88 protein-coding genes and 1 tRNA gene (2 of these 89 cut by a window edge) are annotated in these 115343 nt (G+C 69.4%); 52 read left to right on the forward strand and 37 right to left on the reverse strand.

Annotation, left to right across the window (positions count from 1 at the left end; all coding sequences use genetic code 11):
* From AC1PMG_RS03435 to AC1PMG_RS03445, 3 genes are all read right to left on the reverse strand, one after another.
* Nucleotides 1-1155, reverse strand: partial view of an AGE family epimerase/isomerase gene (locus tag AC1PMG_RS03435; protein ID WP_481110668.1) — the 5' portion only. Its footprint begins 132 nt before the window's first position; the window shows 1155 of its 1287 coding nt (coding positions 1-1155); its start codon is at nt 1153-1155; its stop codon lies off the left edge, out of view.
* A gap of 92 nt (nt 1156-1247) precedes the next feature.
* On the reverse strand, nt 1248-2552 hold the full coding sequence (locus AC1PMG_RS03440; protein WP_481110669.1) for a sugar MFS transporter: 1305 nt from the start codon (nt 2550-2552) through the stop codon (nt 1248-1250).
* The gene (locus AC1PMG_RS03445; RefSeq protein WP_167087862.1) at nt 2549-3598 is read right to left on the reverse strand and encodes a LacI family DNA-binding transcriptional regulator; all 1050 of its coding nucleotides are present in this window, start codon (nt 3596-3598) and stop codon (nt 2549-2551) included. Before AC1PMG_RS03445 ends, AC1PMG_RS03440 begins: the two co-directional genes overlap by 4 nt.
* Before the next feature lie 132 nt (nt 3599-3730).
* Between AC1PMG_RS03445 and AC1PMG_RS03450 the strand changes: the two genes are divergently transcribed.
* The 13 genes from AC1PMG_RS03450 (at nt 3731) to AC1PMG_RS03510 (ending at nt 32145) form a co-directional block, all read left to right on the forward strand.
* Nucleotides 3731-6082 (forward strand): GH92 family glycosyl hydrolase, encoded by a 2352-nt coding sequence (locus AC1PMG_RS03450; RefSeq protein WP_481110670.1) that lies wholly within the window; start codon nt 3731-3733, stop codon nt 6080-6082.
* A gap of 791 nt (nt 6083-6873) precedes the next feature.
* Entirely contained in the window at nt 6874-10032 is a 3159-nt protein-coding gene (locus tag AC1PMG_RS03455; RefSeq protein WP_481110671.1) for a maltotransferase domain-containing protein, read from the forward strand.
* On the forward strand, nt 10029-13382 hold the full coding sequence (gene treS, locus AC1PMG_RS03460) for a maltose alpha-D-glucosyltransferase (protein ID WP_481110672.1): 3354 nt from the start codon (nt 10029-10031) through the stop codon (nt 13380-13382). Before AC1PMG_RS03455 ends, treS begins: the two co-directional genes overlap by 4 nt.
* A complete protein-coding gene (gene glgB, locus AC1PMG_RS03465) occupies nt 13379-15562 on the forward strand; it encodes a 1,4-alpha-glucan branching protein GlgB (RefSeq protein WP_481110673.1) in 2184 nt (727 codons plus the stop codon). Before treS ends, glgB begins: the two co-directional genes overlap by 4 nt.
* A 352-nt stretch (nt 15563-15914) precedes the next feature.
* Nucleotides 15915-15990 (forward strand) — tRNA-Ile (locus AC1PMG_RS03470).
* 96 nt (nt 15991-16086) lie between these two features.
* Nucleotides 16087-17190 carry a hypothetical protein gene (locus tag AC1PMG_RS03475; RefSeq protein ID WP_481110674.1) on the forward strand — a complete coding sequence of 368 codons (1104 nt, stop codon included), beginning with the start codon at nt 16087-16089 and terminating at the stop codon, nt 17188-17190.
* 525 nt (nt 17191-17715) lie between these two features.
* Nucleotides 17716-18915: a Fic family protein gene (locus tag AC1PMG_RS03480; protein WP_223875686.1), complete on the forward strand. Its 1200-nt coding sequence runs from the start codon at nt 17716-17718 to the stop codon at nt 18913-18915.
* Between the two features lie 690 nt (nt 18916-19605).
* A complete protein-coding gene (locus AC1PMG_RS03485; protein WP_481110675.1) occupies nt 19606-22971 on the forward strand; it encodes a GH92 family glycosyl hydrolase in 3366 nt (1121 codons plus the stop codon).
* Nucleotides 22972-23266: 295 nt separating this feature from the next.
* Nucleotides 23267-26368 (forward strand): TonB-dependent receptor, encoded by a 3102-nt coding sequence (locus tag AC1PMG_RS03490; protein ID WP_481110676.1) that lies wholly within the window; start codon nt 23267-23269, stop codon nt 26366-26368.
* 139 nt (nt 26369-26507) lie between these two features.
* The gene (locus tag AC1PMG_RS03495) at nt 26508-28952 is read left to right on the forward strand and encodes a GH92 family glycosyl hydrolase (RefSeq protein WP_481110677.1); all 2445 of its coding nucleotides are present in this window, start codon (nt 26508-26510) and stop codon (nt 28950-28952) included.
* A gap of 75 nt (nt 28953-29027) precedes the next feature.
* Nucleotides 29028-30221 (forward strand): LacI family DNA-binding transcriptional regulator, encoded by a 1194-nt coding sequence (locus tag AC1PMG_RS03500; RefSeq protein WP_481110678.1) that lies wholly within the window; start codon nt 29028-29030, stop codon nt 30219-30221.
* A 183-nt stretch (nt 30222-30404) separates the two neighbouring features.
* Nucleotides 30405-30848 (forward strand): DUF2231 domain-containing protein, encoded by a 444-nt coding sequence (locus AC1PMG_RS03505; protein ID WP_481110679.1) that lies wholly within the window; start codon nt 30405-30407, stop codon nt 30846-30848.
* Nucleotides 30841-32145 (forward strand): PQQ-dependent sugar dehydrogenase, encoded by a 1305-nt coding sequence (locus AC1PMG_RS03510; protein ID WP_481110680.1) that lies wholly within the window; start codon nt 30841-30843, stop codon nt 32143-32145. Before AC1PMG_RS03505 ends, AC1PMG_RS03510 begins: the two co-directional genes overlap by 8 nt.
* Nucleotides 32146-32350: 205 nt before the next feature.
* Here the strand turns inward: AC1PMG_RS03510 and AC1PMG_RS03515 are convergent, their stop codons facing one another.
* The 3 genes from AC1PMG_RS03515 to AC1PMG_RS03525 form a co-directional block, all read right to left on the reverse strand.
* Nucleotides 32351-33433: a macro domain-containing protein gene (locus AC1PMG_RS03515; protein ID WP_481110681.1), complete on the reverse strand. Its 1083-nt coding sequence runs from the start codon at nt 33431-33433 to the stop codon at nt 32351-32353.
* Between the two features lie 510 nt (nt 33434-33943).
* Nucleotides 33944-37075 carry a multidrug efflux RND transporter permease subunit gene (locus AC1PMG_RS03520; RefSeq protein WP_481110682.1) on the reverse strand — a complete coding sequence of 1044 codons (3132 nt, stop codon included), beginning with the start codon at nt 37073-37075 and terminating at the stop codon, nt 33944-33946.
* Nucleotides 37076-37090: 15 nt separating this feature from the next.
* A complete protein-coding gene (locus tag AC1PMG_RS03525; protein ID WP_481110683.1) occupies nt 37091-38239 on the reverse strand; it encodes an efflux RND transporter periplasmic adaptor subunit in 1149 nt (382 codons plus the stop codon).
* A gap of 150 nt (nt 38240-38389) precedes the next feature.
* Here AC1PMG_RS03525 and AC1PMG_RS03530 point away from each other — a divergent pair, with 150 nt between their 5' ends.
* Complete coding sequence (locus tag AC1PMG_RS03530; RefSeq protein WP_342072590.1) at nt 38390-39121, forward strand: response regulator; 732 nt, start codon at nt 38390-38392, stop codon at nt 39119-39121.
* Entirely contained in the window at nt 39118-40221 is a 1104-nt protein-coding gene (locus AC1PMG_RS03535; RefSeq protein ID WP_481110684.1) for an ATP-binding protein, read from the forward strand. Before AC1PMG_RS03530 ends, AC1PMG_RS03535 begins: the two co-directional genes overlap by 4 nt.
* Before the next feature lie 12 nt (nt 40222-40233).
* On the opposite strand, the gene AC1PMG_RS03540 is transcribed toward AC1PMG_RS03535, so the two are convergent.
* On the reverse strand, nt 40234-40845 hold the full coding sequence (locus AC1PMG_RS03540; protein WP_481110685.1) for a cytochrome b: 612 nt from the start codon (nt 40843-40845) through the stop codon (nt 40234-40236).
* 44 nt (nt 40846-40889) lie between these two features.
* Nucleotides 40890-41483 (reverse strand): TetR/AcrR family transcriptional regulator, encoded by a 594-nt coding sequence (locus AC1PMG_RS03545; protein ID WP_481110686.1) that lies wholly within the window; start codon nt 41481-41483, stop codon nt 40890-40892.
* Between the two features lie 423 nt (nt 41484-41906).
* On the opposite strand from AC1PMG_RS03545, the gene AC1PMG_RS03550 reads away from it, so the two are divergent.
* On the forward strand, nt 41907-42062 hold the full coding sequence (locus tag AC1PMG_RS03550) for a hypothetical protein (RefSeq protein WP_017910105.1): 156 nt from the start codon (nt 41907-41909) through the stop codon (nt 42060-42062).
* Nucleotides 42063-42101: 39 nt separating this feature from the next.
* On the opposite strand, the gene AC1PMG_RS03555 is transcribed toward AC1PMG_RS03550, so the two are convergent.
* From AC1PMG_RS03555 to AC1PMG_RS03580, 6 genes are all read right to left on the reverse strand, one after another.
* Nucleotides 42102-42341 (reverse strand): DUF1653 domain-containing protein, encoded by a 240-nt coding sequence (locus tag AC1PMG_RS03555; protein WP_481110687.1) that lies wholly within the window; start codon nt 42339-42341, stop codon nt 42102-42104.
* A 509-nt stretch (nt 42342-42850) separates the two neighbouring features.
* A complete protein-coding gene (locus tag AC1PMG_RS03560) occupies nt 42851-43840 on the reverse strand; it encodes an MBL fold metallo-hydrolase (RefSeq protein ID WP_481110688.1) in 990 nt (329 codons plus the stop codon).
* Nucleotides 43841-43939: 99 nt separating this feature from the next.
* Nucleotides 43940-45241 (reverse strand): carbohydrate porin, encoded by a 1302-nt coding sequence (locus AC1PMG_RS03565; protein WP_481110689.1) that lies wholly within the window; start codon nt 45239-45241, stop codon nt 43940-43942.
* A gap of 266 nt (nt 45242-45507) precedes the next feature.
* Nucleotides 45508-46437, reverse strand: a complete 930-nt coding sequence (locus AC1PMG_RS03570; RefSeq protein ID WP_481110690.1) for a dihydrodipicolinate synthase family protein — start codon at nt 46435-46437, stop codon at nt 45508-45510.
* 109 nt (nt 46438-46546) lie between these two features.
* The gene (locus AC1PMG_RS03575; RefSeq protein WP_481110691.1) at nt 46547-47953 is read right to left on the reverse strand and encodes an MFS transporter; all 1407 of its coding nucleotides are present in this window, start codon (nt 47951-47953) and stop codon (nt 46547-46549) included.
* 104 nt (nt 47954-48057) lie between these two features.
* Nucleotides 48058-48912: an IclR family transcriptional regulator gene (locus AC1PMG_RS03580; protein WP_342072599.1), complete on the reverse strand. Its 855-nt coding sequence runs from the start codon at nt 48910-48912 to the stop codon at nt 48058-48060.
* Between the two features lie 389 nt (nt 48913-49301).
* Here AC1PMG_RS03580 and AC1PMG_RS03585 point away from each other — a divergent pair, with 389 nt between their 5' ends.
* From AC1PMG_RS03585 to AC1PMG_RS03600, 4 genes are all read left to right on the forward strand, one after another.
* On the forward strand, nt 49302-49772 hold the full coding sequence (locus tag AC1PMG_RS03585; protein ID WP_295964028.1) for a hypothetical protein: 471 nt from the start codon (nt 49302-49304) through the stop codon (nt 49770-49772).
* A gap of 105 nt (nt 49773-49877) precedes the next feature.
* Nucleotides 49878-50681 (forward strand): YiiX/YebB-like N1pC/P60 family cysteine hydrolase, encoded by an 804-nt coding sequence (locus tag AC1PMG_RS03590; RefSeq protein WP_481110692.1) that lies wholly within the window; start codon nt 49878-49880, stop codon nt 50679-50681.
* Nucleotides 50682-50814: 133 nt separating this feature from the next.
* Nucleotides 50815-53079, forward strand: coding sequence for a methyl-accepting chemotaxis protein (locus AC1PMG_RS03595; protein WP_481111601.1), 2265 nt, complete (start codon nt 50815-50817; stop codon nt 53077-53079).
* A gap of 611 nt (nt 53080-53690) precedes the next feature.
* Entirely contained in the window at nt 53691-54332 is a 642-nt protein-coding gene (locus tag AC1PMG_RS03600; RefSeq protein ID WP_481110693.1) for a DUF6766 family protein, read from the forward strand.
* A gap of 105 nt (nt 54333-54437) precedes the next feature.
* Here AC1PMG_RS03600 and AC1PMG_RS03605 read toward each other — a convergent pair whose 3' ends face one another.
* The 5 genes from AC1PMG_RS03605 to fabR all read right to left on the reverse strand — a co-directional run bounded on the left by AC1PMG_RS03605 (nt 54438) and on the right by fabR (nt 58666).
* Complete coding sequence (locus AC1PMG_RS03605; protein WP_481110694.1) at nt 54438-55340, reverse strand: manganese catalase family protein; 903 nt, start codon at nt 55338-55340, stop codon at nt 54438-54440.
* Nucleotides 55341-55462: 122 nt separating this feature from the next.
* Entirely contained in the window at nt 55463-55969 is a 507-nt protein-coding gene (locus tag AC1PMG_RS03610) for a YciE/YciF ferroxidase family protein (protein WP_342072603.1), read from the reverse strand.
* Nucleotides 55970-56043: 74 nt separating this feature from the next.
* Nucleotides 56044-56556, reverse strand: coding sequence for a ferritin-like domain-containing protein (locus AC1PMG_RS03615; protein ID WP_017910118.1), 513 nt, complete (start codon nt 56554-56556; stop codon nt 56044-56046).
* A gap of 452 nt (nt 56557-57008) precedes the next feature.
* Nucleotides 57009-57875: an SDR family oxidoreductase gene (locus tag AC1PMG_RS03620; RefSeq protein WP_481110695.1), complete on the reverse strand. Its 867-nt coding sequence runs from the start codon at nt 57873-57875 to the stop codon at nt 57009-57011.
* A gap of 146 nt (nt 57876-58021) precedes the next feature.
* Nucleotides 58022-58666, reverse strand: a complete 645-nt coding sequence (fabR, locus tag AC1PMG_RS03625; RefSeq protein WP_017912841.1) for an HTH-type transcriptional repressor FabR — start codon at nt 58664-58666, stop codon at nt 58022-58024.
* Nucleotides 58667-58760: 94 nt separating this feature from the next.
* On the opposite strand from fabR, the gene AC1PMG_RS03630 reads away from it, so the two are divergent.
* The 3 genes from AC1PMG_RS03630 (at nt 58761) to AC1PMG_RS03640 (ending at nt 61571) form a co-directional block, all read left to right on the forward strand.
* Nucleotides 58761-59837 carry a ferredoxin reductase gene (locus AC1PMG_RS03630; RefSeq protein WP_481110696.1) on the forward strand — a complete coding sequence of 359 codons (1077 nt, stop codon included), beginning with the start codon at nt 58761-58763 and terminating at the stop codon, nt 59835-59837.
* Nucleotides 59838-59848: 11 nt separating this feature from the next.
* Nucleotides 59849-60973 (forward strand): fatty acid desaturase family protein, encoded by a 1125-nt coding sequence (locus tag AC1PMG_RS03635; RefSeq protein WP_481110697.1) that lies wholly within the window; start codon nt 59849-59851, stop codon nt 60971-60973.
* 166 nt (nt 60974-61139) lie between these two features.
* On the forward strand, nt 61140-61571 hold the full coding sequence (locus AC1PMG_RS03640) for a low affinity iron permease family protein (protein WP_481110698.1): 432 nt from the start codon (nt 61140-61142) through the stop codon (nt 61569-61571).
* Nucleotides 61572-61650: 79 nt separating this feature from the next.
* On the opposite strand, the gene AC1PMG_RS03645 is transcribed toward AC1PMG_RS03640, so the two are convergent.
* Entirely contained in the window at nt 61651-61878 is a 228-nt protein-coding gene (locus AC1PMG_RS03645) for a hypothetical protein (RefSeq protein WP_481110699.1), read from the reverse strand.
* A 197-nt stretch (nt 61879-62075) separates the two neighbouring features.
* Between AC1PMG_RS03645 and AC1PMG_RS03650 the strand changes: the two genes are divergently transcribed.
* The 7 genes from AC1PMG_RS03650 to AC1PMG_RS03680 all read left to right on the forward strand — a co-directional run bounded on the left by AC1PMG_RS03650 (nt 62076) and on the right by AC1PMG_RS03680 (nt 70349).
* On the forward strand, nt 62076-62417 hold the full coding sequence (locus AC1PMG_RS03650; protein WP_481110700.1) for a hypothetical protein: 342 nt from the start codon (nt 62076-62078) through the stop codon (nt 62415-62417).
* A 129-nt stretch (nt 62418-62546) separates the two neighbouring features.
* Entirely contained in the window at nt 62547-64256 is a 1710-nt protein-coding gene (gene poxB, locus AC1PMG_RS03655; RefSeq protein WP_481111602.1) for a ubiquinone-dependent pyruvate dehydrogenase, read from the forward strand.
* 75 nt (nt 64257-64331) lie between these two features.
* A complete protein-coding gene (locus AC1PMG_RS03660; protein WP_481110701.1) occupies nt 64332-65768 on the forward strand; it encodes a sensor histidine kinase in 1437 nt (478 codons plus the stop codon).
* The gene (locus AC1PMG_RS03665) at nt 65753-67090 is read left to right on the forward strand and encodes a sigma-54-dependent transcriptional regulator (protein WP_481110702.1); all 1338 of its coding nucleotides are present in this window, start codon (nt 65753-65755) and stop codon (nt 67088-67090) included. The genes AC1PMG_RS03660 and AC1PMG_RS03665 overlap by 16 nt, the downstream gene beginning before the upstream one ends.
* 288 nt (nt 67091-67378) lie before the next feature.
* Nucleotides 67379-68170, forward strand: a complete 792-nt coding sequence (locus AC1PMG_RS03670; RefSeq protein WP_481110703.1) for a hypothetical protein — start codon at nt 67379-67381, stop codon at nt 68168-68170.
* A gap of 97 nt (nt 68171-68267) precedes the next feature.
* Nucleotides 68268-68945 (forward strand): hypothetical protein, encoded by a 678-nt coding sequence (locus AC1PMG_RS03675; RefSeq protein WP_481110704.1) that lies wholly within the window; start codon nt 68268-68270, stop codon nt 68943-68945.
* A gap of 150 nt (nt 68946-69095) precedes the next feature.
* Entirely contained in the window at nt 69096-70349 is a 1254-nt protein-coding gene (locus tag AC1PMG_RS03680; protein WP_481110705.1) for an MFS transporter, read from the forward strand.
* A 4-nt stretch (nt 70350-70353) separates the two neighbouring features.
* Here AC1PMG_RS03680 and AC1PMG_RS03685 read toward each other — a convergent pair whose 3' ends face one another.
* Nucleotides 70354-71337 (reverse strand): NAD(P)-dependent oxidoreductase, encoded by a 984-nt coding sequence (locus tag AC1PMG_RS03685; RefSeq protein WP_481110706.1) that lies wholly within the window; start codon nt 71335-71337, stop codon nt 70354-70356.
* 263 nt (nt 71338-71600) lie between these two features.
* Between AC1PMG_RS03685 and AC1PMG_RS03690 the strand changes: the two genes are divergently transcribed.
* Nucleotides 71601-73583 carry a PEP/pyruvate-binding domain-containing protein gene (locus AC1PMG_RS03690; RefSeq protein WP_481110707.1) on the forward strand — a complete coding sequence of 661 codons (1983 nt, stop codon included), beginning with the start codon at nt 71601-71603 and terminating at the stop codon, nt 73581-73583.
* A 208-nt stretch (nt 73584-73791) separates the two neighbouring features.
* Here the strand turns inward: AC1PMG_RS03690 and glgX are convergent, their stop codons facing one another.
* From glgX to glgA, 7 genes are all read right to left on the reverse strand, one after another.
* Complete coding sequence (gene glgX, locus AC1PMG_RS03695) at nt 73792-75957, reverse strand: glycogen debranching protein GlgX (RefSeq protein WP_267109867.1); 2166 nt, start codon at nt 75955-75957, stop codon at nt 73792-73794.
* Between the two features lie 9 nt (nt 75958-75966).
* Complete coding sequence (locus tag AC1PMG_RS03700; RefSeq protein ID WP_081613481.1) at nt 75967-76173, reverse strand: DUF2934 domain-containing protein; 207 nt, start codon at nt 76171-76173, stop codon at nt 75967-75969.
* Nucleotides 76174-76187: 14 nt separating this feature from the next.
* A complete protein-coding gene (gene treY, locus AC1PMG_RS03705) occupies nt 76188-78803 on the reverse strand; it encodes a malto-oligosyltrehalose synthase (RefSeq protein WP_481111603.1) in 2616 nt (871 codons plus the stop codon).
* Complete coding sequence (gene malQ, locus AC1PMG_RS03710; protein ID WP_481110708.1) at nt 78800-80767, reverse strand: 4-alpha-glucanotransferase; 1968 nt, start codon at nt 80765-80767, stop codon at nt 78800-78802. The genes treY and malQ overlap by 4 nt, the downstream gene beginning before the upstream one ends.
* Nucleotides 80768-80915: 148 nt before the next feature.
* Nucleotides 80916-82703 (reverse strand): malto-oligosyltrehalose trehalohydrolase, encoded by a 1788-nt coding sequence (gene treZ, locus AC1PMG_RS03715; protein ID WP_481110709.1) that lies wholly within the window; start codon nt 82701-82703, stop codon nt 80916-80918.
* A 2-nt stretch (nt 82704-82705) separates the two neighbouring features.
* A complete protein-coding gene (locus tag AC1PMG_RS03720) occupies nt 82706-84952 on the reverse strand; it encodes a 1,4-alpha-glucan branching enzyme (RefSeq protein ID WP_481110710.1) in 2247 nt (748 codons plus the stop codon).
* Nucleotides 84949-86574, reverse strand: coding sequence for a glycogen synthase GlgA (gene glgA / locus AC1PMG_RS03725; protein WP_481110711.1), 1626 nt, complete (start codon nt 86572-86574; stop codon nt 84949-84951). Before glgA ends, AC1PMG_RS03720 begins: the two co-directional genes overlap by 4 nt.
* A 387-nt stretch (nt 86575-86961) precedes the next feature.
* On the opposite strand from glgA, the gene AC1PMG_RS03730 reads away from it, so the two are divergent.
* Complete coding sequence (locus tag AC1PMG_RS03730) at nt 86962-87207, forward strand: hypothetical protein (protein ID WP_226978442.1); 246 nt, start codon at nt 86962-86964, stop codon at nt 87205-87207.
* 65 nt (nt 87208-87272) lie between these two features.
* On the opposite strand, the gene AC1PMG_RS03735 is transcribed toward AC1PMG_RS03730, so the two are convergent.
* Nucleotides 87273-87647 (reverse strand): response regulator, encoded by a 375-nt coding sequence (locus AC1PMG_RS03735; RefSeq protein WP_481110712.1) that lies wholly within the window; start codon nt 87645-87647, stop codon nt 87273-87275.
* 115 nt (nt 87648-87762) lie between these two features.
* On the opposite strand from AC1PMG_RS03735, the gene AC1PMG_RS03740 reads away from it, so the two are divergent.
* On the forward strand, nt 87763-89070 hold the full coding sequence (locus AC1PMG_RS03740) for a two-component system sensor histidine kinase NtrB (protein WP_481110713.1): 1308 nt from the start codon (nt 87763-87765) through the stop codon (nt 89068-89070).
* 6 nt (nt 89071-89076) lie between these two features.
* On the opposite strand, the gene AC1PMG_RS03745 is transcribed toward AC1PMG_RS03740, so the two are convergent.
* On the reverse strand, nt 89077-89697 hold the full coding sequence (locus AC1PMG_RS03745) for a cysteine hydrolase family protein (RefSeq protein ID WP_481110714.1): 621 nt from the start codon (nt 89695-89697) through the stop codon (nt 89077-89079).
* A gap of 308 nt (nt 89698-90005) precedes the next feature.
* On the opposite strand from AC1PMG_RS03745, the gene mdoH reads away from it, so the two are divergent.
* From mdoH to hemC, 4 genes are all read left to right on the forward strand, one after another.
* Nucleotides 90006-91955 (forward strand): glucans biosynthesis glucosyltransferase MdoH, encoded by a 1950-nt coding sequence (gene mdoH, locus AC1PMG_RS03750; protein ID WP_481110715.1) that lies wholly within the window; start codon nt 90006-90008, stop codon nt 91953-91955.
* 39 nt (nt 91956-91994) lie between these two features.
* Nucleotides 91995-92660, forward strand: a complete 666-nt coding sequence (locus AC1PMG_RS03755) for an alpha/beta hydrolase (RefSeq protein WP_481110716.1) — start codon at nt 91995-91997, stop codon at nt 92658-92660.
* A gap of 103 nt (nt 92661-92763) precedes the next feature.
* Nucleotides 92764-93495, forward strand: a complete 732-nt coding sequence (locus AC1PMG_RS03760; RefSeq protein ID WP_342074482.1) for a LytR/AlgR family response regulator transcription factor — start codon at nt 92764-92766, stop codon at nt 93493-93495.
* A gap of 58 nt (nt 93496-93553) precedes the next feature.
* Nucleotides 93554-94477 carry a hydroxymethylbilane synthase gene (hemC, locus tag AC1PMG_RS03765; protein ID WP_481110717.1) on the forward strand — a complete coding sequence of 308 codons (924 nt, stop codon included), beginning with the start codon at nt 93554-93556 and terminating at the stop codon, nt 94475-94477.
* Nucleotides 94478-94630: 153 nt separating this feature from the next.
* On the opposite strand, the gene AC1PMG_RS03770 is transcribed toward hemC, so the two are convergent.
* Entirely contained in the window at nt 94631-95056 is a 426-nt protein-coding gene (locus AC1PMG_RS03770; protein ID WP_342074484.1) for an ester cyclase, read from the reverse strand.
* A 400-nt stretch (nt 95057-95456) separates the two neighbouring features.
* Nucleotides 95457-96251, reverse strand: a complete 795-nt coding sequence (locus AC1PMG_RS03775; protein WP_152180719.1) for a DUF481 domain-containing protein — start codon at nt 96249-96251, stop codon at nt 95457-95459.
* 180 nt (nt 96252-96431) lie between these two features.
* On the opposite strand from AC1PMG_RS03775, the gene AC1PMG_RS03780 reads away from it, so the two are divergent.
* Nucleotides 96432-97403: a helix-turn-helix transcriptional regulator gene (locus AC1PMG_RS03780; RefSeq protein ID WP_010341069.1), complete on the forward strand. Its 972-nt coding sequence runs from the start codon at nt 96432-96434 to the stop codon at nt 97401-97403.
* A 312-nt stretch (nt 97404-97715) separates the two neighbouring features.
* Here the strand turns inward: AC1PMG_RS03780 and AC1PMG_RS03785 are convergent, their stop codons facing one another.
* The gene (locus AC1PMG_RS03785) at nt 97716-98141 is read right to left on the reverse strand and encodes a winged helix-turn-helix transcriptional regulator (protein WP_255325519.1); all 426 of its coding nucleotides are present in this window, start codon (nt 98139-98141) and stop codon (nt 97716-97718) included.
* Between the two features lie 234 nt (nt 98142-98375).
* Nucleotides 98376-98963, reverse strand: coding sequence for a lipocalin family protein (locus AC1PMG_RS03790; protein ID WP_017912048.1), 588 nt, complete (start codon nt 98961-98963; stop codon nt 98376-98378).
* 125 nt (nt 98964-99088) lie between these two features.
* On the opposite strand from AC1PMG_RS03790, the gene AC1PMG_RS03795 reads away from it, so the two are divergent.
* The 5 genes from AC1PMG_RS03795 to AC1PMG_RS03815 all read left to right on the forward strand — a co-directional run bounded on the left by AC1PMG_RS03795 (nt 99089) and on the right by AC1PMG_RS03815 (nt 103135).
* Nucleotides 99089-99388 carry a hypothetical protein gene (locus AC1PMG_RS03795; RefSeq protein ID WP_342074486.1) on the forward strand — a complete coding sequence of 100 codons (300 nt, stop codon included), beginning with the start codon at nt 99089-99091 and terminating at the stop codon, nt 99386-99388.
* Nucleotides 99389-99627: 239 nt separating this feature from the next.
* Nucleotides 99628-99975 carry a TfoX/Sxy family protein gene (locus AC1PMG_RS03800; protein WP_481110718.1) on the forward strand — a complete coding sequence of 116 codons (348 nt, stop codon included), beginning with the start codon at nt 99628-99630 and terminating at the stop codon, nt 99973-99975.
* A gap of 10 nt (nt 99976-99985) precedes the next feature.
* Nucleotides 99986-100321 carry a VOC family protein gene (locus AC1PMG_RS03805; RefSeq protein WP_342074488.1) on the forward strand — a complete coding sequence of 112 codons (336 nt, stop codon included), beginning with the start codon at nt 99986-99988 and terminating at the stop codon, nt 100319-100321.
* A gap of 154 nt (nt 100322-100475) precedes the next feature.
* The gene (locus AC1PMG_RS03810) at nt 100476-102581 is read left to right on the forward strand and encodes a prolyl oligopeptidase family serine peptidase (RefSeq protein WP_481110719.1); all 2106 of its coding nucleotides are present in this window, start codon (nt 100476-100478) and stop codon (nt 102579-102581) included.
* 74 nt (nt 102582-102655) lie between these two features.
* Entirely contained in the window at nt 102656-103135 is a 480-nt protein-coding gene (locus AC1PMG_RS03815; RefSeq protein ID WP_481110720.1) for a hypothetical protein, read from the forward strand.
* Nucleotides 103136-103144: 9 nt separating this feature from the next.
* On the opposite strand, the gene AC1PMG_RS03820 is transcribed toward AC1PMG_RS03815, so the two are convergent.
* Complete coding sequence (locus AC1PMG_RS03820; RefSeq protein WP_481110721.1) at nt 103145-104356, reverse strand: pyridoxal phosphate-dependent aminotransferase; 1212 nt, start codon at nt 104354-104356, stop codon at nt 103145-103147.
* 450 nt (nt 104357-104806) lie between these two features.
* Between AC1PMG_RS03820 and AC1PMG_RS03825 the strand changes: the two genes are divergently transcribed.
* From AC1PMG_RS03825 to hslU, 9 genes are all read left to right on the forward strand, one after another.
* A complete protein-coding gene (locus AC1PMG_RS03825; RefSeq protein ID WP_481110722.1) occupies nt 104807-106897 on the forward strand; it encodes a S9 family peptidase in 2091 nt (696 codons plus the stop codon).
* Between the two features lie 541 nt (nt 106898-107438).
* Entirely contained in the window at nt 107439-107819 is a 381-nt protein-coding gene (locus tag AC1PMG_RS03830; RefSeq protein ID WP_048491060.1) for a YbaN family protein, read from the forward strand.
* 61 nt (nt 107820-107880) lie between these two features.
* Entirely contained in the window at nt 107881-108132 is a 252-nt protein-coding gene (gene lptM, locus AC1PMG_RS03835; protein ID WP_017914634.1) for an LPS translocon maturation chaperone LptM, read from the forward strand.
* Complete coding sequence (gene dapF, locus AC1PMG_RS03840; RefSeq protein WP_153750633.1) at nt 108125-108982, forward strand: diaminopimelate epimerase; 858 nt, start codon at nt 108125-108127, stop codon at nt 108980-108982. Before lptM ends, dapF begins: the two co-directional genes overlap by 8 nt.
* Nucleotides 108979-109644, forward strand: coding sequence for a DUF484 family protein (locus tag AC1PMG_RS03845; RefSeq protein ID WP_295844490.1), 666 nt, complete (start codon nt 108979-108981; stop codon nt 109642-109644). Before dapF ends, AC1PMG_RS03845 begins: the two co-directional genes overlap by 4 nt.
* A 176-nt stretch (nt 109645-109820) precedes the next feature.
* Complete coding sequence (gene xerC / locus AC1PMG_RS03850) at nt 109821-110651, forward strand: tyrosine recombinase XerC (protein WP_481110723.1); 831 nt, start codon at nt 109821-109823, stop codon at nt 110649-110651.
* 109 nt (nt 110652-110760) lie between these two features.
* On the forward strand, nt 110761-110991 hold the full coding sequence (locus AC1PMG_RS03855; protein ID WP_481110724.1) for a DUF3079 domain-containing protein: 231 nt from the start codon (nt 110761-110763) through the stop codon (nt 110989-110991).
* A 48-nt stretch (nt 110992-111039) separates the two neighbouring features.
* Complete coding sequence (hslV, locus tag AC1PMG_RS03860; protein ID WP_010341232.1) at nt 111040-111591, forward strand: ATP-dependent protease subunit HslV; 552 nt, start codon at nt 111040-111042, stop codon at nt 111589-111591.
* A 99-nt stretch (nt 111592-111690) separates the two neighbouring features.
* Nucleotides 111691-113058 (forward strand): ATP-dependent protease ATPase subunit HslU, encoded by a 1368-nt coding sequence (gene hslU, locus AC1PMG_RS03865; RefSeq protein WP_026144567.1) that lies wholly within the window; start codon nt 111691-111693, stop codon nt 113056-113058.
* 699 nt (nt 113059-113757) lie between these two features.
* Here hslU and AC1PMG_RS03870 read toward each other — a convergent pair.
* Nucleotides 113758-115122 carry a DUF2252 domain-containing protein gene (locus tag AC1PMG_RS03870; RefSeq protein ID WP_481110725.1) on the reverse strand — a complete coding sequence of 455 codons (1365 nt, stop codon included), beginning with the start codon at nt 115120-115122 and terminating at the stop codon, nt 113758-113760.
* 66 nt (nt 115123-115188) lie between these two features.
* On the reverse strand, nt 115189-115343 hold the end of the coding sequence (locus AC1PMG_RS03875) for an acetyltransferase domain-containing protein (protein ID WP_481110726.1). Its footprint extends 1033 nt past the window's final position; the window shows 155 of its 1188 coding nt (coding positions 1034-1188); its start codon lies off the right edge, out of view; it ends in the stop codon at nt 115189-115191.

Consider the following 115343-nt stretch of genomic DNA (forward strand, 5'->3'; position numbering starts at 1 on the left):
CCAGGCGCCGTAGCGGTGGTCGACCAGGTGCTCCCAGGAGTAGGCCCACAGCTTGTCGTAGGCGGCGCGATACGTGGCATCGCCGGTGGCGGCCAGCAGCCGGGAGGCGGCGGCGATGGCTTCGGCCTGCACCCAGAAGTACTTGTCGTCGTCGCAGAAGTAGGTCGGCGCCGCGGCCACGTCGGGCACGCCGACCACCGGTGCCTCTTCGGTGCCGGAAGCGAAGCCGTAGACGATGCCGCCATGCTGCGCGTCCCAGCCGTGCGCCAGCGCGGTATCGAACAGGTGCCGCGCAGTCGGCAGCAGCCAGCCCGGTGCGGTGCCGGTGCCCGCCTGCAGGTGCCCGTGCAACAACACCAGCAGCTTGGACCACTCGACCTGGTGGCCGGGCTGGAAGCCCCACGGCCGGAACAGGTGCTTGGGGTTGTCGCGGTTGTAGTCCCAGTCCACCTGCCAGTCGGCGTCGTAGTGCTCCCACACCAGGCCGCCGGCCAGCGCCGCCTGGCGGCGGGTGATGTGGTCGGCCAGCAGCAGCGCGCGCTGCAGGTAGCGCGGCTCGGCGCTGGCCTCGTAGGCGGCGATCAGCGCTTCGCACAGGTGCATGTTGGCGTTCTGGCCGCGGTAGCTGGAGAACGTCCACTCCGGGGTGGCCTCGTCGCGGTACAGGCCGGCGGCGGCGTCCCAGTAGCGGGTTTCCAGCAGCTGCCAGGTCTCGTCCATCCACGCATCGGTGTCCAGGCCGGCCTTCTTCGCGGTGGCGTAGGCCAGCAGCACGAAGGCGGCGCCGTAGGCGTGCTGGGTGCGGTCCTCGGCCACGCCGTCGCGCAGGGTCCACACGTAGCCGCCGCTGGCGGCATCGCGGTGCACCTCGCGCAGGTAGTGCAGGCCGTGGCGCGCGGCGTCCAGGTACTCGGCGGCCAGCGCCGAGTCGGCGAACTCGATCGCCGCCATCGCGTAGTTGAAGACGAAGCGGGTACTGCTGACCAGGTGGCGATGGCCGGCGTCGTACACGCTGCCGTCGTCGCGGAAGTAGTGGAAGAAGCCGCCCGCCGGATTGATCGCGCGCGGGTGGTAGAAGGCCATGGTGTCGGCGATGTGCGCGCGCAGGACGGCGGCGTCGGCGAAGTCGGGCAGGGGCGTGGCGGGCAGGTTCATGCGGTTGGCTGGCGAGCTGGGTGAGGGAGGGGAAGGCGTTGGTGCGCGGCGACGCGTGTGCGCCGCCGCCGTGCCGGGAACGGATCAGCGGATCAGTGCATCACGCGCGCGGTCGGCGCGGTGGTGGGTGCGGCCGCCGCCAGCTCCGGCGACAGGCGCGAACCGCGCAGGCCGTACCAGACGATGTAGGCGTAGCACAGCAGCGGGATCACGAAGGCGTGCTGGATGCCGATGGCGTCGGCCAGCGCACCCTGCGCCAGCGGCACCAGGGCGCCACCGACGATGCCCATGATCAGCAGGCTGGAGGCCTTGCTGGTGAGCACGCCCAGGCGTTCGATGGCCACGGTGAAGATGGTGGGGAACATGACCGAATTGAACAGGCCGATCGCGATCACGCTCCACATCGCCACGTGGCCGGTGCTGAGCATGGTGGCGATCAGCAGCAGCGAGGCGATGCCGGCGAAGGTCGCCAGCAGCTTGCGTGCCGGGACGAACTGCAGCAGCGCCGCGCCGGCGAAGCGGCCGACCATCGCGCCGCCCCAGTAGAACGGCAGATAGTGGCTGGCAGCGGCTTCGGTCAGGCCACCGGTGGTGGGGCCGGAGATGTAGTTGATCAGGAAGCTGCCGATCGACACTTCCGCGCCCACGTACATGAAGATCGCCACCACGCCCCACAGCAGGTGCGGGTGGCGCAGCGCGTCGGCGAAGCGGTGATGCGATTCGGTGCTGGCGTCGTTGTCCTCGCGCAGCGACGGCACCCGCATCACCAGCACGAACACCGCCAGCAACAGCAGGCCGCCGGCCAGCATCAGGTAAGGGATTTCCACCGAGCGCGCCTGCTCGATGCGGTAGGCGGACAGCTGCGCGGGATTCATCGCCGCCAGCTGGTCGGCGCCGAGCACCGCGCCGGCCAGGATCAACGGGCCGATCAGCCACGGGAACACGGTGGTGCCCAGCGAGTTCAGCGCCTGCGCGAAGTTGAGCCGGCTCGGCGCTTTCTCCGGGGCGCCGATCAGGCTGATGTACGGGTTGGCCGCCACCTGCAGCAGGGTGATGCCGCTGGCCAGCACGAACAGCGCGGTCAGGAACAGCGGGTAGGAGGGCAGGCGCGCGGCCGGATAGAACATCGCCGCGCCGATCGCCGCCACCACCAGGCCGATGACGATGCTGGCCTTGTAGCCGACCCGCGACACCACCGCACCGGCCGGCACCGACATCAGGAAGTAGGCGCCGAAGAAGGTGAACTGGATCAGCATCGACTGCGCGTAGTTCATCTGGAACACGGCTTTCAGATGCGGGATCAACACGTCGTTGAGGCTGGTCAGGCCGCCCCAGGTGAAGAAGATCATGCTGACCACCGCGATGGCGGCGGTGTTGGACAGCGGGCGACGGCTCATGCAGCGACTCCGGGAACGGGCGAGAGGGCGACCCGGCTGCTGGCGCGCAGGCACAGCCGGGCGGGGGCGATGGTAAGCGCAGGCAGGGCCTGGCGGTGGCGCAGCGCGTCCAGCACCAGGCGCGCGGCCTGCATGCCGCGCTCGCGCGGGGCGACGGCGACGGTGGACAGCGGCGGGGTGGCGACGGCGGCTTCGGGGATGTCGTCGAAGCCGATCAGTGCGTAGTCGCGGCCGGCCACGCGGCCGCGTTCGGCCAGGCCGCTGGCCAGGCCCAGCGCGACCACGTCGTTGTAGCAGACCAGCGCGGTCGGCAGCGGGTCGCGCGCGCACAGCGCGCCGGCCTGGCGCGCGGCTTCCAGCCGGGTCGGCGCGCATTCGATCAGCCACGCCGGGTCGACCGCGATGCCGGCGGCGGCCAGCGCCTCGCGGTAGCCGGCGCGGCGCTCGGCGCAGGAACTGGACTGGCGATGGCCGCCGAAGAAGGCGATGGCGCGGTGGCCCTGCGCCAGCAGATGTTCGGTGGCCAGGCGCGCGCCGCGGCGGTTGTCCAGTGCCAGCAGCGGCCAGTCGCCGTCCAGCGCGCGGTTGAACAGCAGCACCGGCAGGCGCGGCCCCAGCAGCTGGCGCAGCCGCGCCGCGTCGGTGTTCTCGGTGGGCGAGAGGATCATCGCCGCCGGGTGATGCTCGATCAGCGAGGCCAGCACGGTCTGCTGGCGCTCCGGCGATTCGCCGGTGCTGCCCATCAGCATCACGTAGCCGGCCTCGGCCAGCGCCGCGTCCACGCCGCCGGCGAACTCGGCGAAGAACGGGTTGGCCAGGTCGTTGACCACCAGCGCCACCGCGTTGGACGCGCGGCCGCGCAGGCTGGCCGCGCCGCGGTGGTAGACGTAACCCTGGCGGGCGATCTCCGCCGCCACCCGCGCGCGCGTGTCCGCGTGCACCAGCGGGCTGTTGCGCAGCACCAGCGACACGGTCGCCCGCGACACGCCGCAGGCGGCGGCGATGTCGGACACGGTGACGCGTTTGTCGGCGGGAGACGGCGCCACGGCGGATTAGACCGGTTCAAAAGGTCGCTCATCCTGCGCTGTCGTGATTCGATCCGCATTTTGCAGTGCAGCAAGGCATCGCAGCGGGTTTGTGCTATCGGTTTGGATCGATTCGATACCGGGGAGCCTGCCATGCGCAGCTCGAGGATGCTGGGCGGTGCCGCCGCACTGCTGCTGGCCGCGCTGTGGCCGATCGCGCCCGCCGTCGCTGCACCTGACGCCACGGTGGGCGAGCGTGCGGTGGCGGCGGTGGATCCCTTCATCGGCACCGGTGGCGAGGGCCACACCTATCCCGGCACCACGGTGCCGTTCGGCATGGTGCAGCTGAGCCCGGACACGCGCATCCAGCCGCGCAAGGATGCCTACGGCTGGGCGGCCGGCTACCGCTACGACGACCGCAGCCTGGTCGGCTTCTCGCATACGCACTTCTCCGGCACCGGCCACTCCGACCTGGGCGACGTGCTGCTGATGCCGATCAGCGGCGCGGTGCGGTTGGAACGCGGCGACCCGGACACGCCCGGCAGCGGCTACAGCGCGCGCTTCCGCCACGACGACGAGCGCGCCGAACCGGGCTACTACGCGGTAACCCTGGACGACTATAAGGTGCGCGCCGAACTCACCGCCAGCGCCCGCGTCGGCGTGCACCGCTACACCTACCCGGCCGGGCAGCCGGCGCACGTGCTGCTGGACCTGCGCACCAGCCTGTACGACTACCCGGGCAAGATCAGCTGGTCGCGGCTGCGCCTGCGCGCCGACGGCACCGTCACCGGCTTCCGCGAGACCCGCGGCTGGGCGCCGGGGCGGCAGCTGTACTTCGCCCTGCGCTTCTCGCAGCCGCTGCGCGGCCATGCCTTCCACAACACCGAGCAGGACATCCCCTACAAGGGCTTCCCGCCGCCGGGCGACAACGACCCCACCCAGCGCGCGCAGATCGAAGGCCGGCAACTGGTGGGCAGCTTCGACTTCGGCGACGCCCTGCGCGGGCCGCTGCTGGTCAAGGTGGCGATCTCGCCGGTCAGCGAGGACAGCGCCATCGCCAATCTCGACGCCGAAGTGCCGGGCTGGGACTTCGACGGCGTGCGCCGCGCGGCACGCGCGCAATGGGCGCAGGCGCTGGGCGCGGTGGAGGTGGATGCGCCGCCCGCGCAGCGCACCCAGTTCTACACCGCGCTGTACCACAGCCTGCTCGGCCCGACCCTGTTCATGGACAGCGACGGCCGCTACCGCGGGCCGGACAACGCCGTGCACCAGGCGCAGGGCTACACCCACTATTCGACGTTCTCGCTGTGGGACACCTACCGCGCGCTGCACCCGCTGCTGACCATCGTGCAGCCGCCGCAGCGCACCAACGACATCGTCAACTCGCTGCTCGCGCACCAGCGCGAAAGCCCCTACGGCGTGCTGCCGGTGTGGGCGTTCCATGGCCTGGAGACGTGGTGCATGATCGGCTACCACGCGGTGCCGGTGATCGCCGACGCGTACATGAAGGGCATCCGCGGCTACGACACCGATGCCGCGCTCAAGGCCATGGTGGCCAGCGCCGACTACGGCCCCTACGACGGCATCGCCCAGTACCGCGAACTCGGCTACGTGCCGATCGACGAGGAAGGCGAGGCCGCCTCCAAAACCCTGGAGTACGCCTTCGACGACTGGACCATCGCGCAGATGGCGCAGGACATGGGCCGCACCGAGGTCGCCGCCACTTTCTCCAAGCGCGCCGGCAACTGGCGCAACGCCTTCGACCCGGACACCGGCTTCATGCGCGCGCGCAAGCGCGACGGCAGCTTCCGCACCCCGTTCGATCCGGATGCCAGCGGTTACGGTACCGACTACACCGAAGGCAACGCCTGGCAGTACTCCTGGTACGTGCCGCAGGACGTGGCCGGTCTGGCCAGTGCGCATGGCGGCGACGACAAACTGCTGGCGCGGCTGGACCAGGTGTTCGACGCCAAGGTCGATCCCAAGGTGTTCGCGCACATGGAGGACATCACCGGCCTGATCGGCTGGTACGCGCACGGCAACGAGCCCAGCCATCACGTCGCCTATCTGTATGCCTACGCGGGGCAGCCGTGGCGTACCCAGGCGCGGCTGCAGCAGATCATGCGCAGCCAGTACGCGGCGCGCCCGGACGGCCTGGCGGGCAACGACGACATGGGACAGATGTCGGCCTGGTACGTGTTCACCGCACTGGGCTTCTACCCGGTGGCGCCCGCCAGCAACCAGTACATCCTCGGCCGCCCGTTCCTGCCGCGCGCCACCCTGGCGCTGCCCAACGGCAAGCGCTTCACGGTGATCGCCGACGGCCTGGACGACGCGCATCCCTATGTCGGCAGCGTCACCCTCAACGGGCGCCCGTTGAACCGCGCGTTCCTGCGCCACGAGGAACTCATGGCCGGCGGCGAACTGCGCTTCACCCTGCAGGCCACGCCCAACACCTCCTGGGCGGCGGCGGGTGCCGAGCGCGCCTATTCGATGAGCGAGTGAAGGCGCTACACCTATTCTGGGAGATGTCCTGTAGGGGCGGCTTCAGCCGCGACGGGCATTCCCGGTCAAGCCCTGTCGCGGCTGAAGCCGCTCCTACAGGGGCGTGCGGCGAGTCCCGCAGAGTGCATTGTGAGAGGGGACTCAGGCCTGACTGGCTGTAGCAATCGTTCATTGGATGGCTTCACTCGTCGCGACTGAAGTCGCTCCCACAGGTGCTTACGGCGCGCCTGCCGGGTGCACTGTGGGAGGGACTTAAGTCCCGACGCATTGCGCCAGCGGAAAGCACATCACTTCGCGCGTCGCGGCGGCATGACAGGTAGCTCCCAAGGGCCAGCGGCGTCCGGCTGGAGTGTGGCAGTAAGTTCGGAGATGCGTGGAAGCCGCGCCGGCGTGAGTCTGCGCCTGGATGACGGCCGAGGCCTCTGCGCCGCACTGCGGCCTCGTGCGCGACGCAAGCGCGAGCGTCAGCACCGCGTGAATTCGGCGTGATCCGCATTGCGTATGGCGCCGCGCAGCGTGCGCCGCCACACCTTGTCACAGCGCGTCGCGTCACATGCACGCGCATTTAATGTCATCCACACATTCCATTTGCGGCGTTCGTGGTCTTGTGGCGCGGCTGCATCGCATCGCGCGGACCGGGTGCGCCGGCACCGTTGCGATCTTTGGAAGCGCGACCGCGTGCAGGCGCATCCCGTTCCGACGCCGTTGCCATGCGACGGCGCAGTCCGCGCTGCCGGCAACGGCGCGCAGAGGCGACGTGTCCTTCTCATTCGTCGAACGGGATCTTCCGAATGCATGTCTGCCTGCTGTCTCTCTCTCCCCCTCACGATGCGGCCGCGCTGGACGCGGCCATGGCGGCGGCGCAGGCGCAGGGCTGCGATCACATCGTCCTGCCCAGTCCGTTCGCGCAGGACGCGGACGGACGCCTGCACGATCCGGCAGCCGACGATCCCGCCGGTCACGCGCAGTTGCGCAAGTGGATCCAGCGGGCCGAACAGCACGGCCTGCGCGTGGTGTTGGATCTGCGCATCGACGAGATCGGCGGCGGCAGCCGTCTGCTGCAGGAACATCCGCATTGGTTCCGCGCGCGCAGCTCGGCGTTGCCGGACCCGCGCGCCGAACGTGCCGCGCCGGACATCGCCCAGGGCCGTTTCTCCTCCGCCGAGGAAGGCGCGGGATTGGCGCAGTGGTGGAGCGCGCGGCTGCTCGACTGGGTGCATGGCGGCGTGGCCGGGTTCCGCGTGTTGCAGCCGCAGCGCGTGCCGGCGTCGCTGTGGCGCACGCTGATCGACGGGGTCCATGCGCAGGCGCCGCACGCGCGGTTCCTGGCGTGGACGCCCGGGCTGGGGCTGGACGCCTTGCGCAGCCTGGCCGGCGCCGGCTTCGATGCCGCGTTCTCCTCGCTGGCCTGGTGGGACGGCCGTGGCGACTGGTTCTTCGACGAAGACAGCGCGCTGCGTGCGCTGGCGGGCCGCGTGATCGCCACCGTCGACGCCGACGCACCTTCCGCCTCTCCGCTGCCCTTGCCGCGTGCGCAGCGGCAGCGCCTGGCCGCCGCATTCGGCGGTGCGTGGGCGATCGCCGCGCAAGACGCGCCGTCGGAACAGGAGCAGTCCGAGACCCATCACGTATCCTCTGAGAGCGACGCGTCCACGCCGGCCGCGTCGTTGCCCGATGCCACCACGTCGCTGCGCTTGCGCCCGCTGCTGCGCGACGGCGCGCTGACCGCGGTGGCGGTGGAGCCGCTGGACGGCACGCCGTGGCTGGTGCTGCTCAATAGCGATCGCGACCACCTGCTGCCGGTGCCGGGTCCGGCGCTGCTGCGCCTGCTCGGCGACAGCGAGGGCCTGCTCAGCGACCATGGCGATCCGATCCAGGGCGAGCAGGGCGGCACCCTGGAAGCGGGCGAGGTGCGCATCTATCGCAGCCTGCCGGCGCGCCCGGTGCTGACCGCGGCGCGCGCACGCACCCCGGCCGAGGTCGCCGCCGGCGAGGCGCGAGTGTGCATCGAGTCGGTGACGCCGTCGGTGGACGACGGGCGCTTCCCGGTCAAGCGCACGGTCGGCGACCGCGTCTGCGTCGAAGCCGATGCGTTCTGCGATGGCCACGACCGCATCGCCGTCGCCCTGCTGTGGCGTGCCGCCGATGCGCGGACCTGGTCCAGCACACCGATGCGCGCGCTCGGCAACGACCGCTGGCGCGGCGAGTTCCCCTTGCAGCGCCTGGGCCGCTACGAATTCCGCATCGAAGCCTGGCGCGATGTCTACGCCACCACCCACGCCGACCTGGAAAAGAAGCGTGCCGCCGGCACCCTGCTGCCGGTGGACGTGCAGGAAGCGCTGGCCCAGGTCGAGGCCGCACGCGGCCGCAGCCGTGGTGCACTGGCGACGCGGCTGAAAGCCATCGCCACCCGCATCGCCCGCGCCGGCGACCTCGCCGAGAAGGCACAACTGCTGCTCGAACCCGACACCGCCGAGGCGATGGCGCGTGCGGACGCCAAGCCGTTCCGCACCGAGTACCCGATGACGTTCCGGGTCGAGGCCGAACGCCGCGCCGCGCACTTCGCCAGTTGGTACGAGCTGTTCCCGCGCTCGCAGAGCGGCGACCCGCAGCGCCACGGCACCTTCGACGACGTGATCGCGCGGCTGCCGCACATCCAGGCGATGGGCTTCGATGTGCTGTACATGCCGCCGATCCATCCCATCGGCGAGAAGAACCGCAAGGGCCGCAACAACGCGGTGACCGCCGAGCCGGGCGAACCCGGCAGCCCGTATGCGATCGGCTCGGCCGAGGGCGGGCATACCGAGGTGCACCCGGAGCTGGGCGGGCTTGAAGGCTTCCGCCGCCTGCGCGCCGCCGCGGCCGCGCACGGCCTGGAACTGGCGCTGGACTTCGCCATCCAGTGCGCGCCGGACCATCCCTGGCTGCGCGACCACCCGGACTGGTTCACCTGGCGCGCCGACGGCTCCATCCCGTACGCGGAGAACCCGCCGAAGAAGTACCAGGACATCGTCAACGTCGACTTCTACGCTAGCGGCGCGGTGCCGGCGCTGTGGAATGCGCTGCGCGATGCGGTGCTGTTCTGGGTCAACGAGGGCGTCACCCTGTTCCGCGTAGACAACCCGCATACCAAGCCGTTCCCGTTCTGGGAATGGCTGATCGCCGAAGTGCGCGGGCGCCACCCTGAAGTGGTGTTCCTGTCGGAGGCCTTTACCCGGCCCAAGCCAATGTACCGGCTGGCCAAGGTCGGCTTCTCGCAGTCCTACACCTATTTCACCTGGCGCCAGCACAAGGCCGAGCTGCAGGCCTACATCGAAGAACTCAACAGCGGCGTGCCCAGCGAGTGCTTCCGCCCGCACTTCTTTGTCAACACGCCGGACATCAATCCGCTGTTCCTTCAGCACAGCGGGCGCAGCGGGCACCTGATCCGCGCCGCGCTGGCGACCACGTTGTCCGGGCTATGGGGCATGTACCAGGGCTTCGAGCTGTGCGAAGCCACGCCGCTGCCGGGTAAGGAGGAATATCTCGACTCGGAGAAGTACCAGTTGCGCGTGTGGCCGGAGCGCGCTCCGGGCGACATCGTCGACGAGATCACCCGTCTCAACCTGCTGCGCCGCCAGCATCCGGAGCTGCAGTCGCACCTGGGCACGCGCTTCTACGTCGCCCACAACGAGCAGGTGCTGTACTTCGGCAAGTTCCTCGATGCCGCGCACTTGGCGCGCGGTCGCAGCCTGGTGCTGGTGGCGGTGAGCCTGGATCCGCATGCGGCGCAGAACGCGCAGATCGAGGTGCCGCTGTGGGAACTGGGCCTGCCCGACCACGCCAGCGTCGCCGTGCGCGACCTGTGGGACGGCCACGACTTCGCCTGGCACGGCAAGACCCAACACATCCGCCTCGATCCGTCGCGGCCGTTCTCCCTGTGGCGCATCCGCGCCGGAGTCACCGCATGAATGTCGCCGCGCCGTCGTCCCCCCAACTTGAGCCGCGCGCACCGGCCGGCGATGCGCGCTGGTACAAGGACGCGATCATCTACCAGGTGCACGTCAAGTCGTTCTTCGACTCCAACGACGACGGCATCGGCGATTTCCCCGGGCTGATCTCCAAGCTCGACTACATCGCCGACCTGGGCGTGGATACGATCTGGCTGCTGCCTTTCTATCCCAGCCCGCGTCGCGACGACGGCTACGACATCGCCGAGTACATGGCGGTGCATCCGGACTACGGTAGCATCGCCGACTTCCAGCGCTTCGTGGAGCAGGCGCACGCGCGCGGCATCCGCATCGTCACCGAACTGGTGATCAACCACACCTCCGACCAGCACCCCTGGTTCCAGCGTGCGCGCATGGCCCCGGCCGGCTCGCCGGAGCGCGCGTTCTATGTGTGGTCGGACAGCGACCAGGACTACGCCGGCACCCGCATCATCTTCTGCGACACCGAGAAGTCCAACTGGACCTGGGACCCGGAGGCCGGCCAGTACTTCTGGCACCGCTTCTACTCGCACCAGCCGGACCTGAACTTCGACAACCCGGCGGTGCTGGAAGCGGTGCTGGAGGTGATGCGCTTCTGGCTGGACCTGGGCGTGGACGGGTTGCGCCTGGACGCGGTGCCGTACCTGATCGAGCGCGACGGCACCTCCAACGAGAACCTGCCCGAGACCCACGCCATCCTGCGCCGCATCCGCGCCACGCTCGATGCCGAGTATCCCGACCGCATGCTGCTGGCCGAGGCCAATATGTGGCCGGAAGACACACAGCAGTACTTCGGCGAGAACGCCGACGAATGCCACATGGCGTTCCACTTCCCGCTGATGCCGCGCATGTACATGGCAATCGCGCGCGAAGATCGCTTCCCGATCACCGACATCATGCGCCAGACCCCGGAGATCCCGGAGAGCTGCCAGTGGGCGATCTTCCTGCGCAACCACGACGAGCTGACCCTGGAAATGGTCACCGACTCCGAGCGCGACTACTTGTGGCAGACCTACGCCGCCGACCGCCGCGCGCGCATCAACCTCGGCATCCGTCGGCGCCTGGCGCCGCTGCTGGAGCGCGACCGCCGCCGCATCGAACTGATGACCTCGCTACTGTTGACGATGCCCGGCACGCCGGTGCTGTACTACGGCGACGAGATCGGCATGGGCGACAACATCCACCTCGGCGACCGCGACGGCGTGCGCACGCCGATGCAGTGGTCGATCGACCGCAACGGTGGTTTCTCGCGCGCCGACCCCGCCGCGCTGGTGCTGCCGCCGATCATGGACCCGCTGTACGGCTTCCAGGCGGTCAACGTGGAAGCGCAGCAGCGCGACCAGTACTCGCTGCTGACCTGGACCCGCCGCGTGCTGTCGGTACGCAAGCGCTACCGCGCGTTCGGCCGCGGCACGCTGCGCTTCCTGTACCCCGGCAACCGCCGCCTGCTCGCCTACCTGCGCTGCCACGAGGACGAGACCGTGCTGTGCGTGGCCAACCTCTCGCACACGCTGCAGGCGGTGGAGCTGGACCTGTCCGAGTTCGAGGGCCGGGTGCCGGTGGACATCCTAGGCGGCGGCAGCTTCCCGCCGATCGGGCGCCTGACCTATCTGCTCACCGTGCCGGCGTTCGGCTTCTACGCTTTCCAACTGGTCGGCAACGCCACCCTGCCGGACTGGCACGTGCCGGCACCGGTGCCGCTGCCGGATTACCAGACCCTGGTGCTGCGCGGCGGCACCGACAGCGCCGGCCTGCAACCGCATCTGCCGACGCTGGAGCGCGACATCCTGCCGGCGTGGCTGTCCACGCGGCGCTGGTTCGCGGCCAAGGACCGCGCGCTGCGCAGCGTGCACATCGCCCGGCGCACGCCGCTGTCCGGCGGCGACGGTCTCACCCTGCTGGAAATCGAGGCGGAACTGGACGACGGTGCGCACGAGCGCTACATCCTGCCGCTGGGCATCGTCTGGGAGCGCGAGCAGCCGAGCGTGCTGGCCGAGCAACTGGCGCTGGCACGGGTGCGCCATGGCCGCGAGGTCGGCTACCTGACCGACGCCTTCGCGCTGAAGCCCTTCACCCTGAGCATGCTCGCCGCGTTGCGCGACAATGCGGAGCTGCGCGTGGATGGCGAGGCCGGCAATGAAGCCGGCACCGAGCGCATCCGCTTCTGTCCGACGCCCGCATTGCAGCGCGTGAACATCCCTGCCGACCCGGAGATCCGCTGGCTGTCGGCCGAGCAGAGCAACAGCTCGCTGATTGTCGGCGACGCGGCGGTGTTCAAGCTGCTGCGCCGCGTGTCGGCCGGCATCAACCCGGAGATCGAGATCGGCGAGCGTCTCACCGCGCTGGGCTACGCCAACGCCGCGCCGTTGCTGGGCCATGTCGCCCGCGTCGAGGCCGACGGCAGCGAGACCACGCTCGCCCTGCTGCAGGGCTTCGTGCGCAACCAGGGCGATGCCTGGCGCTGGACGCTGGACCACTTGTCACGCGGTGCCGAGGAATACGACGCCGCGCAGGACGATGCCGCGCGGCTGGAAAGCGTGGCCGGCTACGACGCCTTCGCCACCCTGGTTGGCCGGCGCCTGGCGGAACTGCACGCGGTGCTGGCGCAGCCCAGCGACGCGCCCGCCTTCGCGCCGCAACCGGTGGATGCCGCTGCCGCGCAGCAGGTGGTGGATGGCGTGGTGCACGAAGTGCAGGCCATGTGGGACACCTTGCTGGCGCACCGCGACGCCCACGACGACCCGGCCGAACACGCTGCGGTCGACAGCCTGCTGGCCGAACGCGCGCGCCTGGATGCCTGGCTGCAGCAGGCGCCGGCGCTGCTGGCCGGCGCACTGCTGACTCGCGTGCATGGCGATTTCCATCTCGGCCAGATCCTGGTCGCGTTCGACGACGTGGTGCTGATCGACTTCGAAGGCGAGCCCGCCAAGTCGCTGGACGAACGCCGTGCCAAGGCCAGCCCGCTGCACGACGTCGCCGGTTTCCTGCGCTCGCTCGACTACGCCAGCGAAGTCTCCGCACGCGGCGAGGAGGGCACCGCCGCGCGGGTGGGCGTCGGCCTGGACACCGCGCAGGAGGCGTACCTGGCCGCGTTCCGCAGCCGCGCCAGCGCCGCGTTCCTGTCGGCCTACCGTGCCGTGCTCGATGCCAGCCCGCATCCGTGGGTGGCGCCAGCCGCGTTCGAGGCCACCACCTTGCTGTTCCTGATCGAGAAGGCCTGCTATGAAATTCGCTACGAGGCCGCCAACCGCCCGGCATGGATCATGGTGCCCATACAGGGACTGTTGCGCATACTCGACCGCTTTCCCGCGCCCCAGGAGTCGATTCGATGAGTGATGCCGTCCACGTCTGGGACGACGCGACGCAACGCGCCTTCGCCACCGCCCGCCATGGCGATCCGTTCGCCGTGCTGGGCGTGCATCGCCTCGGCAATGCGCGGGTGCTGCGCAGCTACCAGCCGGGCGCCGATGCGGTGCTGGCGGTGCTGGAGGACGGCAGCGAAGTGCCGCTGCAGCAGGGCCCGGAAGGCTTCTTCCACGCCGAACTGCCGGGTGAGGGCCGTTACCGCCTGCGCATCCGCTGGCCCGGCGGCGAGCAGGACACCGCCGACGCCTACGCCTTCGGCCCGCAGCTCAGCGACTTCGACCTGCACCTGATCGGCGAAGGCCATCACCTGCACCTGGCCGATGCGCTTGGCGCCAACGTGATCGAGGTCGACGGCGAACGCGGCACCCGCTTCGCGGTGTGGGCGCCCAACGCCTCGCGCGTGGCGGTGATCGGCGACTTCAACAGCTGGGACGCGCGCCGCCACCCGATGCGCCTGCGCCACCAGGCCGGCGTGTGGGAACTGTTCGTGCCGGGCGTCGGCCCCGGCGCGCGCTACAAGTTCGCCTTGCGCGGCCCGCGCGGCGAAGAACTGCCGGCCAAGGCCGACCCGGTCGCGCGCCAAGCCGAACTGGCGCCCGGCACCGCGTCCATCGTTGCCGACCCCACGCCCTTCCAGTGGCGCGACGACGCCTGGATGGCCACGCGCGCCCGCCGCCACGCCCCGCAGGCGCCGATCAGCGTGTACGAAGTGCACGCCGGCTCGTGGATGCACGCCGCCGACGGCAGCATGCTGGACTGGGACGCGCTGGCCGAGCGGCTGATTCCCTACGTGGCCGACATGGGCTTCACCCATATCGAACTGCTGCCGATCACCGAGCATCCGTTCGGCGGCTCCTGGGGCTACCAGCCGCTGGGCCTGTTCGCGCCCACCGCGCGCTTCGGCAGCCCGGAAGGCTTCGCCCGTTTCGTCGACCGCTGCCACCGCGAGGACATCGGCGTCATCGTCGACTGGGTGCCGGCGCATTTCCCCACCGACGCGCACGGCCTGGCCCACTTCGACGGCACCGCCCTGTACGAACACGCCGACCCGCGCGAAGGCTTCCACCGCGACTGGAACACCCTCATCTACAACCACGGCCGTCGCGAAGTCTCCGGCTTCCTGATCGCCAGCGCGCTGGAGTTCCTGCAGCGCTACCACGTCGACGGCCTGCGCGTGGACGCCGTCGCCTCCATGCTCTACCGCGACTACAGCCGCAACGCCGGCGAGTGGGTGCCCAACATCCACGGCGGCCGCGAGAACTACGAGACCATCGCCTTCCTGCGCCGGCTCAACCAGGTGGTGGCCGACCAGGCGCCCGGCGCCATGACCATCGCCGAAGAATCCACAGCCTGGCCCGGCGTCACCGCCGACCTCGCCCACGGCGGATTGGGCTTCGACTACAAGTGGAACATGGGCTGGATGCACGACAGCCTGCACTACATCGAACTGGACCCGATCTACCGCCGCTACCACCACGGCGAGATGACCTTCAGCATGGTCTACGCGTATTCCGAGCGCTTCATGCTGCCCATCTCCCACGACGAAGTGGTGCACGGCAAGCGCTCCCTGCTTGGCCGCATGCCCGGCGACGACTGGCAACGCTTCGCCAACCTGCGCGCCTACCTCGGCTACATGTACACCCACCCCGGACGAAAACTGCTATTCATGGGCTGCGAAATTGCCCAGCCCACCGAGTGGAACCACGACGCCGCGCTGCCCTGGCACCTGCTCGACCAACCCAACCACCGCGGCATCCAGCGTCTGGTCCGCGACCTCAACCGCCTCTACGCCGAACACCCCGCGCTGCACGCCCGCGACGACGAACCCGAAGGCTTCGCCTGGGTCATTGGCGACGACGCCGGCAACAGCCTGTTCGCCTACCTGCGCAAGGCCCGCAGCGGCGACACCCCGCTGCTGGTGGTGGCCAACCTCACCCCGCAGGTGCACCACGGCTACCGCATCGGCGTGCCCCGCGCCGGCCGCTGGCGCGAACTGCTCAACTCCGACAGCGAGATCTACGGCGGCAGCAACACCGGCAATGGCGGCAGCGTGCGCACCGAAAACGTCGGCGCGCATGGGCATCCGGCGTCGCTGGCGTTGACCATCCCGCCGTTGGCGGTGTTGGTGCTTGGGGTGGAGGAGTAGGGCGAGAGAGCAGAAGGGCTCGCGGCTAGATGGCGGAAACAGCCGGCTGTTCGGAGAGAAGCCGGCTGTTGTGGGAGGGACTTCAGTCCCGACGCTTTCCCGGTCCACTGTCAGCATCTGAGTCGCAACCACATGAGATGCCAAGGATTCGCACCCAACAGGTGCAGTCCTTGGCGCTCAGCTCGCCGCGCCCGCGGGCCGAGAGCAATTCTTGGCCCCGTCTACCACTCCGGGCAGACAGCCCACCACCCCGACCGGTAAACTCACGCCCGCCTCGGCGCCTTCCTCTGCATGCACGCCAGAGGCGCCAAGCCGGCGGCCGACGCATCGCCCGCCCGCTCCGGACGCATCCGGGCCTATAGCTCAACGGTTAGAGCAGAGGACTCATAATCCTTTGGTTCCAGGTTCGAATCCTGGTGGGCCCACCATCAGCATGCAAATCAATCGCATGTTGTCTTTTCTTGAATATGAGTGACTTAAAAGTCAACCTGACTCCGTTCTTCAATTAAATAATAGGTGGATATATGCGTGCCGCAGCCCCTGGTAATAAAGTTCTGCAGGCGCTTGAAGATACTGGATTCATATTGGAGCATAAGGTTGCGCTCAAGTTCCAAGAAAAAAAGTGGGCAACAATAAATGGCCGGTATTATTTGGATGATGTTGACGGTCGAGCTCGGGAGCTTGACTTGATTGCCTACAAGGTAAAAAAAGATAAAGAAATAGAGGTCGCTACCGTTGTTTTGGTGAGCTGCAAAAAAGATGCCAAAAATACAGTTGCCTTTATGAGCAGGGGGCGGCCTGAAAAAGATCCAAACGCTGACAGGGAACCAGTTCATTGGTGGACTAGGGCTGAGCCCTTAAGGTCGTACTTGGCCTCTGAGGAATGGAAAGTTCGCTACGTAGAATCTAGTAAAAATATTAAGGATAAATTACTCAGTCCTCAAGGAGAAATATTCGCATTTCAGCTGGTTAGTGAAAGTGGGGCCCCGCAGAACGATAAGCCAATATTTGATTCTGTGACTTGCTTGATGAAGGCTATGGATCATGAGATAAATAGATTCGACACGGGTGGGAAAGGCAAGAGGAGAATATATCAGTTCGTATTGTGCACGATTTTTGATGCTCCTATGGTCGATGCTCAATATGAACACGCCGCGCCACGAGTAATTGAGGTGTCTCACATATTATACTTTTCGCAGTATATTGTTAGCAAAAAAGATAGGTCTGCGCTTGTGCACTTTGTCCGTTGGGAAGGACTTGAAGAATTTCTAGACGACCTGGGTGCACTACATGAACATAATGCGAGCTTCTTTAAGAGTGCAATATCTCTTGCGTACTCGGCGGTCAAAACTTCTTCATTGGTTAGGAAATACTTCTCTGAAAATCTTAGCTGGGAGTTTAAGTTTAAATTGAATGATCGATTAAGGAAACTCGGGAGGAAAAAAAGAATAAACAAGGTGGGTTTTGAATACTACGGGGGTAGATTGGTAATTTCTCTTGACTTGGAGGATTCTGAGTCGGAAATCCTTAATCGGGATAGGGTAACTCGCGATGAGGTTGCTTCGTTATTAAAAAAGACCCTGCGCTATGCGGGCGAATTTTCGATTGAGGAAGATATACCGTTCTAAGTGCAATGGCGTCCTTGTGGGAAGCTTTTTGGATACCTCGACATAGAATGTGAATGTGCCTGCCAAGTAATTTGCCTCAGCTCAGGATGAGCTAATCTAATAGGCATTTTGTGATGCCAAATATTTCATTGGGCTGCGCTTGCATGGTCTTTGGCTGGAAGGTCTCGGCTTCGCGGTGGGCGGCAAGTTGTGCATTCCTATGGCCGATGGCGCCCCGCTGATCACGGCTGCGCCGGTGCAGCAAACGGCGGCGAATAAGCAACTTAGGTGCAAGCTAGCGCCCTAGCCGCTCTATTTGGAGATAGCGTTGCCGGGGCGGCCGGTGTGAGCCGAATCGCTCGAGGGGCAGCGGCGGCGCGGCGGTGGCCGCGTTGTTGCTACATGCGGACTCCTCGGACGGAGCCGCTCCTCGTATGGCGGTATGCCATAGGGGCCTTGCATACGCTGCGGTGATTGACTGCCTCAATTGCCGCAAAAAGTGCGGTGATTGTATCTGCGGCAAATCTTTCCCATAATCGCCGCATCATGCGCGGCGAATCGCTCTACATCTGGCAACGCAAGGACTGGCCGAACTGGCGCTATAGCCTGGCGACGCTGGCCGAGCCGCTGGCGGCCGTCAGTCGGGCTCAGGGCCTGCTGTTGGGACGGCTGGCTGATGTCGGACTGGCCTTGCGCGACCAGGCCAGCCTGGCCGCGCTGACCGATGATGTGGTCAAGACCAGCGCCATCGAAGGCGAGGTGTTGAACGTGGCCTCGGTGCGTTCGTCCGTGGCGCGCCGGCTGGGGGTCGAGGTGGCGGCCTTGGCGCCCGTCGATCGGCATGTGGAGGGCGTGGTGGACATGGTGCTGGACGCCACCGCCAATGCCGTGCAACCGCTTACCGCCGAACGGCTGTTCGGCTGGCACGCCGCGCTGTTTCCCACCGGCTATTCCGGCCTTAGCCGGCTCAAGGTGGCTGCCTGGCGCGACGATGCCAATGGGCCGATGCAGGTGGTGTCCGGTCCAGTGGGGCGCCAGCGCGTCCACTACCAGGCCCCGCCGGCGGAGCGCCTCGATGGCGAGATGACCGTCTTCCTGCGCTGGCTCAACGACAGCCAGGACGCGCCGGCGCTGCTCAAGGCCGGGCTCGGCCACCTGTGGTTCGTGACGCTGCATCCGTTCGACGACGGCAACGGCCGCATCGCGCGTGCCGTCGGTGATCTGTTGCTGGTGCGTGCCGACGGCAGCCCGCAACGCTTCTACAGCCTGTCGGCGCAGATCCAGCGCGAACGAAGCGCGTACTACGCGGTGTTGGAGCGCACGCAGAAGGGCGACCTGGACGTGAGCGCGTGGCTGTTGTGGTTCCTCCAAGCCTTGCAGCGCGCCGTCGAGGACGCGCACCACACGCTCGACCGCGTGCTTGCCAAGGCGCGTTTCTGGCAACGGGCGGCCGTCGTTCCCATGAACGAACGTCAGATCAAGGTGCTCAATCGCCTGCTTGACGGGTTCGAGGGCAGATTGACCACCAGCAAGTGGGCGGCACTGGCCAAGACGTCCAGCGATACCGCGCTGCGCGACATCAACGAATTGCTGGGCCGAGGCGTGCTGCGCAAATCGGAGGCGGGCGGTAGAAGCACCAGCTACGAGTTGGCGAATGATCCGATGGATGCGATGCACGGTGTTGCGGACATCGAATTCGAGCCGCCGCGCGCGACGATCGGAGTGCAGCCGGCCGATCTGTCGTGACGCATGTACTCGACCATTTGACACGCAGCGTCAGCGCGGGAGAATCGCGCTCGCATCAAGCGAATTACCCGAATATCAGCTATCTGAACTTTATTCGTTTTGCAGGTATCAAGCACTGCGCGATGCACAGCATCCAGCGCCTGCCGCCTGCCGCCTGCCGCCATCGCCGAGGTGCGAGCCGGTCTGCCGCAGGACATCTCGCCGCGCGTTGTGGACGCCCTCCTAGGTGGGCTCGAACAGGCGATGGTTGTGCTCGAGGGGATGGCTGCTAGTTGAGTGTTGATGTGTCGCGGTGCGTGGAGCATGGCCGTGATTCGTACGTGTTGCTTGGACGAAGATGCCCCTCCGACTGTTGCGCAGCAGCATGCAACTCTGCAAAAGGCGTGTTACTTCTAGCTCGGTTGGATCGATCCAAAGCCGTTGATGCAGCGCATCCTTGGGGGAGACGGCGGGTAGGGATCGCGTGCTACGCGTTTGCTGAGGCCTGCTCTTCTCTCCGCATGCAGCTGCGGTCGTGAAGCGGTGCCGGATGCTGACTTGAGCTGCGATTCACCGGGTCGATCCGGTCCACGCTGCGTGCCTTCGCTGCGCGCCGTTGCCACCGGAGGTGCGTGACGCCGCGCGTCGCGGCACAGCCGATCGAGAGAGTTTGGGGAGCCTGCCATGCCAATCCGCCCGCGCTTTGCGCACATGCCTGAGTCTTCACGCCGGTGGTTGGCGGCCGTCGCGGCGTCGGCGCTGTTGTGCGCGGGCAGCGGTGCGGCATGCGCGGCCGATGCCGGCTTCGCGTCTTCGTTCGAGCGGGGCGAACCTGCGCCAGCGTCGGCCACGCAGTCCGACAAAACAGGTCTCCAGGTCGCCATCGGCAATGGGCCCAAGCAGCCCTATGCGGCCAAGGCCGGCATGGGCTACACCGGGCTGCATGCGCTGCACTATCGCGCCACTGCGGGCGGGCGCGCGCAGCTGTTTGCGGTCGATCTGCCGGTGGAGCAGGACACGGTGCTGTCGTGGATGGTGCTGCCGGAGATCGTCGACGGCGATACGGTGGCGTCGACCGGTGTGGCGGTGGATCTGCTGTTCGACGATGGGCGCCGCCTGTCCGAGTTGGGCGTGGAGGATCAGCACGGTGCGCTGGTCAGTGCGGCGGGGCAGGCGGCGTCGAAGACGCTGTATCCGCAGCAGTGGGCGTTCAAGCAGGTGCGGCTGGGTGACGTGGCAGCCTTGCGCGGCAAACGCATCCGTGCGATCGAGCTGCAGGTACAGCCCGGGGCCGGCAAGGTGGCGTCGGGCTGGATCGACGATGTCGCGGTGCGCCGCGCGGCAGCGCCGCAGGCGGCGCGGCGGCCCAGCGACGAGGTGGTGACCACGCGCGGCACGCAGTCCAACGGCACGTTCTCGCGCGGCAACAACATCCCGGCCACGGCGATGCCGCATGGCTTCAATTTCTGGGTGCCGGCGACCGATGCTGGGACGCTGAGCTGGCTGTACCGCTGGAACGAGCAGAACAGCGACGATAACCGGCCGCGCTTGCAGGCGCTGTCGATCAGCCATGAGCCCAGCCCGTGGATGGGCGATCGCCAGACGTTCCAGGTGATGCCGTCGTCCACGCGCGGGGTGCCGGAGGCGGACCGCGCCAAGCGTGCATTGTCGTTCAGTCACGACCACGAGGAGGCCCGTCCGCACCTGTACCGGGTGGATTTCGACAACGGTATCCGCGCGGAGCTGACGCCGAGCGAGCGGGCGGCGATCTTCCGTTTCCGCTTTCCCGAGGGCGGCGATGCCAACCTGCTGTTCGACAACGTCGACGCGCGTGGCGGGCTGACCCTGGACGCGGCGACGCAGACGCTGCGCGGCTACTCCGACACACGTAGCGGGCTGTCCAACGGCGCCACGCGCCTGTTCGTGTATGCGCGCTTCGATCGTCCTTGGACCGCCAGCGGCAAGATCGCCACCGGCCGTCCGACCGGCTACGTCAAGTTCGCACCGGGCGCGGATCGCACGGTGGTGATGCGCATCGCCACCTCGCTGATCTCGGTGGAGCAGGCGCAGCGCAATCTGCAGCAGGAGATCGGCGACGCCGGGTTCGAGGCGGTGCAGTCGCGGGCGCAGGACGCGTGGGACGCGGTGCTGGGGCGGGTACAGGTGCAGGGCGCCAGCCACGACCAGCGGGTCACGGTGTACTCCAATCTGTACCGGCTGTTCCTGTATCCCAACATCGCCCACGAGAACGTCGGCGACGCGGCGCATCCGGACTGGCGGCATGCCGACCAGAACAGTTGGTCCAAGGACAACACCGGCGGCGATGCCGAGCGTACGTCGGCGCCGATCGTGCCGGGCAAGGTCTACGTCAACAACGGCTTCTGGGACACCTTCCGCACCAGTTGGCCGGCGTATGCGTTGTTCGCGCCGGAGCAGGCGGGGGCGATGATCGATGGTTTCCTGCAGCAGTACCGCGACGGCGGCTGGGTGGCGCGCTGGTCCTCGCCGGGCTACGCGGACCTGATGGTCGGCACCAGTTCCGATGTGGCCTTTGCCGATGCCTGGCTCAAGGGCGTGCGTGGGTTCGACGCGCACGAGGCCTATGCGGCGGCGCTGCGCAACGCCACGGTGGTACCGCCGGTATCGAATGTCGGCCGCAAGGGCCTGGCCCGCTCGATGTACCGCGGCTATGCCGCCAACGACGTGCACGAAGGGCTGTCGTGGACGCTGGAGGGGGCGCTCAACGATTTCGGCCTGGCGCAGATGGCGCAGGCGTTGGCGGAACAGGAACAGGAGCCGCAGCAGGCGCAGCGCTACCGCGAGGAAGCCGAATACTTCGGGGCGCGCGCCACCGATTATGTGTATCTGTTCGACCCGGCCACGCGTTTCTTCCGCGGGCGCACGCCGGCCGGCCAGTGGAGTGCACCTGCGTCGAAGTTCGATCCGCGCGTATGGGGCGGCGACTACACCGAGGCCAATGCCTGGACCTTCGCCTTCACCACGCCGCACGACGCGGCCGGGCTGGCCAAGCTGCTGGGCGGCGAGGACGCCATGGCGGCGCGGCTGGACGAACTCTTCGCCACGCCGGAGACCGCGGACAAGCGCTTTGCCGGCAGCTACCGCGGCGTCATCCACGAGATGACCGAGGCGCGCGACGTGCGCATGGGCATGTACGCGCACAGCAACCAGCCCTCGCACCATCTGCCGTGGATGTACGTGGCGGCGGGGCAACCGTGGAAGACCCAACGCCTCACCCGCGAGGTGCTGCGTCGGCTGTACCTGGGCAGCGAGATCGGCCAGGGCTATCCGGGCGACGAGGACAACGGCGAGATGTCGGCGTGGTATTTGTTCGCCATGCTCGGGCTGTATCCGTTGCGGATGGGCACGCCGGAGTACGTGATCGGCTCGCCGGCGTTCCCGCGCGCCGAGGTCGATCTCGGCAACGGCCGCAAGCTGGTGGTGATCGCGCGCAACAACAGTGCGCGCAACGTCTACGTGCAGTCGCTCACGCTCAACGGCAAGCCGTGGAACACCGCCTGGCTGCGCCACCAGGATATCGCCGACGGCGCCACGCTGGAGTTCGTGATGGGGGCGACGCCCTCGCGCTGGGGCAGCGGCGCGGACGCGTTGCCGCCATCGCTGACGCCGCCGGGCAACGCGCCGCGCGGGCTGGAGGATGTGGCGTCGCAGGCCGTGGCGGTGTCGCTGGAAGGACAGCCCAAGGCCGCCGCCCTGGTCGACGACGATGCGACGACAGCGCTGCCGCTGCCGGCCGGGGCCAGTGTCGACTTGCGCTTCGCAGCGCCGCAGCGCGCCACCCACTACACGCTGACCAGCGGCGCTGCCGCCATGTCCGGCCTGGCCTGGACGCTGGAAGGGCGCAACGGAGACGGCGCGTGGACCACGCTGGACCAGCGCCACGCGCAGGCATTCGCCTGGGCGCGACAATTGCGGCCGTTCCGCATTGCCAAGCCCGGCGCGTACAGCGCCTACCGCCTGCGCCTGGACGCGGGCAAGGACGTGGCGCTGGCCGAGATCGAATTGCTGCAGCCGGTGACACGGCAGGCCGCGCCGTGACCGCGTGCGAACGCGGTGAGCGCGTCCTGACCGCCGCGCTTCGCCGACGTTGTACGACGTACTAGGCCTGTTGCGCGGCAGCATGCGCTGCTGCATGGGCTGTGATACTTAGTTTTCCACTGCATTAGAACGATCCAATCGCATCTGCGCAGAAGGGGGAGGGAGACGTAGGGAAGCCGGCTTGCCGCAAGGGCGCCGGAGAGTTTTCGTGTCACACCGCGCGGGGTTCTCGCCCGATCTTTGGATCGATAGAAACCCGCCGCAGCCGATCAATCTTTGGGAGAGGATGATTGAAATGAACTGCATGCCATCCGCACGCAACCGCAGCACGCTGTCCGCCGGCATCGCCATCGCCTTGTTCGCGACGGCCGCCTCCACCACCGCCTTCGCCCAGCAGGCCGACGGCACGCCGGCGCCCACGGGCCAGGCCGAGGTCAAGGCCACCGACCTGGACGCGGTGACGGTGACCGGCTACCGCTACGCGATCGAGAAGAGCCTGGAGCAGAAGCGCAACGCCAATGCCGTGGTCGACGTGATCACCGCCGAGGACGTGGGCAAGTTCCCCGACAAGAACGTGGCCGATGCGCTGCAGCGCGTACCCGGCGTGGTCATCACCCGCGACGGCGGCGAAGGCAAGAACGTCAGCGTGCGCGGCCTGTCCTCGGAGCTGGTGCTGACCGAATTGAACGGCAACTACATCGCCACCGCCGAGTCCAACGGCGACCCGACGCGCTCGTTCAACTACACCCTGCTGCCGTCGAACCTGCTCGGCAGCGCCGAGCTGTACAAGACGCCGGAAGCGCGCATCGACGAAGGCGGTATCGGCGGCACGGTGATCCTACAGACCCGGCGCCCGCTGGAGCTGGAGCCCAACTCCGGCTTCGTCTCTGCCGAGGGCGTGTGGTCGGACAGCAGCAAGAAGACCGATGGCCAGTTCTCCGGCTCGTACTCGTGGCACGACCAGGACAACCGCTTCGGTGTGTTCGTCGGCTACACGCAGCAGAAGCGCACCGCGCGCACGCTCAACGCCAGTACCGAGAGCTGGCAGTGGTACGGCCGCGACGAAGGCGGCCCGGCGGTCGACGTCAACGGCAATCCGTCGGACTTCAACGCCAACTGGTGGGGCGGCACCGGCTTCTGGGACCAGAACGGCAAGTACTACACCCGCTTCATGATGCCGACCGCGGTCAGCCTGGACGTCAAGCAGGAGGAGCGCGAGCGCAAGGGCGGCCAGCTGACTTTCCAGTTCAAGCCCACCGACGACCTGACCCTGACCGCGAACTACTTCCGCTTCGACCTGTCGCAGAACTCGCAGACCAACACGGTCAAGATCCCCGAGTGGAACATCGCGCGCTACTACGGCGACGGCAACTGGCGCGGCGGCCGCCTGCTCGACGGGCTGCAGTTCGATCCCAGCGGCACCATCGTCACCGGCGCCAACTACAGCCTGCATCCGGGCAAGACCTACTACTGCAGCGAGGCGCAGGCCGCCGCCGCCGGCCTGCCGCCGGGCGGCTGGGGCTCGGACGATTGCACGGTGCCGACGCCGCAGATCACCGGCAGCTACAACATCGAGAAGTCGCTGTCGCAGACGGTGGACCTGGGCGGCGAATGGCGTGGCGAGAAGGTGGACGTGTCGTTCAAGGCCGGTCGCACCTGGGCCAAGGGCGGGCCGGAGCTGCAGTTCTCCCTGCCGATCAAGCCGCGCCGGCAGAACGCCGACGGCAGCTGGACCAACGGCAACTTCGCCAGCGCCTGGGACCTGACCGGCACGCCGACCATGACCTTCTCGCCGGAGCTGATGCAGAACCTGCGCGACGGCATCCTGCAGGTCGACCTGGGCTCGACCGGCTCGTCCTGGACCCGCAACACCAACCAGCAGCAATACGCGCAGATCGATACCACCTGGCACATGGACGGCGAGTTCTTCGACTCGCTGCAGTTCGGCCTCAAGCGCCGCGACGGCGGCATCCACCGCAACACCGGCAACAACTACTGGGTGTGCCCGGGCACCGACCCGAGCGACTACAACAACCGCTACTGGAACGGGCGCTGCAATGCGCTGGCCACGCAGTTCTCGCCGGACCTGCTGTTCCCGCTGGGCAACCTGGCCGGCGGGGTCGACTCCAGCACGTTCCCGGCGATCAACTTCCCGGGCTACATCGGCTACTTGAACCAGACCTACGGCGCGATGCAGACCCGTAACGAAGACAACTTCGTCTACAACGTGGACGAGAAGATCTACTCCACCTACCTGCAGCTCAACTTCCACACCGAGCGCCTGCGCGGCAACGTCGGCGTGCGGGTGGCGCGCACCGGCCAGCACGCCGACTCCACCGACAAGGTGACCGCCTACAACGACTACTTCTTCGACGGCGCCGACGGCAACCCGCTGGCCTGCCAGCAGGGCGCCGCCATGCCCGCCGGCGCGCCGGCCGATACCTACTGCGGTACCGAAGGCTACTGGCGCTTGTCGGATACCCAGCAACGCACCGAGTCGTTCGTGGTCAGCGCGCTGGACCGCAAGTACACCGACGTGCTGCCCAGCTTCAACCTGGCCTACGACCTGACCGAGAACCTGCTGCTGCGCGCGGCGGCGTCGAAGGTGATCGCGCGGCCGAGCTACAACGCCATCGCCGCGCCCGGCAGCCTGGAGTACTACAGCCCCGAGTACGTGGCCGACCGGCGCCTGACCGGCGGTGCCAGCGAGCAGGGCTGGTACGGCTCGGGCAGCAACAAGAAGCTGGAGCCGTACAAGGCCAACCAGTTCGACCTGGGGCTGGAGTGGTACTTCCAGCCGGGCTCGGTGGCGGGCGTGGGGCTGTTCCGCAAGAACGTGGAGAACTTCTCGGTCGACGTGATCAGCGACGTCAACATGATGATCAACGGCCAGACGGTCACGGTGCAGAACTACAGCACCAAGGCCGGCGGCCAGGATGCGGTTTCGCAGGGCGTGGAGCTGTACGCGCAGCACACGCTGCCCTCCGGCCTCGGCGTGCAGTTCAACTACACCTACAACGATGCCAGCAAGGCGGCGGTGCGGCTGGAGGACGGCACCGAGGTCGGCAAGACCTCGATGCCGGGCAGCGCCAAGAACCAGACCAACCTCACCGTGTTCTACGAGACCGACCGCCTGCTGCTGCGCGCCTCGTACAACCGCCGCGGCGAGCTGGTGCAGGGCCTGGTCAACGGCTTGAACGTGTACGAGGAGCCGTACTATCAGATCGATCTGAATGCGGCGTACAACATCACCCCGGCGCTGAGCCTCACCGCGTCGGTGTTGAATTTGACCAAGCAGGAGTCGCGCCAGCATCTGGGCGACGACACCCGGGCGCGCTTCTATACCGGCGGCTACGCCGGGCGGCTGGCGTACCTGGGGCTGACCTACAAGTTCTAGGCTGCCGCGTGTCGTGCCCATGCCTGCCGCGCGGCGGACGGCATGGGCACGACGGTCCGGCGACGGCCGGGCCACCGTTTTCGCCGTCCACGACCGCGCCGTCGCGCTTGCCGCGGTCGTCCACTACAGGATCCATCGCATGACGTCTTCCCCGCTGCCCTCCCTGCTGCGCACGTTCGCCCTGTCCTTGCTGCTGGTGACGCCGGCACTGGCCGCCGCGCCGCGGCTCAGTGCCGAGGTCAACACCTTCATCGGCAGCAAGGACGACGGCAACACCTTCCCCGGTGCGTCCGCCCCGTTCGGCATGATCCAGGTCAGCCCGATCGGCGCGCACTACGCCGGCTGGCGCTACGACGATCCGCAGATCCGCGGCTTCGGCCATTCCTTCCTGTCCGGCGCCGGTTGCTGGGAGCAGGGCGGGCAGGTCTCGGTGTTGCCGGTCACCGGGCGCATCGGCCCCGGTGGCGAGTTCGATACCGGCGATCCGAAGGCGTTCGACCACACCCGCTACGGCGCGCGCTACCAACACGACGGCGAGCGCGGCCAGGCCGGTTACTACAAGGTGCGGCTGACCGATTACGGCGGCATCGACGCCGAGGCCACCGCGCTGACCCGTGCTGCAGCCGAGCGCTACACCTTTTTCACCTCGGGCGACGGCCACGTGCTGGTCAACATCGGCCAGGCCAACGCCCGCCACACGGTCACCGGCAGCACCCTGAACGTGGTCGGCGACCGCGTGGTCGAAGGCAAGCTGGTGACCCAGAGCTTCTGCGGCGGCCACCAGTACACCACCTGGTTCCGCCTGGAGTTCGACCGCCCGTTCAAGGCCTTCGGCACCTGGGGCGAGGCCGGCGGCGTGCCCGGATCGCGTCATGGCATGGAAGGCGAGGGCAAGCCCAGCGGCGCGTGGCTCACCTTCGACCTGGGCAAGGGCCGTGCGGTCACCGCCATCTCGGCGATCTCGCACGTGGATGCCGAGGGCGCACGCAACAACCTGCGCCGCGAAGGCATGGCCAATGGCCGCCTGCTCGGCTTCGATGCCATGCGCGCGCGTGCGCAGCATGCCTGGGACAAGGAGCTGGCCAGCGTGCGCGTGCACGGCGGCAGCGGCGACGACCGCGTGGTGTTCTACACCGCGCTGTATCACGCGCTGCTGCAGCCGCTGACCGGCAGCGACGCCGATGGGCGCTACCGTGGCTACGACGACGGCATCCACCACGCCGATGGCTGGACCTATCACGAGTTCTTCTCGCTGTGGGACACCTACCGTTCGCAGAACCAGTTGCTGGCGCTGTTGCGGCCGCAGCGCGCCGCCGACATCGGCCGGTCGATCCTGGCGATCAACGCGCAAGGCGGCTGGCTGCCGCGCTGGGGCTATGCCAACTTCGAGACCAACGTGATGACCGGCGATCCAGTCACGCCGTTCCTGGTCGACCTGTGGCGTTTCGGCGCGTTGCAGGGGCGCGAGGCCGAGGCCTACGCGGCGCTGCGCCGCAATGCCTTCGAGATGCCACCGATGAACTCGCGGCACGCCGGGCGCTCCGGCAATGCCAACTACCTGGCGCAGGGTTTCGTGCAGTACGACCGTGCGTTTCCCTCCAAGGGCATGGACGTCGACCCGCACCATGGCGGCTCGGCGACGCTGGAGTACGCGCTGGCCGATTGCGCGCTGTCGACCATGGCCGGCGCGCTGGGCCACGCCGACGACGCGGCCGTGCTGAACCGCCGCGGGCGCAACTGGCGCTCGATCTGGGATCCGTCGGTGCGCGATGCGGAGACGGGCTTCACCGGCTTCCCGCGGCCGCGCACCGAGGACGGGGCGTGGTACACGCCGTCCGATGGCCATTACGATCCGCGTTCGCAGCACGGCTTCCATGAAGGCACGGCCTGGCAGTACCAGTGGCTGGCGCAGCAGGACGTGCCGGGCCTGGTGGAAGCGATGCACGGGCCCGAGCAGGCCGCGCGGCGCCTGGACGCGTTCTTCGCCTACGACGCGCTGCTGGCCGACCCAGCCGGTGCCGCGCGCAAGGAATGGGTGGTGGGGCCGTACAGCTACTACAGCCAGTTCCGCTACAACCCCAACAACGAGCCCGACCTGCATGCGCCGTGGATGTACACGCTGATCGGCCAGCCGTGGAAGACCAGCACCGTGCTGCATGCGGCGCAGACGCTGTTCACCAATGCGCCGAATGGCGTCACCGGCAACGACGACCTGGGCACGATGTCGGCGTGGTATCTGTTCAGCGTCATGGGCCTGTATCCGGCGGTGCCCGGCACCGGGCAGTTCCTGCTGCACGCGCCGCGCTTCTCGCGCATCGAACTGGACGTGGGCGCGGGCCGCACGCTACGCATCGATGCGCCGCAGGCCGGTGACGGCAAGCTGCGCTACGTCGAAGGCGTGTCGCTGGACGGCCGCGTGCACGCGCCGGTGTGGCTGGACTGGGCGCAGTTGCGCCAGGGCGGCCGCCTGCGTTTCGACCTGCGCGATGCGCCGCAGCCGCAGGGCTGGGGCACGCAGCCGCAGGATCTGCCGGTGTCGCCATGCGCGGCGCCGCCGTCCGCCGCCAGCCTGGGTTGGCGCTGAGTTCTTGCCGTCGCGCAGCAGGGGCGCGCAGCCGATGGTTTACGCTGCGCATCTCGTCCGAAGGGAATCGATCCGATGAGCCAGAAGCGTCCACCCGGAACCGGATCCGCAGGCTCCAGGGCTGCCAAGGCCGCCGCGCGCAAGGCGGCGCCGGTTGCGGCGGAGCATGCGGACAAGGCGAAAAAGGCCACAAAGGCCACAAAGGCCACAAAGACCGAACCTGTCTCCGCCGCACGCGACCGGCAGCGCGTGGTGACCGTCACCGACATCGCCGATGCGGTCGGCGTCTCGCGCGCCACCGTGTCGCTGGTGCTGCGCGGCAGTCCGCTGGTGCATGCCGACACCCGCGCGCGTGTGGAAGCGGAACTGAAGCGGCAGCGCTACGTCTACAACCGCGGCGCCGCCAATCTGCGCCGGCGTACTTCGACCTGCGTGGCTCTGGTCATCAACGACCTGGCCAATCCGTTCTTCGCCGAGTTTGCCGCCGGGGTGGACGAGGCGCTGGGCGAGCAAGGCTACGTGACCCTGCTCGGCAGCACCGGCGAATCGCCCGCGCGGCAGCAGGCGGTACTGGCCTCGCTGATGGAACACACGCCGGCCGGCGTGATCCTGTCGCCGGCCGAGGGCAGCGACGCCGCCGAACTGCATACGGTGCTGGATGCACGCGCGAACGTGCTGCTGTTCAACCGCGAACTCGCCGGTGCCGACGACTGGGGTTTCCTCGGCCTGGACAACCAGCGCGGCGCGCAACTGGCCACCGAACACCTGATCGCGCTCGGCCACCGTCGCATCGCCTTCTACGGCGGCCATGCCGATTCCAGTTCCTGCCGGCAGCGCCGCGCCGGTCATGCGCAGGCGATGCGGCAAGCCGGGTTGTCGGTCGACCCGACCTGGCTGATCGAGTCCGCGCCCAATCGTCTGGAAGCGGCGGCGCGCCACGGCGAGCTGTTCGCCCACGACGCGCCGCCCACCGCGGCGGTCTGCTACAACGACACGGTCGCGCTGGGCCTGATGCTGGGCCTGCTCGCGCGCGGCATCCGCCCGGGCCAGGACTTCGCGATCACCGGCTTCGACGACATCCCCGAGGCCGCGGTGAGCACGCCCGCGCTGACCACGCTCGCCGCGCAACCGCGCGCCCGCGGCCGCCAGGCGGCGCAACTGGTGCTGGAGCGGCTGGATGCGGCCGCGCCGCCGCGCAGGACGATCGTGCCGGTGAGCCTGTCGGTGCGCGAGAGCAGCGGCGCGCCGGTCGCGCGCACGCGCAGCTAGCGCTGCGAACGCGGCCGCGGCCGCAGCGACGATGCGCGATGGCACTCGGCGCGGGCAGTGCCATCGCGACGTCCTCTCGACAGGGGCGGGCAGATAGTGGGTCGCACCCTCACAGCGACGCGTCCCGCGGGTTCGTGCTGAGCGAGCGCTTCGCCCCTTCTTCCTTTCGTCGAGAGCCGTCTCATGCACCTGCAGACTGCACCGCACCGTTCCGTGGTGGCCAACGCCTTCTACGGCCTGCTCAATCCCATTCCGTTCGGCTGCTTCGTCGCCGCACTGATCTTCGACATCGTCTACGCCCGCAGCGGCGTGATCCTGTGGACCAAGGCGGCGGCCTGGCTCATCGCGATCGGGCTGGTCATCGCCATCGTGCCGCGTCTGATCAACCTGGTGCAGGTCTGGATCACCGCGCGGCGCTCCACGCTGCCGGTGGAACGGCTCGACTTTTGGCTGAACCTGCTCGCCATCGTCGCCGCCATCTTCAATTCCTTCGTGCATAGCCGCGACGCGTATGCGGTTGTCCCGGCAGGGCTCTGGCTCTCGATCGCCACAGTCGCGCTGTTGGCGATCGGGCATGTGCTCATCGCCATCCGCACCACGCCACGTGAGGGCTACGTCCATGGCTAAGCGCCTGTACCTGTCCGCTTTCGCGCTGAGCGGCGCGCTGACCCTGGCCGCCTGCAGCGGCAAGGCCTCGCTCGAGCCCACTCAGCAGGCGGGCAACGCGCCGCCGCTGCCGCAGCCGCGCAACTTCCTGCTGCCGCCGATGCAGGTTCCCGAGGGAGTGGGCTGGAAGGAGGGGCAGGCACCCACCGTGGCGGCTGGCCTGAAGATCGAGAAGATCGCCGGTGGCCTGAAGCATCCGCGCCAGCTGTACGTGCTGCCCAACGACGACGTGCTGGTGGTGGAGGCCAATTCGCCAGGGATGGAACCCGTCACCACGCCCAAGCAACTGATCGCGGGGCTGGTCCAGAGCCGCTCCGGCAAGAGTGCCAAGGGCGGCAACCGCATCACCCTGCTGCGCAGGACCGCGGACGGCAAGTGGGAACAGCATGCGTTCCTGAAAGGGCTGCACTCGCCGTTCGGGGTGCAACTGATCGGCGATGCGCTGTACGTGGCCAACACCGACAACATCATGAAGTTCCCCTACGTCGCCGGCCAGACCGAGATCACCGCGCCCGGCACGCTGTTCGCCGATCTCCCCGGCACGATCGAGCACCATTGGACCAAGGCACTGCTGGCCAGCCCCGACGGCCGCAAGCTGTACGTCGGCGTGGGCTCCAACAGCAACATCGGCGAGAACGGGCTGGACGTGGAATACCGCCGTGCGGCGGTCCTGGAAGTGGACGTGGCCTCGGCCAGCAGCCGCATCTTCGCCTCGGGCATCCGCAATCCGACCGGACTGCAGTGGGAGCCGCGCACCGGCAAACTGTGGGCGATCGCCAACGAGCGCGACGAGATCGGCGCCGACCTGGTGCCCGACTACCTGACCTCGGTGCAGGACGGTGGCTTCTACGGCTGGCCGTACAGCTACTACGGGCAGAACGTGGATGTGCGGGTCAAGGACCAGCGCCCGGACCTGGTGGCCAAGGCGATCAAGCCCGACTACGCGCTGGGCTCGCATGTGGCCGCGCTGGGCCTGTGGTTCTCCCGCGGCGATGCGCTGCCCGCGAAGTACCGCGAGGGTGCGTTCGTGGCCGAGCACGGCAGTTGGAACCGTTCGCCGCTCAGCGGCTATCAAGTAGTGTACGTGCCGTTCCAGCAGGGCCGTCCCGTCGGCCCACCGCAGACCGTGGTCAGCGGCTTCCACTCGCAGGACGAGTCGCAACTGTTCGGCGCCCCGGTCGGCCTGGCGCAGGACAAGGACGGCGCGCTGCTGATCGCCGACGATGTCGGCAACAGCGTCTGGCGTGTGCGCTTCTGACCGTTTGCAGGGTGTGCCGGGCATTGGCGAGCGGGTGGAGTGGTTCTGCGTGATGCGGTACCCATCGCGGTGGCCGGCCGCTGCCGAAGCGCGGCGGCAGACTCGGAACTCTGCGCAGCCGGAACGCAGAGGCCATGTGGAACGAAAAAGCGATCTGCCCGACTTCGACTCGGCAACGTGCTGATTCCACCCGCTTGGCACGCCTTCAGTTCAGGCGTATCCAGTCCAGCGCCACCAGCATGCGGATCGCTTCGGCGAGCGCCTGCTGCGGTTGTTCGGAATCGGCCGTGGTCCTGGAAGCGAGCAGATGCGCATGCAGTTGCTGCGCCTGGAGCGCCTGCCCGGGATGCGCCACCTGCAGCCGGCGCGCGGCCTGGAACACCGTCATGATGTCCTCGGCCTGGTCGATGTTCCTGATCCGTGCGAACAGGTCCACGGCTTTCGCGATCTCGGTGTCGTAGGGCGCATACGCCGCGGCGAACCGCGCATGCTCCTTGTCGTACTGCGGCGAGGCGCGCAGCGCCATGGTCCGTCCCTGCGGCTGCTCGTGCAGCCAGTTGCGGTCGGCCAGGTCGGTCAGGATCGGCCGCACGTCGCCCTGGCGCGGGCCGCGGCCGGCAGTGCCGAACGTCAGCCCGGTCGGCACGCCCAGTTCGGTCATGGCCCAGCAGAGGGTCTGGAACAGGGTGCGCCCGATCGGCCGCGCCTCCGGCAGGGCCTGCAGCCGCCGCAGCACTTCCATGATCGCGATCCAGCCCGGCTGGGTCGCCGTGCGTTTGCCGGCGCCCTCGGCCGAGGCGTTTGCCGGCCGCGACAGGAAGGCAGTTTCGAGTTGCGCCAGCGGCGTGCCGTACGGCGCATAGACCTGGATGTCGACCGGCAGATGCGCCAGCGTGCGGTAGATCAGCGGGCCGACCTCCTCCCAGGCCAGGCCGCCGTTGCCGCAGCCGAGCGGCGGCAGGGCAAGACTGCGCACGTCCCATTCGCGCAGATGCGCGGCGAGGTGGTCCAGCCCTGCCGCGATGTCCTCCAGTCGCGACGGCGAGCGCCAATGGCGCTTGGTCGGGAAGTTGAGAATGCGGATGCCGCTGGCGTCGTTGTACAGATAGGGCTCGCCGATGCGCACGCGGCCTTCCCGGCAGCGCACGGCATAGTCCTCGAACATGGCCGGATAGCGCCGCTTGAATTCCTGCGCGATGCCCTTGCCCATGATGCCGGCGCAATTGACCGCATTCGCGTGGATGTGGGCGTGGCTGGCGAACAGGTCGCCGATTCGTGCCTTGAACATGGTGCGATCCATCGATGGAGGAATCCCCGGGGCAACGACGACCGCGTGTCCGCACTGGGCAGGGCGCGCCGCGTGTGCGGAAGGCGCCATTCACGGCCTGGCCAGGGAGACCGGGCGAGGAAGCGGAGGTTGACGTCAGCGCATGTGCGCATCTGGCTGTCCTGCAGCAAGGGGCGGCCAGGGCAGCAGCGGGGAGCGCGCAAGCATGTGGCAGCGGCGTCTCACCTTCTGAGATCGGGCGAGGCCAGGAGAGGCCGTGCGGCGTGGCGCCGATCAAGGCCGCGATCCGCATCCGTAGGAGCGGCTTCAGCCGCGAGGGGCGTTCCCAGTGATGCCTCGTCGCGGCTGAAGCCGCTCCTACAGGGTCTTGCGGCGAGCCGGTCGGGTGCACTGTGGGAGGGACTTCAGTCCCGACGCATTGCGCCATCGGAAAGCGCACCGCTTCGCGCGTCACTTCGTGCGTCGCGGCTGCATGCAGTTGACTGCCACAATGGCAGCGACAGCGCCGGTCTAGTTCTCAGCCGACGCACCCCCGCCGCGCCGTGCACGCCAGCGCGCCACCCGCTCCTGCAGCCCCACCACGCAGACGAAGAACGCCGGCACGAAGAAGATCGCCAGCACGGTGCCGCTGACCATGCCGCCGAACACACCGGTGCCGATGGCGTGCTGGGTCTCGGCGCTGGCGCCGCTGGCCAGCATCAAGGGCACCACGCCCAGGGCGAAGGCCAGCGAGGTCATCAGGATCGGGCGCAGGCGCAGGCGCGCGGCGTTGGTCGCCGCCTCGAGCAGGCCCTGGCCGTCGCGGTGCAATTGCCGGGCGAACTCGACGATGAGGATGGCGTTCTTCGCCGACAGGCCGATGATGGTGATCAGGCCGACCTTGAAGAACACGTCGTTGGGCAGGCCGCGCAGCATCACTGCGGCCACCGCACCGAGCAGGCCCAGCGGCACCACCAGCATCACCGACAGCGGGATCGTCCAGCTCTCGTACAGCGCCGCCAGCACCAGGAACACCACCAGCGCCGACAGCAGCATCAGCAGCGGCGCCTGCGCGGCCGATTGCCGCTCCTGCAGCGACTGCCCGGTCCAGGCCACGGCGAAGCCCGGCGGCAGTTGCGCGGCCAGCCGTTCCATCTCGGCCATGGCCGCGCCGCTGGACACGCCAGGCGCGGCGCCGCCGGTGATGCGCACGGCCGGGAAGCCCTGGAAGCGCGCCAGTTGCTGCGGCGCGTCGGTCCAGGTGGCGGTCACCACTTCGCGCAGCGGCACCATGCCGCCCTCCGTACTACGGACGCGCAGGCCCAGCACGTCGTCCAGTTGCATGCGCGACGCGGCGTCGGCCTGCAGGATCACCTGCTGCATGCGCCCGGCGTTGGGGAAGTCGTTGACGTACAGTGAGCCCATCGCCGCCGACAGGGTGTTGCTGATCGCGGAGAACGGCAGGCCCATGGCTTCGGCATGCTGGCGGTCGATCTCCAGGCGGATGCTCTTGCCCGGCGGCAGGCCGTCCTGATACACGCCGCTCACCACCTTGCTGTCCGCGGCCAGTTGCAGCAGCTTCGCCTGCGCCGCCATCAGCGCGGCCTCGCCGCGGTTGCCGCGGTCCTGCAGGTACAGGGTGAAGCCGGAAGAGGTGCCGAGCTCGTCGATCGCCGGCGGCAGCAGGCTCATCACCGTGCCTTCGGGCAGGTCGGCCATGGCTTGCTGCACGCGTTCGGCTTCGTCGCTGGAGGTGGCGCCGTCGCGCTGGTCCCAGTCCTTGAGCATGGTGAAGGCCATGGCCGCGTTGGTGCCCGAGCCGGAGAAGCTGAAACCCAGGATCACCAGGTTGGAGGCCAGCGCCGGGCGCGTGGCGACGTGCCGCTCGAACGCCTTGACCACCGCCAGCGTGCGCTCGCTGGTGGCATCGGTGGGCAACTGGATCGAGGTCATGAAGTAGCCCTGGTCCTCTTCCGGCAGGAACGCCGAGGGCAGCACGCGCATGGCGAAGACCAGCGCCACGCACAGCACCGCGAACACCGCCATCACCCGCGCGCTGCGCCGCAGCAGCCGCGCCACGCGTGCGGCATAGCGGCCGGTCAGGCGCTCGAAGCCGCGGTTGAACGCGCCGAAGAATCCGCGCTTGGCATGATGGCCGGGCGCGATCGGGCGCAGCAGGGTGGCGCACAGCGCCGGGGTCAGGGTCAGCGCCAGGAACGCCGAGAACAGGATCGACACCGCCATCGCCAGGGTGAACTGCTGGTAGATCACGCCCACCGAGCCGCTGGCGAAGGCCATGGGGATGAACACGGCGGTCAGCACCAGGGTGATGCCGACCACCGCGCCGGTGATCTCGCGCATCGCCTTGGTCGTGGCTTCCCGCGGCGGCAGGCCTTCGCTGGCCATGATCCGCTCGACGTTCTCCACCACCACGATGGCGTCGTCGACGATGATGCCGATCGCCAGCACCATGCCGAACATGGTCAGCACGTTGATCGAGAAACCGGCCAGCAGCATCACCGCGAAGGTGCCCAGCAGTGCGATCGGCGCGACGATGGCCGGGATCAGCGTGTAGCGCACGTTCTGCAGGAACAGATACATCACCAGGAACACCAGCACCATCGCTTCGAGCAGGGTCTTGACCACCTGCTTGATCGAGAGCTTCACGAACGGCGCGGTGTCGAACGGGATCGAATAGCGCATGCCGGTCGGCATGCTTGCGGCCAGTTCCGCCAGCCGCGCCTTCACCGCCTGCGCGGTGCGCACCGCATTGGCGCCGGGCGAGAGCTGGATCGCCGCGCTGGTGGCGGGAGCGCCGTCCTCGCGGTTGGAGAAGCCATAGGACTGCGCGCCCAGTTCCACCCGCGCCACGTCGCCCAGGGTCACCCGCGCGCCGCCGCTGTCGGCACGCAGCACGATGGCGGCGAACTGCGCGGGCGTGGTCAGTTGCCCGGCCACGGTCAGCGGCACGGTCAGGCGTTGTCCGCGAACGGTCGGCTCGTCGCCGAGGCGGCCGGGAGCGATCTGCGCGTTCTGCTGTTCGATCGCCTGCGCCAGTTCGGTCATGGTCATGCCGTAGGCGATGAGCTTGTCCGGGTCCACCCACACGCGCATGGCCTGCTCGGCGCCGAACAGCTGCACGCGGCCGACGCCGTCGATGCGCCGCAGTTCCTGCACGATGTTGCGGGCCAGGTAGTCGTTGAGCGCCACTTCGTCGTAGCGGCCGTCCGGCGAGGTCAGGCCGACCAGCATCAGGAAGCCGGAAGCGGCCGATTCCACCTGCAGGCCGTTCTGCCGCACCGCCTGCGGCAGGCGCGGCTCCACCGCCTTGATGCGGTTCTGCACGTCCACCTGCGCCAGCTCCGCATTGGTGCCGGGCTTGAAGGTGGCGGTGATCTGCGCGCTGCCCGAGGTGTCCACCGTGGACTCGAAATACAGCAGGTTCTTGACCCCCGACAACTCGCGCTCGACCAGGCTCACCACCGAGTCGTTGAGGGTCTGCGGCGTGGCGCCGGGGTAGGACGCCATCAGCGACACCGAAGGCGGCGCCACCGAGGGATAGCGCGCCACCGGCAACTGGCCGATGGCCAGGGTGCCGAACAGCACGATGAACAGCGCGATCACCCAGGCGAAGACCGGGCGTTCGATGAAGAACTGTGGCATGGCGGCGTCCCCGGTTCAGTCCGCGGCGGCGGTGGCGACCGCCTGCGGCTGCCATGCGCGTGCCTTCACCCGGGCGCCGGTACTGAGCCGGTCGATGCCTTCGACCACCACCTGCTGCCCGGCCTGCAGGCCGGCGACGACACGGTAGTGCCCCTGCACCAGTTCGCCCAACTGCACCGTCGCGCTGCGCACCTGCGCATTGGCGTCCAGCACCCACACCTGCGCGCGCTTGCCGACATGGGTGACCGCCTGCTGCGGCACGCGCAGCGCCTGCGCGTAGTGGGCGCGCGGCACCCGCGCCCGCACGTACATGCCGGGCAACAGGCGCCGCTGCGGGTTGTCGACGAGGATGCGCAGCAGCACATCGCCGGTGCCGGCATCGACGTTGATGCCGGAGAACAGCACGCGCCCGCTCAGTCCCGAGGGCGTGCCGCTGCGGTCGAGGATCTGCGCCGGCAGGCCGTCGCCGCCGGTGGCCTGCGCGCGCGCGGCCGGATCCAGCGGGTCCAGGTCGCTGGCGGACTGGCGCACGTCGACGTAGACCTGGTCGATCTGCTGGATCACCGCCATCGGCGCGCTGTCGCTGGGCGAGACCAGCGCACCCTCGGTGAGCAGTGCCTGGTCGATGCGGCCGTCGATCGGCGCATCGACGGTGGCGAAGGCCAGGTCCAGGCGCCGCCGCGACAGCGTCGCCTTGGCCTCGGCGACCGCCGCGGCGGCCTGGCTGCGCTGCGAGGCGGCGTCGTCGTACATCTGCCGGCTGACCATGCCGGATTCGACCAGCCGCTGTAGCCGGGCATGCTGCACGTCGGCCAGCACCTGCGCGGCCTCGGCACGGTGCAGGGCGGCCGCGGCGGTGTCCATCTCGGCCTTGAACGGTGCCGGGTTGATCTGGAACAGCGCATCGCCGCGCCGCACATCGGCGCCCTGCTCGAAGAAGCGGCGCTGCACGATGCCGCCGACCTGCGGGCGGATCTGCGCGCTGCGCACCGCGGCCACGCGGCCGGGCAGGTCCACGCTCACCGTCATCGGCGCAGGGTGCAGGGTCACCGCGGTGACCTGTACCGGCGCGGCCACCGCCTGCGGCTGCGCGCCGCCGCCGCAGCCCGCCAGGGCCAACGCCAGCGCGCCGCCCAGTCCCAGAGTCCGTACCTGTTGCCGCATGCCCATGCCTCGTGCCTCGTCGCTGCCGCCGCGGATGCGGCGAACACCAAAGCCGCGCATGGTCGCGGCCGCGGGTTGCGCGGCGTTCGATGCGATGTGGAGATATGATGGAGATCCGCCCGTCCGGGCCGATGCGCCTCCGCTGCCTCCATGTCCGTTTCCTCTCCGGGCGCCGCCGTGCCCGCGTCCGCGCCGCTGATCCTGATCGCCGAAGACGAGAGCGAGATCGCCGAGATCCTCGGCGCCTACCTGGCGCGCAGCGGGCTGCGCAGCGCCCACGCCGCCGATGGCCGCGCCGCGCTGGACCTGCACCTGGCGCTGGATCCGGATTTGATCCTGCTGGACGTGCAACTGCCGGCGGCGGACGGCTGGAAGGTGCTGGCCGAACTGCGCCACCGCGGCGAGACCCCGGTGATCATGCTCACCGCGCTGGACCAGGACATCGACAAGCTGATGGGCCTGCGCCTGGGCGCCGACGACTACGTGGTCAAGCCGTTCAACCCGGCCGAGGTGGTGGCGCGGGTGCAGGCGGTGCTGCGGCGCATCCGCGGCAACGGCGCCGAGGAGGCGCGCAGCCTGCGCGTGGGTGCCTTCCACGTCGACCTGGACCAGCACGAGGCCAGCGTGCGGGTGGGCGAGCAGCGGCACACGCTGGACCTCACGCTCACCGAGTTCAAGCTGCTGGTGCGGCTGATGCGCGCGCCGAAGCGGGTGTTCAGCCGCGCCGAACTGCTCGATGCCTGCCTGCCGGAAGGCGACACCCAGGAGCGCACCATCGACAGCCACATCAGCAAGCTGCGCAAGAAGCTGGAGGCGCTGGGCGTGCAGGGCACACCGGCCAGCGTGCGCGGCGTCGGCTACCGGTTCGGATCCGGCGCATGAGCCGCGCCCCCGGGCTGCGCCGCCAGGTCATCCTGTCGCTGGGGGCGCTGGCGCTGTGGATCATCCTGCTGTCGGTGGTCGGCTCCTACGTGTTCTACGCGCTGGCGGCGGCCTACCAGCCCAACAGCATCTCCGACACCTGGGTGCCGTCGCGGGTGGAGATGATGTGGATCGGCGCCACCGCGGCACTGGCCGTGGCGATCGCGGTGGCGGTGGCGGTGCGGCTGTCGCGGCGCATCCTCACCCCGTTGAACTCGGTGGCGCACAGCCTGCGCGAAGTCGCCCAGGGCAACTTGCACGCACGCGCCAGCATGGATGCGCATGCGCTGGGCGAGACCGCGCAGCTGGTGCGCGACTTCAACGCCATGGCCGACCGCCTGCAGGCGATGACCCGCGAGCGCGCATTCTGGAATGCCGCCGTCGCCCACGAACTGCGCACGCCGGTGACGATCCTGCGTGGGCGCCTGCAGGGCCTGGCCGAGGGCGTGTTCGCGCCGGACGTGGCGGCGTTCGAGAGTCTGCTGCGGCAGGTGGAAGGCCTGAATCGGCTGATCGAGGACCTGCGCGTGCTCAGCCTCACCGACAGCGGGCATCTGGAGTTGCAGCCGGCGCCGGCCGACCTGGCGCAGGAAGTGGAGGCGGTGCTGCATGCCTTCGGCGCCAGCCTGGACGCGCGCGGGCTGGTGCTGGAACCCGTGCTGGCGCTGCGCGCGCCGGTGCTGTGCGATGCGGTGCGCATCCGCCAGGCGCTGATGGCCTTGCTCGAAAACGCGCAGCACTATGCCGAGCCGGGCCCGCTGCGGGTCGGTGTGCAGGCGGACGCGGGCCAATGCGTGCTGTTCGTGGAAGACACCGGCCCCGGCATCGCGCCGGAGATCGCCGCGCGGGTGTTCGATGCGTTCCGCCGCGGCGATCCGTCGCGTTCGCGCAAGAGCGGCGGCAGCGGCCTGGGCCTGGCGGTGGTCAAGGCCATTGCCGTGGCGCATGGCGGCGATGCGCTGTGCCTGCCGGCCGGCAGCGGGACACGGTTCGAAGTGCGCTGGCCGCTCGCGCCAGCGGAGGCCGCGACGCGCACAGCGCAGGTGCCGGCGTCGCGCTAGACGCGCGTTGGCTCAGGCGGAGGTCGCGTCGCTGCGCCCGCGCGGTGTACGCCCCGGCAGCATGCGGGTCAGCACCTCGTCGCGCCGGACCCAGTGATGGAACAGCGCGGCGGCCACGTGCAGCAGCACGACGACCCATGCGATCCATTTGCCGATGAAGTGGTGCACCACGTCGATCGGCGCTTCGAACGCTTCCCAGCTCAGGTGCCAGGTGCGGCTGATCCAGGCGAACAGCGCGGTCTCGTTGAAGCCGGGAATGCGGAACAGGCCGAGGTCGGTCGGCGCGCCGGTGCCGATGTAGCCGGTCAGCGGCATCACGATCAGCAGCGCATACAGGCCCCAGTGCGCCAGATGCGCGAGCCGGTGTTCCAGCGCCGAGCCCGGCGGATCGTCCGGTTGCACGTCCAACCAGCGCCACAGCAGCCGCGGCAGCACCAGGAACCCGACCAGCAGGCCCAGCACCCAGTGCAGGTTGAGCACCGGCAGCGAGGCATCGGAGGTGTCGTCCATGAACCAGATGACGTAGTACACCACCGCATAGGCGCCGATGAAGGCGGCGGCGGTGGTCCAGTGGAACAGCTTGGCGAGGGCGCCGAAGCGCTGTGTGGTATTGCGCCAGTGCATGTGCGTGATCCTGGTCGAGTGGCGAAACGGGGCGTGCCGCGGGGTCAGCGCGTGCGCAGGCTGTCGAGCAGCCGGTCCAGGGCGTCCAGCGCGTCGGCCAGCCGTGCATGCAGGTCGGCGTCCGGCTCGGCGATCCAGAACGCCGCCTCGGTGATCGCGCCGTAGAGCATGCGTGCCATCACCCCGGCATGCAGCGGCGCCACCGTGCCGGCGGCGATCAGGGCCTCCAGCGCCGCCTGCAGCGCGGCGATGCCCACCGACTGCGCCGCCGGCGGCACGTCGCCGAACACGGCGCGCGCGTCCTGCAGGATGATCCGGCGTATCTCCGGTTCCAGCGCCAGTTCCAGGTAGGTACGGCAGCGGCGGCGGAAACCGTCCCACGGCGTGGGCGCCGCGTCGGACACCGCCTGCAGGCGCAGGCCCACCTCGGCCTCGATCTGCTCGATGACCGCGATCAGCAGGCCGTCCTTGCTGCCGAAGTGGTGATACAGCGCGCCGCGGGTAAGACCGGCCTCGGCGGTCAACACGTCCATCGAGGTGTGCGCGAAGCCCTGCGTGGCGAATGCCTGCCGCGCCGCAGCCAGCAGGCTGGCGCGGGTGGTTTCGATCATTTCGCGACGGCTGCGGCGCTGCTGCATGGGTGGCCCTTCATTCACATACGCAGCGTACGTTATTTGCGTACATGGCGTATGTCAATGTGTCCCGGCTGATTCGGCGTGCGCCGGGCAGCTTGGGCGGCGCGGCGGCCGGTGCGCTCCGAAGGCCTGAGGTTCGAGTGGCTTGCCCGTCCTGCGAACGTCTCGGCCAGGGCCTCCCAGGCATCGACAGCGCGGTCGCCGCGGTGTGTCGAATACGCCTGGTCGCAAACCCAAGCGATGCTGGTGCCTGTCGCGAAGGCGGTCGTCAAGGACGCCGTCGCGGCGGCTCAGGATTGCGCGACGGAACCGCTCATCGTGCGCAGGCGATGCACCGGCATGACGCCGACGTCACCGTCGCGCTAGCCAAGGCCTTCACTGCGGGTGTGGTGTGGTGACCGCTGTGCAACCGAATTGGAGTGTCGAATGGATACCACGCTGATGCCCTGGGTCGCCGGACTGTTCGTCCTGCTCATCGCCGCGATGCTGTATCTGGTGACGCGCGCCAAGAAGAACCGCAACCGCCCGGCACAGGATCACGCCGCGACCAAGAGCGACGTGGACAGCGCAGCCAAGCGCTAGCGCCTCGCGTCGGGCGCGGCGTGGTCGCCTGCGCCGTGCTCAGGCGTCCGCGTCGATCGGCGCGAAGCGCGGGCGGCGTACGCCGTCGACCTCCACCTGCTCGATGAACATCGGATACGGCCGCACCCACAGCGTGGCCTCGCCGTACAGGGGCCGGTACAGCACCAGAGGCTCCAGCGTCTCGCTGCTGCGCGCCACGCCCAGCACCTCGTACTCGCCGCCCTTGAAGTGGCGGTAGCGGCCCAGGGCGATGGAGGGCAGGGGGCTGAGGTCGCGCATGGCGGTGTCCTGGTGGAGTGGGAGCGCGAGTGTAGCCGTCTACGCCTGCGCGCCCTCGGCTTCGCAATGGCGGATGGCGCGCACCGCGGCGGTTCGCCGCGTCGTCGGGTGCCTTCGCTGACCATCGGAAGCGCCTCTCTGTCTCTCTCTACCTCGCTCGTAGGAGCGGCTTCAGCCGCGACGGGGTTGCGAGAATGCCCATCGCGGCTGAAGCCGCTCCTACGGGGTGGATCTGGGGCAACCGCTTTTGAGAGCCAAACGTCCAGCGCCGCCGGCACGCTTCACTTCGACGCGCCCAGCCCACGTGCTGCGCATCGCCTGAAAGCGGATCGACTGCGCATCGTCGGGTGCCAAGCGCGCGGTGGGATTGCGCGGGATGTCGATGGACGATTTCCGCCGCTGTATGCCGCCGTGCCGAGGTCGATCAAGCGCGTGGAGAGGATTGCGGTTTCAGTATTCGCGCTGCGCCACGCAGCGCTGCGTGCCGGGCAATGGCAGGCGCGCAAACGCTATGGCGCGGGACCGGCGAAGTCGAAGGCCTGCCCGGGTTCGGCGGCGACGAAGTCGGTGGCGGCGATGCCCGCCAGGTGCAACGACGCGGACAGTGCCTCGCGCGGCGCCTCGCGCCCTTCGTCGGTGAGCTGGAAGGTGCCCCAGTGGATGCCGAGCGCGCGGCGGGCGCCGGTGTCCTGGAAGATCCGTACCGCTTCGGCGGGGTCGATGTGCTGCGGCGCCATGAACCAGCGCGGCGCATAGGCGCCGATCGGGATCAAGGCCACGTCGGGCGCGCCGTGCCGGTCGCGGATCTCGCGGAAGATGGCGCCATCGCCATAGCCGGTGTCCCCTGCGAACCACACCGACCCTCGCGCCGTCTCGATGAAGAAGCCGGACCACAGGGCCATCCTGCGGTCGGCGATGCCGCGGCTGGACCAATGGTTGGCGCGGGTCAGCGTCGCCGTCGCGGCATCGCCGATCGGCAGCCGCTCGTGCCAGTCGCCGGTCGCGATGCGCGCATCGGCAACGCGCTTGCGCAACAGCACGTCGTTGCCCAGCGGCATCACGAACAACGGGTGGTGCGCATCGTGCAGCTTGCGCAAGGTCGCCAGGTCGAAGTGGTCGTAGTGGTTGTGGCTCAGCAGAACCGCATCGATGGGCGGCAGGTCCGCGAAGCGGATACCCGGGGCCGTCACCCGCTTGGGCCCGGCGATCTGCGAGGGGCTGGCACGCTGCGACCACACCGGGTCGGTGAGCAGATTCAGGCCGGCGGCCTGGATCAGCAGCGTGGCGTGGCCGACCAGGGTGATGCGCAGGCCGTCGTGCCGCTGCGCCGGCACGGCGGGTGTCACCGGGACGTGCGCAGGCCAGCGCACGGCGCCCATGGCGGCTTTCCAGCGCAGGACCTTGCTCAACGCGTTGTCGATGGTGGGCTGGCCGGGATTGAAGAAGCGCACGCCGTCGAAATGGTCGCTGACGGGTCCACGGTAGTAGGGGTTGGCCATTGAGGCGCGATCCGGACGACGCAAGGGGAAGGGAAGGTTACCCGCCCGCGGCGCAAGCGTGTGCGCGCGCCTGCCGCGGCGCCAGTCCCACGCGTGGCGTCACTTCGGCGTGCCCAGCCCGCCCATGTTGAGCATCACCCGCAAGCCGATCACCAGCGCGTCTTCCGGCGCGCGGCGTGCCGCTGGGTTGCCCAGGATGTCGGGATGGACGATGTACTGCACGTTCGGCACCAGGAACAACGGCGACTGCGCGATGCGGTAGCTGTAGTTGAGTTCGACCATGAGCTCGTTGCGCGCGATGTCCGGCGGCGCGCCGCGTTTGCGCAGCAGGTCGTTCATGTAGCCCTGTTGGTCGGCGCTGAAACGGTAGTAGTTGGCGACGACGCCGAGTCCGTCGCCGGGCCGCGATGCGAACGGGCCGCTGTAGTAGAGGCCGGCGGTGACCTGCAGGTCGTAGACCTGGTGCCTGTCGAACGGTGCGGCGATGTTGCCGAAGGCGACCAGCATGCGCTTGCTCGCCATGCCCTGCGGCCGATAGAGCGCGCGTTCGCCGAGCGCGTACGCGCCCCAGCGCCCGCCGTCGTACAGGCGGGCCGGGCCGCCGACCAGTCCGCGCAAGCCGCCGGCCTGGTTGTAGCGCAGGTCGCTGTAGTCGGCCGAGTTGTACCAGAGGCCGGCGAGGTAGCGCGGTGCGCCCTTGCCCAGTGCGGGATCGGGTTCGTAGCCGACCTCGAGCGTGCCCAGCACGCCAGTGCTGTCGGCGGTACTCCAGTCCAGCCCACGGTTATTCTTGCGCTGCGGGTTCAGTTCGAACGCGCCCACCGAGACATAGGTGGCGGCGGGTTTGTAACGCAGCTTCGCGCCCCAGTTCACGTAGGGAAAGCCGACGAAGCCGCCATCGGCCTGGCTCAGCTGGAACGGGCAGTCCGATGCGCCGACGAAGCGGCAGCCGTAGCGGCTGCGTGCGAACTGCCAGGTGGTGTTCATGCGCCCGGCGACGAGTTGCCAGCGACCGTCGGCGAAGCGCTGTTCCCAGGTCAGCTGCGCCAGCTGTGCCTGCTGCTGCGGATACCAGTAGCCCTGCACCTTGACGCCATTGCCGATCTGCCGCTGCGACAGGCTGTCGCCGTAGTACCAGGCGCCGGTGGCGTGCAGCGTGGCGCCGGGAATGCCGAACAGGCGTTGCAGATCCAGATCCGCGCCGGCGACCAGGCCGCCGGCGTTGCGATCGCCGCGCGACAGGCCACCGTCGACGTTGCGCGCATAGTCGTTGGACCAGACCAGGCGTGGTGCGATGCCATGCTCGTCCAGCCATTGCCCGGTGTCGGCGGCGACGGCGGATGCGGGAAGAGTGGCGGCCGTCAGTGCGGCGGATGCGAGCAGCGGCAGGGTGCGCGACATGGGAGCGGATTCCACGGACGAAGAGATGCACCTGACCCGCGCAGAGCGCGTGTCCGGACCGGTAGGACGCGGGGGGATGGGGCTTGCGGTCATGCGGCGACGCGAAGGCCGCAGGCACGCGCGCCGCGCCGTCGACAGAAAGCTTCTGGAGAAGCAACAACTACAATCGCCCTGCAACGCAGGCGGCAGGCAGGCACAGACACGCCGACTGCCGCTGCGCCAAGGGCCGCGCGTACACGCGGCCCTCTTGGATCGACCCGAGCGGGTCAGGCCACCTTGCCGAGGCCGGCGGCGGCCATCGCCGCGGCGATCTCCTTGTCGGCGCCCTCGGCCAGCGGCAGCAGCGGCGAACGCACCGTGGCGTGGTCGAGCAGGCCGCGCGCGACCAGCGCCCACTTCAGCGCCACCGAGCCCTCCATGTGCGAGCCGCGGTGATAGACGCTCTTGGTCACCGGCAGCAGGCGATCGTGCAGTGCGCGCGCCTTGGCGTAATCCTTGGCCTTGCCGGCGGCGATCATCTCCAGCAGCGGCTCCGGGGCGATGCAGCCATAGCCCACCAGCGCGCCATCCACGTCGAACATGGTGTGCAGCAGATATTCGTCGTGGCAGGTCAGCACCGGCACGTTGGGGCGCTCCTTGCGGAACACCGGGATCTCGGTGTCCCAGCGCTTCATGTTGCGCACGCCGTTCTTCATCGCGACCACGCCCGGCAGCGCGGCGATCTCCAGCAACGTCTCCAGGTCGTAGGTGGCCTTGGTCGCGTCCGGGTACTGGAACAGGATCATCGGCAGGCCGCTGGCCTCGTGGATGGCCTTGTAGCGGTCCTGCGGCGCGCCCTTCTGGTAGCCGAAGCGCAGCCAGCCGTGCGACGGATAGATCAGGCCCGCCGATGCGCCGGCGGCGACCGCGCGCTTGGCCTCGTCGGCGGCCACGCGGGTGCCTTCCAGGGTGATGCCGGCGATGATCGGGATGCGCCCGTCGACGGCGTCGCGGAACGCGGTGATCACCTTGGCCTGTTCGTCGCGTTCCAGGAAGGTGCCCTCGCCGGCGTGGCCGAGCACGGTCAGGCCCTTGACCCCGTCGATACCGCCGAGCCAGGCGCCGATGCGCTTGATCGCGGGATAGTCGACGGCGCCGTCGCGGGTGAACGGGGTGACCGGGGCGGGGACCAGGCCTTTCAGGTCGATAGTGTTCATGCTCATTTCCTCTTCTTCGGATCAACGGGGGATGGAATCGAACGCGGGGTCCGACGGGGGTGGTGCCGAGGTGTGGCGCGATGCGCCGGCGGCAGTGCCGGCGATGCGCTCAGGGAGACAGCTGTTCCAGCGATTGGCCCTTGGTTTCCAGGGCGAAGCGCCAGGTCACTGCGGCGCCGACCAGCAGCACGGCAGCGAAGGCGGCGAACACGTAGCGGATGCCGAGCCCGGCGATGACCGCGCCGACCAGCAGCGGCCCGCAGGCCGAACCCAGACGCAGCCAGGCACTACCCAGTCCGGTGCCGATGGCGCGGATGCGGGTGGGGTAGAGCTCGGCCGAGTACAGGTACAGCGAGAAGGTGATGGTCTGCACCGCGGCATAGCCCAGCGCCGCGAACACCAGCACCTGCGGCGCCGAGGTGCCGCCGAGTACCGCCAGCGCCAGCAGCGGCACGCCGCCGGCGACGAACGCCAGCCCGTACCAGCGCTTGCGCCCGACCTTGTCGATCGACAGCGCGCACACCACCGCGGCGGCGACGCCGGCCAGCGAAGTGAAGAAGCCATAGGCGATGCTCTGCTGCAGCGACAGCCCGAAGTGCGTGCGGTACAGCGTCGGCAGCCAGGTGATGATGCCGTTGGCCACCAGATAGGAGCAGAACCACAGGCTCCAGATCACCAGGGTGCGCTTGCGATAGACGCTGCCGAACAGCTCGCGCCAGTCCGAGCGCTGCGCCTTGGGCAGCGCGCTGCGGTCGAACACCGGCGCCGGCAACGGGCCATGGCGGCGCTCGGCGCTGCGCTCCAGTTCGGCGACGATGGCGTCGGCCTTGGCGTAGCGGCCCTTGGAGGCCAGCCAGCGCGGCGATTCGAACATGAAGAAGCGCAGCGGGATCATGATCGCCGCCGGGATCAGCCCGACCATGAACATCGCCTTCCAGCCATAGGCCGGCACCAGGAAGTAGCCGATGCCGCCGGCGGCGACCAGGCCGAGCAGGAACATCACCTCGTACAGCAGGAAGAAGCGCCCGCGCTTCTTCGAGCCGATCAGTTCGTTGATGTAGGCGCTGGCCACCGGCACCTCGCCGCCGGTGCCGATGCCCTGGATGAAGCGGAACGCGATCATCGCGGCGGCGCCGCCGGCGAACAGGCAGGCCACGTCCATCGACACGAACAGCAGGATGGTGAACAGCAGCACGTGCAGGCGGCCGATGCGCTCGGCCAGCCAGCCGAAGAACACCGAGCCCAGCAGTTGGCCCAGGTAGCCGGCCGACAGGATCATGCCGATCTGCGCTGGCGACAGCTGCCATTCCTTGGTCAGCACCGGCATCGCGTAGGCGATGGCGATCACCGTGTAGCCGTCGAAGAACGTGGCGGCGCCGACGATGTTGCGCGCCCACCACACGTTGCGGGTGATCGGCAGGCGTTCGAGGCGTGCGCCGATCTCCGCCTGCGCCTCGGCGATGGACGGGGTGCGGGCGGTGGCGTTGGCGTTGGGGGCAGGGGCTGTGGTGGGCATGAGCATCGTGGCTGCCTTTCGCAGGACAAGGGGACCCCGACGTGGGCGCCGAAGCGTCCACGCAGCGAGACGGACAGGGAGGGCCGGGCTGTGGCCCGGGCGGATCAGGTGCTGGGGGCGGTCACGGCAACACTCCCGCTGGCCTGGATCGCGAAGGCGATGTCCTTGGCGGCCAGCAGCGTCGGCTGGAGGGCGGTCTCGAGCAGTTCGGCGTGGCTGGTGCGCACCGACGGCGCGGCGACGCTGATCGCGCCGAGCGGATAGTCGTCCGCATCCAGTACCGGCACCGCCAGCACGCGCAGGCCCTCGGTCAGCATCGACTCCAGGATCACGTAGCGGTCGCGGCGGATGCAGTCGAAGGTGCGCCGCATCGTGGCGATCTCCGGCGTCTGCGGACCATGCACGTCGACCCCGGTCACGCGGGTCACTTCCGCCGGCGCCAGGTGCGCCAGCATCGCCAGGCCGATCGCCGTGCGGGTGCTGGGCACCGTGGTGCCGATGCGGATGTCCACGCCCAGGCGGGTGATGCCGGCGCGCACGCGCTCGATGTAGAGCACGTCGGGGCCTTGCAGCACCGCGAAGCTCGCCGCTTCGTTGACGTCGCTGACCAGCGTGCGCAGCAGCGGCCGCACCACGCTGCGCAGATCGCGGCGGGCGATGGCGTGGAACCCGAGGTCGAGCACCTTCAGGGTCAGGCGAAAGCGGCGACTCTCCGGCACGCGGTGCACGTAGCCCAGCTCGACCAGCGTGTTGAGCATGCGGAAGGTGGTGCCGGGATCGAGCCTGGCCAGGGCCGCGATCTGGCTCAGCGACAGTTCCTCGTGTTCGGACGAGAACGCCTCGAGCACACGAAAGCCCTTGGCCAGCGACTGCACGGTACTGCGCAGCTTCTTGTCCCCGGCCTCGTCGCCGTCGTCGGGCGCGGCGCTGGCCGCGCGCTGGGAAATCGTCTTGATCATCTGCAGTTCCTGGAGGACTGGGGAATCGCCAGCTTGCTCGACCCGCCCGAGACTGTCGCTTGACAAGTGAGTTTCGGATTGCGAAAATTATTTCGTTATTTCATGTCCAGAGTCTGCCTGGACGCGCAATGCGTCAAGTTGCGGCGCAACATGCCGCGTGGGCGTTGCATGCCGCTCGGCACCGATCTCCGATTCGAAGCGTCCGAAATCTGAGACACCGCCTGCTGGACCGATAGGTGCGCGGCCATGTCGCGCCATGCGCGTGAGGTCGCGTCTGCCCCGAAGGGAGCGGCGTCCCGTCTGTATCGCCCGGTAGACGAACGCGCCCGAGCGCGACGGCGTCAGCCGTGCTGGCAGACACCGCAGTGGCGGCGCCGATACCGTGATGCATGGCCCGAACGACCCGACAGGCGCCGCCCCCGCCGGCGCAGACATGGTGGCAAGCACTCTCGTTCAAGCGCACCGCCGCCGAGGTGTCGGCGGTGCTGGTGGTGATCGGCGCGACCTACGGCTTCGTGCAGTACGTGGAGGTCAAGCCGCTGCAGCGGCAGCTGGCCGAGGCGCAGGCTGGTGCCTGCGACGCCAAGGCCGCGGCGATGTCGCTGATGCTGAGCCTGTTGCCGGGCGAGAGCCGCACCCTCTTCGATGGCGCGCTGACCATCGCCAATCTCACGCCAGCGCAGGACGATGCCAAGGTGCGGCTGCGGATCGCGCCGCTGGGTGCGGCCGCGGTCGACAAGCTCCAGCCGGTGCCGGGAGACCGCTTCCTGGTGCAAGTGCCGGGCCGTGGCCGCTATGCGGTCTACCTGCGTTCCAGCAGCGCGCAGTTCGTGGAGTTGTCGATCCTGCGGCAACCGTGAGCCGGTCGCTGGCGCCGGCACGCCATTCAAGAAATCCAGCGCATGGCCGCCATTGCGGATAGCGGAGCCGTTTCGCCGAAGCGGCCGTCCCTCGGGGGAACGCGCATGCTGTCCTTGCCACGTTTGCTGGGCCGCCACCTGGCCAAGTTCCTGTCCAAGCCGCGCCGTCATGGCTCGCAACTGCCGACCAGCCCGCCGCAGCTGTTGCGCGCCACGCTGCGCAAGGGCGACGTGCTGCTGGTCGAGGGCAACAGCCGCTTCTCCACCGCCATCAAGTACCTGAGCCAGTCCACCTGGTCGCACGCGGCGCTGTACATCGGCGACCACGTGGCCGCGGTTCCCGGCGAGGACGCGCCGCTGTTCTGCGATGTCGACATCAACGTCGGCGTGCGCCTGGTGGGATTGAGCGAGTTCGCCGGCCTGCATACGCGCATCTGCCGTCCGGTCGGGTTGAGCGCGCAGGAGATCGAGACCGTGGTGGACTACATGGTCTCGCGGGTCGGCAACAGCTACGACCCGAAGAACATCTTCGACCTGGCGCGCTACCTGATCCGCACGCCGCCGCTGCCGTCGTCGGTGAAGCGGCGCTTCCTGGAGCTGGGCAGCGGCGAGCCGACCCGGGCGATCTGCTCGACGTTGCTGGCGCAGGCGTTCGGCGCGATCCGCTATCCCATCCTGCCGGAAATCGACCATGCGCCGCCGACGGGAAGCGATGCCGGAGAAGACGCGGAGATCCTGCATGCGCGTCATCACAGCCTGACGCTGCCGCGCGATTTCGACGTCTCGCCGTACTTCAACGTGGTCAAGCCGCGGTTGCAGCAGGGCTTCGATTTCCATCGCCTGGTGTGGGAGCCCCACGCCGCCGGCGTGCCGTCCGCAAGCGCGCCGATGGTTGCCGCACTGGCCTAACGGCAGCCGGCCGCAGCGTGAAACTGTGGTGCGCGTTCCTCTGGCGAAGCACTTCGCAGTTCAAGTTCGAGTGCGCGCTGGCCGATACAAAATTCCGTTCTCTGCTTTCTACGCCATGAATCCCATCCAATTCCTGCGCCGCCATATCGCCAATCTGCCCATGGCGCGCAAGTTCATCGTGCTGTGCACGCTGATCGCGCTCGGCGTGATCCTGCTCGCCGTCGCCGCGGCGCGCCTGCAATATCTCAACCTGATCGATGCGCGCAAGCAGACCGTCAAGACCCAGGTCGACATGGGCCTGAGCGTGATGCAGCACTACGCCGATCTGGCCAAGCGTGGCGACATGACCGAGGCGCAGGCGCAGGCAGCGGCCAAGGGTGCGCTGGCCGACATGAAGACCAACGGCGGCGTGGACTACTTCTTCATCGTCGACCCGCAGATGCGCATCGTCATGCATCCCAAGCGCGCGGTCGGCACCGACATGAGCGGCTACAAGAGCGATGCCGGCGAGTACGTCTACCGCGACATCCAGACGGCGGTGCGCAGCGGCGACGGTTTCAGCTACTACACCGCGCCCAAGCCCGGCAAGTCGGTGCAGCTGCCGAAGATCAGCTACGCCGCGCTGTACCCGCAGTGGAACTGGGTGCTGGCGATGGGCGTGTATGCCGAAGACATCCAGGCCGAGGCGATGGGCTTCACCAAGGTGCTGACGGTGATCGGTGCGGGACTGGTGATGCTGGTGGTGGGCCTGTGCTGGCTGATCGCCGGGGCCATCGTCGCGCCGCTGCGCGGCGCCACGCGGACCGCCGAAGCGATCGCCTCCGGCCGTTTCGACAATCCGATCAAGGTCGAGTCGCGCGACGAGACCGGGCAGTTGATGACCAGCATGCAGCAGATGCAGACCCAGCTGCAGCGCTTCAACGGCGAGATGCAGACCCTGGTGCGGCTGCAGCAGGGCGAGGACATCAGCCACCGCATGCCGGAGGACTTCCCCGGCGACTACGGCACGCTCGCGCACGGCATGAACACCGCGCTGTTCGAGCACCTGGACGCGATCGTCGAGGCGATGGCGATCATGGACGAGTACGGTCGCGGCGACCTGCGCCGCGACATGCGCCGGCTGCCGGGGCAGCGCGCCGCGCTGCACGAGGCGCTGGACGTGGTCAAGGCCAACCTGTCGGCGGTCAACGGCGACATCGCGCGGCTGGCCGACGCGGCCGCCCGCGGCGACTTCACTGCACGTGGCGACGAGGCGCGCTACGAGTTCGCGTTCAAGGAAATGGTGGAAGCGCTGAACCGGCTGATGCGCCAGGCCGACAGCGGACTGGCCGACGTCGGCCGGATCATGGGGGCGATCGCCGATGGCGACCTGTCGCAGCGCGTGGACGTGCGCTACGAAGGCGCGTTCGGCAAGCTCGCCGACGCCGCCAACCGCACCGCCGAGCAACTGACCGGCATCGTGCAGGGCATCCAGCGCGCGGTCGGCTCGATCAACACCGCCGCCAGCGAGATCGCCAGCGGCAACAGCGACCTGTCGGTGCGCACCGAGCAGCAGGCGGCCAGCCTGGAAGAAACCGCCGCCTCGATGGAGGAGCTGACGTCAACCGTGAAGCAGAACGCCGACAGCGCGCGCCAGGCCAACCAGCTGGTGCTGAGCACCGGCGAGGTGGCCGAGAACGGCGGCCGCGCGGTGGAGGAAGTGGTGGCGACCATGGCCTCGATCAGCGCCGCGTCCGCGCGCATCGCCGACATCATCGGGGTGATCGACGGCATCGCGTTCCAGACCAACATCCTCGCGCTCAATGCGGCAGTGGAAGCGGCGCGCGCCGGCGAACAGGGCCGCGGCTTCGCGGTGGTGGCCTCGGAAGTACGCTCGCTGGCGCAGCGTTCGGCGGCCGCGGCCAAGGAGATCAAGACCCTGATCTCCGACTCGGTGCAGGAAGTGGAACAGGGCTCGACCCTGGTCAACCGCGCCGGCACTACCATGACCGAGGTGGTCGCCTCGGTGAAGCGGGTCACCGACATCATGGCCGAGATCTCCGCGGCCAGCGCCGAGCAGAGCGCGGGCATCGACCAGGTCAGCAAGACGGTGATGCAGCTGGACGAGGGCACCCAGCAGAACGCGGCATTGGTGGAAGAAGCCAGCGCGGCGGCCAAGAGCATGGAAGACCAGGCGGCGGAACTGGCCCGCGCGGTGGCGGTGTTCCGCCTCGCCGGCGGTGCCGCCGTCAGCGTGGCAACGGCCTTCGCGGCAAGGCCGCAGCCGGCCAGGCCGGCAGTGCGTGCGGTGGCTGCCGCCGCCAAGCCCAAGCCCGCGGTTCCGGTACGGCAACCGGCGGCCAAGCCGCGCCCGATCCAGGGCGTGCCGGCGGACAGCGCGGAGTGGGAAGAGTTCTGACCCAGTACGGCGTGGTGGCGCCTGCCGCCACGCCGTGGCCGCCTCGCTTTCGTAGGAGCGGCTTCAGCCGCGATGGGTGTTCCCGGGGAAAGCTCGGTCGCGACTGAAGGGCAATTCCAACAACGTGCTTTTCCGCGGCTCAGCGCGACATGTCGTGACCCTGGTAGGAGCGGCTTCAGCCGCGACGGGCGTTCCCGGTAGCGCCAATCGCGGCTGAAGCCGCTCCTACGGACGGGAATCCGCCGTGACATGTACCCTGAAGTCGCTCTCATGGTGCATTCAAGCGTGCGGGCGAAGGCGCGAGGACTTCTCGCGTTTCGCTCAGGCTGGCGACCCCTTGGAAAACGCCCCGCAGACGCGGTGTACGATGTTGGATGGATCGATGCCGCAGATATCGATCCAGGTGGACGCGTTTTCGTAGGAGCGGCTTCAGCCGCGACAGGGGCGTTCCCGCGAATTCGGTCGCGGCTGAAGCCGCTCCGACAGGTGATGGCATCGCCTGGCATCCGAGGCGGATCGTCCCAGCTTCTTCATCCACCCTTTGCCCGTCGCTGCCTATGGTCGCAGCGACGGCGCGCCGGCAGTGCGGCAGTGGAGGAGGAGCGGAGTCGATGTTCTGGAAACGCAACAGCCTGTCGATCGTGTTGCTGGCGCTGAGCCTGCTGTTCATGGCCGCTCAAGCGCTGAGCGGCCATCAGGCCTACAACGAGGAACTGCGCCAGCAGGGGCTGGCGGCGCTGCCGATGTGGCAGTACCTGCACAGCGGGCACTTCGTCGGCGCGTTGTTCGAGAACTGGGAGAGCGAGTTCCTGCAGATGGGCATGTACGTGGTGCTGACGGTGAAGCTGCGCCAGTGGGGCTCGGCCGAGTCGCGGCCGCTGTCGCCAGGGCAGGAGGACGACGCCGTCGCGCCGGGCCCGGCGCCTTGGCCGGTGCGCGCCGGCGGCATCTGGCTGGCGCTGTACGAGCGTTCGCTGGCACTGGCCTTCGGTGCGCTGTTCCTGCTCAGCTTCGTGCTGCATGCACTTGGCAGTTGGCGCCACGAGGTGGCCGAGCAGGCCATGCAGCATCGGCCGCCGCCGTCCTTCTGGGAGCACGTCAGCGGCGCGCAGTTCTGGTTCGAATCGATGCAGAACTGGCAGAGCGAGTTCCTGGCGGTGTTCGCGCTGGTGGTGTTGAGCATCTGGCTGCGGCAGAAGGATTCGCCGCAATCCAAGCCGGTGCACGCGCCGCATCGGCAGACCGGCGATTGATCGCGGCGCCACAGACGGTGCCGACCACGGCCAAGGGCGCAGACATGCGAACGCCGCGATGCTTGTGCATCGCGGCTTCGTTGCGTTGGAACCTGCGGTGAAGCGCTAGCGCGCCACGCTGCCCTTGGTGGAACCGGCGCCGGGACCGGCACCCAGGTCGGCACCGGTGGTCGGGTCGCTGTCCGGCTGCGACAGCGTACGCGCCGCCAGCGCCTGCACTGCGCTCTGTTCCAGTTCGCTCAGGCCCACGCTGGGCATCCCGCTGCCGCCATCCACCGCCACCTGGCGATTGCGGTCGGCAATGGACTCCCACTGGCTGCCGCTGTTCCAGGGCCCATGCATGTCGCCGTCGCCCTGCGACATGTCGTAGTAGCGGTCGGTGAAGGCCGGATCGCCCGGCAGCTTGCCTGGCGGGAAGTTCGGCTCGATCGAGTACAGCGCCTTCTCGAAGGATTTCTGGTGCGCCACCTCGCGGGTCATCAGGAAGGTCAGCGCATCGACGATGCCCGGATCGTCGGTGACGTTGATCAGGCGCTCATACACGATCTTGGCACGCGCTTCGGCGGCGATGTTGGAGCGCAGGTCGGCCGTCGGCTCGCCGATGCTGTCCACGTAGGCCGCGCTCCACGGCACTCCGCTGGAATTGACCAGCGCCGGGCCGCCGCCGTAGAGAATCTGCTGGGTCTGGCTGGTGTTGTTGTTGCGGGTGAGGTTGCGCATGTCCTCGGCTTCGGCCATGCCTTCGGACAGCACCGCCTTCGGCCCCTGGTTGAGCATGGCGATGATCGAGCCGATGATTTCCAGGTGGCTCAGCTCCTCGGTGGCGATGTCGTAGAGCAGATCCTTGCGGCCGGGATCGACCTCGCCGATGGCCTGGGTGAAGTAGCGCATCGCCGCGGCAAGCTCGCCTTGCGGGCCGCCGAACTGTTCCAGCATCAGCGAGGCCAGCGCCGGATCGGGTTGTGCCACGCGGACCGTGTACATCAGCCGCTTGTTGTGCATGAACATGGGGTTCTCCTGGAGTGCCGCCCGAACGTCGTGACGACGCAATGGCGCGACCGACGGCCGCGCGTGGGGGATAGGCGTCTGGGACGCCGCGACCCGCACTGAGCGGGCCGCGGCCGGGGCGGTCAGGCCGCCTTGCGCTTGCGTGCCGCTTCTTCGTTGCCGCCCTGCTCGGCGAGCAGGGTCAGCTTCTCGTCGGTGGACTTCTCTTCGTCGAGCGTTTCCAGCAGCAGGCTCAACGCATCGTCCATGCCCAGCTGCTTGGCCATGGCGGCGAGCGTGCCGTAGGACGCGATCTCGTAATGCTCGACCTTCTGCGCACCGCCGATCAGCGCGGCATCGCGCACCGGGCCGGCTTCGATCGACTCGATCACTTCCTTGCCTTCTTCTACCAGGCCTTCCATGGCGGCGCACTTGATCCGCTTCAGGCGCAGGTTGCCCTTTTCGACGATCTGGTCGATGCGTTCGATCTGGCCCTGGGTTTCTTCCAGGTGCGCTTCGAACGCCGCGCGCAGCGCCGGGTTGGTGGAGGCGCGCGCCAGCCGGGGCAATGCCTTGGTCAGCTGCTTCTCGGCGCTGTAGATGTCCGACAGCTCGTGGATGAACAATTCGTCGATGGTCTTGACGGCCATGGGGAGTCTCCGGTCGGTGATGGGTGGGTGCTGCGGGTGGGAATGTGCGCACGTCGTGCGGTGCACGACGGCGCTCAGTGCTTGGCGGTTTCGCCTTCGGTGCGTTCGCGCTTCAGGAACGCCAGGATCGTGGCTTCCTGATGCTCGATCAGCCACTCGGCCATGGCGATTTCCTGGTCGAGGATGGCGGCGCAGATGTCGGCGATCTCGGTCTGCCCGGCTTCCTTGGCGGCGATCACCAGGGAACGGTAGCTGGCGATCTCCATATGCTCGAAGGCGTAGCTCACGCCCAGGCTCTTGGCCACCTCGTCGCTCATCATCGAATTGCCGGCGGCGTGCACCGAGGCCATCACGCTGGCGACGGTGCCCTTGATCGTCGGGATCGAGCCGTCGAGGATCTCGATGCAGCGCTTGACCTGCTCGGACTGATCGCGGGTTTCGTTGACGTGCTGCTCGATGCGCGCCTTCAGCTGCGGGTAGTGCTCCAGGCGGCCGGCGGTGGCAGTGAGCATGGTGTTGGCCTCCTGCTCCATCGCGTAGGCGTCCTGCAGCCACTTCAACAAGCGTTCGGTGTTGCTTCGGGTCATGGATATCGCTCCAGATGTTGTGCGCGACGCACCTGCATCGCATCGCGCGTCCGTGTGTTTTTCCCCTGTGGGATCAACCTAGACCCGCCGCCGTTACAGCGGTTGCAGGGCAGGGTGAATGCTTTGCGAGATGCGGCGTGAGGAAACATGCACATGCGACGACGCAGGCGATGCCGCTCTCGCAAAGGTCTCTCGTAGGAGCGGCTTCAGCCGCGACAGGCATTCCCGGGAACGCCTGTCGCGGCTGAAGCCGCTCCTGCGTGAGAGTGCGTTGGATCTGCGAATGGCCTGCCGCCAGGATGGCGGCAGGCGTTGCATCACGCGTTGTGTTGCGCGTGAGCGCGTGTGGGAAACCAAAACTTCGAAAGACAGTTTCGGGAGAGCCATCGCGGCTGAAGCCGCTCCTACGGCGCTGCCAGCCGTGATGCTTTTCCGAATCCCGAATCCCAGCCTTACAGCGTCACCGCGCCACCCGAGATCGTCAGCAACGTGCCCGAGGTATAGCTCGAAGTATCCGCAGCCAGCAGCACATACGCCGAGGCCAGTTCCGCCGGCTGGCCAGGACGGCCGAACGGCGTCTGCTCGCCGAAGGTGCGCACCGATTCCTCATCCATGCCGGTGGGGATGAAGGGCGTCCAGATCGGGCCTGGCAGCACCGCGTTGACGCGGATCTTCTTCTCGGCGAGCAGGCCGGCCAGGCCGATGGTCAGGTTGGCCAGCGCGCCCTTGGTCGCCGAGTACGGCAGGATGTTGGGCGTGGGCTTCTTCGAGTTCACCGAGGCGGTGTTGATGATCGATCCGCCCTCCGGCATGTGCGGCAGCGCCAGCCGTACCAGGTGGAACGGCGCGTGCACATTGGTGGCGAAGGTCTTCTCCCATTCGTCGAGGGTGATCTCGTCGAAACTGTGGAAGTAGCGCTGGTAGGCGGCGTTGTTGACCAGCACGTCGAGGCCGCCGAAGGCGTCGGCCACGGTCTTGATCAAGGTCTCGGCCTGCGCGCGGTCGCTGATGTCGCACGGATGCAGCAGCGCGCGCACGCCGGCATCCTCGACCAGCTTGCCGATGCGCTCGGCGTCGTCCTGCTCGTCGGGGAGATAGGCGATGGCGACGTCGGCGCCTTCGCGCGCATAGGCGATCGCCACTGCGGCGCCGATGCCGCTGTCGCCGCCGGTGATCAGGGTGCGCTTGCCCTGCAGCAGGCCGTGGCCCACATAGCTGTTTTCGCCATGGTCCGGTTTCGGATCCATGGCCTGGGTCTTGCCCGGAAAGGATTGCTGCTGCGCCTTGAACGGCGGCGACGGATAGTTCGGAACGGCCATGTGCATGCCTCGTTGGGGGAGTGTCCAACGAGGGTGGGCAGGCGCAGGTAAAGCCGGGGCCAAGACCATGTCGGCGGCATGTCACGATGCGGGCAAGCGCCCGTGCCGGTCACTGTCTGCGGGAGCGACGCCGCGGCGCCGCGAACTCAGCCGGCGGCGAGCGTGCGCGCGCCGACGATGATCATGCGCAGCATCGCGGTGATCTGCCGGATCAGCTCCGGATCCTTCTCCGGCGGCAGGTCCATCGCGGTGGCGCCCATCGCGAACACCAGCCGGGTGATCGCCTTGGACACCAGCGCCGGCTCGTGCAGCGGCGCGCCCTCCAGCGCGGCCAGGCGGATCAGGTCCACGCGCAGTTCGTCCTCGAAATAGTTCAGCTCGCGGTCCACCGCATGCTTGAACGCGTCCGAGCCGACCGTGCCCTCGCGTAACAGGACGTGCAGCAGCTTGTCGTCGGCGCGCAACTGTTCCATGAAAGTCTCCACGGAACTGAGGATGATGCTGCGGCGGTTGCCGGCGGCACGCTGCCGCGCCTGGCCGATGATGGTGCGCAGCGAGCTGCCGGCCAGGTCGATCAGCGCCACCGCCAGCTCGTCCATGTCGCGGAACTGGCGGTAGAAGCTGTTGGGGGCGATGCCGGCCTCGCGGGTCACCTCGCGCAGGCTCAGCGTGGACACGCTGCGGTGCGGCCCGATCAGCTTCAGCGCCGCGGCCAGCAGGTCCTCGCGCGAGATCGCGCCCTTGCGGGCGTTCGGCGTGTCCGCGGACGGGGGAGGGGAGAGCGTCGTCATGGGCAGACCGGGCCAGGCAATGGGGGATGATAACGCCATTGCTGAATGCACAACTGTATAGACATCTGTATCTTCATCTGTATAGTGGACACCCATGAACGCTGCCCGCCGTCCCGCCAAGCTCCGCCCCGCCGCCCGCGCCCTGCGCGCCTGGGTCAAGCCGGACGTGTTCGATTTCTGGTCGACCCGGCTGCATCCGCTGTGGACCTGGCAGCGCCCGCGCGCCCGGTTGGTGCAGCGCGAGGCCGCCAGCAGCGATGCGGTGACCCTGGTGCTGCAGCCCAACCGCCACTGGCGCGGCCTGCGCGCCGGCCAGCACGTGGAACTGGGCGTGGAGATCGACGGCCGCCGGCTGCTGCGCAGCTACAGCCCCACGCCGCTGCCGGGCGGGCGCCTGGCGATCACGGTCAAGACCGTCGACGGCGGCCGGGTCAGCCAGTACCTGGCCGGCGCGGCGCGCATCGGCGAGGTGTTCGAACTCGGCCAGGCCTACGGCGAGATGGTGCTGCCGACCGCGCCGCACGGCCGCTGGCTGCTGTTGGCCGCCGGCAGCGGCATCACCCCGATGCGCGCGCTGCTGCGGCAACTGGCCGATGCCGGCATGCCGGCCGCCGTCGACCTGCTGTACTGGGCGCGGCGCCACGACCAGGTCTGCTTCCGCGACGAACTGCAGGCGCTGGCCGCGGCGCACCCGCGTTTCCGCCTGCACCTGGCCATCACCGGCGAAGGCGAAACGCCGGCGCCGCGTGTGGACACGCTGCCGCTCGACGCCCTGGGCAGCCTGGAGCAGGCGCAGGTGCTGGCCTGCGGCCCGGGCGGCTTCGTGCAGTCCGCGCGCGCGCGCCTGCAGCACCGCGTGGCCCGCTTCCAGGCCGAAGCGTTCAGCCCGCCGCCGGCCCCGGCCGATGTCGAGCAGGGCACCGTGGCGGTGACCCTGGCGCGTAGCGGCCGCGTGCTGCAGCTGCCGCGCGGCCAGTCGCTGCTCACCGCGCTGGAGGCCGAAGGCCTGCGGCCCAAGCACGGCTGCCGCATGGGCATCTGCAACAGCTGCGCCTGCGGCAAGCAGGCCGGCATCACCCGTGATCTGCTCAGCGGCGCGCACGCCGCCGAACCCGGTTCGCTGAAGCTGTGCGTCAACAGCGCCAGCAGCGACCTGACCCTGGACCTCTGAAGGACTTCCCCATGGCGGCTCCCCGCAACCGCGCACTCACCCCGGCCGAACTGCAGGCCTTCGGCGACGAACTGGATGCGCTGCGCATGCGCACCCTGGCCGACCTGGGCGCGCGCGACGCGCGCTACATCCGCCGCATCGTCGCCGCGGTGCGCTACACCGGCGTGGCCGGCCGTGCGCTGCTGTTCCTGGGCGCGTTCGTGCACAGCGTGCTGGTGCCGGCGTGGATCGCCGGCGTGCTGCTGCTGACCCTGTCCAAGATCCTGGAGAACATGGAGCTGGGCCACAACGTGATGCATGGCCAGTACGACTGGATGGGCGATGCGCACCTGAACGGCAACACCTACGAGTGGGACATCGTCGCCACCGGCGACAACTGGCGCAAGACGCACAACTTCAAGCACCACACCTATACCAACGTGCGCGGCATGGACGACGACATCGGCTATGGCCTGCTGCGCATCTTCCCCGAACAGCGCTGGCGTCCGTTCTACCTGGCGCAGCCGTTCATCGCGGTGGTGTTCGCGCTGCTGTTCGAATGGGGCGTGGCGATCCAGGACCTGCGCCTGGGCCGCTGGCTGGCCGGCAAGATGAAGCGCGGCGAATTGAAGCGCACGTTCCTGCCGGTCGGGCGCAAGATGGGCCGGCAGATCTTCAAGGACTACATCCTGTTCCCGGCGCTGGCCGGCCCGTTCTTCCTGCCGGTGCTGCTGGGCAACCTGGCCGCCAACGTGCTGCGCAGCATCTGGACCTTCGTGATCATCTTCTGCGGCCATTTCACCGCCGATGCCGAGACCTTCCCCAAGGACTCGATCAAGAACGAGTCGCGCGGGCACTGGTACCTGCGCCAATTGCGCGGTTCCTCCAATCTGGCCGGCGGCAAGCTGCTGAACGTGCTGTCGGGCAACCTCAGCCACCAGATCGAGCACCATTTCTTCCCGGACGTGCCGGCCAACCGCTACGCGTCGCTGGCGGTGCAGGTGCGCGAGATCTGCGCGCGCTACGGCCAGCACTACAACACCGGCTCGCTGCCGCGGCAGTTCGGCCAGGTGGTGTGGCGGATCGTTCGCCACGCCTTCCCGAGCCGGCCGCGCCCGGTGCGCGCGTTGCAGCCGGCGACGCAACAGGCCGGCTGAGCGTTGCGCGCAGGTCAAGCAAACAGGCGGGGGCGACCCCGCCTTTTTCGTTGGCCCGGCGCTGGCGCGATGTGCACGCCTCGCTCACGGGAGGCTGTCGATCATCCTTGGCCGCCTGCAGACGCTGGCGGCGGTGCAGGCGTCTCCCGTCGAGCGAGGGCCTGCGATGAAACCTGCCAAGCTGTTCAACGTCGTCGCCAAGAAGGCGTCGTATGCCGCCGGCACGCCGTGGACCTTCTGCATCGCGCTGGGCATCGTGCTGGTGTGGGGCCTCAGCGGCCCGGTGTTCGGCTTCAACGACACCTGGCAGCTGGTCATCAACACCGGCACCACCATCATCACTTTCCTGATGGTGTTCCTGATCCAGCACACCCAGAACGCCGACACCGCGGCGATGCAGATCAAGCTCGACGAACTGATCCGGGTCAGCGCCAAGGCCAACAACGAGCTGCTGGACCTGGAAGAGCTGGACGAGAAGCGGCTGGAAGAGATCCGCAAGCAGTACGAGGAACTGGCGCGCAAGGCCGGCGAAGCACTGCGTGCGCGCAATGCGCGCCAGGGCGATGGCCGCGAGACCCACGATCGCCCGAAGGGCTGATCCCGACGCGCATCCTCGCGTCGGCAAGGTGAGCGGCGTGCCGGCGATCGGCGCGACACGCCACTGCACGTTGCAGGCATCAGGCCGGCACGGCGCCGTCGGGATCGTCCGCTGCGGCGGACGCCGATGTGCGTTCGGCGGCGTGCAGGGTGTCGCCATGCGGCGGCGTGGCGCGGCCCTCGTCCGGTTCGGCAGCCGGTATCGACGAGGCCGTGTCGGACAGGGGAGATTGGGTCTGACGGCGGTAGGCGCGGATGGCGGCGTAAGCCGTGCCGGCCAGCGCAAGTTTCCAGAGTAGACCGGACATCGCAGGGCTCCAATGCGGAAGGAACGGCCAGCGTCGGCCAGCGCAGGTGGCGCAGGCGTGCAGGTCGCGTGCGCGCGGCGTGGTGGCGCGGATCGACGGCGCAGCGCTTGCTCGCGTGCTCTTCATGGCGCCTTGCGGGTTGGCTAACGCCTGCCGGCCTAGCGTGACGCGTTCCCACGCTTCTGCAGGAGATCGTCATGGCGCAGCGCACTTCACCTCCCACCGGCACGCACGACGTACGCCAGTCTGCTTACCGCGGCACGCAGGGCGATGTGTCCGCCGACAGCGGCGTGCCGCGCGGCCGCGACCGCGACGTGCCGTCGCAGCCCATGCCGCCGCCGCAGGCGCCTGCGCCACAGGATCACGGCGAAGACCGCAGCGGACGCAGCCAGCCCAACCTCGGCCAGGCCGGCACCTATGGCGCCACCGGCGAGCATGCCGGCGGCGCCCACGGCAAGGCCGCCACGCCCGGCAGTTATCACGAGGACGATGCGGACAACGCGGCGCACGATGCCGCTGCTGCACGCGGCGAAGACTAGCCGCACCGTGCGCTGAACACGGGAGGCGGCGGGCGCGGGCATGCAGCCGCTGCGCCACGCGTCGGTAACGCGCGCGGTGCGACCATGCCGCTCCCCACCCGGAGATCAGCACGTATGTCCAAGCAGACCATGGCCCGCCTGCTCGCCGAAACCCTGCACAGCGCGGGCGTGGAGCGGATCTGGGGCGTCACCGGCGACAGCCTCAACGGCTTGACCGATGCGCTGCGGCAGATGGACAGCATCGAGTGGATGCACGTGCGCCACGAGGAGGTGGCCGCGTTCGCCGCCGGCGCCGAAGCCGCGGTCAGCGGCAAGCTGGCGGTGTGCGCCGGCAGTTGCGGCCCGGGCAACCTGCACCTGATCAACGGGCTGTTCGACTGCCACCGCAGCCACCAGCCGGTGCTGGCCATCGCCGCGCATATCCCATCCTCGGAAATCGGCCTGAGCTATTTCCAGGAGACGCATCCGCAGGAACTGTTCCGCGAGTGCAGCCACTACGTCGAGCTGGTGACCAACCAGGCACAGATGCCGGAAGTGCTGCAGCGGGCGATGCGCACGGCGATCCTGCGCCGCGGCGTGGCGGTGGTGGTGATCCCCGGCGACGTCGCCCTGCAGGAAATGCCCAAGGGCACGCCGACGACGTGGCCGGCGCTGGCCGCGCCGCGCATCCTGCCGGCCGACGCCGACGTGGCCAAGCTGGCCGATCTGCTGCAGGCGAGCAAGGCCACCACCTTGCTGTGCGGCAGCGGCTGCGCCGGCGCGCACGACGAGGTGGTGGCGCTGGCCGATGCGCTCGGCGCGCCGATCGTGCACGCGCTGCGCGGCAAGGAACACGTCGAATGGGACAACCCGTTCGACGTCGGCATGACCGGCCTGATCGGCTTCAGTTCCGGCTACCAGGCCATGCTCAACTGCGACACGCTGCTGATGCTCGGCACCGACTTCCCGTACCGGCAGTTCTATCCCAAGGACGCCACCATCGTGCAGGTCGACAACGACCCCGCCGCGCTGGGCCGGCGCACGCCGCTGCAGTTGGGCATTGCCGCCGACGTGCGCGAAACCATCGCCGCGCTGCTGCCGCGCCTGCAGCGGCGCGAGGATCGCGGCTTCCTGGAGAAGTCGCTGGCCCATTACCGCAAGGCGCGCGAGGGCCTGGACGACCTGGCGGTGGCCTCGGCGCCCGGCGAGCCGCTGCATCCGCAATTCGTCACGCGCATGGTCGATGCGCTGGCCGATGCCGATGCGATCTTCACCTGCGACGTCGGCACGCCGACGGTGTGGGCGGCGCGCTACCTGACCATGAACGGCCAGCGCCGCCTGCTCGGTTCGTTCAACCACGGCTCGATGGCCAATGCGATGCCGCAGGCGCTCGGCGCGCAGGCGCAGTTCCCGCGCCGGCAGGTGATCTCGCTGTCCGGCGATGGCGGCTTCACCATGCTGATGGGCGATTTCATCACCCTGGCCCAGCTCGGCCTGCCGGTGAAGGTGGTGGTCTACAACAACGGCTCGCTCGGCTTCGTGGCGATGGAGATGAAGTCGGCCGGCTACCTGGACACCGGCACCGACCTGAGCAATCCGGACTTCGCCGCGATGAGCAACGCCATGGGCATCCTGGGCCTGCGCGTGGACGAGTCGGCGCAACTGGAGCCGGCCCTGCGCGAGGCGTTCGCGCATCCCGGCCCGGCGCTGGTGGACGTGCGCGTGGCCAGCCAGGAACTGGCGATCCCGCCGGCGGTCAAGCTGGAACAGGCCAAGGGCATGGGCCTGTACCTGCTGCGCGCGGTGATGAGCGGGCGCGGCGACGAGGTGTTGGAGCTGGTCAAGACCAACCTGCGCTGAGTCGCCGCAGGCACCGCGGCGCGGTTACGATCGCCGCGGTTCGCCCCGCCTCTTCCGTTGCGCCCAAGGACGTCCATGCCCCGTTCGCTGTTGCGGCAACTGCTGCTGATCTGGATCGTCATCGTCGCCGCCTGCGTGGGCATGGCGGTGGTGCTGGTCGGGCTGTACCGGCATAGCGAGGGCGTGCGCAGCGAACGCGCGCAGACCGGGTTGCGCGAGGTGTGCACGCGCATGGTGCAGCGCTACAACGGCGCCAGCGCCGCCGCCCACGGCAGCGACGGCACCGGCCTGGCGGCGGTGGTCTCGCAGCTGGTGCTGGCCGATGCCGCCGGCGTGGAAGGCGGCTTCTGGGACCGCCAGCGCGGCTTCGTCGCCTATGCCTATCCGACGTACGACGGCAGCGAGCACAAGACCGACGTGCCCTCGGCCGAGCGCAACGTCATCGTGTCCACCGCACAGCGCGGGGTACAGGCGCAGCACCCGGTGGACTATCGCCGCGACGGGCAGCGCGAGAGCCTGTTGATCGCGGCCTGCCCGCTGGACCGCAATGCCGCGGCCTGGGCCATGACCCGCGTGGCCTCCAGCGATGCCGCCGCCAGCCTGCCGCTGGCGTTGGGCATGGCGCTGATCCTGGCGCTGGTGGTGGTCTCGGCGCTGGCGCTGGGCTGGGTGGTGCGGCGCTGGAGCCAGCGCCTGCAGGGCATCCAGCAGGCGCTGGCGACGCCGGCCGAGGTGCCGCAGATCCCGCGCACCGGCGCGCCGGAGCTGGACCGGCTCGGCGCCGCGGTCACCGACTATGCGCAACGCAGCGCGCAGGCACTGGCCGAGACCCGCCGGCTCGGCGAGGAGCTGTCGCGGCACGAACGCCTGGCTGCGCTGGGGCGCATGACCGCGACCGTGGCGCACGAGATCCGCAACCCGATCGCGACCCTGCGGCTGGCGCTCGAAAACCAGATCGCCGCGCACGCGGACGGCGCCGACGACGCCCAGGCGCAACTGATGCTGGCGCAGATCCAGCGCCTGGACGGCGTGGTGGAAAGCCTGCTCGGCATGGTCCAGCCGATCCGCCTGCACCGGCAGACGGTGGCGCTGCAGCCGTGGCTGCAGGCGCTGCTGGATCCGGCCGACTGGGACGGGCAGGCGCCGCCGATCGCGCTGCGCCTGCAAGCGGCGCCAGAGCAGTGGATGCTGGATCCGCAGCAGGCCGCGCGCGCCCTGCACAACCTGCTGCGCAACGCCCTGCAGCACGCCACGCCCGGCACCGAGGTGATCCTGGTGGCGCAGGCCGAGAACGACCTGCTGCACCTGCGCGTGCGCAATCAGGGCGAGCCGGTGCCGGCGCCGGTGGCCGCGCATCTGTTCGAGCCGTTTGCCAGCGGCCGCAGCGATGGCAATGGCCTGGGCCTGGCGCTGGTGCGCGAGATCGCCCGCGCCCATGGCGGCGAGGCGCACTACACGCATCGCGACGGCATCACCGAGTTCAGCCTGGAGTTGCCATGGCGCGCATCCTGATCATCGACGACGACCTGGCCTTCCTCAGCACCCTGCAGGCGACGCTGCGCTCGTTCGGCCACGACGTCGTGGCCGTGGCCGATCCGCGCGAGGGCCTGGCGCGCCTGGGCGAGGGCGACCTCGACCTGGCCTTCGTCGACTTCCGCATGCCCGGCATGGACGGCATCGCGCTGATGCGCGCGCGCCAGGACGATGCGCAGGCCATGCGCGTGCCGCTGGTGATGCTCACCGCGCATGCCTCCAGCGGCAACACCATCGAGGCGATGAAGCTCGGCGCCTTCGATCACCTGGTCAAGCCGGTGGGCCGCGCCGACATCGCCGAGGTGGTCGAGCGTGCCCTGCGCAGCCGCGGCGATGATGCGCCGGAGGCCGCAGCGGCGATGCCGGCCGAGGAGGACGACGCGCTGCTCGGCCACAGCGCGGCGATGCGCACCGTGCACAAGCGCATTGGCCTGGCCGCCGCGTCCGACCTGCCGGTGCTCATCACCGGCGAAACCGGCACCGGCAAGGAACTGGCGGCGCGCGCGCTGCACCGTGCCAGCGCTCGCGCCGCGCAGCCGTTCGTGGCGATCAATTGCGCGGCGATTCCCGCCGAGCTGATGGAGAGCGAACTGTTCGGCTATCGCAAGGGCGCGTTCTCCGGCGCGGTGAGCGACCGCAACGGCCTGATCCGCGACGCCGATGGCGGCACCCTGTTCCTCGACGAGATCGGCGACATGCCCTTGCCGATGCAGGCCAAGCTGCTGCGTTTCCTGCAGGAAGGCGAGGTCTCGCCACTGGGCGGGCGCGGCGCGCAGAAGGTGGACGTGCGGGTGATCGCCGCCACCCACCGCGACCTGCTGCAGGCGGTGGACGCCGGGCGCTTCCGCAGCGACCTGCGCTACCGCCTCAACGTGGTGCCGATCGAACTGCCGCCGCTGCGCGAGCGCGGCGACGACATCCTGCTGCTCGCCCAGCACTTCCTGGCCGCCGGCGCCAGCACCCCGCAGACGCTGTCGACGGCAGCGCAGGCGCGCCTGCGCGCCTATCCCTGGCCGGGCAACGTGCGCGAATTGCGCAACGCCATGCAGCGCTGCCAGGTGCTGGTGCGCGCGCCGGTGGTGGAGGCGCACGACCTGGACGAACTGCTGGCCCAGCCCGCCGAGACGCCCACGGCGCTCGACACCGACACGCTGACCCTGCCGCAGGCGATCGCACAACTGGAACGGCAGATGATCCAGGCGGCGCTGACCCAGGCCCACGGCAATCGCGCCGAGGCCGCGCGCCGGCTCGGCATCCATCGCCAGCTCCTGTACCGCAAGCTCGACGAGTACGGGCTGTAGGCGGCGCGCTGGCGCGCGCCGCCGGGATTGGGGATTTGGGATTGGGGATTCGTGAAAGCGCCTGACATCAGGCTGCGGCACCCGCTTTTACGAATCCCCAATCCCCAATCTCCAATCCCGTTCCATCCACACCTGTCCGCAAAGCGGACAGGTGTGGATGGAATGGAGACGCTGCCGACGCCAGATCGGCACTCGATTCATTTAAAGATCAATGACTTAAAGGTTGGCACGGCCTCTGCATTATTTCTCCTGCGAGCGGCGCCCCCTTGCCGCTCAGGAGGAACTCCCATGATCCGTCGTAGCGCACTCGCTCTGTCCCTGGTGCTGGCCACCGCCGCTGCTGCCGCCACCGCGCAGGTGCCGGCGCCGCCCGCACCTCCCGCCCCGCCGGCGCCCGGTAGTGTCCCGGCACCGCCGCCGCCGCCCGCGGCCCCCGTCGCTGCCACGCCGGTGCGCGTGGACGGCACCGTCGAGCGTTTCATGCTCAACCCCAACGGCGACGTCGATGGTCTGTGGCTGATGGACGGCACCCAGGTGAGCTTCCCGCCGCACCTGTCGGCCGATCTGCAGGCCGCCGTGCGTCGTGGCGATGCGATCTCGGTGCAGGGCTATCGCCTGGGCAGCCTGCCGCTCCTGCAGGCCAGCACCATCACCGCGCGTCGCAGCGGCAAGCAGGTGGTCGACCGTCCGCCGAACCCGATGACGCCGCCGCCGGCACCCCCGGCACCGCCGGCCCTGACTCCGCTGCAGGCCGATGGCCGCATCGAGCGGCTGGTCTACGGCCCGCGCGGCGACACCGCCGGCGTGCTGCTCAGCGACGGCACCGTGGTGCGCATGCCGCCGCACGCCGCCCTGCAGTACGGCGAGTTGCTGCGGCCGGGCGCGCGCCTGAGCGTCAACGGCTTCGGCGTGCTGACCCAGGTGGGTCGCTCGGTGGAAGCCACTCAGGTCGGCCGCGACCGCAACTCGCTGCAGGCGGTGTTCGCGCCGCCGGCCCCGCCTGCGCCGCCGGCGGCTCCGCCGCCGCCGGGCGCGCCGGGTGCGCCGGCCGCCCCACCGCCGCCGCCGGCCCCGCGTTGACCCGGGCGCTGCTCCATCGCGCCTGACCCCTGCGCCCGCCGTTCGCGGCGGGCGCTGCCGGCCCCCGCCGGCATCCCTTGTTCGTCTGGAGAATGCAATGCATTGGGTCGATCCCGATTCCCTGCCGGAAACCCGTGGCACGCTCGCGCGCTTCCTGCTCAACCCCAAGGCCGACGTCGACGGCCTGCTGTTCGACGACGGCACCGAAGTGCACACCCCGCCGCACCTGTCGGCGCAACTGCTGAAGGCGCTGCGTCCGGGCGCCGGCCTCGGCGTGCGCGGACTCAAGCCGCGCGGCGCCGATGTGCTGGTGGCGCTGGCGGTGGATCCGGACGGTGCCGCGCGCATCGTCGACGAAGGCCCGCATGCCGGTCCGCACAAACCCAAGCCCAAGCCGCCGGCCAAGCCCAAGCCCGCGCAGAACGCGGTGCGTCACGCCGGCACCATCGCGCGGCTGCTGCACGGCCCGCACGGGCAGGTGCATGGCGCGCTGCTGGAGGACGGGCTGATCGTGCGCTTCCCGCCGCACGCGGTGCCGGAATCGGCGCGCTGGCTCGCCGCCGGCAAGCCGCTGGCGGCGCAGGGCGAACTGCTGGAGTCCGCGCATGGCCAGGTGCTGCATGCGCAGGCGCTGGGCGCCAGCGACGCGACGCTGCAGCCGCTGAAACCGAAGCCGCCCAAGCCTCATCACAAGCCGTTGCACGCGCATGCGGATGATGCTGCGCCGAAGGACGGGCCCAAGCCGAAACCGAAGCCCAAGCCCAAGCCCCACTGAGTCCCGAGTCGTCGCGGCGGTGTGCCCCTGGCCACCGCCGCGCCTGTGTTTCCGCCCGCTCATCCAGGACACCGTCATGCCGCCCATCGCGCCTGCGCAGCACCACGTTCTCCTGTCCTTGTCGTCGCCCGCGTCGCCGGCGGTGCGCGCATGAGCGGTGCCGGCAAGCGCCCGCGCGGCACGCGCGCGCTGGAAGCGCTCAACTTCACCATGGCCGACGTGCAGGACGGGCTCGGCCCGTTCCTGAGTGTGTTCCTGCAATCCAAGGGCTGGTCGCTCGGCGCGATCGGCTCGGTGATGACCGCCGGCGGCATCGTCGGCATGCTCGCCACCACGCCGGGCGGCGCGCTGGTCGATGCGACCAAGCGCAAGCGCAGCATCGTGGTGGTCGGCTGCAGCATGATCCTGCTGGCCTCGGCGCTGCTGTGGTGGTCGCCGACCCTGCCCGGCGTCATCGCCGCGCAGGTGATGACCGCGCTCGCCGCCGCCGCGCTGGGGCCGGCCCTGTCCGGCATCACCCTGGGCCTGGTGCGCCAGGCCGGTTTCGATCACCAGATCGCGCGCAACCAAGTCGGCAGCCACGCCGGCAACGTAGTGGCCGCGGCGCTGGCCGGCTTGCTCGGCTGGAAATTCGGTTTCGGCGCGGTGTTCGTGCTGACCGGCTGCTTCGGCGTGCTTGCCATCATTTCGGTGTTGATGATTCCGCGCGACGCCATCGATCATCGTGCCGCACGCGGCATGGCCGAGACGGAGGACGAGCATGGCGAGCACGTCAGCGGCTGGTCGGTGCTGCTGACCTGCAAGCCCTTGCTGGTACTGGCCGCGGCGCTGGCGCTGTTCCATCTCGGCAATGCGGCGATGCTGCCGCTGTACGGCATGGCCGTGGTGGCCGCGCACCAGGGCGACCCGAACGCGCTGACCGCCACCACCATCATCGTCGCCCAGGCCACCATGGTGTTCGCCTCGCTGCTGGCGATGCGCCTGATCCGCGTGCGCGGGCACTGGTGGGTACTGCTGCTGACCTTCCTGGCGCTGCCGCTGCGCGGACTGATCGCCGCCAGCGTCATCCACACCTGGGGCGTGTTCCCGGTGCAGATCCTCGACGGCGTCGGCGCGGGCCTGCAGAGCGTGGCGGTGCCGGCGCTGGTGGCGCACCTGCTGCAGGGCACCGGCCGGGTCAACGTCGGGCAGGGCGCGGTGATGACGATGCAGGGCGTCGGCGCGGCACTGAGTCCCGCACTGGGCGGCTGGATCGCACAGGGGTTCGGCTACCGCGCCGCGTTCCTGCTGCTGGGCGGCATCTCGCTGCTGTCGCTGGCGTTGTGGGTGGGCATGCGCAAGCACCTGGTGACGGCGAAGCGCGAGCGCGCAGCCGACGAACCGGTGCCGCCGCTGCCGGCTTAAGCTCTCAGCCCGGTGCCACTCCGGGAACCACCTCGCAGGCGATTCCTGCGGCGGCCAAGTGCGCCGCCAGCGCCGCGTGCGGCGGCTGTCGGAACGCATCGCCCGGCAGCAGGCTGACCACGCGCTGCCCGGCCTGCGCCTGTTCGACCAGCAGCGCCAGGTGCGCTGCCGGATCGTCCGGCAGCGGCTGGCGGCTGGCATCGCGGCGCGCCAGGCTCAGCACTGCCGCGCTCACTTGCGCACCTACCAGCAGCAGGTCGGCCTGATTGAGCGCACGCAGCGCCTTCAGCGTCAGCGCGCCGGGATCGCCGCTGCCGGTGCCGACCAGCCACACGCTGCCTTGCCGCGGTACCTCGTCGCTGCGCTGCAGGCTGTCGGCGAAGGCCTGTTCGGCAGCATCGCGCTGACCGCTCTGCAGCAGGGTCTGCACCGGCCCCTCCAGTACCTGTTCGAACCAGCGCCGGCGCTGCGCCAGCTCCGGCAGGCGCGCGCGGATCGCGGCGCGGTGGCGCGCGAACAGCTGCGCCAGTTCGGCGTAGGAATGGTCCAGTTCGGTTTCCCAGCGCTCGCGCAGGCGTCGCGCCAGCATCGGCGCCGCGCCGCTGGAGGAGATCGCGATCAACAGCGGGTCGCGGTCGATGATCGCCGGCACCTGGAACGTCGACAGTGCGGCGTCGTCGACCACGTTGACCCACTTGCGCCGCGCCCCGGCCTGTTCGGCCAGTTGCCGGTTGAACGCGTCGTCGTCGGTGGCGGCCACCACCAGCCAGGCATCGTCCAGCCACTGCGGGTCGAAGGCGCCGTCGGCGCGCTGCAGGCGGCCCTGCGCCAGCCACTGCGCCACGGTGGGGTTGAGCGCATGCGCGTACACCAGCACGTCGGCGCCGGCGTGCAGCAGCGCCTCGATCTTGCGCATCGCCACCTCGCCGCCGCCGACGACCAGCACGCGGCGTCCGGCCAGGTCGGCGAACAGGGGATACAGCGGCATGCGGACTCCTTGCTGGGGCGAAATGCGTCAGCTCGCGGCAGGCATGTGGCGGGGCCGCACGCGACTGCGCAGCGTTCTGTCGGTCAACGATACCGAAAGGTCGGTCGGGTGGAGCTGTCCGCAGCGGCTGTCATTCTCCCCCGTCATCCCAACGGCCCGCGGCGGCAGCAAACGCCGGGCCATGCCCGGCAACGCCTGGCCGCGCAGCCAACGCGCAGGCGCTGGCGTATGATCCGCGCTCGTCGCCCTCCCGAACCGGCATCATGGATCGAGCCCGTCCGTCCCTTTCGTGGCCACGCGTGTCGGCGTGGTGTGTCCTTTTCGCGCTGCTGTGGCAGGTGGCGCCCGCTCCGGCGCAGACCGCGCGCAAGCCGTCGGCCTACGAGCAACGCCCGGGCAGCAACGCCGCCGTGCAGCCGGCGACGGGGCCCGATTCCCTGCCGCGCCTCGACAGCCGTGCGCAGTTCCTGCAGCTCGCGCGGATCTACAACGCCGGCACCGCGCTGGAGCTGCCGCATCTGCTGTTCGTGATCGACCGGCAGCGGGGCGGGCGCGTCTACTACCTCAACACCCCGCGCTTCCCGCTGCACGAACAGTTCGTGCGCCAGCGCCTGGCGCCTGGCATGGGCAAGGCGGCGCTGAAGGCGCAGTACCGCGATCCGCAGCGTCGCTTCCTGTTCGGGACTCTGAGCTGGCAGCAGGATCTGCCGGGCTACACCTACGAGTTCTGGGAGGGCGACGTCCTTACCGCACCGTTGTTGCAGCAGACCGACGCCGCCTTGCGCGCGTCGTTCTTCGACACGCTTCGGTTCAAGACCAACTCCACGCTGCACGAACAACTGGCCCGCAGCGCCGGGTTGGCGTTCGTCACCCAGGAGGCGCTGCTGCGCGAGCAGCGCTTCCTGCCGCTGAACACCGGCCATGCCGAGGGGCGGCTGCGCATCGTGCGCTCGGAGGCGCAGTTCCGTACCCTGTCGCCGCGCGACATCCCGGTACTGGACGAGGTGCCGATCGCGTTGGCGCCGGTCGCCGGCCTGGTCACGCAGCGCCCGTCCACGCTGCTGTCGCACGTCAACCTGCTGGCCAAGGGCTGGGGCATTCCCAACGTGTACGTGCGCGATGCGCAGGCGACATTGCGCCAGTACGACGGGCGCTGGGTGCAACTGGATGTCACCCACAACGACTACCGGGTGACACCGCTGGCGGGTCCGCCGGCGGCCGCACCCGCTGCCGCTCCCCGCACCGCGGCCCGCGCGCTGCCGCGTCCGGACCTGAGCGTGGCCGCGCTCAAACCGCTGGCGGCGCTGCGCGCCCGCGACAGCCGCGCCTGCGGGACCAAGGCGGCCAATCTCGGCACGCTGAAAGCGGTGCTGCCGCCGGCCGCGCGCGTGCCGGACGGCTTCTGCATTCCGTTCGCGTTCTACCAGGCAACGCTGCAGCGCCTGCAGGTCGACCAGCGCCTGCGCGACCTGCAGCGCCGCCCCGGCTTCGCCACCGACGTGGAGGTGCGCCGCGCCGCGCTGGCGGCGCTGCGTGCCGAGATCGCCGACGCCGCGCCCGATCCCGCCTTCGTGCGCGCGCTGGAGGCGCAGTGGCAGGCGCAACTGCACGGCGCCGGCGTGTTCGTGCGCAGCTCGTCCAACTCCGAGGATCTGCCCGGCTTCAGCGGCGCCGGCCTGTATACCACCGTGCCCAACGTCACCCGCGCCGACGCACTGGCCAAGGCGGTGCAGACGGTGTGGGCGTCGGTGTACAACTTCGAGGCCTACGAAGCGCGCGCCGCCGCCGGCCTGCCGCAGGACGCGGTGGCCATGGCGGTGCTGGTGCAATTGGCCGCGCCGTCCGACAGCTCCGGGGTGATGATCACCCGCGATCCGTTCGATGCCGCGCGCCGCCATGTCACCTACATTTCGGCCAAGCGCGGCCTGGGCATCCGCGTGGTCGAGGGCAAGCGCCAGGCCGAACAGGTGATGTATTCGAGCTGGTCCAGGGCGGTGCAGGTGCTGAGCCGCTCGGCCGAGGACACCCAGCTCGTGGCCAACGCCGCCGGCGGCGTACGCGAGGTGCCGATCGTCGGCACCCGCCAGGTACTGACCGATGCCCTCATCGCGCGACTGGCCAAGGTCGGCGCGATGACCAAACAGGCGCTGGGCGGCGCCGACCAGGACATCGAGTGGGCGGTGGTCGGCGACGAGGTGGTGATCCTGCAGGCGCGGCCGTATGTGGAGCGGGGTGGGCGCCAGTGAACCACCCTCACGTTGCTGCCGAAGGCGTTATCGGCCCGGTTGCTTGCGGTGTGCGGCCAGCGCGGCGCGGCGGTATCTGAGTTCCATTGATCTCTGGTCGCGGCTGAAGCCGCTCCTACAGAAGGCGGACGTTGCGAGCTGTCATTCGTAGGAGCGGCTTCAGCCGCGACCCCCAGCGCCCGGCAGATCGCCAGGCGCTCCCATCGGCTCACGGCGTCGGCGCATCCGCATTGCGGTGATGCGCGGCCGTGGACTTGCTGTCGCGCTCGGCGGCCAGCAGGGTCAGCGAGCGGCCGATGCCGTGCCATTGCGAACCGCCGGGAAGGCCGTGTTCGCCGTTGCGTTCGGCGGTGTCGATCAGCACGCGCCAGTGTTCGCCTTCCACCAACGGTAGGGTGAACGGCACGTCCTCGACCGCGCCGTTGACGATCATCAGCAGGGTCACGTTCGATGCAGCCTGGCGCAGGCCGCTGGATGGGGCGCGGCCGTCCAGGCGCATCATCAGCGCGCGGGCGTGCGGGTCGTGCCAGGAGGCTTCGGTCATCTCCTCGCCGTCCGGGGCCAGCCAGGTCACGTCCTTGATGCCCAGTTCCTCGTCGTAGACGCCATCGAAGAAGCGCGCGCGGTGCAGCAGCGGGTAGTGCGCGCGCAGGTGGGTCAGGCGCGAGACGAAGGCGCTGAGCTGGTGCGCGCGCGGGCCGGCTTCCCAGTTCAGCCAGGTCAGTTCGTTGTCCTGGCAGTAGGTGTTGTTGTTGCCGCCCTTGCTGCGGCCGAACTCGTCGCCGGCCAGCAGCATCGGCGTGCCCTGCGACAGCAGCAGGGTCGCCAGCATGTTGCGCATCTGCCGCAGGCGCAGCGCGTTGATCTGCTCGTCGTCGGTCTCGCCTTCCACGCCATAGTTGGCGGAGATGTTGTTGTCCGAGCCGTCGCGGTTGTGCTCGCCGTTGGCCTCGTTGTGCTTGTGCGCGTAGCTGACCAGGTCGTGCAGGGTGAAGCCGTCGTGGGCGGTGACGAAGTTGACCGAGGCGGTGGGGCGGCGGCCGCGGTGGTGGAACAGGTCGGCCGAGCCGGTCAGGCGCGTGGCCAGTTCCGCCAGCTGGCCTTCGTCGCCGCGCCAGAACGCGCGCACGTTGTCGCGGAACTTGTCGTTCCACTCCGACCAGCCCGGCGGGAAGCCGCCGACCTGGTAGCCGCCGGGGCCCACGTCCCATGGCTCGGCGATCAGCTTGACCTGGCTCAGCAGCGGGTCCTGGCGGCAGGCGTCGAGGAAGCCGCCCTTGGGATCGAAGCCGTGGTGCTCGCGGCCGAGGATGGTGGCCAGGTCGAAGCGGAACCCGTCCACGTGCATCTCCGACACCCAGTAGCGCAGCGAGTCGTTGACCATGCGCAGCGCGCCGGCATTGGTCAGGTCGAAGGTGTTACCGGTGCCGGTGTCGTTGATGTAGAAGCGGCGGTCCTCGGCCAGGCGGTAGTAGCTGGCGTTGTCGATGCCCTTGAACGACAGCGTCGGCCCCAGCTCGTTGCCTTCGGCGGTGTGGTTGTAGACCACGTCCAGGATCACTTCCAGCCCCGCGCTATGCAGGCGCGCCACCATCTGCTTGAACTCGGACACCGTGCGCGTGGCCATGTAGCGCGGGTGCGGGGCGAAGAAGCCGATGGTGTTGTAGCCCCAGTAATTGCGCAGGCCCTGCTTGAGCAGGTATTCGTCGTCGACGAAGGCGTGCACCGGCAGCAGTTCCACCGCGGTCATGCCCAGGCGCTTGATGTGCTCGACCACCTCGTCGACCTTCAGCCCGGAGAAGGTGCCGCGCCAGGCCTCGGGCACCGAGGGGTGGCGCATGGTGGTGCCGCGCAGGTGGGTCTCGTAGATCACCGTGCTGTCCCACGGCGTCTGCGGGCGCTGGTCCTTGCCCCAGGTGAAGGCCGGATCGATCACCGCGCACTTGGGCATGTAGGCGGCGCTGTCGCGGCGATCGAAGCTGAGGTCGGCATCCTTGTGGCCGATGGTGTAGCCGAACAGGGCCGGCGCCCATTTCAGTTCGCCGACCAGTTGCTTGGCGTAGGGATCGAGCAGCAGCTTGTTGGGATTGAAGCGGTGCCCGGCGTCGGGCGCGTACGGACCATACACGCGGTAGCCATAGAGCTGGCCTGGGCGCGCGTCGGGCAGGTAGCCGTGCCAGATCTCGTCGGTGTACTCGGGCAGCGCGATGCGTTCGATCTCGCGGCCGCGATCGTCGAACAGGCACAACTCCACCTTGGTGGCGTGCGCCGAGTACAGCGCGAAGTTCACCCCCAGGCCGTCCCAGGTGGCGCCCAGCGGATACGGCAGGCCCTCGCGGATACGCGAACGGCGGGTGAGCTTGCGCACGGGCATGAAGGATCCTTAGGAAGAAGTGCTGCCGTTGCCGGCGCTGCGTCGCGGTTGCGACGGCGGCAGCGCCTCGGCATCGGCTTCGGCGGCCGCTTCCGCGGCCACCAGGCGTTCGGCCATGGCCCAATGGCGGGCGGCGTGGCCGTCGGGTCGCCCTTCGGCTTCCCAGATTTCGTGTGCGAGTTGGCGGATGCGGCGTTGGCGTGTTTCTGCGTCCATGGCTTCTTGCGAGATCAGGGGGAGGCGACCAGCACGGCCACCGGGAACTCGGCGAACAGCGCCGACACCGCAATGGCCGACGTCGCGTCGACGGTAGCACTGGCCAGCACCGGACGATACTGTGCCTGCGGCAGTGTCAGAACCGTGTTACGCCAATCGAACTGCGCCCGCAGCGGCGCGTCCGGCCGCAGCGCCTGCGCGGCGGCGCCCAGCCGCGGTACCACCACCACCAGCGAGGCGCCCTCGTGTTCGCGCACGAAGCCGAGTACGTGTTGGGCCTGCGGGCCCTGCGCCTGCAGCGGCGTGTAGCGGCCGTGCGCGAACAGGTCCGGATGCGCGCGCCGCAGCTGCAGCAGCTGTGCGGTCAGCCAGGCCTTGACGTGGCCGCTGTGCCAGTCCTGCAGCAGTGCGTCCGGCGCGGTGGCATCGCGCAGCCAGGCCTGGCGCAGCGCGTAGTCCACCGGGCGGCGGTTGTCCGGATCCACCAGCGACAGATCCCAACCTTCGCTGCCCTGGTACAGGTCGGGCACACCGGGCAGGGTCAGGCGCAGGGTGGTCTGCACCAGGCTGTTGAGCGCGCCGGCCGGGGCCAGCGCCGCGGCCGCCTGCGCCAGCGCCTCGCGCAGCGCGGTGCCGGCCGGCTGCAGCAGCGCCGCGTCGAGCAGGGCGCGCGCATTGCGCTCGTAGTCCTCGTCCGGCCAGGTCCAGTGGGTGCGCAGCTTGGCTTCGCGCGCGGCCTTGAGCTGCCAGGCGCCGATGCGCTCGGCGTAGTCGCGCAGGCCATCGGCGTCGTCCACCGCCAGTTCCAGCGGCCACGCCGCCACCAGCATCTGCCAGAGCATCAGCAGGTCGCCGGGCAACGGCGCGGCGCTGCCGGCCGGCAGCAGGTCGGCCGACAGCGCCTGGAAGCGCGCCACCTGCGCCTCCCACCACGGCGCCTGCGCGCTGAGCGCGGCCAGCCGCATGCGCACGTCTTCGCCGCGCTTGTGGTCGTGGGTGGCGGTGGCCAGCAGCGCGCGCGGATAGTGCTCCGCGCGTCGTGCGTTGGCTGCGTGGAATTCGGCCGGCGTCAGCGCGAACACGTCCGGCTCGCTGCCGACCTCGTTGCGCGAGAGCAGCACGCCGTGGCGGTAGAAGGAGGTGTCCTCCACCGACTTGGCGTTGAGCGGTGCCGACAGTTGTTCCAGGCGCCGGCGTACGATCCGCCGCAGCGCCACCTGCGCCTTGCCGGTGCCGCGGCCATCGCGGCTCCAGCGTTCGATCGCGTCGATCGCCGCGCACACCCGCGGCTCGGCGCCGACGCGCGCGCGCTGCGCGGCCTGGGCCAGTCGGGCGGCATCGTCGTCGTCCAGGCCGTCCGGTCTGGCATAGGTGCGGTACACCTCGAAGTGCCGCAGCAAGGCCATCAGCCCGCGCGCCAGCATCTGCGGGCTGAACTCGCGGGTGAGCGGATCCAGGTGCGCGGCGGCGCCCAGCGCCTGCACCGTGCGCACGAACTCGGCCTGCAGAGATCCCTGCAGGATCTCGTCGCGCGCGGCGCGTTGTTCCTGGCCGAAATCGCCGCTGCGCCCGCTCCAGCGCTGCCACAGGGCGGTCAGCGGCGCAGCGCCGGCCGGGTCGTGCAGCACCGCGGCGACCTGGTCCATGAAGTCGTAGCCGGTGGTGCCATCGCAGGGCCAGTCGCTGCGCAACTGCTCGTGCGGCGCCAGGATCTTTTCCAGGTACAGGGCGACGCCGCCCGGGGCGATGCCGCGGCGGCGGCCGGCGCGGTCCAGTTGCGTGCGCAGCCGCTGCACGTAGCCGGTGGGGTCGGCCAGGCCGTCGACGTGGTCGACCCGCACGCCATCCAGATGGCCTTCGGCGACCAGCCGCAGCGGCAACTCGTGGACCGCGGCGAACACGTCGTTCTGCTCCACCCGCAGCGCCGCCAGCGAAGTGATGTCGAAGAAGCGGCGGTAGTTGAGCATGTCGTTGCCGACCCGCCACCAGGCCAGGCGATAGCACTGGCGTTCGATCAGTCGGTGCAGGGCGTCGTCGCCCAGCCGTGCGGCGTCGTTGAGCCGCGCCGCCCACGCCGGGCGTGCGCTGGCCGGTTCCTGGGCGATGGCGCCGTCCAGGCGGATCGGGAAGCGCTGGTCGTGGTGCAGCAGGACCACGCTGCCGTCCTCGGCCACCTGCAACTGCAGCGCGCCTTCGCTCAGCGCCTGCGCATAGGGGCGGTCCAGCACCGGCAGCCACAGCTTGCCTTCGCGCCCGGGCGCGCGCCAGTCGATGTCGAACCAGCCGGCATGGCGGCTGCGCCGGCCATGGGTGAGCACGTCCCACCACCACGGATTGCTCGGGTGGGTGGCCATGTGGTTGGGCACGATGTCCAGGATCAGGCCCATACCGTGGCTGCGCGCGCGCTCGGACAGGTGCAGCAGCGCCGGCTCGCCGCCGAGTTCGGGATTGACCTGGCGCGGGTCGGTGACGTCGTAGCCGTGGGTGGAGCCGGGCACGGCGGTGCCGATCGGCGACAGGTAGAGGTGGCTGATCCCCAGCCCGGCGTAGTACGGCACCTGCGCGGCGGCATCGAGCAGGGTGAAGTCGGCATGCAGCTGCAGGCGGGCGGTGGCCCGCAGGGGAATCATGCGCATGCGTCGGCTCCTTGCGCGGCGGTGGCGGTGGTCTGGCGGGTCTGGGCGAAGGCGTCCAGGCGCGTGGCGAGGGTGGCAGCGGCGGCCGCCGCGTCGGGTGCCGGCAGGCGCCGGCGCCAGTTCGGATGGCCGTCGACGGTGCCGGGCAGGTTGGGTTGCTGGTCCAGGCCCAGCGCGTCCTCGGCCGGCAGCAGCGCCAGCGGCGACGGCGTGGCGGCGACGAAGCGCAGTGCGCCCAGTTCCGGGTCGGCGGCCTCCGCGGGCGGCAGCGCGGCGGCGACCGCCTGGTCCATGCGCGCGACGTCGTCGTTGCGCGCCTGGTGGTCGGCGTGTTGCTGCGCGGCGTCGCTCAACTGCAGGCGCCGGCGCCAGTCGATGTCCTCGCCGCGGCGCCAGCCGCGCAGGGTCGGCAGGTCGTGGGTGGTGGTGGTGGCAAGCGCGTCGGGGCGCCACTGCGCCGGCGGCAGGAACGCGCCGTCGCGGTCGCGGGTGAACAGCAGCACGTCGATGCCCATCACCCCGCGGCGCGACAGTTCCGCGCGGATGCCGTCCGGCACCACGCCCAGGTCCTCGCCGATCACGATCGCGCGGTGCCGCCAGGACTCCAGCGCCAGCAGGCGCAGCAGGTCGTGCAGCGGATAGCGCAGGTACACGCCGGTGGACGAGGGCGCGCCGCGCGGGATCACCCACAGCCGCAGCAGGCCGAGGATGTGGTCGATGCGCACGCCGCCGCGATCGCGCATCACCGCGCGCAGCAATTCGATGAACGGCGCGAAGCCGGTGGCGCGCAGCGCGGTCGGTGCATAGCCGCAGATGCCCCAGGCCTGGCCATCGCCGTTGAACGCGTCCGGCGGTGCGCCCAGTTCCAGCCCCTGCAGCACCGCCTGCGGCCAGGCGGCGGCCTCGGCGCCGTGCGCGTCGAAGCCCACCGCCAGGTCGGCGATCAGGCCGATGTCCATGCCGTCGGCGCGTGCCTGCCGCTGCACGTCGGCCCAACTGCGCGCGGCCAGCCATTGCGCGAAGCGGTGCAGGCCCGGATCGGCATCGCCGAAGTCCTGCGCGGCGAACGCCGCGTGCGCGTGCAGGGCGCTGCCGCCCTCGCGTTCGAACGCGGCCAGGTCGGCGTGCAGGGCGGCATCGGCCTGAGCGAAGTCGGCATGCAGTTGCCGCAGCCACTGCCACTTCAAGGCAGCGCAGGCTGGCCAGTCGATCAGCGGGCGGGCCTGCGCCTCGGCGAAGGCCTGCGCCAGCCCGGCCGTCTCCAGCGCGCGCTGCGCGGCAGCGGCACCGAGCACGCGCGCCGGCGCTGCCTGCAACGGATCGAGGAAGCGGCGATCGCTGGGCGAGTAGGGGCTGTAGTGCGAACCGATCGGTCGCGCCGCATGCACCGGGCTCAGCGCGATGGCATCGCCGCCAGCTGCGGCGATGCGCGCGGCCCAGGCGGCGGTGCCATCGGCGTCGCCGATGCCGGCGTCGTAGGCCCCCGGCGCCGAGTACACCTGCAGCGACAGGCCCCAGCGCCGCGGCTGCCCCGCGCCCACCGCGTCGGCGACGCCGTAGCAGCGTGGCGGCGCCACCGCCAGGGTGGTGCGGCGGTCGCCATGCTGCAGGGTCCAGTAACCGGCGGTATCGGGCGCGACGAGGCGGCCCTGCGCGTCGCAGTGGCCTTGCAGTGCCTGGCCGTCTTCGCTGTCGAGCCGGTACGCCGTGCCGGGCGCGGCGCCGATTTCGACCGGCGCGCCGACGTCGGCGGTCAGCAGCGGCGGCAGCGCGGCATCGGCCTGCAGCCGGCGCAGGCTGTCGCGGCAGGCGGCGGCGTCGCGCGCGTCCAGGCCCAGTGCGCCGAGCACATGGCGCAGGGTGTCGTCGCCGACCGTGCGCGGCGTGTCGCTGGCATCGATCCAGTCGACCAGCAGGCCGGCGGCGTCGGCCAGGGTGTGCAGGGAAGTGTCGGTCATGGGCAGGGCAAACCGGGCAGCAAGGCGAAAGAGGGATCCGCCGCGGTCCCGCCCGCACGCGCCGGCAGCGCGTGCGCGGCGGTGGGCAGCGAACGAGGCGGCCAGCGTGCCGGGGACGCTGTCGCGATGGCGTCGCGACAGCGGGCGCTCATGCGGCGTTGCCGGGCCGGTAGCGCGCGACGAAGGCGTTGGGCGGCAACTGCGCGGCGTCATCGCCGGCGTTCTCCGCGTGCACGCTGCTGCCAGGCAGGTCCAGCGCCACCGGTGCGTCGCCGAAGTTGGCGGCCACGTGCCATTCGCCATCGCCCAGGCGCCAGCCCGCGGCGATCGCCTTCGGGCCGATCACCCGCGCGCCCAGCGCGCTGGCCTGGGTCAGCGCCGGCACCAGGTGCTGGCGGCGCAGCGCCAGCAGCGTCGCGAACCAGTCGCGCCAGCGCGCGCCGTCGCCATGGGTGGCGTCGCTGATGTCGGCGATGGAAGCCTGGAAGGTGCTCGGCGCGTTGGGGTCGGGAATGGTGGAGCGCTGTTCCGGATCGGCGAAGGCGGCGAAGTGCGCGAACTCGCGGCGCCGGCCCTCGCGCACCGCCTCGTCCAGCGGCGGCGCGAAATCGGTGAAGAACTGGAACGGGGTGCGGCTGCCCCACGGCTCGCCCATGAAGAACAGCGGGATCATCGGGGTCAGCGCGGTCAGCGCCAGCGCCGCGCGCAGCGCCGGTTCGCTCACCTGGGTGATCAGCCGGTCGCCGCGGGCGCGGTTGCCGATCTGGTCGTGGTTCTGCGCGAAGATCACGAACTTGTGCGGCGGCAGATGGCCGCTGGGCTCGCCGCGCGCGTGCCCGCGGTGGTCGGCCTGGCCCTGGAAGGCGAAACCTTCGCCGAGCACGCGTGCCAGGTGCTGCGCCGGCGCGTCGGCGAAGCCGGCGTAGTAGCCCTCGTGCTCGTCGGTCAGCAGCACGTGCAGGCTGTTGTGGAAGTCGTCGTCCCACTGCGCGCTGTAGCCGCGCTCCAGCACGTCGGCCTGGTTGGCCTCGTTCTCCAGCACCAGGTGCACGTGGCGCCCGTCGGCCACGCTGGCGGTGATCGCCTCGCGCAGGGTATCCAGGAAGGCGTTGGGCACGATCGCATGCACGGCATCCAGGCGCAGACCGTCGAAGCGGTACTCGTGCAGCCACATCAGCGCGTTGTCGATGAAGTAGCGCTGCACCGGCGGCAGGCGGAAATCGATCGCCGCGCCCCAGGGGGTCGGCGCATCCTCGCGGAAGAAGGTCGAGGCGTACTGGCCCAGGTAATTGCCGTCCGGGCCGAAGTGGTTGTAGACCACATCCAGGAACACGCTCAGGCCCAGGCCGTGGGCTTCGTCGATCAGCGCCTTGAGTTCGTCGGGATGGCCGTAGGCCGAGGCCGGCGCGTACGGCAGCACGCCGTCGTAGCCCCAGTTGTGGCGGCCGGGGAATTCGGCCAGCGGCATCAGTTCGATCGCGGTGACGCCGAGCGCGGCCAGGGTCGGCAACTGTGCGCGCAACCCGGCGTAGCCGCCGCAGGTGCCCACATGCAGTTCGTAGAACACGGTCTCGGCCCAGGGTCGGCCGCGCCAGTCGCCGTGGCGCCAGGCGTAGCCGTCGGTGGCCAGCACCGCGCTGGCGCCGTGCACGCCGTCCGGCTGCCAGCGCGAGGCCGGGTCCGGCACCGGCGTGCCGCCGTCGATGGCGTAGCGGTAGCGGGTGCCGGGTGCGCACGCCAGGGTGGCAGCGAAATAACCGTCGCCGATCAGCTCCAGCGGCTGCCGCCGATCGTCGCCGAACACCAGCTCCACACGCGCGGCATCCGGCGCCCACAGCGCGAAGGCGACCTCGCCGTTGGCGCCCGGCCAGGCGCCGGGGCGCAGCGCCGCACGCGGGGCGGCAGGGGAGTCGATCGAGACAGCGGTCGTGGCCATGGTCAAAGGTCCGGTTGCAGCCAAAGGGTCGACAGCGGCGGCAGGGTCAGCGCCAGCGATTGCGCATGCCCGTGCATCGGCTGCGGCAGGGTCGACAGCACACCGCCGTTGCCCTGGTTGGAACCGCCGTAATAGCCGCTGTCGCTGTTGAGAATCTCGCGCCAGCGTCCGCCACGCGGCACCCCCACGCGGTAATCGTGGTGTACGGTCGGCGTGAAGTTGCTCACCGCCAGCAGCGGCGGCGTATCGTCATCGCGGTCGTGGCGGACGAAGGCGAACACGCTGTTGTGGTGATCGTCGGCGATGCTCCATTCGAAGCCGTCGCTGCTGCGGTCGCTGCGGTACAGCGCCGGCAAGGCACGCAACTGCCGGTTGAGGTCGGCGACCAGGCGCGCGACGCCGCGGTGCTCGGGCTGCTGCGCCTGCACCCAGTCCAGCGGCCGGTCGTGGTCCCAGTCCTGCCACTGCCCGAACTCGCAGCCCATGAACAGCAGTTTGCGTCCGGGATGCGCCCACATGAAGGCCAGGTAGGCGCGCAGGTTGGCGAAGCGCTGCCAGGCGTCGCCGGGCATGCGCGCCAGCAGCGAGCCCTTGCCGCGCGCCACCTCGTCGTGCGACAGCGGCAGCACGAAATGCTCGGAGAACGCGTACACCAGGCCGAAGCTCATCTCGCTGTGGTGGTGCTGCCGGTGCAGCGGATCGCGCTGCAGGTAGCGCAGGGTGTCGTGCGCCCAGCCCATGTTCCACTTGTGGCTGAAGCCCAGCCCGCCCTGTGCCGTGGGCGCGGTCGCACCCGGCCACGCGGTGGATTCCTCGGCGATGGTGCGCACGCCGGGGAAGCGCTGCGCGATCTCGTCGTTGAGCCGGCGCAGGAAGGCGATCGCCTCCAGGTTCTCGCGGCCGCCGTGGGCGTTGGGAATCCATTCGCCGGCGTTGCGGCCGTAGTCGCGGTACAGCATCGCCGCCACCGCATCCACGCGCAGGCCGTCGACGTGGAAGCGCTCGATCCACTCCAGCGCGCTGCCGATCAGGTAGGCCACCACTTCCGGGCGGCCGTAGTTGTAGACCAGCGTATTCCACTCGCGGTGCACGCCTTCGCGCGGATCGGCGTGTTCGTACAGGGCGCTGCCGTCGAAGCGCTGCAGGCCGTGCGCATCGTCGGGGAAGTGCGCACCGACCCAGTCCAGCAACACGCCGATGCCGGCCTGGTGGCAGACATCGACGAAGCGCGCGAAGCCGTCGGCGTCGCCATGGCGCGCGGTGGGCGCGTACAGGCCCAGTGGTTGGTAGCCCCAGGAGCCGCCGAACGGATATTCGGCGATCGGCAGCAGTTCGATATGGGTGAAGCCGAGCCCGCGCACGTAGGGGATCAGTTCGGCGGCCAGCGCATCCCAGTGCAGCGGCTGGCCGTTGCCGTCATGGCGCCAGGAGCCGGCATGCAGCTCGTAGACGCTCAGCGGCTGCGCGCTGCCGGCCTGGGCCTCGCGCTGCGCCAGCCAGGCCGCATCGCCCCAGGCATGGCTGTCGGCGTACGGCACCACCGAGGCGGTGGACGGCGTCAGGGCGCTGCAGCGCGCCACCGGATCGGCCTTGCGCGGCAGCACGCTGCCGTCGGCGGCCTGCAGTTCGTACTGGTAGTGCTCGCCGCCGTGCAGCCCGGGCACGAACAGTTCCCAGACCCCGGCGTCCGCGTGAAAGCGCAGCGGATGCCGGCGCGCGTCCCAACCGTTGAAGTCGCCGACCAGCGCCACCCGCCTGGCCTGCGGCGCCCACACCGCGAAGCGCACGCCCTCCACCTCGCCGACGCGGGCGTGGTGCGCGCCGAGCGCGGTGCGCAGGGCCGCGCCGTCGCCGGCGGCCAGATCCTGCAGCCAGGCCGGATCGAGCATCGGCTCGAACGCATAGGGGTCGTCGCATTCCTGCACCGCGTCCGGCCAGACGATGCGCAGCCGGTAGGGCATGGGCTGCTTCAGCTCGCCCTCGAACAGGCCGTCGGCCTGCGGGTGGGCACGCATCCGCGCGATCAGCTTGCCCTGCGCGTCGAGCAGGCCCAGCGCCTCGGCGCCTGGCGCCAGCACGCGCACCCGCACCGTGCCGTCGGCCTGCGGATGCGGGCCAAGCCAGGCGAATGCATCGATCGCCTCGCCGCGTGCCAGTACCTGCAGGGCAAGGCCGTCGCCGTCGTCCTCCGTGTCCGCCGCCGGGTCCCCGCCGGCGGCCGGGTCCACGGCGTGTTCCCGATCGCTCATGCGGCGGCCATGGCACTCGCCGTGGCCGACACCGCGGCGCTGGTCGCGGCCGGGATGGTGCCGGCGGTCGTGGCGGCGGTGCGCTCGTACAGCGCCATGTACTTGCGCCCGGCCAGCTCCCAGCCGCTGGGCCGCAGCATCGCCGCGCGGCGCATCGCCTGCAGCAGACCCGGCAGGCGGAAGGTGCGGAACACCCGTTGCAGGCAGCGGCGCAGGCCGTCGGCCGAGGCTTCCTCGAACAGGAAGCCGGTGACGCCGTCGTCCACCGTGTCGATCAGGCCGCCGGTGGCATGCGCGATCGGCAGGCTGCCGAAGCGCTGCGCATACATCTGGCTCAGCCCGCAGGGCTCGAAGCGCGAGGGCATCAGCAGGAAGTCGGAGCCGGCGAACATGCGCCGCGCCAGCGGCTCCTCGAAGCCGATGTGCGCGCCGACATGACCGGGGTAACGCCGCGCCAGCGCCGCCACCGCCTGCTCGATCTGCGGCTCGCCGCCGCCGATGATCACGATCTGGCCGCCGGCGGCGACGATCTGCGGCGCCACCTCGCAGATCAGGTCCAGGCCCTTCTGGTGCACCAGCCGCGAGACCACCGCGAATAGCGGACCGTCGCTGTCGAGCAGGCCGAACGCCTGGCGCACCTGCGCCGCGTTCTCGCGCTTGCCCTGGATCTGGCCGACACCGAAGTGCGCCGGCAGGTGCGCGTCGGTGCGCGGATCCCAGCTGGCGTCGATGCCGTTGACGATGCCGCTGAGGCGGCCGCTGGCGGCGCGCCGTGCCAGCAGCGCGTCCAGGCCGCAGCCCTGCGCCGGGCCGGTGATCTGCGCGGCGTAGCTGACGCTGACCGTATTCACATGGTCGGCATGGACGATGCCCGCGCGCAGGAACGACATCTGCCCGTAGAACTCCAGGTCCTGCAGGCCCTCGGCGGGGATGCCCAGGGCGCCGGCCATCGCATACGGGAACAAGCCCTGGTAGGCGAGGTTGTGGATGGTCAGCAGGCACGGCGTGCGGCCGCCGGACCAGCGCACGTAGGCGGCGGCCAGCGCACACGGCCAGTCGTTGAGGTGCAGCAGCTCCGGCGTCCAGTCCAGCCCGGCCTGGCCGCCGGCGATCTGCGCGGCAGCGTGGGACAGGGTGGCGAAGCGCAGCGCGTTGTCTTCCCAGTCGCGGCCTTCGCTGCACACATAGGGCGAACCCTGCCGTTCGAACAGCTGCGGGCACAGCAGCACGTACACGCACAGACCATCGGGGCGCTCGGCCCGGCCCAGCGCGCAATCCGGCAGCCCGGCATGCGCGGCGATGCGGCCGACGATCTCCAGCGGCCCGGTCGTGCGCAGCACCGACGGATAGCCGGGGATCAGCACGCGGATGTCGCAGCTGCTGCGCAGCGCGCGCGGCAAGGCCGCGGCCACGTCGCCCAGGCCGCCGGCCTTGATGAAGTCGGCCATCTCGGAGGTCACGAACAGGCTGGTCCGGCGCGGCGCCGGGTGCAGCTTGACCGTCACCTCGGCATTGCGGACGAAGCGGCCGCGCGCATCGCGGTAGCGGCGGCGCGGCGCATGCAGCACCGGATGGGTATCGCGTTGTCTGTCGGTCAGGTCGGCGGGGGTGGGGGGCGACATGGCGGTTCCGTCTGGGAAGGGGGAGGACGGGGCACACGAAAAGCGGAAAGCGACTGCCGGCGCGCGTCCTGGCGGGCGCGCGACGCGAAACGAAGGAAGAGGCACAGCAGCGTCGAAACGGAACGGCGATGTTGCAGTGCGATAATGCACGAGCAAAGTACAAATGGCGCGATAAAAGAGGCGTGAAGCGCGCGCTTGTCTACGGCGAAATGGAGAGTGCGGCGCATAGTGGATTTGCTGAACGTCAGACGCCGCAAGCATGGATCGCGTTGCACGTGCGAATGAATCGTTTAGCTTCCGTTGCCGGACACGTGCCGTGCTCCCCGTGCGACCGTGGTCGCCACCTCCGTTGTGCGAGCTTCATGCGGTCTATGGTGCAGTGTGCTCATGACAGTCTTGAAACCGCAGATGCGCCGCGAGCTGGACGGCTTCGTCCTCGACGGGCTGCTGCGTACCTGCCCGGATGGCGTGCTCGAGCCGCAGATCTGCATCAGTGGCCACGACGGTGCGGTACTCGGCCGGCACGCGTTCGACGGCGTGTATTTCCGCGATGCCAACGCCGGGGCCTATTTCGTCGCCGAGCGCCTGGCGGCGATCCGTTCGGCACGGTACGGAAAGCTGGTCTTCGCCTGAATTCGCTGGCCGGCCGTCTGGCGGATGCGATTGCAGTGGGGAAGCGGCGTGGGGTGGCGCCCCGCTCAGGCTCCGGTCTGCAGACGATCCAAGGCCGCCAGCAGATCGGCGCGGCGGTACGGTTTCGGCAGAAAGCCGGTGTGCTCCGGCAGCATCCATGGTTCCGGCGCGTGCATGCCGGAGGTCAGCAGGGCCGGAGTGACGATGCCGCGGCGGCGCAACTGGCGCACCATGCTCAAGCCGTCGCAGCGCGGCATCTGCACGTCGCTGAAGATCAACGCCACGTCCGGATGCCGTTCCATCACCGCCAGCGCTTCCTGCGCGGTTGCCGCCGACAGGACCCGGTAGCCGTCGGCCGCCAGCATGGCGGCGGCCAGTTCCCGGATCGTCTGGTCGTCCTCCACCAGAAGAATGGTAGTGGAGGCGGAGGTGACGCGCATAATGCAGGGATCGCTTTAATAAATAATCCACTGCAGCTTCACGATTCGTCGGTGAAGCGCTGGTGACGTCCCGCAAATCCCGATATTCTCGACCTTACTTACTGCGAGACGCAGCTTGACCACGCACGCCCACTATCGGCAGATCGTCGAGCTCTCCCACGACTGCATCAAGGAAGTCGGCCGCGACGGCATCGTGCGCTCGATCAATCCCCACGGGTTGGCCCTGCTTGGCGTTTCCGACCCCGCTGACGTCGTCGGCCATCCCTGGGTCGAACTGTGGCCCGAGGACATGCGTTCGCTGACCCAGGGCGCCTTCGCCGCGGCGTTGGGCAACGAGCAGCGTGAATTCTGGGCGGAGCGCCCGTCGCTGGACGGACGGCGGCGCTGGTGGCACGTGATGGTCAGTCCGCTGGCCAACGCTTCGGCGCGGGTGGAAAGCGTGCTGGTGATCAGCCGCGACGTCACCCAGCAGCACCAGGTCGAACAGGCCCTGCGCGCACTGGGTCACCTCGCCCCGATCGATGGCCGGGGCGACACGATGGATGCCGACGATGCCGCGGCGCTGGGCCGTCGCTGGCACACCGAGCAGTCGCAACTGCGCGGGCAACTGGACATCGCGCTGGCCGCGCAGCGCGTGGCCGAGCGCGCGATGACCCAGGCGCAGAAGGGCGAGGCGGTGGGGCAGATGCTTGCCGGCGTGGTCCACGACTTCAACAACATGCTGCATACCGCGATCACCTCGGTGAGCATGGTCGCCGACCATCCGCAGCGCCTGCAGCCGGACCAGCAACGGCTGCTCGCCATCGCCAACGAGGCCTTGCAGCACGGCGCGGGTATGACCCGGCGCCTGCTCGGCTTCGCCCGCGCGCACCCGGTCAAGCCGATCTGGTTGGACCTGAACGAGCTGGTGACGCAGATGCAGCCGTTGTTGGCGCAGGCGCTGGGCGGCGAGATGCGCCTGCAATTGCTTGCATGCGCCGAGGTGGCGACGACCTATGCCGACCGCAACGCGGTCGAGCAGGCGGTGCTGAACCTGGCGTTGAACGCGCGCGACGCCAGTCGCCCCGGCGATGCGGTGACGATCCGCTGCGGCGCGCTGGAAGTGCCGCCGTCGCGCGCGGCGGCGATGCGCCAGCCCGGCCGCTACGTGACCCTGGCGGTCAGCGACCAGGGCGAAGGCATGTCCGATGCGGTCAAGTCGCGCCTGTTCGAGGCGTACTTCACCACCAAGCCCGAGGGCAAGGGCACCGGCCTGGGGCTGGCCCAGGTCTACGGCCTGGTGCGCCAGGCCGGCGGCTTCGTCGACGTCGAATCGGAACTGGGACGCGGCACGACCATCACCCTGGCGTTTCCGTTCGTGGCGCGGCCGCTCGGCGACGAGGGCGAGGGCGCCGCCCCGATGCCGGTGCCGACGGCGGAGTAACCCCGCTCATCCGCCCGCGCGTGCCGGCAGCCGGTCGCTGATGCGCACCGCGAAGGCCTCGCGCAGCACCTGCAGCGCCCGTTGCTGGCGCCCGGCATCCAGCGCCGCGCAGCACGAGGGCGGCACCTGCACCTGGAAATCGCGCATGCGCGCATCGATCGCGGTCGCCAGCACGCAGGCGTCGGTGGCGATGCCGGTGACCAGCAGGCGGGTGGTCTGCAGCCGCGCCAGCAGCAGGGCCAGGGCCGAACCGAGGAAGGCGGAGTGCTTGGGCTTGAGCACGTAATAGTCCTGCGGGCGCGGCGCCAGGCAGGCGGCAATGCGTGCGCCGCGCTGCTTCGGGTCGGCGCACAGGGTCCACAGACCTTCGAAATCGGTCCGCCAGTCGGCGAAGTTGTCGTTGGCGAACAGCACCGGCCAGCCGCGGCGATGGAAGCGCGCGCGGAGCTGGGCGATGCGCTCGGCCACCGGCAGTGCGGCCTCCGCCAGCCGTGCGCCGTCCGGGAAGTCGAAACGGCTGATCATGTCCACGATCAACAGCGCCGGCGCTCCGTGCGGCGGCGTGGGTGCTGCCGAATGGTCGTGTTGCCGCTGGGTGCCTGTGCGTCCCCGGGCGGGCTGGCGCATGCGTCGATCCTCCATTGCCGGACTGGCTTCATGGTCGGCGCGACGGGTGAAACGCGGGTGAGCGCAGGTGAAGGCGGCATGGCTGAACGGATCGGCCGGCGCCACCTCGGCGGTGCCGGTGGCCACCTTCGCGAAAGCTTACTATTTAAGGTTTACATTGACCGGCGTCTTTGCCCGTCGACAGGAGAGCACGTGGTACCAACTGGCGAACACAACGAGGCGCGCGTGGCCGCGGCGGCATCCGCCGTGCCGTCCGCCCGCGGCACTTCCCGATGGCGCTGCGGCGCCGGACGCGGTCGGCGGATCGCATGAGCACGGTCGCCCCCACACCGGCCGTGCACGTCGATGCTCCCCTGGATGCCGGCCACGCGGTCCTGCCGCCCGAGGCGCCGCTGGCGATGCCGCTGCAGTCGCTGCAGGAAGGCAAGCTGCGCAACACGCGCCTGCCCAGCACCCCGGTCGGGATCGGCTGGCGGCGCTTCTACGTGTTCGGCACCACCGCGGCGATGACCGCCTACGCCAGTTGGCTGATCGGCAAGGTCCTGGTGATCGGCGGCGTGAGCGTGCTCGAAGCCTGTCTGATGGTGCTGTTCATCCCCTTGTTCGCCTGGATCGCGCTGTCGTTCGTGAGCGCGCTGGCCGGCTTCTTCACCCTGGTGTTCGGCAAGGGCCGCAAGCTCGGCATCGATCCGGACGCGCCGCTGCCGCAGGTGCGCAACCGCACCGCGCTGCTGATGCCCACCTACAACGAGGATCCGCACCGGCTGATGGCCGGCCTGCAGGCGATCTACGAATCGGTGGAGGCCACCGGCCAGATCGAGCGCTTCGATTTCTTCATCCTCAGCGATACCACGCGCCCGGCCATCGGCGCGGAAGAAGAGAAGGTGTACGCCGAGTTGGTGGAGCGCGTCGGCGGCGAAGGCCGCTTGTTCTACCGGCGCCGTGCCAGCAATGCCGGGCGCAAGGCCGGCAACATCGCCGACTGGGTGCGCCGCTTCGGCGGCGCCTATCCGCAGATGCTGATCCTGGACGCCGACAGCCTGATGACCGGCGACAGCATCGTGCGCCTGGCCGCCGGCATGGAGGCCAACCCCGACGTCGGCCTGATCCAGACCCTGCCGGAAGTGGTCAACGGCAACACCCTTTTCGCGCGCATGCAGCAGTTCGGCGGCCGCGTCTACGGCCCGGTGATCGCCTTCGGCGTGGCCTGGTGGCACGGGGCGGAAAGCAACTACTGGGGCCACAACGCGATGATCCGCACCGAGGCCTTCGCAGCGCAGGCCGGCCTGCCGTCGCTGCCCGGGCGCAAGCCGTTCTGCGGCCACGTGCTCAGCCACGACTTCGTCGAAGCGGCGCTGATGCGCCGTGGCGGCTGGGCCATGCACATGGTGCCGTACCTGCAGGGCAGCTACGAGGAAGGCCCGCCGACGCTGACCGACCTGCTGGTGCGCGACCGCCGCTGGTGCCAGGGCAACCTGCAGCACTCCAAGGTGGTGCGCGCGCGCGGCCTGCACTGGGTCAGCCGCATGCACATGCTGATCGGCATCGGCCATTACTTCACCGCGCCGATGTGGGGCATGCTGATGCTGATCGGCATCGCCATTCCGCTGCAGAACGGCGGTTTCGACCTGGTCGCCTCGGTGATCTCGCCGTTCTCGCCGGCGCGCTACTGGCACCAGCAGGACTCCACGCGGGTGTTCTGGGTGTTCGCGGTGACCATGTTCGTGCTGCTGGCGCCCAAGGTGATGGGCTACTTCGCGATGCTGCTCAAGCCCGGCGAACGCCGCGGCTGCGGCGGCGGGCTGCGCGCCTTCGCCAGCATGTTGCTGGAAACGCTGCTGGCCGCGCTGATGGCGCCGGTGGTGATGTACGTGCAGTCGCGCGGCGTCGCCGAGGTGCTGGCCGGCAAGGACTCGGGCTGGGACGCGCAACAGCGCGACGATGGCCGCATTTCGTGGTCGGCGCTGTTGCGCAGCTACGGCGGACTGAGCGCGTTCGGCCTGCTGATGGGCGGCATGGCCTATGCCGTGTCGCCGTCGCTGGCGGCATGGATGGCGCCGGTGGTGATCGGCATGGCGCTGGCGGTGCCGGTGGTGGCGATCAGTTCCTCGCGCGCCGCCGGCCTGTGGCTGCGCAAGCTGCGCATCCTCGCCATTCCCGAGGAGTCGCAGCCGCCGGCGGTGCTGCTGCGCGCCGCCGAACTGCGCCGCGAGGCCGCCGCCCGCCGTGCCGAGGCCGAGGCGCAGGCCCAGGGCTGACGCCGGCATACTATCCGGCCTCATTCATCGGGAACCGACATGCTGGAGACAGTGGAACACGAGACCGGCGCCGCGCCGGCCTGGACCGTCCTGTGGCTGCACGGCCTGGGCGCCGACGGCAACGACTTCGCGCCGCTGGTGCCGGAACTGGTGCGGCCGCACTGGCCGGCGCTGCGCTTCGTGTTCCCGCACGCGCCGGTGCGGCCGGTGACGGTCAACAACGGCGTGCGCATGCGCGCCTGGTACGACATCGTCAGCATGGACTTCTCCAACCGCGCCGACAGTGTCGGCGTCGCCGAATCGGTGGCGCAGGTCGAAGAACTGATCGCGCGCGAGGACGCGCGCGGCGTGCCGGCCGAGCGCCTGCTGCTGGCCGGCTTTTCCCAGGGCGGCGCGATCACCCTGGCCGCCGGCCTGCGCCGCGAAAGGCCGCTGGCCGGCCTGATCGGCCTGTCCACCTACCTGCCGGAACTGGAGAGCGTCGCCAAGTGGCACGTCCCGGCGGCCCTGCGGCAACCGCTGTTCATGGCCCACGGCCAGGGCGACCCGGTGATCCCGCAGACCTACGCCGAGCGTACCGCGCAGACCCTGCAGGCGCTGGGCATGCCGGTGCAGTGGCGACGCTATCCGATGGCGCACCAGGTCTGCGCCGAGGAAATCGCCGACCTGGGCGACTGGATGGACGCCTGCCTCGCCGGCTGCTGATTGCAGCGGCCGCATGGCGGCATGGTGCGATGCCGATGGCGGGCGCCCGGAACCAGGGCTAGTATCGGCCGCAGCGCACGCCAGCCGAGCGAGGGAGACCTGGGTGAAGGTGCTGATCGCCGACGACGAACCCCTGGCGCGCGAACGCCTGCGCACGCTGCTGGCCGCGCATGCCGGCGTGGAAGTGGTGGCCGAAGCCGACAACGGCATGGATGCGCTGCACGCCTGCGCCGCCGCGCAGCCGGACCTGGTGCTGCTGGACATCGCCATGCCCGGCCTCGACGGCCTGGAGGCCGCGCGCCATCTGGCCACCTTCGAACCGCGCCCGGCGGTGGTGTTCTGCACCGCCTACGACGCGCATGCGCTGTCCGCGTTCGAGGCGGCGGCGATCGACTACCTGATGAAGCCGGTGCGCGCCGAGCGCCTGGCCGCGGCCCTGCAGCGCGCCCGGACCTTCATGGCCGGACGCGGCAGCGGCGACGCCGCGGCGCCCGCCCCGCAGCGCCGCACCCACCTGTGCGCGCGCCTGCGCGGCAGCCTGCGGCTGATTCCGGTCGACGACATCCACTATCTGCAGGCCGAGGAAAAGTACGTGGTGGTGCACCACGCCCGCGGCGAGGACCTGATCGAGGAATCGCTGCGCGCGCTGGAGGAGGAGTTCGCCGAGCGCTTCGTGCGCATCCACCGCAACTGCCTGGTCGCGCGCCACGAACTGGTGGAACTGCGCCGGCTCGGCGAGGGCCAGGTGCAGGCGGTGCTGCGCCATGGCAAGCAGCCGCTGGAGGTCAGTCGGCGCTGCGTGGCGCAGCTGCGCAAGGAGATCCACCAGCGCTGACGCCGCCCGGACCGCCCGCGTGCAGCGGCGGACGGCGGCTTTCCGCGATAATGCGCGCATGAACATCCTGCGCATCGCTACCCGCAAGAGTCCGCTCGCCCTGTGGCAGAGCGAGCATGTCGCCGCCTGCCTGCGCCGCGCGCACCCGCACCTGGACGTGGTGCTGGTGCCGATGAGCACCCGCGGCGACGAAGTCCTGGACCGCTCGCTGGCGGCGATCGGCGGCAAGGGCCTGTTCCTGAAGGAACTGGAGCTGGCGATGCTGCGCGGCGAGGCCGATTGCGCGGTGCACTCGCTCAAGGACGTGCCGATGGAGCTGGACCCGCCGTTCGTGCTGCCGGCGATCCTGCCGCGCGCCGATCCGGCCGATGCGCTGATCTCCAACCTCTACGCCTCGCTGGACGCGCTGCCGCTGGGCGCGCGCGTCGGCACCTCCTCGCTGCGGCGGCAGGCGCAACTGCGCGCGCGGCGCCCGGACCTGGAACTGCTGGACCTGCGCGGCAACGTCAACACGCGCCTGGCCAAGCTCGACAACGGCGGCTACGACGGCATCGTGCTGGCCTGCGCCGGCCTGCAGCGGCTGGGCCTGGAGGGGCGCATCACCCAGCGCCTGCAGGCGCCGGACTGGCTGCCGGCCCCGGCGCAGGGCGCGATCGCGGTGGAATGCCGCGAGGACGCCAGCGACGCGCTGGCATTGTTCGCCGCGCTCGACGACGCCCCGACCCGCACCTGCGTGGAGGCCGAGCGGGCGATGAACCGCGCCCTGCACGGCAGTTGCCACGTGCCGGTGGCGGCTTTCGCGCAATGGCGCGGCGAGGATTTGCTGTTGCAGGGCCTGGTCGGCGGCGTCGCCGACGGGCGCCTGGTGCGCGCCGACCTGCAGCGCAGTGCGCAGGATCCGCAGGCGCTGGGCCAGGCCGTGGCCGAGGCCCTGCTGGGCGCCGGCGCACGCGAATTGCTGGATGTCGACCTGCAGGTCTAAGAGTGTCCACCGCCTCGCGCCATCGGCCGTAGGAGCGGCTTCAGCCGCGATGGGCGTGACCGGGAAGGCCTGTCGCGGCTGAAGCCGCTCCTACAAGGAGGTCGAACGGGTGTGGCGCTTGCCTGTCCGCTCCGGTCGCGGCCGAAGCCGCTCCTACGGCGCGGACTCGTCGCGCCGCAAGCCAGCGAGCACGGTCGGCAGGTTGTTGATCCCCCAATGCTCGACATAGCGGCCGTTCTCGACCCGCACGATGTCGATCACCTCGATGCTGACCGGCTTTCCCGTGGGTTCCACCCCGAACAAGGTCCCTGTGTGCCGGCCCGACACGGTCTTGCGGGTCGTCACCTTGTCGCCCTCGGCGACCTGGTCGTGAATGGTCACCGTCAATCCGGCCAATGCGGGCCGGAGAACGTCGTGGAAGGTGCTCCACATGCTCTCGCCTCCTGCAGGAGTGCCAGGCGGGGCGGATCGGTTGACGAACCCCGGGGCCATCAGTGCCTCGAATGCGGCGCGGTCCCCGCCTTCGATGACCTCCTTGTTGAACCGGCGAACCACGGTCTTGATGTCGGATATGGTCATGAACGCCTCCGTTCCAGACAACTACCAGCAGCGGTACTGCACCTAGTAAAGGTCGCGGGTGTAGTGCTGATTTCCCGGCCAAGCATTCTTCAAAGAAGCGTGATCGGATGGAGCTTCCTGATCAGTCAGGCCTGGTCCCGATGGGTCTTCCTCCAGGAGGACGGTCGAGCAACGGGACCGTCACGCCTTGCGCCTTGGGGTGTCTTGGAGTGGATCTCGGCACCCGACAAGCATCCTGATCATGCGGTTGCCGTGGCGGAACGCGGCGGCACGACGCGGTGTCGTGCGTCGATGGTGGCGACACCATGCGGCGACCGGCACCGCCACAGGCCGCCCTGCATCACACGGACCCAGGAACCCGGCTTTTACCAATCCCGACTCCCGACTCCCCAATCCCGGCTCACTTGAACTTGTAGACCAGGTTCATCGTGGTCAAGGTATCGGTCTTCTTCTTGTCGTCGCTGACGTCGCTGTTGTAGCGCGCCTGCCAGCCGGCCTTCAGCGCCAGGCGCTCGTTCATGCTCACCGAGATGCCCAGGTCGTTCTGCGCGAAGGTGTTGTACGCGCCGGATTCGACCAGCAGGGTGTTGCCCAGTTCGGTGTTGCTGGTCAGGCCGTACTTGAAGTCGACCAGGCCACGGCCGATCAGGCCGGTTTCGGTGCGGTCCTCGACCACGTCGTGGGCGCGGCGCACGCCGGGACCGATCTGCACGTCGATGCTGCGGCGGTCGCCGTCCATGATCCGGGTGCCGTAGCCGATGCCGATCGTGGCCAGGCGGTCGTAGGTGGCGAAGTCGTCGCGCTCGTAGCGCAGCGAGGCGGTCAGCTGGCGGTGCTCGCCGAGCTGCAGCGCGCTGCCGGCGCTGCCGGTGTAGCGGTTGGAGGTGGTCTGGCGCTTGCGCGTGGTGGTGCCGTCCGGATTGGTGTCGGTGTACTCGGCGCTGGCGTGCAGGGCGAGCAGGTCCAGGCTGTGGATCCAGTCGCCGTCCACGTACTGGCCCTTGAGCCGGCCATTGAGGCTTTCGTTGGTGCTGTTGCCGTGCGAGGAGGCGAAGCCCAGTTCGCCCGATCCGCTCCACGGCGAACTGGCCGGGTCCGTGGCTGTCGGTGAGGTGGCGACGTCGGCGGCCCAGGCCGGGGACGTGCTCAGCAGCAACAAAGCGATGGCGGATACGAGGGTGGCACGGCGGGACATGGCTTCTCCGGGGATGAGGACGCAGCCTTCGGCTAACGAAATGGAAACGATTTCATCATACCGGATCCACATGACACCCTGGCCGGCCCCGGGTGCCGGCTTCATCGACGGTTCGGGCGCACAGCCGGCTGCCGCGCCAGGCAGGCGTTTTCCGCCGTCGACTCAGACATAATCGGGGCCATGGACCGCTACGAACGCATCAACGCACTGCACCGCCTGCTCAAGTCCGCACGCTACCCGGTGACGGTGGCGCGGCTGCAGGACGAACTGGGCTGCTCCCGCGCCACCGTCTACCGCGATCTGGCCTTCCTGCGCGATGCGCTGATGGCGCCGGTGGAGGGCGACGGCGAGGCCGGCTTCCGCTACGAGTCCGGGGAGAGCGACCGTTTCGAGCTGCCCGGGCTGTGGCTGAGTTCGGAGGAACTGCACGCGCTGCTGGCCTCGCAGCAACTGCTGGCGCGCACCGGCGGCGGGGTGCTGTCCTCGGTGCTGGCGCCGCTGCAGCAGCGCATCGAAAGCCTGCTCGCCGCCCAGGCCGGGGCCACCCATTGGCCGGTGGAGCGGGTGCGGGTGATCCCGCACCGCGGCCGCAAGCTCGACGAAGCCAGTTTCCGCACCGTCGCCTCGGCGGTGCTGGAGCGCAAGCGCCTGTCCTTCGACTACCGCGCCCGCTCCACCGACGAATCGACCAAGCGCACGGTGTCGCCGCAGCGCATCACCCACTACCGCGACAACTGGTACCTGGACGCCTGGGACCATGGCCGCGACGCGGTGCGCAGCTTCGCGGTGGACCGCATCAACCACGCGCGCCTGCTCGACCAGCCGGCGCAGGACGTGGCCGACGCCGAACTGGATTCGCAGCTGGCGGCCAGCTACGGCATCTTTTCCGGCGCGCCCAAGGGCTGGGCCACCATCGTGTTCAGCCCCAAGGCCGCGCGCTGGGTCGCCGACGAGCACTGGCATTCCAAGCAGCAGGGCCGGTTCCTGGCCGACGGCCGCTACGAACTGAAGGTGCCCTACAGCGTCTCGCGCGAACTGCTGATGGACGTGCTGCACTACGGCTCGGATGCGGAGATCGTGGAACCGCGCTCGCTGCGCGAACAGGCCAAGGCGCTGCTGTCGCTGGCATTGAGCAACTACAGCGACGATTAAAGCGACGATCGAGACACCGCTGCACCCGACGCGATTTACGTAGGAGCGGCTTCAGGAGCTCCAACAACGATGGAAGGTCACTTGCAGGAGCGGCTTCAGCCGCGAAGGGCATTCCCGGTAACGCGCGTCGCGGCTGAAGCCGCTCCTACGAGGGAGCGGCCCACGCGTCCGCCGCCGGGTCGCCGCCGAGGCGTGCACCTCCTGATGCCGCAGCAATCCCTGGCCGGTGCGACGCAGCGGCCGTCGTAGGAGCGGCTTCAGCGCGACCGCGGCCTTACCGCCAATGCGTGTCGCAGCCTGGAGGTCGACGCCCTACGCCGCATCCAGCGGCGCGCCGCCGCCGAGGATCACGCCGATGTTGCGCTCGATCCAGTCCACCAGCGCGTGCACGTGCGCCGCGGCTTCCTCGCCGAGCGGGGTCAGGTCGTATTCCACGTGCGGCGGCACCACGGGATAGGCGGTGCGCTGCACCAGGCCGTCCGCTTCCAGCGCCTGCAGGGTCTGCGACAGCATCTTCTCGCTGACCCCTTCCAGGCTGCGGCGCAGGTCGCCGAAGCGATGGGTGCCCTTGCGCAGGGCGACCAGCACCAGCACGCCCCAGCGGCTGGTGACATGGCTGAGCACGGCCCGGGACGGGCAGTTCTGCGCGAATACCTGGCCACGCAGCTGGGTCGCGTCCGCGCAGCCGCGCGGTGCTTCGTCGAGAGGTTCGGAGAGGACGCTGGCCAAGCGGTGCACCTGTCTGTGGGGGAGGGCGCCCCGATCATACGGGCCGCGCCGGGTGCTTCGCTGAGCGAAGGATGATCGTGCTGTCGGTGGCGACACGCCCGGTGCGATGGCGTGGCGGCGTCGGGTGGTCGCAGTGGCCGGGTCTGACGTGGGCAGAACGGCATCCTGGCGCGCGGAGCGCGCCAGCCCAGCGCGATGCGGATCGGGTTGTCCGCGTCGCAACCGGCTGCGACGGGAGCAGCTTCAGGGCTTGTTCGGCACTTCGAAGCCGAGCTTGCCGACCTGGTCGCGGCGCTGCGCCACGCGCTTGAGCTTGTCGATGTTGACCCCGTACTGGTGGTCCAGCTTGTCGACCAGCTCGCGGTACTGCTTGTGGCTCATGTTCGGCGAGCGCGCGAACACCCATGCCAGGTCGCGGCCCGGATAGTCGATCAGCGCCCAGGAATAGTCCGGTGCCACTTCCAGGATGCGGTACTTGGTGGGCACCATTCTGAAGAACCAGGTGGTCCAGCGGCGGTTGCCGGTGCCTTCCTTGACCGTGGCGCGCGAGTTGAGCTCCTTGACCGGCTCGTCGAAGCCGTTGCGGTACTCGTAGCGCACCGCGATCTTGCCGTCTTCCTTGAGGGTGTACTCGTCGCTGCTGGCGACGTGGCCGCGCTCGGCGAAGTACGGGATGTGGGCGATCACGTACCAGCGGCCCATGAAGCGCTGCAGGTCGATCGGCGGCTGCGCGGGCTCCTGCTCCGGGTCCGGCGCCTTGGCGCGGGCCGTCGGCAACGGGACGGCCATGCCCAGCAGCAGCACGGAAGCGAACAGGGAGAGCAGGCGCATAGAAGATTCCGGGGCGAAGGGCGAACGCCGGTGAAGTATGCGCGTGCGCCATGTCAATGGTGCGTCGCAGCCCCTGAGATGTCGCGGCGGCAACCTGCGCGCCTCGACTTCCAGGAGCTGCCGTCATGCCGATCGTTCCGTCCTCCCCGCGCACCCACGTCCCGCACCCGGGCCTGCGCCGCCTGCTGCGCCAGGCGATCCTGGCCGGGCTGGCCCTGGTCCTGGTGTGGCCAGCCGCGCGCGGCCACAGCGAGTGGCTGGGCTGGCGGCCGCTGTGGCTGCTGGGCATGCCGCTGAGCGCGTGGTGGGCCCTGCACCGCTTCCCGCTGCCGCCGTTGCGGCGCCTGTGGGGCCAGTGGCGGGCCAGGCCGCGGGCGCAGGCGCGGCGGCGCCGGCCGGCGCTGCGGACCGCGCGCCCGGTCTGACCGTCGGCAGGGGGCACTGCAGAGGGCGCGTACCTGCTGCGGCGCGGCCCTGCCCGGATCCGAGTCGTGCCCCTCTCGTACCTGCTCACCGTCGGGTTCGCCGTGGTCAAGGAAACCGCAATGCCGCAGGATCTCCATGCGTGGCCCGACCCTGTTCTGCGCGCGGCAGGGGCAGAGCAGCTGCGCCATGACGCCCGGCGCGGGGCATGCTGTAGGAAGGCGGCACAGGAGGAGCCCGCATGAAGCACGATCCCACGTTGTTGCAGTCGGTCTTGGCCGCCGCGGCACCGCCCGAGCTGGAGGTGACGTTTCGCCCCATGTTCGGCGGACGCTTCGCCTACGCGGACGGCAAGCCGTTCGCGTCCCTTTCCGACGTCGGACTGGCCTTGAAGTTCACCGGCAGCGAGCGCGACGCGCTCCTGGCCCTGCCGGGTGCCGCACCGCTTCGCTACGAACCGGATCAGCCGGCCAGCAAGTCCTACGTCGTCGTCCCCGAGACCATGCTGTCCGAGCCGGCCGAACTGAGGCCGTGGGTGATGCGCAGTGTGTCCGGCCTCCCGACCAAACGCGTTCGAAAACAAGCCTAGGAGATTGCGCATGCCCCGCATCAATTTCGTCGAACTTCCCGCACGCGATCTCGGCGCGGCACGGACCTTCTACGCGGCAGCGTTCGGGTGGGAACTGACCAGTTTCGGCCCCAGCTACGCATGCACCATGACGGGCCACGTCGACCTGGGATTGCAGGGCGACATGAGCGAGGCGCCGGCAGCGCCTCTGCCAGTGGTGCTGGTGGACGACCTCGACGCTGCGCAAGCGGCTGTCGAGGCGGCCGGCGGGATCATCAGCAAGCCGATCTTCGCCTTTCCGGGCGGGCGACGCTTGCACTTCCGCGATCCCAACGGGCTTGAGCTGGCGATCATGCAGACGGATTGATCCCGCGTTCCAGGGTGCCATGGAGACTGTGCGCAACGGCGCTATGTGGCTCCGGTGGGCGGCTTGGCCGAGATGCGCCTGGCCTGACCTTCGGCAGGGGAGGGCGGCGAGGCCGCGTGCTACGGTGCGGCGCTTTCCTTCCACGGATCCGAACATGTCCTCACTCGCACACGCCTGCCTGATCGCCGGCCTGCTCGCCGCCGGCACCGCCGCGGCCAAGGAAACCGCGATGCCCCAAGACCCCTACGCCTGGCTCGAAGACGTCACCGGCACCAAGGCGCTGGACTGGGTCAAGGCGCAGAACGCCAAGACCGAGGCGCGGCTGGCCGAGACCCCCGCCTTCAAGGCCCGCGAGGCCGGCATCCGCGAGGTGCTGGATTCCGACGCCAAGATCCCGGCCGTGCAGAAGATCGGCCCGTACTATTACAACCTGTGGAAGGACCGCGCCCACGAGCGCGGCCTGTGGCGCCGCACCACGCTCGATGAGTACCGCAAGCCCGAGCCGAAGTGGGAGACGGTGCTGGACCTGGACGCGCTGAACAAGGCCGAGGGCGAGAACTGGGTGTGGCATGGCGCCAACTGCCTGCGCCCGGAGTACCGCCGCTGCCTGATCGCGCTGTCGCGCGGCGGCGCCGACGCCGACGTCACCCGCGAGTTCGATCTGAGCACCAAGCAGTGGATCAAGGACGGCTTCTTCCGTCCAGAGGCCAAGGGCGGGCTGAGCTGGATCGATGCCGACACCGTCTACCTGTACACCGACTTCGGCCCCGGCTCGCTGACCAGCTCCGGCTACCCGCGCATCGTCAAGCAGTGGAAGCGCGGCACCCCGATGAGCAGCGCCACGCTGGTCTACGAGGGCAAGCCTGACGACATGTACATCGCCGCGATGCACGACGACACGCCTGGCTACGAGCGCGATTTCGTCAGCCGCACGCTGGCCTTCTACAACGACGAGATGTACCTGCGCGGCGCCGATGGCCGCCTGACCAAGATCGACGTGCCCAACTCGGCCAACAAGGGTGTGCACCGCCAGTGGTTGACCCTGGAACTGCGCGATCCGTGGACGGTGGGCGGCACGACCTACCCGGCCGGTGCGCTGCTGGTGACCAAGTTCGACGACTTCATGGCCGGCAAGCGCGACTTCCAGGTGCTGTTCACGCCCACCGAGACCGCGTCGCTGGCGTCCTTCGCCTGGACCAAGTCGCGGCTGGTGCTGAACGTGCTCGACGACGTCAAGAGCCGGCTGTGGGTGCTGACCCCGGGCGAGGGCGAGTGGGCGCGTGCAGCGTTCCCGGTCGGCGACCTGGCCTTCGGCAGCACCAGCGTCGATGCGGTCGATGCCGACGAGAACGACCAGGTGTGGCTGACTTCCACCGACTTCCTGACCCCGACCACGCTGATGCTGGCCGATGTGCAGCGCGGACCGAAGAGCATCGAGACGCTGAAGGCGATGCCGAGCTTCTTCGATGCGTCCAAGGACGAGATCGAGCAGCACTTCGCGGTGTCCAAGGACGGCACCAAGGTGCCGTACTTCCTGGTCCGGCCCAAGCAGCTCAAGGCCGATGGCAGCGCGCCGACCCTGCTGTACGCCTACGGTGGCTTCGAGATCTCGATGACCCCGTTCTACTCCGGCAGCCTGGGCCGCGCCTGGCTCGACCAGGGGGGCGTGTACGCGCTGGCCAACATCCGCGGCGGCGGCGAGTACGGCCCGCGCTGGCACCAGGCGGCGCTGAAGCAGAACCGGCACAAGGCCTACGAGGACATGGCGGCGGTGGCGCAGGACCTGGTCGCGCGCAAGATCACCTCGGCTAAGCACCTGGGCGTGCAGGGCGGCAGCAACGGCGGGCTGATGGCCGGCAACATGCTGATGCAGTACCCGCAGCTGTTCGGTGCGGTGGTGGTGCAGGTGCCGCTGCTGGACATGAAGCGCTACAGTCACCTGCTGGCCGGCGCGTCGTGGATGGCCGAGTACGGCAACCCGGACACCGACGACTGGAAGTTCATCCAGACCTTCTCGCCGTATCACCTGTTCGACCCGAAGAAGAACTATCCGCCGGTGATCTTCCTGACCTCCACCCGCGACGACCGCGTGCACCCGGGCCATGCGCGGAAGATGGCGGCGAAGATGATCGACGCCGGCAAGGACGTGACCTACTACGAGAACATCGAAGGTGGTCATGGCGGTGCAGCAAACAATGCGCAAGCTGCGCACATGCAGGCGCTGGCGTACAGCTTCCTGTGGGAGCGGTTGTCCAAGTGAGGCATGCGATCCGCGTCCCGGTCGGGGCGCGGATCGTCGCCTGGTTCTAGCGTGTCGCCTGCGGAGGCGTCATCATGCTGGTGAGTGTGCTGTTCGCGCTGGCGGCCAGCCAGTGCACGGTCGAACACGCGCGTTACGCGTTGCGCCACGATCCCGCGCTCACGGCGCGTTTCGTGGCGGTGGACAGCGGGCCGGACTGGCCCGCACAGCTGGCGCTGCGCCTGCACTCCACGCGCAGCGGCCACGATCGTTGGTTCCTGCCGGCCGATGGCGGCAGCGATGGACGCCAGACCCTGGTGTCCATTGCCGATCCGACCCGGCCCGGTTGGCAGCCGCCTTCTCCCGACGGCGGTGACCGCCCGCTCGGCGAGGCCGAGTACCTCGGCGCCGATGCCGCCTACGATCTGCTCGATGGCGTGCCGCGCCGCGGCACGCCGGCGCCTGCGCATTTCCTGGTGCCGGACCTGCGGCAACTGCTGTGGTACCGGACGCCTGCGCAGCAGCGCGAGCCGAGTGCGCGGCAGTTCTTCGACCGGGTGGGCTGCGACGACTGACGCGCTGCGTCAGCGCGCCCAGCGCTCCAGCCCGCGCGCGATTCGCGCCACCGCCTCCTGCAGTCGCGGCAGGCTCTGGGTATAGGCGATGCGCACGTGCTGGCGTGCGCGATGGCGGCCGAAATCCACGCCCGGGGTGAAAGCGACGTGCTCGGTCTCCAGGAAGTGCGCGCAGAACGCCTGCGCATCGTCGGTGAAAGCGGACACGTTGGCGTACAGGTAGAACGCGCCCTCCGGCTCGACGTCGATGCGGAAGCCGAGCGCGCGCAGTGCCGGCAGCAGGTAGTCGCGGCGCTGCGCGAATTCGGCGCGGCGCGCTTCCAGGATCTGCAGCGTTTCCGGCAGGAAGCAGGCCAGCGCCGCGTGCTGGGCGATGCTGGGCGCACTGATGTACAGGTTCTGCGCCAGCTTCTCCAGCGACGGCACCGCCGCGCGCGGCGCCACCAGCCAGCCCAGGCGCCAGCCGGTCATGCCGAAGTACTTGGAGAAACTGTTGAGCACATAGGCCTCGTCGTCGACCTCCAGCACGCTGGGCGCGTCGATGCCGTAGCTGAGGCCATGGTAGATCTCGTCCACCACCAGGTGCCCGCCGCGGGCGTGCAGCGTCTGCGACAGCGCCGCCAGTTCGTCGCGCGACAGCAGCGTGCCGGTGGGATTGGCCGGCGATGCCACCAGCGCGCCGACGCTGTCCGCGTTCCAGTGCCGCTGCAGCAGCTCTGGGGTCAGTTGGTAACGGCTGTCCGGGCCGACTGGCACCAGCTGCGCCGATCCTTCGACCAGGCGCAGGAAATGGCGATTGCACGGGTAACCGGGATCGGCCATCAGCCAATGGCGGCCCGGATCGACCAGCAGCGCGCTGGCCAGCAGCAGGGCGCCGGAGCCGCCGGGGGTGATCAGGATGCGTGCCGGATCCAGGTCGACGTCGTGACGCTGCCGGTAGAAGTCCGCCAGCGCCTGGCGCAGGGCGGGCAGGCCGCGCGCGGCGGTGTAGCGCGTATGGCCGGCGCCCAGCGCGGCCTGGCCGGCGGCGACGATCGGCGCGGCGGTGGTGAAGTCCGGTTCGCCGATTTCCAGGTGGATCACGTCGTGGCCGGCCTGTTCCAGTTCGTTGGCGCGGGCCAGCAAGGCCATGACGTGGAAGGGTTCGATCTCACGGCTGCGCTGGCTGTAGCCGGGCGCGGCGGGCGAGGCGCTGAGGGTGTCGCCAGGAAGGGAAGCCATGCGGCCGATGATAGAGGAGCGGGTTCCCGAGCGTGTTAGCCGCGTCCAGTCGGCGACGCTCGGCAGAGTGCGCGGTGGCTGTCGCGGCGCGACCCGAGGTGGGCGCTGCGCCTGGGCGAATCGGGCGTGGCTCCGGGGGACGCCCATCCCGTTGCATCTGGCGTTGCTTTCCTGGCGGTCGATCGTGCGGCGCGGCTCCATCCGCTTCGCTGGCCACGGCCGCGCGCGCGATGCCATCGAGGCACCACAGCTCGCCGATTGCCCTGAGTCGCAGGCCGCACGGCCTCGGCACGCTTGCCACGGCGCAGCGTTGCAGGGAGACTCGGCCGGCACTGCGCGGCGCCCGCCCGCTGCCGCCGCCCGGCCAAGGCGGTGCGTCCCGTTGCGTTACCGCCGCCGGAGCCCCATTAGATGCCTCACCGCCCCTTGCTAGCGAGCCTCGTCCTGCTCATGACCGCCTCCTTCGCTTCCTCCGCCTCCGCCGCCGCGGCCACCCCGCCGCATCCGGCCAAGCAGCCGCACGCGGTCAAGGCGCCGTTCGGCGCCGTTCGCCAGGACGCCTACTACTGGCTGCGCGACGACGCGCGCAAGAACCCGCAGATGCTGGCCTATCTCAACGCCGAGAACGCCTACGCCGACCAGGTGCTGAAGCCGTTGCAGCCGCTGGAAGACCGGCTGTACGAGGAGATCGTCGGGCGCATCAAGCAGGACGACAGCAGCGTGCCGTACCGCGAGCGCGGCTACTGGTACTACACCCGCTACGAGAGCGGCAAGGACTACCCGATCCAGGCGCGCCGCAAAGGCAGCATGGAAGCGCCGGAGGAGATCCTGCTCGACGTCAACGCCATGGCCGCCGGCAAGGGCTATTTCAGCGTCGGCGACGCGGCGGTCAGCCAGGACAACCGCATCCTGGCCTGGACCGAGGACGACGTGGGCCGCCGCCAGTACGCGGTGCGCTTCAAGAACCTGGACACCGGCGAGGTCTATGCCGACCGCATTCCCGGCGTGTCGCCGGACGTGGTCTGGGCCGACGACAACAAGACCCTGTTCTACGTCGAGAACGACCCGGAGACGCTGCTGACGGTGCGGGTCAAGAAGCACGTGCTGGGCACTCCGGCGGCGCAGGACGTGCTGGTCTACGAGGAAAAGGACGACAGCTTCTACATGGGCGTGGGCCGCACCCGCGACGACAAGTACATCGTCATCGGCGTCGAAAGCACCGTGTCCTCCGAGCAGCGCTATGCGCCGGCCGCCGATCCGCAGCGCTTCACCGTGCTGGCGCCGCGCGAGCGCGACGTCGAGTACCACGCCGACCACTTCGACGGCCGCTGGGTGATCCGTACCAACTGGAAGGCCAAGAACTACGCGCTGATGACCGCGCCCGATGGTGCTACCTCGCGCGACCAGTGGCAGAGCTGGCTGCCCTACGACGAGAATGTGTTCATCGACGGCTTCGAACTGTTCGACGGCTTCACCGCCATCGCCGAGCGCTCCGACGGCCTGGAGCGGATCCGCCTGCACTTCGCCGACGGCAAGGAGGAATACGTCAAGGCCGACGAGCCGGCGTACTCGATGGGTTTGTCGATCAACGCCGAGCCGGACACGCCGTGGCTGCGCTACAGCTACACCTCGCTGACCACCCCGGCCACCACCTACGAACTCAACACCCGCACCGGCGAGCGCAAGCTGCTCAAGCAGCAGCCGGTGATCGGCTACGACGCCAGCAAGTACCAGACCGAACGCGTCTGGGTGACCGCGCGCGACGGGGTCAAGGTGCCGGTGTCGCTGGTCTACAAGAAGGGCTTCAAGAAGGACGGCAGCGCCGCGCTGTACCAGTACGCCTACGGCAGCTACGGCATGTCCACCGATCCGGCGTTCAACCTGCCGGTGGTGAGCCTGCTCGACCGCGGCGTGGTCTACGCCATCGCGCACATCCGCGGCGGCCAGGAAATGGGCCGCGACTGGTACGACCAGGGCAAGCTGCTGCACAAGAAGAACACCTTCAACGACTTCATCGACGTCACCCGCGGGCTGGTGCAGCAGGGCTACGCCGCCCCGGATCGCGTCGCCGCGGCTGGCGGCAGCGCCGGCGGCCTGCTGATGGGCGCGGTGGCGAACATGGCGCCGAAGGACTACCGCGTGCTGGTGGCGCAGGTGCCGTTCGTGGACGTGGTCACCACCATGCTCGATCCGAGCATCCCGCTGACCACCAACGAGTACGACGAGTGGGGCAATCCAGAGCAGAAGGCGTACTACGACTACATGCTCAGCTACTCGCCCTACGACAACGTCAGCCGCCAGGCCTACCCGGCGATGTACGTCGGCACCGGCCTGTGGGATTCGCAGGTGCAGTACTGGGAGCCGGCCAAGTGGGTGGCCAAGCTGCGCGAGAACGACACCGGCAGCCAGCCGATCGTGTTCCGCGTCAACATGGAAGCCGGCCACGGCGGCAAGTCCGGCCGCTTCCGTCGCTACCGCGAAATGGCCGAGTCCTATGCCTTCATGCTGGACCAGCTGGGCGTGGAGCAACCGGCCAAGTGAGGGCCGCGCATCGGCTGGCCTGCGGGCTGGCCGAGGCGCAGGTGGGGCGGCTGGCGTGAGGCCGGCCCCTCCCGATGTTTGGTTGGATGGCGGATGGCCTGTGGCTTCACGCGTCGCGGCTGAAGCCGCTCCCACCGTGAGCATGGCGGCCGAGTCGGACCAGAAGGGTCGATGGCGGATGCGCCATGCCATGCAGCAGCGCTGACGGCTTGGCAATGCCTTGGGCGAGGGGCTTCGGTCCCGACTGCGCGGAGGTCGGACAAGCCGAAGGCTTCGCTCGTCGCGGCTGAAGCCGCTCCTACGGTGACCGGTGGACGGTAGACGGAACGCCTGATCACCGCGAGAGAGCCGGCAGTAGTGCTGGCGGCTTGGTCACTCTTTGTGGGAGGGACTTCAGTCCCGACTGCAATGCGTCGGATGCGCCGATGGCTTCCTCCATCCCGGCTGAGGCGGCCCCCACAGCCGCTGCCGCGCGGCTACCGCAGTCGCCTCGGCAGGTGGTCGGCGCCTGCCCGCGCCAGCGCAGGCTTATCATGCCGTCATGCGCACGCACTCCCGTTTCCGCTGGGCCTGGTGGCTGCTGGCCTATGCCAGCCTGGCGACCGGCATCGTCGGCATCTTCGTGCCGGGCTTGCCGACCACGGTGTTCGTGCTGATCGCCGCCTATGCTGCCGCGCGCGGCTCGCCGCGGCTGCGCCGGCGCCTGCTGCGCGATCCGCGCTTCGGCCGCAGCATCCGCGACTGGGAACGGCATGGCGCGGTCAGCCGCCGCGGCAAGTGGATGGCGACGCTGACCATGGCCGCGTGCGCGCTGGTGCTGCTGCTGTTCGTGCACCGGCTGTGGGTACAGGTGCTGGCGATCGGCTGCATGAGCGCGGTGGCGCTATGGCTGTGGTGGCGGCCGGAACCGCCGCGCGAGTGAGCGCGCTGTGTTGCGCGAGCGCGGCACAGCCGGTTCATGCCGGTGTGGCTATACTCGGCGCATGAGCACATCGTCCTCTTCTCCGATCCGTCTCGTTCTCTCCGCCGCTGCGTTGCTGGCCCTGGCCGGCTGCGGCAACAAGGGTCCGCTGGTGATGCCGCAGAAGCCGGTGCCGGTGGAAGCCGCGCCCGCCACGCCCGCGCCGGATGCGACGCCGCCGGCGACCACCGATCCCGCCGGGCAGGCACAGCCGGTGGACGGGCAGCGCCCGCCGGCCAACGACACCACCATGCCCACCAATGGGAATGAGTGAGGCCCGCCACGACGCGCGCCTGCGTTTCAGCAAGATGCAGGGCGCGGGCAACGATTTCGTGGTGCTCGACCTGCGCGACGGCACCCCGCCGCCGGACGCCGCACTGGCGGTGCGACTGGCCGACCGCCACTTCGGCGTCGGCTGCGACCAGATTCTGACCATCGAACCGCCGCGCGACGCCGCGGCGGTCGCCAGCTACCGCATCTGGAACACCGACGGCAGCGCCGCCGGGCAATGCGGCAACGGCGCACGCTGCGTCGCGGCCTGGCTGGTGCGCGACGGCAGTGCGCCGGCCGCGGACGATTTTGTCATCGAAAGCCCCGCCGGCAGTCACCACATCACCCGCAGCGCCACCGGCGAATTCGCCGTGGCGATGGGCGTGCCGCGCTTCGCGCCGGAGGACGTGCCGCTGGTCGGCTTCCCGCGTGCGCGCGACGAATACGTGCTGCCGCTGCAGGGCGGCAGCGTGCGCTTCGGCGCGGTGTCGATGGGCAACCCGCACGCGGTGCTGGAAGTGGGTCTGGTTGATGCAGCGCCGGTGGAGCGCCTGGGCCCGTTGCTGCAGCAGCATGCCTCGTTCCCGGATTCGGTCAACGTCGGCTTCGTGCAGGTGATCGACCGCGGCCACCTGCGCCTGCGCGTGTACGAGCGCGGCGTCGGCGAAACCCTGGCCTGCGGCAGCGGCGCCTGCGCGGCCGCCGCGGTGATGATGCAGCGCGGCCGGGTGGAGCGCGACGTGCGCGTCAGCCTGCCGGGCGGCGAACTGCGCGTGCAATGGCCGGAGGACACCGCACCGGTGGTGATGTCCGGGCCGGCGACGTTCGTCTTCGATGGAGAATGGATCCGATGAGCGACAGTCAGGACAAGATCGGTGCGCACGAGGTGGCGGCGTGGCTGCGGCGCCATCCCGGATTCCTCAAACAGTTTCCCGATCTGGCGCTGACCCTGGTGGTGCCGCGCGACGACGGCCCCACCGCGTCGCTGGCCAGCTACCAGTTGGAAGTGCTGCGCGACAAGAACCGCGAACTGTCGCGGCGGCTGGCCGATCTGGCCGCCAACGCGCAGGTCAACGAACGGCTGGCGGTGCGCACCCATCAGCTCACCCTGGCGCTGATGCGCCAGCGCAGCGCCGCCGACAGCGTGCGTGCGATGGCCGCCTCGCTGCAGGAGGATTTCCAGGGCGACCTGGTCAGCATCGTGCTGCTGCAGCCCTTGCCCGGCCTGGAGCAGGCGCCATGGCTGCAGGTGCTGGCGGCCGACGATGCGCGGCTGGCGCCGTTCCGCGATTGCCTGAAGGACGGCGAGCCGATCTGCGGCCGCCTGCAACCGGAAAAGCAGGCGCTGCTGTACGGCGAGCGCGTGGACGAGGTGCAATCCACTGCGCTGTTGCCGCTGCCCGGCCTGGGCCTGATCGCAGTCGGCAGCCGCGACCCGAACCGGTTCTATCCCGGCATGGGCACCTTGTTCCTGCGCATGATGGGCGAGGCGCTGGCGGTGGCGTTGCAGCGATGAGTGGGGCCGGGACTCGGGATCCGGGGCCCGGAACCCGGGACAACGCCGGAATCGGCGCTGCCGATCACCAGGCCGGGCAGGGCACTGCCGGCACCGCAAGCGATGCCGCTTCTCCCGGGTCCCGGGTCCCGGGTCCCGCGTCCCGGTTCCTCGCCTACCTGCAGGTCGAGCGGCGCATGTCCGCGCATACCCTGGACGCGTACCGGCGCGACCTGGCGGCGCTGGAGGCGTGGGCGGCCGCCAACCTGCTTGGCGAACCGGCCGCGCTCGATTCCGCGCAACTGCGCAACTTCATCGCCGCCGAGCACCGCCGCGGACTGTCGCCCAAGAGCCTGCAGCGGCGGTTGTCGGCCTGCCGCAGCTTCTATGCGTGGCTGCTCAAGCACGGTCACATCGCCACCAGCCCGGCCGCGTCACTGCGCGCGCCGAAGGCGCCACGCAAACTGCCGCAGGTGCTCGACGCCGACGAAGCGGTGCGCCTGGTCGAAGTGCCGACCGATGCGCCGCTGGGCCTGCGCGACCGCGCGCTGCTGGAGCTGTTCTATTCCTCCGGCCTGCGCCTGAGCGAACTGTGCGCGCTGCGCTGGCGCGATCTGGATTTCGTCGCCGGCATGGTCAGCGTGCTGGGCAAGGGCAACAAGCAGCGGCTGGTGCCGGTCGGCTCGCATGCGCGCACCGCGCTGCTGGCGTGGCGCGAGGAAAGCCGGGGCGAGGCCGCCGCGCCGGTGTTCCCGGGCCGTGGCGGGGCGCCGATCGGCGCGCGCGCGGTGCAGATCCGCATCAAGCAACTGGCCGGGCGCCAGGGCCTGTTCAAGCACGTGCATCCGCACATGCTGCGGCACAGTTTCGCCAGCCACATCCTGGAATCCTCCGGCGACCTGCGCGGCGTGCAGGAACTGCTCGGCCATGCCGACATCGCTACCACGCAGATCTACACGCATCTGGACTTCCAGCACCTGGCCAAGGTCTACGACGCATCGCACCCGCGCGCCAAGCGCAAGTCCTGACCGCGTGATCGCGGCCGACACGGCCGCTGTCGTTCCACGCTTGTTCTGGATCAAGGCGCGCCGGCGCAGACCGGACGACACTGCCCTCCCATGTCGCGAGGGCCCACTGATGGCCAACCCTTTTCCGCTGGCGCCGCGCCATCCCGAACGGCTGTGCTGGGGCTGCGACCGCGATTGCGCGGCACACGAACTGGGCTGCGGCAACGGTGTCGGACGCACCCTGCACCCGCTCGAGACCGAGGGCGAGGACTGGTACGTCGCGTGGGGCATCGCCGCCGATCCGGCACGGCCGGCGCATGTCCGACTCGGCGACGACCCGTCCGATCACGGCGACGCTTGAACCGCGCGCCGCCAGCCCCCACACCTGAGTCATCGCTCCGGAGGCCGCATGGATCCCAGTCAGAACCCCAATGTTTTCCACGCCACCACGATCCTGTCGGTGCGCCGCGATGGTCGTGTCGCCGTTGCCGGCGACGGCCAGGTGACCCTGGGCCACACCGTGATGAAGGGCAATGCGCGCAAGGTGCGCCGGCTCGGCCGCGAGGGCCAGGTGCTGGCCGGATTCGCCGGCGCCGCCGCCGATGCATTCACCCTGTTCGAACTGTTCGAGGCCAAGCTGGAGAAGCACGGCCAACTGACCCGCGCCGCGGTGGAGCTGGCCAAGGATTGGCGCACCGAGCGCCGCCTCGGCAAGCTCGAGGCGCTGCTGGCGGTCGCCGACAAGGAGACCTCGCTGATCATCAGCGGCACCGGCGATGTGATCGAACCGGAGGACGGCATCATCGCCATCGGCTCCGGCGGTTCCTACGCGCTGTCGGCGGCGCGCGCGCTGCTCGGCCACACCACGCTGGACGCCCGCACCATCGCCGTCGAAGCGCTGAACATCGCCGGCGACATCTGCATCTATACCAATCGCAACGTGGTGGTCGAAGAGCTGTGATTCGGGAGTCGGGATTGGGGATTCGCCGAGCGACTCCCTCCCGCTAGCCGACCACGCATCGATCTTTCCTCCTCCGCTCTTACGAATCCCCAATCCCCAATGCCAAATCCCGATACCTCCACCATGACCCCGCGCGAGATCGTGCAGGAGCTGGACCGCCACATCGTCGGCCAGCACGAGGCCAAGCGCGCGGTGGCGATCGCGCTGCGCAACCGCTGGCGGCGCATGCAGTTGCCCGACGCGCTGCGCAACGAAGTGATGCCGAAGAACATCCTGATGATCGGTCCCACCGGCGTCGGCAAGACCGAGATCGCGCGACGCCTGGCGACGCTGGCCAATGCGCCCTTCGTCAAGGTCGAGGCGACCCGCTTCACCGAGGTCGGCTACGTCGGCAAGGACGTGGAGCAGATCGTGCGCGACCTGGCCGACACCGCGGTCAAGCTGTACCGCGAGCAGGCCAAGACCCGCGTGCGCACGCAGGCCGAGGAGCGCGCCGAGGACCGCATCCTCGATGCGCTGCTGCCGCGGCGCAGCGCCGGCATCGGCTTCGATCCGGAAGCCGCGCGCAACGAGCCTTCGGCGCAGGACAGCGACACCCGCAGCAAGTTCCGCCGCATGCTGCGCGCCGGCGAACTGGACGAGCGCGAGATCGAACTGGATGTCGCGGTCAACGTCAGCATGGACATCATGACCCCGCCGGGCATGGAGGAAATGGGCCAGCAGTTGCGGCAGATGTTCTCCAACCTGGGCGGCGGCAAGTCGCAGTCGCGCAAGCTGACCATCAAGGCCGCGCGGCCGCTGCTGATCGAGGAAGAGGCCGGCAAGCTGGTCAACGAGGACGACGTGCGCGCCGCGGCGATCGAGGCCTGCGAACAGCACGGCATCGTGTTCATCGACGAGATCGACAAGGTGGCCAAGCGCAGCGAGGCCGGCGCCACCGGTGGCGACGTCTCGCGCGAAGGCGTGCAGCGCGATCTGCTGCCGCTGGTGGAAGGCTCCAACGTCAGCACCAAGTACGGCACGGTCAAGACCGACCACATCCTGTTCATCGCCTCCGGCGCGTTCCACCTCGCCAAGCCCAGCGACCTGATTCCGGAACTGCAGGGCCGCTTCCCGATCCGGGTGGAGCTGTCGGCGCTGTCGAAGGACGACTTCATCCGCATCCTCACCGAGCCGAAGGCAGCGCTGACCAAGCAGTACGAAGCGCTGTTGCTGACCGAGGGCGTGAGCCTGCGCTTCACCGACGACGCCATCGCGCGCCTGGCGGAGATCGCGTTCCTGGTCAACGAGCGCCAAGAGAACATCGGCGCGCGGCGCCTGCACACCGTGCTCGAGCGCCTGCTCGACACGCTGAGCTACGAAGCCCCGGACCGCGACGGGCAGAGCGTCACCGTGGACGCGGCCTACGTCGATGCGCACCTGGGCGAGCTGGTGCAGGACCCGGACCTGAGCCGGTACATCCTGTAATTCCGGGTCGACGCACGCCCGCGATGCGTTCCCCTTTGTGGGAGTCAACTGTCATGCAACCACGACGAACTGAGTAGGCGGACGATCTGAACTCGGAAGCCGTCGTGCCTGATCCCACAAAAGGCGACGAAGGTCCCTCCCACATCGCGCCCGGACAGCGATCACCACGAGTCCCTGTGTGAGTCGCGGTCGCTTGGCTTTGGCTCTTGCCCTTGCTTTTGACTTGCTGGGTTCCCTTCTGAAGCGGCGGCCATCGCGGGGAAAAACCCGAAGGGCGGCGCACAGGGATGTGCGCCGTCCGCGGCAGGGGCAGGATGCCCCTTCCGCGGATCCCCGTGATGGACGCGGACCCGGAGCGCGTTAGCGCGGAGGGCGCGAGGCAGGGCGCGCTTTCTTTTGGTTACCTTTTCTTTGCGCGAGCAAAGAAAAGTAACTCGCCCGCAAGGGCGAAAGCCTTTGCTTTCGCTTGAGATTTGCGTGTCGGACGAAAAGAAGAACCGTAGACATAACGCCATCAGGGCTCCATGTCCAGATACAAGGAGCGACTTCAGTAGTGACGGGACTTGCCGGTAACGCCTCGTCGCGACTGATCCCACAAAAGGGGACGAGAGTCGCTCCGACAGGAGAGCGTGCCGCAGGCCGGGTATGTTTCCCGCAGCGCCAAGACGGCGTGGGCGATCCCGGCCACCCCCGCCGCGTTCAATACAGCGGCGTGCCCGCCTTGTACGCGGCCACGAACGACTGCCAGTCCAGTTGCACCTGCGCGGCGTAGTCGAACGCGAACTGGCGCAGTTCCGATTTCAGGCCGCTCTTGCTGCTGGCCGCCTGGTCGATCTGCTTGTCGATGCTGTAGGGCACCACGTTCGGGTCGTAGTCCTGGTCGGCCAGCGCATGCGCCGAGGCCAGGGCCTGACCCAGGTAGGTGGCGGCGGTGGCGAGCTTGCCGGCGCTGTCCAGCGCGGTCGGGTCCAGGTCCTGCTGGAACGGGGATTTCTCGTGCACGTAAAACGGGGTGCCGTTGACGCTGGCGTAGCCGACCAGCACGTCGGCGTCGATGGTCTGCGCCTTGGCGGTGCGCGCCACCCGCGCGCCCTCGTTGTTGTCGTAGGTGGAGGCCGGCATCTGCGACGGCGCGGCCACGGCGACCACGCTGGCCGCTTCCTGCTTCCACTCCAGGATCACGTCGTCGCTGGTCGACGCGCTGGAGCCTTCGATCAGCACGTACAGGCGCAGGCGGCCGAGGCTGCCGGTGCCCGAGCCCAGCTTCTGGCGCACGTCCTTGATGCTGTAGTAGCTGGCCGCATAGCGCTTGGACGCGGCGATCGAGCCGATGTAGCCGTTCATCGCCGCGGCCACCGCCGAGGCGGTGCCGGCGTCCACCGCGACCAGGTTGTCCAGGTTCTGGAACTGGCGCTTGCCGCCGTTGACCACCGTGTACTTGGACAGCAGGCTGCTGCGGCTCTTGCCGTCGGCGCTGTCGATGATCTTGGCCACCGCGCCGCTGGTGTTGCGCTTGCTCAGCTGGAAGCTTTCTTCGGCGTCGCTGCCGCGGAAATCGGCGATCTTGTCCAGGTAGGCGCCGACCATGGTGTCGATGGCGTCGCCGATTTCGCTGTCGGAGAGGCCGTTGTCGCGCCCGGCCAGGACCATGCTCGCGGCCAGCCGGCGCAGGTCCCACACGTACTGGCCGAGGTGGCCTTCGTCGAAGTCGGCGACCTTGAACACCGCCTTGCCGCTGCTGTCGCGCGCCGCATCGAAGTTGCCGAGGTGGGTGTCGCCGCCGAGCCAGGTGTAGCCGGTCTGCGGGGAGGTCCACAGCGATCCCGGCAGGGTCGTCATGTCCTGGTAGAAAATATGGTCGGTGCCGCGGTAGAAGGCGTAGGCGCCGGTGGCCATGGTCGCCATCTTGGTGTCCAGCTCGGCGCGCTGCGCGGCGTAGGGATGGTTGTAGTCGTGGATCTGCTGCACCACCCAGGCGTCGCGCTTGCTCGCCGCGTTCGCGCATCCGGCGCAGGCGGCGAGGGTCAGGCCGATCAGCAGCAACTGCGGCAGGCGGGTGGACATCGCAGGTCTCCAGGCGCGAACGAGGGAACCGGCAGTCGATCACGCCTGCATTGCACGCAGATGAACCTAGAAGTAGCGCAGCCAGCCCAGGTCGCGGCGCCGCGCCTTCAGCCGCGCGAACGCGGCGGTGGGCCAGTACAGGGCCAGGCCCAGCAAGGCGGCGATCGCCCACAGCGCGGCCACGCTGTCCACACCGAACAGGTCGCCCTGGTTGGCGCCCC

The sequence above is a fragment of the Xanthomonas sp. NCPPB 2250 genome, assembly GCF_056725265.1.

Excerpts from the sequence above, each read along its gene's own strand:
- AC1PMG_RS03565 (WP_481110689.1), bottom strand. The coding sequence starts at position 45,241 with ATGTCGCGCACCCTGCCGCTGCTCGCATCCGCCGCACTGACGGCCGCC.
- AC1PMG_RS03520 (WP_481110682.1), bottom strand. The coding sequence starts at position 37,075 with ATGCCACAGTTCTTCATCGAACGCCCGGTCTTCGCCTGGGTGATCGCG.
- AC1PMG_RS03665 (WP_481110702.1), top strand. The coding sequence starts at position 65,753 with ATGGCGCGCATCCTGATCATCGACGACGACCTGGCCTTCCTCAGCACC.
- AC1PMG_RS03535 (WP_481110684.1), top strand. The coding sequence starts at position 39,118 with ATGAGCCGCGCCCCCGGGCTGCGCCGCCAGGTCATCCTGTCGCTGGGG.
- AC1PMG_RS03495 (WP_481110677.1), top strand. The coding sequence starts at position 26,508 with ATGACGTCTTCCCCGCTGCCCTCCCTGCTGCGCACGTTCGCCCTGTCC.
- AC1PMG_RS03635 (WP_481110697.1), top strand. The coding sequence starts at position 59,849 with ATGGCGGCTCCCCGCAACCGCGCACTCACCCCGGCCGAACTGCAGGCC.
- AC1PMG_RS03570 (WP_481110690.1), bottom strand. The coding sequence starts at position 46,437 with ATGAACACTATCGACCTGAAAGGCCTGGTCCCCGCCCCGGTCACCCCG.
- AC1PMG_RS03825 (WP_481110722.1), top strand. The coding sequence starts at position 104,807 with ATGACCGCCTCCTTCGCTTCCTCCGCCTCCGCCGCCGCGGCCACCCCG.
- AC1PMG_RS03610 (WP_342072603.1), bottom strand. The coding sequence starts at position 55,969 with ATGGCCGTCAAGACCATCGACGAATTGTTCATCCACGAGCTGTCGGAC.
- AC1PMG_RS03775 (WP_152180719.1), bottom strand. The coding sequence starts at position 96,251 with ATGTCCCGCCGTGCCACCCTCGTATCCGCCATCGCTTTGTTGCTGCTG.
- AC1PMG_RS03490 (WP_481110676.1), top strand. The coding sequence starts at position 23,267 with ATGAACTGCATGCCATCCGCACGCAACCGCAGCACGCTGTCCGCCGGC.
- AC1PMG_RS03730 (WP_226978442.1), top strand. The coding sequence starts at position 86,962 with ATGACAGTCTTGAAACCGCAGATGCGCCGCGAGCTGGACGGCTTCGTC.
- AC1PMG_RS03630 (WP_481110696.1), top strand. The coding sequence starts at position 58,761 with ATGAACGCTGCCCGCCGTCCCGCCAAGCTCCGCCCCGCCGCCCGCGCC.
- AC1PMG_RS03485 (WP_481110675.1), top strand. The coding sequence starts at position 19,606 with ATGCCTGAGTCTTCACGCCGGTGGTTGGCGGCCGTCGCGGCGTCGGCG.
- AC1PMG_RS03675 (WP_481110704.1), top strand. The coding sequence starts at position 68,268 with ATGCATTGGGTCGATCCCGATTCCCTGCCGGAAACCCGTGGCACGCTC.
- mdoH (WP_481110715.1), top strand. The coding sequence starts at position 90,006 with ATGAGCACGGTCGCCCCCACACCGGCCGTGCACGTCGATGCTCCCCTG.
- treZ (WP_481110709.1), bottom strand. The coding sequence starts at position 82,703 with ATGGCCACGACCGCTGTCTCGATCGACTCCCCTGCCGCCCCGCGTGCG.
- fabR (WP_017912841.1), bottom strand. The coding sequence starts at position 58,666 with ATGACGACGCTCTCCCCTCCCCCGTCCGCGGACACGCCGAACGCCCGC.
- AC1PMG_RS03870 (WP_481110725.1), bottom strand. The coding sequence starts at position 115,122 with ATGTCCACCCGCCTGCCGCAGTTGCTGCTGATCGGCCTGACCCTCGCC.
- AC1PMG_RS03650 (WP_481110700.1), top strand. The coding sequence starts at position 62,076 with ATGGCGCAGCGCACTTCACCTCCCACCGGCACGCACGACGTACGCCAG.
- AC1PMG_RS03685 (WP_481110706.1), bottom strand. The coding sequence starts at position 71,337 with ATGCCGCTGTATCCCCTGTTCGCCGACCTGGCCGGACGCCGCGTGCTG.
- AC1PMG_RS03640 (WP_481110698.1), top strand. The coding sequence starts at position 61,140 with ATGAAACCTGCCAAGCTGTTCAACGTCGTCGCCAAGAAGGCGTCGTAT.
- AC1PMG_RS03795 (WP_342074486.1), top strand. The coding sequence starts at position 99,089 with ATGCCGATCGTTCCGTCCTCCCCGCGCACCCACGTCCCGCACCCGGGC.
- AC1PMG_RS03580 (WP_342072599.1), bottom strand. The coding sequence starts at position 48,912 with ATGATCAAGACGATTTCCCAGCGCGCGGCCAGCGCCGCGCCCGACGAC.
- AC1PMG_RS03720 (WP_481110710.1), bottom strand. The coding sequence starts at position 84,952 with ATGAGCGATCGGGAACACGCCGTGGACCCGGCCGCCGGCGGGGACCCG.
- AC1PMG_RS03745 (WP_481110714.1), bottom strand. The coding sequence starts at position 89,697 with ATGCGCCAGCCCGCCCGGGGACGCACAGGCACCCAGCGGCAACACGAC.
- AC1PMG_RS03680 (WP_481110705.1), top strand. The coding sequence starts at position 69,096 with ATGAGCGGTGCCGGCAAGCGCCCGCGCGGCACGCGCGCGCTGGAAGCG.
- AC1PMG_RS03620 (WP_481110695.1), bottom strand. The coding sequence starts at position 57,875 with ATGGCCGTTCCGAACTATCCGTCGCCGCCGTTCAAGGCGCAGCAGCAA.
- AC1PMG_RS03575 (WP_481110691.1), bottom strand. The coding sequence starts at position 47,953 with ATGCCCACCACAGCCCCTGCCCCCAACGCCAACGCCACCGCCCGCACC.
- AC1PMG_RS03450 (WP_481110670.1), top strand. The coding sequence starts at position 3,731 with ATGCGCAGCTCGAGGATGCTGGGCGGTGCCGCCGCACTGCTGCTGGCC.
- AC1PMG_RS03475 (WP_481110674.1), top strand. The coding sequence starts at position 16,087 with ATGCGTGCCGCAGCCCCTGGTAATAAAGTTCTGCAGGCGCTTGAAGAT.
- AC1PMG_RS03660 (WP_481110701.1), top strand. The coding sequence starts at position 64,332 with ATGCCCCGTTCGCTGTTGCGGCAACTGCTGCTGATCTGGATCGTCATC.
- lptM (WP_017914634.1), top strand. The coding sequence starts at position 107,881 with ATGAGCACATCGTCCTCTTCTCCGATCCGTCTCGTTCTCTCCGCCGCT.
- AC1PMG_RS03830 (WP_048491060.1), top strand. The coding sequence starts at position 107,439 with ATGCGCACGCACTCCCGTTTCCGCTGGGCCTGGTGGCTGCTGGCCTAT.
- xerC (WP_481110723.1), top strand. The coding sequence starts at position 109,821 with ATGTCCGCGCATACCCTGGACGCGTACCGGCGCGACCTGGCGGCGCTG.
- AC1PMG_RS03670 (WP_481110703.1), top strand. The coding sequence starts at position 67,379 with ATGATCCGTCGTAGCGCACTCGCTCTGTCCCTGGTGCTGGCCACCGCC.
- AC1PMG_RS03510 (WP_481110680.1), top strand. The coding sequence starts at position 30,841 with ATGGCTAAGCGCCTGTACCTGTCCGCTTTCGCGCTGAGCGGCGCGCTG.
- AC1PMG_RS03690 (WP_481110707.1), top strand. The coding sequence starts at position 71,601 with ATGGATCGAGCCCGTCCGTCCCTTTCGTGGCCACGCGTGTCGGCGTGG.
- treY (WP_481111603.1), bottom strand. The coding sequence starts at position 78,803 with ATGATTCCCCTGCGGGCCACCGCCCGCCTGCAGCTGCATGCCGACTTC.
- AC1PMG_RS03455 (WP_481110671.1), top strand. The coding sequence starts at position 6,874 with ATGCATGTCTGCCTGCTGTCTCTCTCTCCCCCTCACGATGCGGCCGCG.
- hemC (WP_481110717.1), top strand. The coding sequence starts at position 93,554 with ATGAACATCCTGCGCATCGCTACCCGCAAGAGTCCGCTCGCCCTGTGG.
- AC1PMG_RS03845 (WP_295844490.1), top strand. The coding sequence starts at position 108,979 with ATGAGCGACAGTCAGGACAAGATCGGTGCGCACGAGGTGGCGGCGTGG.
- glgA (WP_481110711.1), bottom strand. The coding sequence starts at position 86,574 with ATGTCGCCCCCCACCCCCGCCGACCTGACCGACAGACAACGCGATACC.
- glgX (WP_267109867.1), bottom strand. The coding sequence starts at position 75,957 with ATGCCCGTGCGCAAGCTCACCCGCCGTTCGCGTATCCGCGAGGGCCTG.
- AC1PMG_RS03500 (WP_481110678.1), top strand. The coding sequence starts at position 29,028 with ATGAGCCAGAAGCGTCCACCCGGAACCGGATCCGCAGGCTCCAGGGCT.
- malQ (WP_481110708.1), bottom strand. The coding sequence starts at position 80,767 with ATGACCGACACTTCCCTGCACACCCTGGCCGACGCCGCCGGCCTGCTG.
- AC1PMG_RS03555 (WP_481110687.1), bottom strand. The coding sequence starts at position 42,341 with ATGCGCGACCTCAGCCCCCTGCCCTCCATCGCCCTGGGCCGCTACCGC.
- AC1PMG_RS03600 (WP_481110693.1), top strand. The coding sequence starts at position 53,691 with ATGTTCTGGAAACGCAACAGCCTGTCGATCGTGTTGCTGGCGCTGAGC.
- AC1PMG_RS03755 (WP_481110716.1), top strand. The coding sequence starts at position 91,995 with ATGCTGGAGACAGTGGAACACGAGACCGGCGCCGCGCCGGCCTGGACC.
- AC1PMG_RS03590 (WP_481110692.1), top strand. The coding sequence starts at position 49,878 with ATGCTGTCCTTGCCACGTTTGCTGGGCCGCCACCTGGCCAAGTTCCTG.
- AC1PMG_RS03480 (WP_223875686.1), top strand. The coding sequence starts at position 17,716 with ATGCGCGGCGAATCGCTCTACATCTGGCAACGCAAGGACTGGCCGAAC.
- dapF (WP_153750633.1), top strand. The coding sequence starts at position 108,125 with ATGAGTGAGGCCCGCCACGACGCGCGCCTGCGTTTCAGCAAGATGCAG.
- AC1PMG_RS03800 (WP_481110718.1), top strand. The coding sequence starts at position 99,628 with ATGAAGCACGATCCCACGTTGTTGCAGTCGGTCTTGGCCGCCGCGGCA.
- AC1PMG_RS03815 (WP_481110720.1), top strand. The coding sequence starts at position 102,656 with ATGCTGGTGAGTGTGCTGTTCGCGCTGGCGGCCAGCCAGTGCACGGTC.
- AC1PMG_RS03855 (WP_481110724.1), top strand. The coding sequence starts at position 110,761 with ATGGCCAACCCTTTTCCGCTGGCGCCGCGCCATCCCGAACGGCTGTGC.
- AC1PMG_RS03550 (WP_017910105.1), top strand. The coding sequence starts at position 41,907 with ATGGATACCACGCTGATGCCCTGGGTCGCCGGACTGTTCGTCCTGCTC.
- AC1PMG_RS03540 (WP_481110685.1), bottom strand. The coding sequence starts at position 40,845 with ATGCACTGGCGCAATACCACACAGCGCTTCGGCGCCCTCGCCAAGCTG.
- AC1PMG_RS03780 (WP_010341069.1), top strand. The coding sequence starts at position 96,432 with ATGGACCGCTACGAACGCATCAACGCACTGCACCGCCTGCTCAAGTCC.
- glgB (WP_481110673.1), top strand. The coding sequence starts at position 13,379 with ATGAGTGATGCCGTCCACGTCTGGGACGACGCGACGCAACGCGCCTTC.
- AC1PMG_RS03525 (WP_481110683.1), bottom strand. The coding sequence starts at position 38,239 with ATGCGGCAACAGGTACGGACTCTGGGACTGGGCGGCGCGCTGGCGTTG.
- AC1PMG_RS03530 (WP_342072590.1), top strand. The coding sequence starts at position 38,390 with ATGTCCGTTTCCTCTCCGGGCGCCGCCGTGCCCGCGTCCGCGCCGCTG.
- treS (WP_481110672.1), top strand. The coding sequence starts at position 10,029 with ATGAATGTCGCCGCGCCGTCGTCCCCCCAACTTGAGCCGCGCGCACCG.
- AC1PMG_RS03505 (WP_481110679.1), top strand. The coding sequence starts at position 30,405 with ATGCACCTGCAGACTGCACCGCACCGTTCCGTGGTGGCCAACGCCTTC.
- AC1PMG_RS03585 (WP_295964028.1), top strand. The coding sequence starts at position 49,302 with ATGGCCCGAACGACCCGACAGGCGCCGCCCCCGCCGGCGCAGACATGG.
- AC1PMG_RS03615 (WP_017910118.1), bottom strand. The coding sequence starts at position 56,556 with ATGACCCGAAGCAACACCGAACGCTTGTTGAAGTGGCTGCAGGACGCC.
- AC1PMG_RS03770 (WP_342074484.1), bottom strand. The coding sequence starts at position 95,056 with ATGACCATATCCGACATCAAGACCGTGGTTCGCCGGTTCAACAAGGAG.
- AC1PMG_RS03805 (WP_342074488.1), top strand. The coding sequence starts at position 99,986 with ATGCCCCGCATCAATTTCGTCGAACTTCCCGCACGCGATCTCGGCGCG.
- poxB (WP_481111602.1), top strand. The coding sequence starts at position 62,547 with ATGGCCCGCCTGCTCGCCGAAACCCTGCACAGCGCGGGCGTGGAGCGG.
- AC1PMG_RS03515 (WP_481110681.1), bottom strand. The coding sequence starts at position 33,433 with ATGTTCAAGGCACGAATCGGCGACCTGTTCGCCAGCCACGCCCACATC.
- AC1PMG_RS03645 (WP_481110699.1), bottom strand. The coding sequence starts at position 61,878 with ATGTCCGGTCTACTCTGGAAACTTGCGCTGGCCGGCACGGCTTACGCC.
- hslU (WP_026144567.1), top strand. The coding sequence starts at position 111,691 with ATGCCAAATCCCGATACCTCCACCATGACCCCGCGCGAGATCGTGCAG.
- AC1PMG_RS03700 (WP_081613481.1), bottom strand. The coding sequence starts at position 76,173 with ATGGACGCAGAAACACGCCAACGCCGCATCCGCCAACTCGCACACGAA.
- AC1PMG_RS03820 (WP_481110721.1), bottom strand. The coding sequence starts at position 104,356 with ATGGCTTCCCTTCCTGGCGACACCCTCAGCGCCTCGCCCGCCGCGCCC.
- AC1PMG_RS03545 (WP_481110686.1), bottom strand. The coding sequence starts at position 41,483 with ATGCAGCAGCGCCGCAGCCGTCGCGAAATGATCGAAACCACCCGCGCC.
- AC1PMG_RS03735 (WP_481110712.1), bottom strand. The coding sequence starts at position 87,647 with ATGCGCGTCACCTCCGCCTCCACTACCATTCTTCTGGTGGAGGACGAC.
- AC1PMG_RS03810 (WP_481110719.1), top strand. The coding sequence starts at position 100,476 with ATGTCCTCACTCGCACACGCCTGCCTGATCGCCGGCCTGCTCGCCGCC.
- AC1PMG_RS03605 (WP_481110694.1), bottom strand. The coding sequence starts at position 55,340 with ATGTTCATGCACAACAAGCGGCTGATGTACACGGTCCGCGTGGCACAA.
- AC1PMG_RS03790 (WP_017912048.1), bottom strand. The coding sequence starts at position 98,963 with ATGCGCCTGCTCTCCCTGTTCGCTTCCGTGCTGCTGCTGGGCATGGCC.
- AC1PMG_RS03560 (WP_481110688.1), bottom strand. The coding sequence starts at position 43,840 with ATGGCCAACCCCTACTACCGTGGACCCGTCAGCGACCATTTCGACGGC.
- hslV (WP_010341232.1), top strand. The coding sequence starts at position 111,040 with ATGGATCCCAGTCAGAACCCCAATGTTTTCCACGCCACCACGATCCTG.
- AC1PMG_RS03440 (WP_481110669.1), bottom strand. The coding sequence starts at position 2,552 with ATGAGCCGTCGCCCGCTGTCCAACACCGCCGCCATCGCGGTGGTCAGC.